This window comes from Candidatus Poseidonia alphae (assembly GCF_943787815.1).
Taxonomy (GTDB): domain Archaea; phylum Thermoplasmatota; class Poseidoniia; order Poseidoniales; family Poseidoniaceae; genus Poseidonia; species Poseidonia alphae.
On the sequence record NZ_CALSNW010000001.1, the window covers coordinates 692,058 to 807,400 of the forward strand.

The following is a 115,343-nucleotide window of genomic DNA, read 5'->3' on the forward strand; positions in this document are numbered from 1 at the left end:
TGGGCAAAAATTGCAAAGAAGGTCATGGACCGACCGTGGGCCGTACTCATACCAACCCTCATCCTCCTCATCGGAGCAGGGCTTCCCTTCGCATACGCTGAATTTTCCTTATCGTCTTGGAAGGCACTTCCCCCCGACGATGAATCTCGCCAAGGCATGGAAATGATCGACGAACTGTGGCCAGATCAGGCTGCGAACTCAATTTATATCGTCATTGAAACCGACGGCGCCGACCCGCTCTCCGAGGTCAACCTCCGGGCTCAACATGCCTACATCACCGACCTGCTTAACGACTCCAGAGTCTCAGGTGGAATTGGAGTTGGCCTACCGGATTTAGCCATGAGTGCAGATGATGTCGTTCAGTTCTGGGCTGCGCCTGATGAATTCATGCCAGAAGACCAACAGGCCATACGAAACAGCCTCCGGCAAGCCTTTGTTGGTGAAAACGCTACCATGATGTCGATTCAACTCGTTGGAGCACAAACCAACGTGGATTCAAGGGAAACCGTTGAGGATATTCGAAGCGACCGTGACGACTTATTGAATCAATTAACTGGGGAAGACGACCAACTGTTGGTCGCCGGATTTGCCGCCTACAACGCTGATAATTTGGAAGCGATTGCGGACAATCTCCCCAGAGCATTGGCCTTCATCCTCATCGCCACATCGTTCCTTATCTTCATGCAAGTCAAATCCATTGTCATACCCATCAAGGCCATCGCCATGAACATCCTCTCCATCTCCGCATCCTTCGGCATGTTGGTTTGGGTGTTCCAGTGGGGGTACGGGGCGGAACTGCTGAACTTCACGGCTCAACCCATCGACTCCGGGAATCCGGTCATCATGTTCTGTATCGTCTTTGGATTGTCCATGGATTATGAGGTTCTGATGCTTTCTCGCATCCACGAAGAATGGGAGCGTACCGGTGACAATACGCTGGCTGTGGCCAACGGTTTGCAGAAAACTGGTGGCCTCATCACGGGAGCTGCCGCCATCATGGTCGTCGTATTCGGAGCATTTGGACTCTCTTCAGTCATTATTCTCAAACAGATCGGGCTTGGCCTCGCGCTTGCAATTCTCATTGATGCAACGCTGGTCCGTGCACTCGTCGTCCCGTCCACCATGCGCCTAATGGGCAAGTGGAATTGGTGGGCGCCAGCGTTCATGAAGGGCAAAAAAGCCTTGAAAGCCAGCGGTTCCAATGAAGATGAGTGATGCTTCCTGATTGGGCAAATCTTCAAAACAGAACGACCGGAGGATTCACTATGGCAAGGGACCGTACACTGAAAAAAGTGAACAAGTTGCTTCAACGTGTCGAGAAGCACATTGAAACGACCCGTGACGCCCTTGAAGACTTGGAAATCGAGTTTGATGTCTTGAAAGCGGCCGTAAAGCGCCTCAAGTCGGACGATGCCCCAGTGGACGAAGTCCCCGAGCCCGAGATGGACCTCGAAAATGCCTCCAACACTTCCAGCATTCAGAAGTTTTGAGTTAGCGAATCGCTAGAACGGTTTCCCGTTGAGACCACATCTTCAGCCAATGCTCCAAGTTGTCTTCAAGCCCCGGTGATTGGATACGACACCCGCATGCATTGGCGTGCCCACCTCCCGTCGGGTCAAGTGCTGTAGCCATGCGAGACAGATCGTAACGACCTTGTCCTTCTTTGAGGAACGAGTTGGCATAAAAACTAGCAGAAAGAGCTGGCCGCCCAGGGGTATCAATTGACCCATCTGCAAACCCGTGGATGATGCAGCATGCATCCACAGCCTCTCCGGCCCACGCTGTAACAAGATATCCATTGATTCGAAGAGGGGTTTCATCCAAACGGCACACGGCCAGCCGGTCGTGAATTTCAGTATGAGATGCAATGTGCTCTTCAGCCGATTTCCTCTCCTGTTGAACCCGCTGCAAATGAGGTTGGACAGAGGGATGCTTGAGCAGGGTTTCCAGCGTCATTCCTCCGCTCAGTAAGGTCACGACTTCCTGCATGTATTCGGGCTCACGAGGTGAGCATGTACGGGCAAATTGTACGACAGGGCCGTCTTCGAGGAACGCTTCGAGTGAGATGCCCCCCGAATCCAGGGCATCCACGATGGGCATCATCTCAGAAAGATGGTCCATGTTGACGACCTCGCGAAGCAAATCGTAAGCCAATCGGGCAGCAGATGGAGTGGCCTCCCAATGGCTCGTCCCTCCATCGGTACTGAAGGTCTCCGCTTCGCTTGCCGTCGGCCGGTTTGTGAGGTGGTGGTCGACGTACCATCCGCAGTTGGGGTGGAAGGGCAAGTCAACCAGAACAGTTTCTCGGTCAATAAGATGGTCAATTTGCCCTGACCGAATGAGGGCTGCATGAGAAAAAACGACTTCAGCTTCCGGGCGAAAAGCCTTCAAAACCGCTGCACCACACAGCCCATCAAGGTCGGAATCAGCTACGATCCTGACGTAATCGGGGACCTCATGTGCTTGCAATGGCTGAACGGTCATGGTAGTCCCTTTCGTTTCCCGTTGATGAAATTTAGGCGTGGCTCTTCCGCTATGACCATGAACAGGAACCTCCTCACACGGTTCATGGAGACCTCATGCGGCGTAGTTTTGGTCAACTACGGCACGATTCTCTTGCTTCAATACCCGCAGGGGCATTGGGATTTGCCGAAAGGCCATGTTGAGGAGGATGATGAGAACCGACACTCGACCATGTTGCGTGAACTCCGAGAGGAAACCGGCATCTCAAACGTTGACCTCCTGCCGGGTTTTGAGGAACGGACAGAATACTCTTTTCGCCATCGAGGAAAGCGAAAACAAAAGCAAGTGTATTGGTACATTGCTGAAACAGAGGAAATGACGGTTTCACTTTCCCACGAACATCGAGGCTATCTTTGGTTGGATTGGGAACAAGCATTGGAGACCATTACTCATGAGGAAACACGAACCGTCGTACGGCAAGCCCAAATCTTTCACCGCTTGAACAGCAAACAATGATCACAAATCAAGAAACGCGTCGTCGTTTGAACGCATCTTGTTCACTCGGTCGGCCACCCCTTTTTCGGAAGAGCGCTTGCCAAGTGGAAGCCAAAGTGTTTCGTCTTCCCCCAACATAACGCTCACCCAACGGCCCATAACGAACAACCAATCCGATAAACGGTTGATGTAAACAAGGGCAATAGGGCGAATAGCATCATTGCCTTCGGTTTCAAGCAACTGTACCATTGAACGTTCCAGGCGACGGGCAACGCAACGAGCGACATGCATCGTCGCCACTGGGCCTTCGCCCGTTGGCAGAATAAAACTCGTTAGTGGCGTGACATCTTCGAGCCAAGCGTCCATTTCCATGACGAGCAGGTTGGATTGTTCCTCTCCAATAAGCGCCATGTATTCGGGCACTTCATCCGGCGGGCAAGCCAACTCAGCACCCAGGTCAAACAATTCGTGTTGAAGACGCCCAATGGCCTCAACCACAACAAGTTCTACCCGTTGTACGTTGTTTCGGTCGCCGCCATCTTCGTGGCCAGGCATTCTCTTGACTTCCATCAAAACACAGCCAAGAATGCTGTTGAGTTCGTCGCACGTACCGACCGTCTCAAAGCGAGGGTCAGATTTCATCCGTCGCGACCCATCAACAAGTGAAGTTTCACCCTTATCGCCGCCTCCAGTATACACTCGTGTAATGCGAACCATGGGTCTGCCTCAAGTTACCGGAGGTCACGCCTCTATGAGGTGTTTACGGGAAGGGAATCCCTCTTCCATTCGGTAATACCATTCAATGTCGGTTTCACCCATCCCCCAAGAAAACAAGGCCATGCGGCGGTCGACGACGCCGTACCATTCCAATCGCCCTGGATCCATGCAAGCAATACGGGCACCGATTCCTTCCAACCGGGCAACATTGCCCTGCCATTGGCCGACCAATCCACCGAGTTGTTCTGCAACTTCCATCACGTGTGGATGATCCATGGGGAATTGGTCGAGTAACACTTCCAATTCCTCGGTTAGGTCGTGAGCCTCATCGCTCATCGCTTGAAGAACCATGAGAACATTGATCGCTTCTTTGAGGGAATGCCTCGCTTCCTCAATGGTGACAATTTTCGCCCCGGCTGGAAGTGGATAAGGCAATTCTACTTCCGGCTCCAAGGCGTCCAATTCCATTGGAAGCCCTGTAAACAATGGTTCGTCTTGGTGTATACTCACGGGTGTTCCTTAATTTGGCGACCTTTAGGTTCATCGGATGCTTCGAATGTAAGAACGCCGTTTTTGGACGTAAATCGGCTCTCCGCTTTCATTGACCCACCGGGATTGTCAAAGGGTTGCTCATCGGAACTTGGCGGGAACGGTAGAACTTGTAGCCGCCCATAGCAAAGAGGCCACCCCACATGGCGAGCTCAAGGACGAGAACAAAGTAGTAGATTGGGCCGAGGGATTTCAGCAGTGCTGTCGCATCATAGGGCAATCCGTAGATGGCGAGGTAAGCGGTTTGGGAAAGGAGGCTTGAAGAGAACCAAATCATGACTGCAAACCAGAGGATGTTACCAGCAGGCCAGTCGTTTGTCGCCTCTTGTGGTTCTTTCATGTTACTAAATCAACCTTGAAGGATATAAGTCCTCGTTTCTATTGAGCGCCTCAGAGCAGGAAACCGGAAACAAATATCCTATTCGGAGTCATCAAAACGGCTTGGGAACATCTGTTCCGAGCCCCCTAGGGCACGAAGCGCCTCATTCAGAGCCAGAATCCATTCGCTAGCAACAGAAGGTTGACCCCCTGCGTCCTCAAAGGACTCCTGCCATTTTTGGGCTTCGGTAGCGTTACCGTTGAATCTGTGAATTGAAGCTAGAGCGATGTAAGCCATCGGGTTCAAATGCTCTTCATCAGCATCCCAGCCTTTCTCAAAGCAGGTAATCGCACCTTGTGGACCTTCCAACTGACCGCGCTGCAGAGCGACCATTCCAGCTTGGCTCCATGCGAGTGGAAGCCGCCCGATCAAGAGACCTCTGAAAACCATCCATGTTTGCCCACCGCCGAGAACGACCAGTGCGAGAAAACCTGCCCATTGTTCGAGCTGATTGAGGTCGGGCCACGTCAGGACCATGAGTCCGCCAGCTCCGACACAAAAGAGAAACCCAGACATTGGAGCAATGAACACGTCCCGTCGTGTTTGGACCATATGGTGAACCCCAACAAGAACTCCGTAAGACCCCATCACCAAAACAAGGGAGAGCAAAATGTTCAGTGCCATAGGGCGAGGCGCAGATTCTCCAAGGAGCGAAAGGGCCGTTACGGAAGCGAGCAGCCATCCAAACCGTCGTGAAATTTCAGGAAAAGGTTGGTGCCTGCTACCGGCCAAAAGAGAGGCTGAGACAACCCCCATCGAGATGAATACGAGGATTTTTCCAACGGCTGCATCGATGATCATAACATCTCCTCAACCGAGGTGAATCATCGGTTGAATATCATGCTTTGTGATAGCCCGAACCGCGGGAAATTTCCGTTGCCCGGTAGAGTTGTTCAACGAGCATGACCGATGCAAGTTCATGAGGAAAGGTCATCGGTGAAAGTGAGAGTCTGGAAAGACCGGTGACGGTATCATCCTTTGGCCATCCTTCAGCAGGACCGATGGCGAGGTGGACATCTCCGGTTGACAAACCCCATTGTTCCACGCGTTTTGAGAACTGAATTGACGACTCAAGAATGCCTCCCTCGTCCAAGAGAACAAGTTCTCCGCTCATCGCAAGGAGTTGAGTGACGTAGGATTGTGGGGTGAGTTTCCCCGAGTGCATAACACAACGAATGGACCGCTGTTCCAAACGTTTGCCATACATTTCAATCAGCATGGCCGAGGCCTTGTCTTTCGTTTTCCCATGGAGGTGAACGGTAATTCGGCCCATGCCCGGTCCTCTCGGGTTGAGTTCTTCAATCCCTTGCGCGATGAACAGGTCAATTAACCAAAAGCACAGGTGGTTCCCCATGGGATGGTGGCCTTTCGGGAAAAAATCAACGCCGTCCCGACCTGTTGTAAACGACCCTCTTCTCAAAGATACACGAACATGGATCAGCGAACTGCGCGATGTGTGTGAGATGAATTTTGACCAACCCGAAGAAGCGCGGCGACAAATTCGACACATGCAAGTTGAATGGCGGGACGCTACCGAAGAAGGTATGCTGAATCCATCCAATCGCGAGGGATTGGAAAGCAGAGCCTTCCGTCTTTTGACATGTACCGACAAAGAGTGGTTAGCGTGGCTGGATGATCTTGATTTCTGGAAAGCAGGGTGGAAGCCTGAGAACGTTGAAGCGAACGAGAATTGAATAAGGGCAGTCCTCAGCCTCCACCATGGGTCAAACCCCAACCTTACACATGCTCTACACCTGCCCGTTTTGTTGGAAGGTCCGAGGATTAATTGAACACCTCGGAATGGACATCGAATACATTCCGGTCAATGGAATGAAAATCAAGAAGGAGGTTGCGTTCACAGACAACTGGGGGAAAGTTCCCGTCTTCACGGACGAAAACGGAAAGCACTTTGTTGATTCAACACCGCTTTTGAAGCACATAGATGCTGCATACAACGGCGGGAAACTGGCTGCTATGGGTGACGCTGATCGGCAAAAGCAGTGGCTTGAATGGGTTGACCTTCACATGTCTAAAGCAACCGTACCCATTCTGTATGGCTCTCTTGGTTCTGCTCTCAAAACGACAACTCGAATCTCTAAAATTGAGAAGTTCGGCTTCATCTCTAAGCGCCTGTATGCGTGGGCTGGATTTCCGATCATGTGGGGAATCATCGCAAGAAAGCGCGTCAAAAAGGACGGTCGAAAACCCAAACAACTCTGGCATGATTTGCTCAGCGAGTTTACTGACTCGCACGACGGTGAAGATTTCTTCGGGGGTTCAAGCCCCGATTTGGTCGATTTCGCAGCCTTTGGTTACATGCGTTCAGTCTCTCCATTCCCCCAATTCAAACTGCTCACCGACCATGATGCTGGAATCTCATGGTACAACCGTATGGAACGCACGCTTGTGAAGTGAGAACATGGCTCGCCTTGGATCCATCGGCTTTCAAGAAGTCGCGTCGGATACACTTGTTCTTGGAACGAACAAAGGCGGATGGATTTACTCCAGTCAACGCCCCGCTTACGAAGTCCGCTTGCCGGCGTTTTTCATCATGAATGAATTCCTCACTCATGCGGATGTCGCAACAGCACTGGAAGCCCCTATTCCATCGTCTAAAGCCAACCTTCCGATGGACGACCTGACGGCAAACGACGTTGTAGGGCTGTGTCAAACGATCATGGAATCTACAGAATTCAAAGCCTTTTCTGACGCCAACGAGGGTTCTTGGGAAGTCCGCCTTCCTTCTGAATCAGAATGGTATCTCGCTCAACAACAAGGTGTACTAGCGCTGAGCGCGGGTACAAACGAACGCCTTGCCGACGGCCCAGCATCAAACAACCGCGGGGCCATGATGGACGGACGACCTCGCCCGAACGAATTCATCGGTCCGGCATCATCTCAATCCGCAGTGATGGCCATCCACCCTCGCAATGCAGCAGTATTTGCAAAAGGAACGGTTCCATCGCAACGACCTCTTCCCGGCGTCTTTGCGCGATTGGTGCTCTCCCCAATCCGAACGGCCCCGCCTAAACGTGTGCCTTCATCCACCGATGCATGGGCCAACATTCGTTCTGAACTGCTTTGGACCACGCTTCTCGGAATTGTTCCATCCTTTGCGATACCAATAGCACGGGGCATGGGGGCTTACGCCATTGACGGATGGTTCAACCTCTTTTTCGGAGGGTTATGTGCTGGATTCATCACCGGTGCAATTTGGAGACCAAAGCGCCCTACCTTACGGTTTGAAGAAGTTCAATCCTCGGTGGTAGAATCCGATAGTGTGTCCCAATAAGACTCGCCGCGAATGGCATCTGCGGCACAGATTGTTGCCATATTGACAATGTGTCGAACACCGTCTTGTCGCGCCACCAATTGAACAGGCCGGTCCATTCCTTCAAGAATCGGTCCAGTCATTTCAGCGTCTCCAAGTTCCTCCAATAATTTGTAGGCAATGTTGGCTGCTGCAAGATTAGGTAAAACCAAAACGTTGGCTGGACCTTCAAGATTCATGAACGGATATTCATCTTGAACGAGAGTGTTGAGGGCCGTGTCCCCCTGCATGGGCCCATCAATAACCAGCGATGGGTCAAGTTCACGCGCCAATTCAACGGCGTCTTCGATGCGTTCACTTCGTTGGGCACGGGTGGAGCCAAAGTTCGAAAACGAAAGCATAGCGACCTTTGGTATGATGCCAAAGCGACGAGCGACCTTTGCAGTCTGAACGGCAATCTCTGCGAGTGTTCTGCTGTCAGGATAGACGTTCACCGTGGCATCAGCCAGGAAAATTGTTCGTCCTTTGATGTTCATCATGTAGCAACCAATAATGCAATGACTGCCTTTTGATTTCCCAATCAGTTGTAAGGGTGGGCGCAGCACGTCAGCATAGTTTCGACTTACCCCGCCTACGAACCCGTCAGCATGACCCAATTGGACCATCTGACTTGCAAAATACGGTCGGCTTTTCAGCAACCGCGCCGCATCCGGCCATGTGGTTCCTTTACGCTGCCTACGCTCGAAAAATGCATCGGCGTAGACGGTTTTTCGTCGCTCATCGTACCTTGGGTCGTACCGTTCGTACTCAAAGTGCAGGCCCAATTCTCCAACCATTCGGTCGATGCGGTCAATTGGTCCAAGCAGAATCGGAATACAGATACGCTGTTCAGCCAATTGTGCAGCTGCGCGAAGAACGGCTTCGTTATCTCCTTCGGGGAACACGATTCGCTTGCCCTTTCCTTTGACCTGATTGATGACTTGGCGCATGACTGAATACGATTCACCTAACCGTGATTCAAGTTCTTCTTTGTAGCGGTTGATGTCAAAATCTTCCGCACTCACTCCGGTGATTCCTTCATCAACTGCAGCTTGTGCAACGGCGGCAGCCTCCCAAATTAAGACGCGGCGGTCAAATGGCTTCGGTATGATGTACTCGGGTCCGTATTGCATCACAACGCCATCATAGGCTGCTGAGATGTAGTCTGGAACGGGTTCTTTGGCGAGTTGAGCAAGGGCACGGGTTGCGGCCATCTTCATGTTTTGAGTAATGTCCCGTGCGCGCACGTCCAAGGCGCCTCGGAAAATGTAAGGGAAGCCCAATACATTGTTCACTTGATTCACGTAATCGGAACGCCCTGTGGCGATAATCGCATCCTGCCTGACGGCAAGAATTTCCTCCGGCAGAATCTCTGGTGTTGGATTGGCTAATGCAAAGATAATCGGTTTGTCCGCCATGCTCTTAACCATGTCTTGGGAAACCAAACCGCCTCGCGAAAGACCCAACATCACATCGGCGCCTTTCATAGCGTCACCAAGATCTCCCGGCGCTCGGTCATGAGCAAAAGGCGCTTTGTACTCGTTCAATTCACCGGCGTCCAGTCGCTTCTTTGTGACGATACCTTGACTGTCAACGAGCGTGATGTTCTCGATGCTCACTCCGATGGCGATGTAATGGTTGGCACATGCGATGGCTGAAGCTCCTGCACCGATGACAACAACCTTCAGCCCGTCGAGGGGCTTGCCTTGCAATTCTGCTGCATTCAGCAACGCTGCTGCAGAGATGATGGCCGTTCCGTGTTGGTCGTCGTGCATGACGGGAACATCGGTGGCTTCTGCGATACGTCGTTCTATCTCAAAGCACTCAGGGGCCTTGATGTCCTCAAGGTTGATGCCCCCGAAGGTTTTGGAGATGTTGACAACTGTACTGATGAATTCTTCAGGATCTTCGGTATCCACTTCAATGTCAAATACGTCAATTCCGGCAAACGTCTTCAGAAGCAAGCCTTTCCCCTCCATGACAGGTTTACTGGCTAAAGCACCAATATTGCCGAGGCCAAGAACGGCGGTTCCGTTGGAGATAACAGCAACAAGGTTGCCCTTTGAGGTGTATTTGTAAGCGTCTTCTGGGCGCTCTTCTATTTCCAAACAGGGATAGGCTACGCCAGGGGAGTAAGCGAGACTCAATTCGTGGGCAGTAGCGTGCGGTTTGGTTGGTACGACCTTGATTTTCCCACGCGGTTCAGCCTCGTGGTATTCCAGTGCTTCTTTGCGAAGCAGTCGCTCTTTGGCTTCTCGTTCCATAAGGACCCCTTATCCAACGGCAGACACTTATGGTTTGAGTCTTGTGTGAAACATCGCTCATGAGATGCGATTCTTGGAGGCTCTGATGTGGAGGCGAAACCGATTTATGGGCTAAATGAACGCGATTTCAAAGGATTTTGTTGAATTATTGTTTAGTCAAGAAGGAGCCCCTTTCAAATACCCTGAAAGACCGGTGCGTTCTATGAATCCAACCCGAAGGGCTGTGAATGACTCCCGAGCGGCTGGCCGCGCCTTATCGATGGTGCTGCTCATGGTGTTGATGTCAATGGCTCCGTTGCTTACTCTTCCAACGGTTTCAGCTCACGCTGAACCCAGTGGAGTGACATGGCCGCTTGAAGGTAGCAACGATACAGGGTGGGTGACACTCGACGCTACTGGAGCGAATACTCCGGGTGAAGGCGCACAAGCAACTGCGGATTGGAATCTGAGTTTCGCTCCCGGTGCGCAATTGTCAAACGTTACACTCGAAATCCGAGTGAGTGGAGAGAATGGAATGGTTATCGAAGAGCCACTGCTTGCCGTGGACGGCATGGGAACGAGTTTGTTTGATTGGTCCGGTTTTGGAACGATGGGTGAATCCAATCAATTTGACAGTGGTGCCGTGTATGAAGGCCGCTTGAATCCCAACAGCAATTCAGATGCTGGGTGGACGTTACCCTCGGATGCAGAAATCACAGAGATGGTCATTCAAGCCCTCGCCCCCGTTGACCCTGCTGTATCACTGCGTCCGGTTGAAACCACCATCAACGATTACGCCATTCATCCTGAACTTGGATTCATGTACGTCGCTGCTAACAACGACCTTCTGATGATTGATGCTAACGCTAATCCAACGGTTATTGACATGGTAACCTTCGACAGCGCTGTAGTGGACATGGAACTGGATGCGACAAACAATCTCATTCATTTCCTCACAGCAGAGGACGGATTCTTTGCAATGTCGCTCACCGACTCAAGCACCCAAGTCGTTCTCCCCGAGGCATCAGACGCCGCCTTTGAGCAACTCGATGAATTCGCCATCGCAAGCACCGGTGACGTGTATGCCGCAAATCAAGATGAGTTGATGCTGTGGAACGGCGTAGCGTGGACCAAAGTCAGCGACATGAATGGTGCTTGCCTTGCCATGCTGGAAGTCAACGGGGTTTTGTACATCTCTATGGAGGGCGCAGGCGTTGCCCGATACGACCTTGTCTCGGGACAGATGCTTTCGACATGGTCGACTGCGAACAACCTTCACTCAGACCAAGTGACCCAACTCATGATCTCTGGAAATCAAATTCTTTTTGCTTCCTCTGATGCAGGGCTTGCCCGCTATGATTGGAGTTCCGGTTTCTGGCTGTCGACATGGAGCGACTCAAATTGGCTTGACAGCAGCGACATCGCAGGCCTCGCAAGGGTGGGAGACGAGCTCTTCATTTTGAACGGCCCATCCCTTCATACCTACAACACTACGACTGGAATATTCTCCACGACCCATGCGCTCTCCGACTTTGGGTTGCAATCGGAATCAGAATCCATGATGCTCTGGACCAACCTCGGCCCAGCATCTCCGAGTCAAACGGGATTGCTCGTCAGCGATGGCGAGGGAACACTCGCACATTTGACCCCAGGAAATAACCCGATAATGGAGGGCAGTATTCTTCTTTCAAGCGGGCCCACTACCGATGAAATGGGCCTCATTGAGGAAATCAATGGTATCCTTTACATCACGGGTGACGATGGGGCTGGAATCAACCGGTTCGATACAGGCAATACACTGTGGCTGGCACCTTGGCCGCTGGCCGGCGATGTCTTGGCTATGGGCTCTGATGGAACCGATCTCTTCCTTGGAACATCAAACAGCACCGTAGTACAACACTCATCTTCCGGTACCGTCCTCAATCAGTGGAATGGACAAGGTTGCTGGGCGACCGGCTCTGATTTCCTAAGCATTGACATCAATGCAAATTCAATCGTGGTGTCGTTGGAGAACGGTGGGTTTGCGAGCATCGACCGCTCAACGGCTACCTGCGTAGGCTACGACAGTACAAACTGGGATTCCTCCTCCATTCTTGGAGATGTTGTGCTCAATGGTGGGAAAGCCTATGTCGCTACTGAGGACAAAGGAATACTGCGGTACGACATCGCCAATGATTCATGGCTGGAGCCATGGGGCTCCACTGGAATTAACGGGGTTGATTATGCAGGTGTGGCGATGGTTGGAAACATTCTCCACCTTGGTCTTCAGGGATACGGCGTGGTTCGCAAAGACATCTCAACGGGTGAAATTCTATCCCCATTCCTTGCAAGCGGCCGAAATGCTCCTTTGCCGAGCAGCAACATATACGCCCTAGCAAGCGACGGTTACAACCTCTACATCGGCACACAACAAGGTGCTCGCAAATGGGATGGAAGCCAAATGACAAATTTCGGCCAGGGTTCATCCTGGCAGACCCGGCCAACTCAATTCTACGATTTCGCCGTGGAGGCGAGCATTAGCGGTGGTTCGTTGTATGCCGGTACAAACATCGGCGTTTGCAAGTACAGCATCGCAACGATGGCCATCAATGATTGTCAAAACGTCCAAGACGGCATGCCAAATTGGGCCGCTTACAGTGTTCACTACGACAACAATTACGTCTACGGAGGAACGACCAGCGGCGTAGGACTCATCACCAAGTCCACCTTCCAGCACGATTTCAATTGGGGAGAAGGCACCCAAACTGAAAATGCAGTTGTTGAAGTGATGGGCGATATCGCATACATCGGAACCGATGGGTTAGGCGTATTGCGCTACAACATCACATCGAATCTGTGGCTTACTCCGTTCAATGAAGATAACGGTGTTCTCGATGGGGGTAACGACGATGTTACCGGAATGGTTGCAGATATTCGTCAAAACCTCCTTTGGATTGGAGGAAGTGATGGGTTCCAACTCATCAACGTCACCACCGGAGGCGAGGCATACGACATTGAGAAATCAAGCGGCCTCTACGACGCAAATGGAGATCCATTCGGAATGATTATCCATAACAACATCATGTATTATCACTCCAAAACAGCAAGCGACGAAGTAAGCCGTCTCGATGTTTTGAACCTGACCAACCTAGGGAACCTCGACATTGGCCAGCAGGTGGGCGAGAACCAAGGAGACATCGTTGGGATGAATCTCGTCGGAGACGTTCTGATGACCAGTGTTGTGTCCCCTCAATGGTGGAACGCTGATGGCTCTGGAGGCATCGGAAGGTGGAACACTACGAGCAATTCATTTGAAAATAACATCCTACCAACAGGGTCGATTGACCGCGTCACTTCCTATCGCTCAACGACCGGCAATACATGGGTGGCTTGGGGTGAACTCAAGCTTGACCTTTATGCACCAAATGGAACCCTTATCAGCTCTTGGGACAATTATGAACTCCCTGTTAGGGGAATCGTAGAGTACGACGGCCATGTGCTCTTTGCGGCCGAAGATGGTATCCATCGTTACAACGAAACCTCCAACCAATGGGCTGCAAAATGGACGGCTGGAAACGGACTTCCAACCAATGCAGGAACGATCTTCTACGAACTTTGGACCGACGGCTCCAGCCTGGTTGTTGGAGGCGCTCGCTTCCAAGGATGGGGAGGGTTTGCCGAGGGAATTATTTCCCTCCGTGACAGCACTGGCGCGTGGTCATCGTATGCAGCTGATTCATACACCAATATGCCCGACGGATATCCCATTTCAATGGAGATGTGCGGTGGAGCACTCAACATTGCCATGTACAACAACAACGGCGGGGTAGCTCGTATTGATATTCAGAATCAAACCGTGCTTCCTGGATTTGACCGGTCACAACTCGACGGGACTTCTCCCGCTTCAGTCACCTGTGATTCCTCCGACACCCTCTACATTGGATATTACAACGACAATCAGCCCATTTCCAAGTACAGTTTTTCCTCAAATGCCTTCCTCCCGAGTTTAACAACGGCAAGCCACAATTTGCCGAGTGACCGAATCTGGTACGATTCTCTCGCCCATGCAAACGGACAACTCATCGTAGGCCATGGGATTGGGAACGGTGGTTCCAATTTGATCGGAGGAGGATATTCCATCATGTCTTCCAACGGTGCAACGACCACCCAGGCCAACGTGCAAAGCGGAGGTTCATCCGTAACTTCCTTCCAGTGGCTCGGCGGCACAACAGGGTGGATGATGGGTCAAGCTGGCGGTTCATCCGGTTACAGTCACGTGTCTACACTTTCCACGCTTGGGATGCAGAAAATCGTCGACCTCCCGGGGCTTGTTAGCGGCCAAATTACGGCCATGGCTGGAAACTCCACCCACATTTGGGCTGCAACAGGCGGTCAGTCGGCACAAGGCCAATTCTCCGGCAACGGAGCAGGTATTCTTCAGGGAACCTTCCAGCCCAACGGTGACGTTCAATGGGAATACGGATGGGCGATGGCTGCGAACTCTCGGGCCACTGATTTCCACCTCCAAGGAAACCAACTCTACATTGCAAGCAATCCTACTGGGCTGATGAAACTCGACGTCACCAACAGAAACCTAGCTGCAATAACTGGCGCTCTTCACGACAAATTTGACCAAATGCAACTCTATAACAATCATCTCGTCATCGGTTTGGCGGGTGAAGGGGGAAGCCCTCCAGGGGTTCAAACCTTTGACCTCAACACACAGCAGTTTGACGGAGGACGGCTCATTGCAGGCTTACCTTCCAATATCGTCAACGGTTTTGACGAATCAAGCAACATCATGTACATCGGAACCAACGGAGGACTTGGCCGATTTAACATCACATCAACAAACGACTGGATGGATTCGGTAACGTCCAACAGCGGCCTACAAGACAATGTCATTGAAGATGTGCTGGTGATCGGAACTGATGTCTATCTGGCTACGCCTTCAGGACTCATCGTTTGGGATGAATTGACAGAGACTTCCACGTTAATGGACGCGTCCGACGGACTGATGGCCACTTCAACATGGGGCCTTACTGTCATCCCAACAAACGCACCCGGAGCAAGCCCTGTTCTTGTTCTGAGCCATGATGGCCGCGGAGCAGACCGCCCCGGCGTGACAATGATTGACACGGGGACCATGCAAGTGATCTCCACCCACAGATTTGACCAACTGCCGTCCAACACGGTCACCGCCCTTACTGGCGATTGGTGGGGCTTGCACATCGCTACCGATATTGGCCCAATGACCCATTGGAACGCCTCAAGTGCAGATTTCGAAGACGGTTTAGCCTCGTATCAAACACCAACTTGGCCCGTTGAAGGAATGATGAGCAACGGTGATGAACTCATCGCATTCAGCAGCTCTTCGGCTACCTTGAGTGAATCAAGAACAAGCAGCCACGCCAGACTCACTTCATTCAATCAGGGCAACATCATCGATGGAATCGTAACCGGTTCTCATGTATGGCTGACAACTACGGAAGGATTGGTTGGATGGCAGACCAACGGGCAGTATACTGAAGTTGACGATTACACCATGCGAAGGGCCCATCCTCTAACCGTTCGAGCCCTTACCAACGGTGGCGGCCTGAACATCACCGATTTGACCCACCCAGGTGTTGACATCACTTTGGTAGACCCGACTGGCCCTTACGCTCTTGACGCTTCAAAAGGAAGCGCTGGACCTCATGGAATTATGTTGCAAAACGTTCCACTTATCTTCACCTCTTCTGTAAGCGGTGCAGCGGTATGGGCACGGTCAGTGTCGGTCAAATACGATGCAACCGTTGACCTTAGCCAAGACCCGAACTTGGGTTCAACACTCCAACTGGCTCTTGACAAAGGAATGCTGTACGACAACACCCGTCACGTTAAACTTCGACTCTATTCTCCGTCCAACGGTTCGATGGAAGCACGAATTACCTACGATTATGTTCGCACTGACACGCCCGTTGACATGGAAGAACTTGTTGACCGGCCAGACGATGGTGGAAGTGCTTTGACCGCATCCTGGTCTTTGGTCCATGACGAGGACTTTTCTCGCTACCTGATTTTCCTCAACGAAGGCCCATGGGCTACCGTTCCTAACGAACTCTCTTTGATGGGGCAAGCTCCAGACAAGGCGGTTTCGCTTCACAGTCGCCTCAGTGCCGACATTGAAACCGCAAATGGACAACCGATCATGGACGGCACCGAATACTACGGAGTCATCGTCGTCGAATACACGGACGGGCGATGGGGCGAAGTCTCTGCGCCGTTTGGCCCAGCCTCTTCATCAGATGAAATTCCAAGTGCGCCGCTGTGGGCTACCGCAAGCGCCATGGGAAGCAATGGAGAAGACGGAGACCTTGAATTGGAATGGGCACGCTGTACCGCTCTTGACCTGGCCAGAACCAATGTGTACGTCTCAACATCTGTCATGACCGATGCGTTTGGACGTTCGGTTCAAACATCGTACCTCCCCAACGAAGGAAACCAAAGCATCCTATCGCTTACACCCGCCGTTCCTGTTTGGATCGGCTTCACCTGTGTGGACGAAGCGGGACAGGAGAACCTCTCCGATGTTACCGTTGTCGGCCCTGTTGTTCCAACAGGAGAACTCAACGACAACGAAGCTCCCGAACCGATTGAGGGAACTCTTGCTGCTGACGTTGCAGATGATGAAGGCGGTCGTATTTCGGTGAACTGGAACCAAAGTTTGGCTGAAGACTGTGCGTTTTACACCGTATTCATGAAACAAGGAGGAGATGCGCGTGATGACGGCATCATTGGCAGCGTCGATGGATTCTCACAAGCCGTTGTCGTTAATTCATGTGATGATAACCAAACCATCATTTCATCATTGGACGGCGTGCCGCTCATTGACGGGCAGATTTACTCCATTGGTGTCGTTGCTTACGATGCATGGCTCAACGGAAATACCGACTCAGTACGAATCGTCACGGCCACGCCCTTCCAGAACCTCATTGGCTCTGGTAACGCACCTGAGCGAATTTCGTCTCTGCTCGCCTTCGACCATGCAAACGATGACGGTACAGCCATCGATGTGGTTTGGACGCCTTCTGGCGCAGATGACTTCGCATCCTACACCGTATGGGTTGCAGACCAACCCGTCAGTGACCTAGCAGTGGCTTACGCTATGTTTGGAACCAATCCAGATGTATGCGGTTGTTTCACCTTCAACAAGCAATGGATCGATGAGCGAACCAACCCGATTGAACTCACCATCTCATCCGCTTTGTACGGCGACGGTGAAACATTGACGGACCTCAGTTCATCAACACCTCAACTCATACAACCGGATATTGAACTGTTTGTGGCGGTTACCGTGCACGACATCAAAGGAAACGTGCATCTTACGGAACTCGCCCAAGCGACGGTCACACCGATTGACAACGTCAACGACGAAACACCCCCCGATCGATTGACTGAACTGGAATTGACCGACCGCCCAAACGATGATGGAAGTGCCCTTCTCCTCGACTTTGAACTGTCAAATGCTGATGATATTGCTTACTATAATGTCTATGCTGCTACGTTTGAGTTTGCTGGTGCAAACCCGAACGGTCAAGCCCTAACGGCCATCGCGTTCCTGGACAGGAATCCGTCACTTCCGCTCACCATCGATGTGGTTGCCGGCGACACTCCAGTCATCCCTGGCCAAGACATCTGGGTGGCGGTGGTTGCAGTGGATACATCTGGCAATGCACACACAACCGACCTTACCGTTGTCAAAGCACAATCGATTGACGATGGCGTCACGGACCCTGGAAATTACCTCCCTGATATTGAATCGGTCGCCGCTTCATGGGACGATGAAACCAATATTTTCGTTGAATGGGACCATTCAACCGATGCACAAGTTCGTGGCTACCATATCTACATCTCAGACTCGGCGTTTGAAGACATCGCAGATGCAACGATGGTTGGCGATATCAAGGCGTCAAATTCATTCTTGATTACCCCCTCCTTGTTTGAAGCCCTTGACAACGGCAGTGCGTGGTACGTCGCCGTAACACCCTACGACGAAAGCCTCAGCAAGGAGTCTGTAATTTCGGTCAAGTTGAACGCACTCGGAGATGAAGATAGCGGCTCTACGGATGGAGACGGTTCTGGTGAATTGTCGCTAGAGTCCCTTCTCACCGGACCGAACTTGATTGCGGCGGGTATGCTCATCATCGTGTTGCTCTTGGTCGTACTTGTTGTCCGCTCAAGAGGAAGCAGCAGTCGCCGGTCGAAGAGTTGGGAACTGCAAGAAGCAACTTGGGGTATCCAAGACCAAGGCTGGGGGAACACTCCGAATCAAGCACCTCCTGCACCTTCTTCACCTGCACCTGCTCCACCACAAGGTGTTTCTCAGCAACAAGCGACTGACATCTACACTGCTGCAAACCAAATTCAAGGGAACAATTACGGCCGTTCCGAATACCAACAAACTCAGCCGGTATTGCAGCCCCAGGTACGTACGGATGTATTTGATGACCTCTTGGGTGAACAAACTCCACCCCCTTCGCCACAAATTGATACGTCGTTCCTAGACGATCTTCTCTGAGGCGAAGGAATGAGTCAAGTCAGAGGACCCCGGGATGAGGTCTTTACCACCGCGGTAGTGAATTCAGAAGGAAAGCTTGCTGACGCTCCTGCACATCTCAAACGTATGAAGGACCACGCTAAGCGGCTGAGAATAGCCCTACCCGATGAATTTCCAGCAACGGGGCTTGAAGGAAAGGAAATGGGTCTCGTTCGACTGTCGTACTCAAGCGAAACCGGTTGGAAGGTTCAATACCGAGCTTTCACGGTTCGCAACGAAGCATTGGATGCGATATCGACTCCCGCCCCACGGTGGAATCCAAAAACAAACGGATGCAAGCATGGAGACTGGGCGCCCTACAATGACGCCCGAGCAATGGCGGAGAAGGCCGGCTGTGATGTTGCTCTCTTCGTTCATGAACACGCATTGGTTGACGGTGACCGTGGCACACCTCTGTTGCTTGATGAAGACGGAACGGTTTGGCTGCCAGCTGACGATGATGGAGGAGTGGATGGAATCACCGCATCATTCCTCGAAGCACGACTTCCTGAATTTGGATTGCCTGTAATGCGAGGGAGGTTGAACGAGCGTCTCGTTGCCCGATGTCATGAACTGGTGGTTGTCGGATCCGGACTCGGGGCTTGTCGGGTGGACTCCATTGACGGGGAACGCGTGGGGCAGTCCACTGTTTTATCGGAACAATGTCAAAAAATTATCAACCAACATTTTACCCAAGAGGCAACGTGGTCCTAGACGGGGCGGTCGTATGTCGGTGAACATGACCGAAATTTCCACCCACTTGAGCCAACATAAATTACTCGGAGAGGGAGCGTTTCAACACGGTTCCCCGGACAAAGTATTGTTGGTTTCTGGAGGTCCTGCGTCGCATCTCGCCAACTGGTCGATGCTTGCCTCACCTCCGAAAAGACGAGCGATCATCCGTCAACCACCCCGCTCACAAATGCCAGCAGCAGAACAGCATTCTCCACTCTCCGGAACCATACGACTGACGGAAGAAAAGTGTGATTTAAGGGCCGAAGTTGAGGAATGGAAACACGGCAGTTGGTATCACAGCGTAACCCTTGTTGCCTCTGACATCGCCGATTTACTGAACAAATTGCAACCGATTACATCTCCTGAACCTTTTGACAAACCCGGTTGTAAAGGAATGGCTTCTGGCCCTTTCTGGTCCGGGGCAATGGCCTACGATATGATGCAGTGGACCCAACCGCTTCTCCTCCAAAAACCTCCTCGTGAGGGCACGATTTTGAGTGTTATGTGGCTGATTGAAGGAGGAGTTTGTCACGACCGCCACGAGGACAAAGTCAGCGTTTTTGGCACGGAATCACCCTGGACCGCAAAGGCAGAAAAAGCGCTCACTGCAGCCCCCTCTGAATTCATTGAGGGCACTCCATTGCAACGCGTAGAGACGACGACTCACGATGATGAAACCCATATGGAGAACATCGAGCGCGTTCGCCAAGGAATCGTTGCAGGGCAGGTGTATCAGGTCAATGTTGGAAAGCACTGGCAAGGGCCGATTGGCCATCCTTTTGATGTGTTTAAGCACCTAACACAAAACAATCCTGCTCCGTATTCTGTTTACCTTGAAGCGGTTGATGTGGGATTGGCCTTAGCCAGCTCGTCACCGGAGTCTCTGCTGGATTGCGATGAACAACACATCCGCTCGTCTCCAATCAAAGGAACCTGTCTGCAGGGATCAACGGCTGAGGACGCTGCAGCCCTACGAAAAGCCATGCTCGAAGATGAAAAAGAACGTGCGGAACATCGTATGCTTGCTGACCTCATGCGAAATGATCTGTCCAGTGTGTGTGAGGTAGGTTCGGTTGACATTGACCGCTTTGATGTTGAAGTATACTCCAACGTTCAGCACCTTGTCAGCCATATCACAGGGACATTCAAAACCGAACATAATGGAAAAACTGCCTTTCAGTCCATCTTTCCAGGAGGCTCAATCACGGGTTGTCCCAGAACGATGGTTTGCGCTGTGATCGATGAACTCGAACAGCATCCACGTTCGTTTTGGACCGGTTCAGCAGGCTGGGTGGACGTTCACACCGGTTCTTCATCCTGGAACATCTTGATCAGGACGCTTGAGGCGCATCGAACCGCATCTGGATGGAACGGAAGCATTGGGGCTGGTGGAGGAATTACCATTGCTTCAGATGCAGCAAAGGAAGTTTCGGAAGCGGTTTGGAAAGGTGCAGCATTGCGAATTGCTTCGGGGTGGATGAAAGCCGACGACAGTCCCGTCCCGCGAGGTGAACTTGAGATTCACCCCATTGCTCATCAAAAGCAAAAAACCGCCATCAAAACGCTATCATCGGTTCAAACCCTGCAACAGTGCATTGAACACAACAGAGATTGCGGCGTACTCTTTATTGACAATTTGGACTCCTTCTCACTCAATGTTGCAGACGCCATCGCTCAGTCGGGACACGATGTTACCGTCCTAGCTGGACGTAACAATCATGCAGAAATATTGTCAGACCCTACTGCGCTCTTTGACCTTCTCGACCGCCTTCAACCGACGCACATCGTTCTCGGCCCTGGCCCGGGCACTCCTGAGGATGCGCCTCTGACGATGGCTCTCGCTCATCATTCCCTTGCAGGCCAACTAGCGGTTCCTGTCCTGGGCCTTTGTCTAGGTCACCAAGCACTTGCCCTTGCAGACGGAATGGAAGTGCTCCCCTCTCCACGCGGCCCTGTTCATGGCGTTCCTGTTCGTATTGACCACGACGGCACGGGTCTGTTCGCAACTTCAGCATCGCCTGCAGTATTCACCCGATACAATTCTCTCATCGCCAACGAGCAAGACGGTCAGTCATTCATCATCAACGCTCGAGAAGAGGGGACGGGTTTGGTGATGGGTATGCGTCACTCTTTACACCCCATTCATGGCGTTCAGTTTCATCCAGAGTCAATTGGCTCACCGGAAGGACGGGCTATCATTCAAGAATTTCTTCTGAATCCATCGGATGGTTGAAGAATCCCTTGCCGTTAGCCAACTTGAGGGGACACCATGCCAGCATGCCGACATTGTGGAAGCACTTATCCGCGTGAATTTTTCATTCATGGGGTTGGACCTCGTGCACAGGTGTGTGCACAATGCGGTTTAGACAAAGGCTTGGTCACCAAGGAAGAAGTTCCCCTTCTCTTTGACAAACAGCTTGCTAACGCTCGGTTTTCCGCCGTAGCTCGACGTTACAGTATCTTCCTCTATGTCCCGTTCCTTTGGGCTCTTTGGGGATTCACTCTCTCTGACATTAAGCCGTGGGGACTCTTTTTCCTCGGCTTGTTGATTGTCCTTACGCTTCTTGCGCCGGTCATCTTCATCTATCGCGGTGGACGTTATTCCGGAGATATGGCTCGCTTGAGTCCAGCATACGATCGTCCAAAAGGCCACTGAATCACGATTTAGCGTGAATTTTGAGGACGTCGCCATCAGTCAATTCGTGGTCTGCGCCAACAACTCGGCGTGTTCTTCCATCAACGCCCCGAATGAATCCATCTCCCAAATCAGTGTGGACATGGTAAGCAAGAGCTTTGGCTTGAATTCCTGATGAGACAACAAAGGCGTCGGGCAATACTTTGCCGTCACCGTCCACCCAATGGGTTTCATCTTGTACGGGGTACACTACAATCTGATTGAGAAGTTCAAACAGCACTCGGTCCAATAAGCGAGCAACTCCAGTTCCATTCGACGATTTCATACGAGCGAGCATGTGGGCCAGGGCTTTGGTTTGAGGTTCATTCAGCGAAGAAGAATCATTGATTGAAAACGTTGCTTCTCCGGGATGGTACGAGATGATATTGGCGTTAGCCGCCCTCCGAAGCGCAAGTTCAACGTCGGCCATGCAAGGTTCAATCGAATACAATGAAAGGTCGTCGATCACACCTTCTGGGGCAATGTCCCATTTGTTCGCAGCATATGCAATAGGGAACAGACCTTGTCGTAGCGTCGCTGCCAATGTTCGAAGAACTTCTTCATTCCAATCCCAAGGCTGCCCTTCAGGTCGTTGCTCTTGCTGGAATTGCAGCATGCATTGGGAAACGAGTTGAGTCGTAGCCCCTAGCCCGCTTAATCGCTCTTGAACGAATGAAGCCAAGCCTTTCTCTCCCTCCGCTTGGACTCTGCGGACACCACGGGTCCAGCCCTCGTTGAGAATGCCGGCAATCCAGGCATCAAGTTCTTCCTCGAGAAAAGCGATCTCCTGTTTCAAACCGTTGACCGCATCTTCCTTTGAGGAAGCACCGCCAAGAAACTGCCCCTCTACGTCGGTTGTTCCAGCGGCATCGACGACTTGAATCAGAACGTTCGAATTGGCCAGGTCTGAAAGAAAGGCATTGCCCCGCCCTCTTCCTTCACTCGCCCCTGGAACAAGTCCTGCTACATCAACAAGGGCTACGGGGACAAAACGACGGTGCCCAACACAAGAACCCGTCCTCGGTTGGCAGAGGCTTCCTTGACGCGGATCTTCTGCTGAAGTGGGTTCAAGGCGTCCTTCGGATTCTAATTTCTCACGCAAGGCTTTGCACGGGCAAGGAAGGCGTGCTTCTACAAAAGCAACTCCAACGTTAGGGTCGATGGTACAAAACGGATAGTTCGCAATATCAACCTGAGCGAGTGTTGCTGCGCTAAAAAACGTAGATTTGCCCACATTCGGTTTGCCAACGAGGCCTATGCGCACCGTCATCACGCCCGATGAAGACCCTCATTCTTCCTCGGAACCTGCCGAGGGAGTGATGTCGTAGTCTCGCTTGATTTGAGCAATAGCAATATCAAGTTCTGGAAGGTTGAGTTCTCCGTCGCCATCAAGGTCCATAATCTGCATCAATTCGCCCGAGTCAACGGAGGAAAGAGCATCAATATCTGTTGCTTGAAGGGCGGTAAGGAATTCTTCTTCGTCAACTTTTCCTGAAGCATCCAAATCCATGGACCGGAACAGGTCAAAGACGGATTGGCCTTTGTCTGCAAGGTACTGCACCAGTTGAATCATGGCTTCTGTTGGGGCCTTTGAAGGGAACTCTGTGATCTCATCGTTGTGGAGTGAGGAGTCAACGGCGATGATGGTTGAGCCGCCCTCGGTGTCTTCGGTTTGCGTTACAACCAATTCCGTGTCAACGCCAACACCACGACCGATGAGCGTGCGGATGGTGGTTGATGAGCCTGCTATCAAGGTGTAGGTATTCACATCAGAAACCGTTTCAGAGGAAACCGAACGACCTGTTGAGGAGATCCCGGTTCGTATGGTCACAAGGGTTGCGAGGATTGTTCCGATTCCAAGAAGGTAGAACATAGCCGCTCCAGTGAGGAAGAATCCACCTGATGGAGCCACTGCATCTTCGATGCCGGAGGTTGCAATTGCATTGGTTGTGAAATCCCCTACGAGGAAGGTCACGGTAGAGGCCACGCCACCAACAAGGACCATCCAAACCGCCAGGTTAGCGGTTGATGGAGTAGCGAGTGGTTTTCCAATCGCCATTGGGTAACTGTTGAACACGGAGGAAAGAATGAGAAGTCCGCCAACGGTGAACATCATTCCCATGTCGACGCTGTGCGCCATGCTTCCAAGTTCTCCAGTTCCGACAAAGATATCCATCGCCGTGAAATATCCGCCGATAGCAAAGAACGGGAGGAGGACGAATGCAAGCAAACCAGCCATCGAGCCAGGGTTCTTTACCACGGAATCCATTCCTGAATTCGCCGTCATGATGATGTTAACAGAGGCTGCGAAGACCGGAAGCAATCCTAAGGTGAGAAGGATGGCTCCGAAGTTCACCAAAACGTTGCTACCATCAGCGCTTGACATGAAGAAGGGGGGGAGGGTCACAAAGAGCAGAAGCATGCTTGCAGAGCGCATCGAACCGGACCAGATGGGTTGCTTGGCAACCATAGGAACGGTGTAGTATCCCACTGAAAACATCAGTGCAAGAGGGACCCAGCCGTTTGAGACGCGCTCTCCAAGCCAGACTGTTTGTGTCGAGTCTGCAACTTCGCCAATGAAGATGTAAATCATGGCGAAGATCTTGGAAACCAGAGCCATAATGAGGAACCAAGAACTGGTTGACAGTTCTTGTTCTCCACGAGTAGAAGCGGTGATCAAGACGTTGATGAGCACCGGGACAAGAAGCAAACCTACGGCAAGCGATTCCAAACTGAGCAGGAGCGTAGAGACGGCGAAAGATTCTGTGTCAACATCAAGGAAACCGAAAATGAACGGGAGAAGAACGCTCACGATGAGAACGACCGTCAACAACAAGGCAACCATTGAAGCATTTGCTTCACTGGCAAGACGCCCGTTTCCGTTTCGAGATACTGCAACGAGGCCTCCTCCGACAAGGCCGTAGATGAGAGCCAAGCCAAGAAGCCTCTGCGTAGCGTCCCGAAGGGAGGAGCCGTCGTCGTAAGACCAGCCAATGCTTGCTAGCGAATCAAGAGCTCGAGGGTCGTAGTTATGCCAAGCGGCCAAAAATCCAAGAATACCTGCGAAGACAAACCAGAGCATTCCGAAGTTCATCCATGTACGCGACCCGCTGCCATCTTTGTCATCAAAGATATCTACGAGGCCTGGAGGGTTCTTCCTGAGAATGAACAACCCGATTTGCTGGAGCGCCCCGCCCACGCCCCCAGCACCGCGTGCTAGGGTTTGAGAAAGGAAAAAGAGGGTAGCGATGAGAAGCGTGCCGGTGATAAAAATAATTTCCATACATCACACCTCCATCATTCTGCGAGTACCTCACCCACGAGTGTTGCTACGATTGCACCAACACCAACAAGGAATCCAATCAAGTAGTACCAGATTCCACTACCGCCCAAATTCTGCACCAAAGGAACGAGTTCTCCGAGCAACGGAAGGTTGTCCCAACCGAAGACATTTGCAAACAAAGAATAGAGGCCCAAAAGGCCAACAAAGAACAACGTGAGAATCACGCGACTTGATGTTGGTTCTCCTGTTCCGACGGTTGTATCTGGAAGGGTTGTGGAATTTGACACGGGCCTCACCTCAAATTGACCCCATAGGGGTCATTCCTCCGACTTGCCGGGCGGTCATAAACGTTCACCATCACAGGCGAAGGAAAAGGGGTGCCTGTGGCCAAAGAATTCACGGTGAACGCAACGTCTCAAGGGTTGGGGCTCGTCGAGGCTTTGAAAGTCCCAAAGGAAGGGGAAGTTGGCGCTCGAGCATCAACTCAGTCTGCCATTTCTTTTGACATTCACATTCCAACCCGTCAAATTCCAAGAGGCTGCCCGAGACGGCATAGCGTTCGATGGCTGCAACAACTTCTCCATCGCACGAACCGCAATTGTGCGATCCTCGAATCTTTCCTCCGGCGGTGGGGTGGACGATCAAGCGTGAAACTTGGTCTTCTTCTCCGTTCATTCCGCCTTTGGGATGAATGAAGGGGTGCGCCCGTTGAATCATGGCGACAAGTGACCAAAGCCACGGAGGCCGGTATTCATTGTGGCGATGCAAGCGGTCGATGACGGTCCCGCGTTGGATGTTCATTGGATTGACTGAAATTTCATCAGAACGCTCTGCAACCGCTTCAATCCATTTGATACTGTGATCCAAGGCGTCAGCCTCGCTCATGAATGGGGGTTTGAACATGAGGTATGTTTTCACTCGGAGATTGAACGTTTCCAGGTTGGTCACGGCGCGATCCCAAGAAGCCGTTGAGAATCCCTTGTTCACATGGAACCGAAGCACTTCGTCGTCGTAAGCTTCCAGTCCAATCGCAACGGTGAAGGAAGGGTTGATCGATGTGGCCCATTCAAGTTTAGCTTCTGTTAATTGTTCACATCGGCTTTCTACAATCAATTCTTTTCCGAGTTCAGCGCAATCACGGAGGACTGTTTCTTGGAATTCAACGGGAATTTCTCTATCCTCGAGCAGAGACCCTGAAGTGTATACCTTCACCATGGCGTGTTCTTCGAAGCCGTCCAGTTTCTCTTTTGCATAGGCCCATTGAGCATGAAGGTCATCGTTGGTTACATCGTCCCTGGTATCGTTGAAGTAGCCGCAGAACGTGCACCCCGATGACCACCACCAATGGCAGCCCTTGGTTCGGAGAATGACGGTTGCGGCGGTACATGGAGTGCCGTCTGGCAGTGCTTCTGGGGTAGTATATACTGTTGCAGGTTCGCTCGCATCCCAAGATTGCTGGCGCGCTTTTGCCCACGGTGTATTGGCTGGAGCCTTGACCAAATCGTGAATGCGCAAGCCCTTCTTACCTTGACCGAGAAGATGCAGGTTGGGCGGCTCCGACATGTGCTCCACTGACGTGCCGTCGGCATTTGAGGTTTCAAACCACCGCAGCGGGTTGTGTTAGGCTATTTTCGAAAAAGGACACCAAATGCCCTCGGTAGGTTTCGGTTTGAGTCATCATCAGCGTGACGTGTGAAAGCACACCTGGCTCATCCCCATCTTGATGCGAAATTGAGGAATTGCCAAACCAGCACTCAACGAAACCGCCTTCCTTGACGTTGTTCTTTCCTGCATTACACATGGCATTGCCGTGGTGAATCTTGATGCGATAGTCGTCGTTTGATTGCGTAATGAACATCGAGCGGTTTCCAATGTTTTCCGCACCAGATAACGGTTCAAATTTGACAAGGTTGTCCCCACTCTGGATTTTCCCAGCGAACACTGCTGCATCCTTGAGGAAGGTGGGGAATCCGGCAAACTCCAATTCTTCGGATATGATCCGATCCATAGAGGAGAACGGGGAGTCCAAGAATACCGCCTCAATGTCCCGCTCTTGGTCAAAAGCGATGGCGGTTGTTCCTGCTCCAAGAGAAATTCCCATAATTCCGATTGAAGGGGCAGGCACACCTTTCTCCTCCTGTAGCCACGACCAAACAGCAAGAACATCCCGGTACTCTCGTTGCCCTGCTGAAACCAGCCCGTCTTCTACGGTACTGTCACCATGGTCCCTCAAATCAAAAAGAATGACGTTGAAATTCGCTTGATGCAGCATGGCTGCAGGAATCAATACCTCGTGATTGGCCTTACAGGAACGAATACCATGAACGAGAATAACCCAGGGCTGTGATGCATTGGTTTCCATGACCCAGGCGGCCAAGGTAATCGGTTCATCGGGCACATCAATCGTAGCGTTATCCCATTGGTCAAACCAAAACGATTCCATATCCGAGGCAATCGTAGCATTCTTTTCCATCATCCCTTCTTCCAAACCCTCGTCCCAAAGATGCGGAGTAAAGTTGTCCGGGGTATTGTACGGCGCATGGTCGGAACATTCCAGATTGCTTGCTGCAGCCTGTGTGTAAACCAGACTCCCAAGTTGATAATACACAACAGGCATGCTGCATATGAGCAAAATAAGTATGGCGGGTATGCTTCTCTTCCATCGACTCATTCTTCTTCATCTCCTTTAGGGTGAAACATCACGGTTGAACCGGCTTGAACAAATGCGCCCTTCGGCTGAGAAGAATCATTGGATTCGGCGGAAATAAGGTCGCAGGAGAAACGGTTTGCTGGGACTCGAACGTCCACTCGTGAGCCGAGGCGAATCATTCCGATGCGTTGACCGCGTCGGACGGGCGCGCCCTCTCCGACCCAAGGGATGACCGTCCGTGCTAATGCCCCAGATATCTGCGTCATCTCAATCAACGTATCATCCTCTAAGCGGTACACGGAACGAACCCGTTCATTGTATTGACTCTCTTTTTTGAAGGCAAAGGCGAAAGGTCCGCGCTTCAGGCCTTTTCCCGTGCGATGTTCCAGGCGCTCCAAGGTACCTTTCGCTGGAGCGCGATTCACGTGGACATCAAGAGGCGACATGAACACGGCTACTCTAATCACGTCCAAGTCGTGTTCTTCGCCTTTTTCCACAGCCTCATACCGCTGTTCCGTAGAAAAGGTCAGCGGTTCTTGAAGGGGGTCGGGATACCAATCTCCGGTGAGTGAATCAGACTCAATCGGTCCTTGTTCGCGTTCAGCCTTAGAAGGTCGGCGTCCTGTTGCTCGCTCTCTGCGGACAAACATAACGTGCCCGTCGGCTGGAGAGACCAAGACCCCTTCTTCCTTGGGTATCGGTCGGTCAGGGTCGCGCCAGAAATTGACGAGAAAAGCTGCAAACATCAGGCATGAGATTCCAAAAAGAGGGACCAGCCCAAGAATTGGGTCGATGAACGCCCCTACAAACAGAGCGCTTACGCCCATTGCAGTCATCATGAATACCGGGCCGTGGCCGCCGTGGGCCAAACCAGCCATTTCAACACCTACTGTCCAGACCAGGGGTCTTCGCCATCGCCCCAAGATGCCGCTGGAGCAGCCTCAGTAGATTCGTCCTCTTCTGCAGCCTCTTCTTCGGGGGCTTCTTCGGGGGCTTCCTCTTCGGGAGATTCTTCTGGTGCCGGCTCAACAACTTCAATCGATGATGTTGCTTCGCTCGCTGCTTCTGCTTCCGCCTCTTGGGTGGCCATTTCCTCGGTTCGCGCTTGGACCATTTCGTCCATGCGGTCGTTGAACGCTCTCGACATGTGTTGGGACTTGCGCTCGGTTTCAACGGCACGCTCAATCATTTCATAGCGTTCTTTGATGGCCTTGTTCAAGTCTTCAAAGATTTGCATGTGAGCAACATACCAGTCGTCACGAGATTTCATTTCAGTAACAGCAAGACGCAGATCGTTGTCAAGTTCTTCTGCAATGCCGAACACCTTGCCCAAGCGGTCTTTTTCTCGAGAGTATTTCTCTTCCATCTTGTCAAGTTCAGGTTCCAAGTGGTCAACACGCTTGGAAGCCTTGGTAGCCTTCATCTCCAATTCTCGAACTCGAACTTCCTTCTGAGAAATGATTGATTCAAGAGATTCTTTATCGATTTCTCGGTCAATGATTTCCTTTTCTAGAACTTCAATTTCAGCACGTGCGTCAACCAAGTCTTTCTCTTGAGTTTCGTATGCAGCAAACAATTTCTGAAGACGGTCTGTCTCGGTTGCAAGGGAGTCTTGCAATTGTTGAATTTGTACCTCTGGCGTGATGGTTCCTTCAGTCATCTTCTCACCCGGAGGCAAGCCTCCGTTCTCCCCGAGTCCACTCCTCCCTATCAAGCCGACGCTTGTACGGGTCCAGAAATATGGGGCTTGTGGGGTTTTTACTCAGCGGAGAGCATCGGTGGCTGCAACCAACTCTCTGGCAATGCTGACTTCTCCCATTGAATGTCCTGCGTCAGGTACGATGGTCAAGGTGCTGTTGGGTAGGGCTTGGTGCAATTCCCAAGCGCTACGAGCAGGACACACAACGTCATACCGCCCTTGTACAATGACCGTTGGAATCGATTGAATGAGGGACACATGGTTCAAAATATGCGCTTCTTCAAGGAAAATTCCGTTGATGAAGTAGTGGCATTCAATGCGAGCAAATGCGACTGCAAAGTCAAGGTCTTCTGCTTTCTCAAGATAACTTGGGTCGGGGAACAAACGGCTGGTCGCCATCTCCCATCGCGTCCACTCCTTGGCTGCAGCGCGACGAATCGCTCCGTCTGGACTGGTAAGTCGCTGATAATATGCCTTGATCAAATCGCTCTGTTCCTCCAAGGGAATGTGGTCCCGATACGGAGCAAATGCGTCAGGGAAGATGTGGCTCGCACCATCTTGATAGAACCACTGAAGTTCACTTTTCCTGCACATGAAAATTCCGCGCAGAATCAAACTTTCAACTCTATTTGGATGCTCCTGGGCATAAATCAACGAAAGAGTCGACCCCCACGAACCTCCAAACACATGCCATGATTCAATTCCCAAATGTTGGCGCAACGTCTCAATATCTGCCACGGATGCTTGGGTTGTATTGTCTTCGAGTTCAGCGTGAGGCGTTGATTGGCCGCATCCGCGTTGGTCAAATTGAACGATGTTGTAGGCGCCGGGGTCAAAATATTGACGGTACGATGGCTGCCCACCTCCACCAGGACCGCCATGTATGACGACGACAGGAATTCCATCGGCATTTCCACTTGCCTCCCATGCAATGGTGTGGAGGTCAGTAACGGATAACGTTCCTTTTTGATAAGGTTCACAGGGTGAGTAAAGAACGTCGCTAAGCGTGGTCACGGTGTCAAGCATGAACTTCCGAAGGAGAGGTGATGAATGTTCTTTTCGTCATGGACACCTTCAAAGACAGGGTTCATCCAACCTCCATCATGGGCCAAAGGAAAGCGACCGATGTCTTTCATGAGTGGGCTGAAAAAGGCAAGGACATAGGCATGGAAAAAGGCCATGCTGCAAGCGTAGATGTCATGCTAAATCTTCTTCTTGACAACGTATCAATGCCGTTTTCTGCCGTCGATATTGGTTGTGGAAATGGATGGGTCGTTCGACAACTTTCCAGTCATGAACACTGTACCCACGCGTCAGGAGTTGACGGAGCCGTAGCTATGATTGAAAAAGCGAATGGAATCGACCCTAATGGAAGTTATCATTACGGCCAACTTCCTGATTGGAAACCCGAGCAACCCGTCGACCTGGTCCACAGCATGGAATGTTTGTACTACCTGCATGACCCGTTGAACTTTCTTCAAATCATACATGATGACTGGATGAGGGCAGAAGGCAAACTTGTGATTGGGATGGACCATTACGAGGAAAACCCGGCCAGTCATGATTGGCCCAAGTCCCTCAACGTGCACATGACAACCCTCTCGATCCAGGCATGGTTGCAAGGAATGCGAGACGCAGGATTTGAGAACGTAAGTGCGATTCAAACCGGAGCGAAGGAAGACTGGGCGGGAACGCTTGTACTGTCCGGGACTAAGCCTCAGCGTCCTCAATGAAGCCGAGCACTTCGCCCTTTGGACCGCAGCGTCGAACATCGCCTTTGTAGTACGGGCAGCCTGCGCAAACGGTGGAATCTGAATCCAAACGCTCGGGTTCATCACTGCCGTTCGTGAGGTGCATCATGGTGCGCCAGTGGAGATGTTGGTCAAGGTCAGCCTTTGCAAACACAAACTCTTCTTCAGTCATTTGTACAATACGTCCGTTTGCACCCAACAGCAGTGATGGCGGAAGTATGCGTCGGCGCTCTTCCTTTGGCTTAAGCTGTTCAATCGCTTCAAGAGCGACGGAGTAAAGTGTCAATTGAAGGCGATGTTCGTGGAGAATCTCGGCTTCTGCTTCGGATTGCGGGAACGGGTTCGTGGTTTCAGGACCGACCGCTTGTAAAACATGGCCTTTCTCTGCAAGAGTTGGGTTAAACGGAGCCATGCATCCTTTGGTTTTCAGGTCAACCACTTGGAGGCATCCTCGGCCGCCTTCATCAACAAGCGCCAACACCAAGTCAGCACGTCCGTTGAAATCCATATCGACTTGTTCAATGGTTGCTTGCTCAACGGGGCCCTTAGGTGAAAACCGACTCCGTTTGAACGAATCGACTGAAATCGGATACGAATGGATGAACGGGAGTTCGGTTCGAACCGCTTCAACCCTGAATCCGTGGAGGGATTCTCCTGCTACCCACTGTCCAAGAAGGCCAGCATCAATGAGCGAACTCAAATGGAGCATGCGTTCCCTCCATTGATATTCTGTACTGTCCTTCCGTTGAGTTTCACCGTATCCGAATTCGGCCATGACCCTTCCAACTGTAATTTCAGAGGCAAGCGCCCCTTCGCTGGCATGATGCCAGTCTTGGGGTAACTTCGGAGTACTGCTCGAGAATTGAAGGGGGTTACGGAGTCCAATCTCTACAATTCGGTGCATCATCAATCCAAATTCAGTCGGCAGAGGCCATCGCTTCTTCTTGGGTTTTGTGAGCCCCTTTGGAATTGTAAACGGTTCGGATGCCCATCCTTTCATGTGCTCCAACCAATACCTTCGGGGACAAGCGTCTGTAGCATCCAAGTGGTGGGCTGCGCCTTTGAGCGTCTCTCGCAAAGGTTGGAGCACGACCTCGTTCTTGTCGGCAACCAACGTTGTTGCATCAAGGTGCTCATCGAGCATTCGGAGACGTTGTTGAGGGGATGGCGGTGTCGGTTGATGAAAGCAATCGGGATGGTGATAGAGCCGGATTCCTGAAACGCCCTCTTCACCCAGAGGATTGTTTTCCAAAAGGATGGCTGGGTTGAGGGAGACGGGTGCTTTGGAAGAGGTGTATGGAGGGAGTGAATGGGCTCCTGCATCCCCTGGCAAGAGCCACGGGCTGTCTTCATCACCAGCACACCAAGACGCACGTCGTAATCCTTCCACCCACATCCGCCCCATGGTCCTCGGGTCGGGTTTTACAGTGAGGGAGAGTTCTCCGGATTCGGTATTGAAGGTCGAGGTATCGGTAGGCCTACCGGTGACGATGAGGCGGTCCTTTACACGGGTGAGGGCAACGTAGAATTTTCTTCGCAGTTCCGCCTTGTCCTGGGCGGTGTTCATTTGACTTGCAAATGCCCAGAGGCCGTCTACAGGGCGAGCGTGAGCATGCCAGGGTTGAATCCTTCCAGCGACAACTTGTGGCGTAACCAATACATTGTCTTTTACCGAGGTCGTAACGTCGGCCATACCCGCTGTAAAGATGCCTGAAACAGCCACAACTGGGGCTTGAAGTCCCTTTGCACCGTGAATCGTCATGATTTGTACGGCGGCTTTCGTAGGCTTACTGATGGCTTGCGGACCCCTCTTTTCAAGTCCAATCAATTCGTTTAAGCGCCGGTAAATTGCCGTAACTGAATGGCCTGTTTCATTTCCGATGCTATGAATCATGCCAAGCCATGCCTCTGCATGTTGACGCTGGGAGTCTTCACTGTACGCAACGAGAAGGTCGGAATGATCGAGCACCGCATCCAACACGTCATAGATAGCCCCCAAAGATGCGAGGTGATGAAGGTGGTTGAGTAAGGCCTCTATCGCATCGTTCGGTGCATGTTCAAGAAGAGCATCCCATGCTGTACGCTCTTCAGCGAGACGATAAAAAGCGGCATGAACTTGAGATTCACTCATTCCAACAACAGCGGAGCGGGCCAACTCAATGCCCGCTTTCCGAGAATGGGGATGCGCCACAAGTTCCAACACCGCCATCAAGGGCTGAACAACCGGTTGCATAAGCAACAATCCTTGCCGGTCGGCCATGACGGGAATCCCTCGCGCCCGCAAGCGTTCAAGCAGGTCCGGCAGGTGCCTCCGTGAATTGATCAAAATCATGACGTCCTCCGGGCGGACTTCGGGTCCGGTCTCTGTGATCTCTTTCCAATCCGCTTCAGATGAATTCCATACGCGGGAACCCTCTCTATTCAGCAACGAATGGAGGCGGGTTGCAAGCAATTCATGTTCAAGTTGGACATTGGAGGCGTTTGGGTTCTCAAAGGTGTTGAGTGGAATATCAAGGTCATACGAAGCATGTTGAAGCGCTCCTTGTATGGGGAGAAGCCACTCCAATACCCCTGGCTCTTCAGTCGCTCTTGCAGGATGCAAACGCTGGGCTTCAGCATGCCAGTCGCCAGGTAATGCATGATGACGAGGAGAAAATACTTCGTCGAAGATGTCATTCATCGATTCCATCAAACTTGGCCGAGTACGATGGTTTGAGGTCAAATCAATGTGCCCTTCCTGTCTCCGCTCAAGCCGCTCACCCGTGATGGTTGAGGTGGTCTGTCCATCCTCCCATGCATAGGGGACGTAGCTGTGTGGGGCTGAACCTTCCGCATCATGTTCATTGGTGTACGAGCCTGTTTCCCCTCCGGCCCCAATTGGTCGCGGGTCCCTTCCTTCTCCGTTTTTGCGCAGATGGTTGAGGCTGGTTTCATCGGCTTCAATTCTGTTGCAATCACGCACGGCAGCAACCGCTCGTCGCATGACTGATACCTCTGCTTGTCTGAAGCGATAGATGCTTTGTTTCATGTCACCAACGATGCAAACCGTTGGGTCCCAATATCCTCTGGGCCTTGGTGGGTCGTCACCATAACGCGCTCTCCGACCCCACAACCGTGCAAGCAATCGGTAGTGTGATGGATTTGTGTCCTGATATTCGTCGATGATGAAGGCTCGGAACTGACGTCGCAATTCCCCTAATACCGCAAATCTCCGGTGAAGGTCGTCTTGGAGATCCGGTTGGTCGTTGAGCAGTGTTAACGCCCGGGAGACGTGTTCATCGCTCCATGGATTGTCGCCTAACCCGTCCAACGCGTCAATCACTTCTGGAGGGTAGCGGTGACGGCAGACATCCGGACATCGGGCAAGAAGAAGGTCGGCTGCAAAGCGTTGAATGTCATCGAAATCATGCATGCCTTCGAGCGATTTGCGGCGAGCAAGAATTTGATGGCATCCTCGATGAACCGTGATGAGGTCGCTGAGAATTTCCATTTGTAAATCAGCAGAGACATAGGTCCCTCCTTCAACCGGCGTCGGCCCAATGGAGGGGGGGAGCGGGACAAGTCGGAGGGGGGAGTCAAGAGGCATTCCATCATAACCGTCCCCAGGGTTGAGTAAGAAAGCGGATTCAGCCAAGAGGCGAATCAAGATGCCCAGCGGTGAGTGAAGTTCGTTTTTCAGTTCGTCTTGCAAGGCCACGCTTGCGGAAAACAACGCGTCCTTATCGGTCCCTTTCATTCCTTTTACCTTCCCTTTCGCCAGCAATCCACCATGCCATTTATCCGTTGAGGGGAGATTGTTGCGGGGGAAAAACGTGCATGGGTTTTTGTTGAGTCCTGAAGAACCCGCCATGCCGATCATGGCTTTCCACATCCAGACCAATTGGTCCGCAGGCCGGTCGGGAAGCGGGGCACTAACCAAACGGGCAAGATGGTTGAAGCGGGTGAGGACGGTGTCGTGCTCTTCTTCAATGGGTTCAGCGCATTGTTCTGTATAAGGCAAGAACAGACTGACCCAATTGTGCAAAAGTGGTGCGAAATGATTGATGAAGCCAGGAAGTTCGGCAGCAATGGGTTGTGCGACCATGTCCAGAAGAAGCGAGACCGGAGCAGGTCCTCGGCCGCTCCATGAGATACCCAAATCTTGAGCCCGCTGAATCATCGAACGGTGAGATTGCTCTACGAAAAGAGATGTGTTGAGAAGTCCATTGAGGACCACTTCCGCAGGCTCTTGCCCTCCCAATCGCGTGACCAGCCGGTTGCGAGATTGAATGAATTCATGTTGGTGATTGAGCACACCGGCATCCGAGGCATCGTCTGTCGTGCGTATTCGCCAGACAGCATGCATTGTATCGCGAAGCATGAGCGGTGCTCGTTCTTCGGGAACTTGGTCGCTTGCTGAGTAAAGGGTGACGGTGTCGATGTACGGTCGCACCAACCGGTTGAGGAAGGCATCAATGGTTGAAATTGGAGCCTCATCAAGGCTTGACAAGAGCATTTCAACATCTGCGTCATCTCGGAGTCTCGGGTCAAATATTCCTTCGATATCTTCTTCCTTAGGAGGTTGAGCACGGCTTTGAGCAAGACGATGGCGTATTCGAGCCTTGAGTTCAGCCGCAGCTTTTCTGGTAAAGGTGATGGCGACGACTTCGGACGGCAAGAGGCCGTTCCAATCCTCAACCTCTGTGCGTTCCCTCTTCGGAGCGCGTAAGGAGCCGTGCCCGGAAAGTGGGACTCGTGGACCCGGAGGAGTCAGGTGAGTTGCCCGTTGATCGTGAGCCAACAAATGTTGAACGTAGCGCTCAGCCATGACGGTTGTTTTACCCGTACCCGCTCCTGCGTCCAGGGCAATGTGTTTGTCCAAATCAAGACCAAGTCGCTGGCTGTTGTTGAAGTCAACCATTAGAATGACCCCCCTGTAAACGACGAGACCGAACACGATTGGCGGAGGACACAGTAGTTGCAATGTGTGCCCGGCGTTGGATTAACCTGTCCGTCATGAGCCGCCTGCACAGCGCGTTGGGCTGCCTTTAATCGCTCATACATCCATGTCCTGAACGGAGAACGGTGGATGCCTTCCCCGTTCAAAGGAAGGAAGTGATGGGGCAAATGTCCGGTTGCTTGTCCCAAGTGCAATTCCTCTTTCACCGAATCAATGTCGGTATCCAATTCAACATAATGAGCAGTGAACTCCCCTATTTCTGTTGCGCCGACACCGATGACGCGGTCACCTGGGTGAGCGACCTCCCAAGCCCTAGCATACAATGCAAGTTGCAATTCTTCAAACAAGCAGCGAAGATGGCGCAAGCCACGTTGTTTGACCTGTGGGCCGCGAACGGTCTTCAAATCACGAACAATGACCAGCCGCCGAGCAGCGTAAGGCGTTCCATCAAGAGGCATTGGAGTCGTCTTCTCACTTGATTCGTCCAATATGCCCACTGCAGTCAATGCCTCACGTTGCCCTTTATTCAACACCACCACGTCGACGCGATCGGCATAGCCAAACATTTCGAATGACGCTGCAGCCTCGTGTTCGTCGGTTGTATCCATGGCGATGCTTGTCCCCTCGGACAAGGTCTTCCATTCACAGGCAATCGGGGCTGAATGTTCTAGCGTCAAATCCGATTGATACATTCTGAAAAGTCTGCCTCCGGGAGAAATCGGCGTTCCTGTCTCTTGGTAATCGTTCCATTCTGCTGGTGTGGCGTCGATGAGGTCGCGGGTTCGGTGGACAGAAACTGCATTGTATCTGCCCATCCATTGTGCATGTTCGTTCAAGTGTTCAAGGATAACGTTCCAACCTGCCCCTACATCTCCCATAGGCCCAAGGTGGAGGGGTTCAATCCGTCCAAGGTCTGAGCCGCTCACATTGACGCCGTGCCCAGAAAGGAGGGCTCCTTCAACCTCGTGAGCGAGAATTCCGCGAATCCTCAGGTCAACATCCTCAGAGACGCCTTCATCTTCGCTCTTAGCGTTCAGAAACTGATTCATCCATGCGCTTCGCGGACAATGAAGCCATTTTTCCAGTCGGCTTGGCGACCAAACCTTTCGAACCAGCGAAGCATCAATTTTGCCGAAGCGGTGGTTGAGTGAAAGCCCTGTTGGCGCGTAGGCGGGAAGAGGACGAGGGTCAACACTTAGCGAGACAACCTTCTCTTCCCTATGACCGAGATGAGGCCACTGTGCTGCGCTAACTCCGGGGGCTTTGACCGAAGCGTGCTCTGGGCGCAACCTCACTGCATCAATTCCGAGGAGGTGGGTGCGGTGGCTCCAAGAGAGCGACGACCCCTCGGTGAGCCCTCTCAACGAGGGTTGTCTCTGCTTACGATCACTCTGAATCACGCCCTCAAAGGAATGAGTCAGTGTTGGGCGATGGTTGAGTTGTTCGCGGGGTTGGATGGACTCTTTGAGGTCCATACCCAACTGCTGGCGAGCATCCCTTGGAAGGTGCCCGTGACGAATCAATCGCTTTGTTCCTGCTTCTTCTGCTGTCCAAGAGGAGACGGGCGTCAACCAACTTCCCTGTCCGAGTTCTCGCGAAACCCACTCCCAATGGCGTAAGCCCGATGTTCCTTGGTAAGTGTCAGGTGGCAAGAATTCGGGAGCTGGTCGCATAGCATCCCACTCCCCTGAACGTCGCACGTCCGACAACCATTCGGCGTAAGGAGCGCTTGGGCCGCCCCCATCTTCAGGGCTTGAATCAAACATGACAATACGAGGGGCTGCATTGAGGAGATGCCGAAGGTGGTGACGTCCTTGCCGAATCAGCAAGTCCGTTTGGAACATTCCAAGTTCAAGTTGGGCTTTGGCATCCAACCAAGGTACAACGGATGTTTTCATGGGCCAGGCGTCAACATCAAGGCCTGCAAAGATGATCAAATCCGCTTCGAGCCCCAATGCCTCTTTTGGCGTAAGTACCTCGATGTCTGCTGTTTTCATCTTGGTTTGAGACAGTGTGGTGACCTGCCCTACATACGTGAGGAGGTCAATAAAGTCCATTCCATCAAAGGTGATGCTTTGTACTCTGGCCATTGAAGATTGAATCTTTTGAATGGATTCTAAGATAGCATGGAAGGTACCTAGGCTGCGATTGTAGGGGGATTGCCGGTGTTCTAAGGCCTCAAAATCCAACCATTTGACGAACTGTGTCATCCATGCGGGCCCATTTTTTGGTGCTGGCGGGAGGGGGAGAAACTCACCGGTGCTGCACCCCTCTACATCGTACCGTAACATGTGCACGTCTTCTCCCATGAGCAACGGCTTCCACGCATGAAGCATGCATGAAAGCCACCATTGGGTTTCCTCAAGGTCTTGCCTTCGTTGCTCTGGATTGCGTTCTGTAGCTGATGGTTTGGCTCGTGAAAGAGCGCCTACCCATCTTGAAATCGCACCTGGCCCACCGAGGACATGAAATTGTTGGGCAATGCTTTGGAGTGCTTCTTGGTGAGGTCGAGGTCGCCATTCTTCCTGCGTTGGATGAACGAGTTCGGGGAACATATCTTCCTTGAGAGGAAGAGACGTTGAGTCCATAACGGAGTGAAGAGCGTTCATCCCCCACGCACTCATACCTTGAGACAAGCGGGATGCTTGTAGGAGAGCGTGGAACAGCGGTTGGTCTTCCAACAACTCAGTGTTCGAATTCCATTGAATGCCGAGTGAGCCGAGTGACTGCGTCCAAAGGTGCTGTCGGTCTCGGACAGAGCCGTCAATGACCAGTATTCGTCCTTGAGAAGAACTACGGAAGTGCTTGATCAGTTCAATTGTAGAATTGAGAATATGGTCGCGTTCGTCGACCGTTACTCTGGTAAATTGGGTGTTTTTAGAACGACCAACATTGGACCTCCAGGAAGGGTGCGCCTCACTCCATACTTCGTGGGGCGGGACCCATGAGGGGAGCGTTTCCTGAGTGCATGGATACTCGTCGACGAGAAATGCTCCATGGAATCCCAGGCGGAACGAACCAGGGTTGAGCAACTGATGAATGGGGGTGAAGCGTGAAAGAGAACACAGAATTGCCCGTTCTATTTCTGTAAAGTCCGGAGCGTGGTCAAGGATAAGAATGCCCTCAATATGGGAAAAATGAAACGGGGCCGACTTAGCTGAATTGAGCGCGCTAAGGACGTGTTTTGGAAGTAAAACGGGGAGCGTTCCCCCGCGCTCCTTTTCAAAGGCAAGCAGGATGTTTTCATAGGTCTCAAGACCTGGGTTATTCTCCCAATTGAACGGGTCGAGAAGGGGACTTAAATGCGCATGAAGACGTTCCAATCGTTGTGTTTTCTTCATGCCCCAAGATCCGTGTTCCCCGCTATGAAGGAGGGGGAATTTGTAATTCTCACCTGCATCCATGCACTTGCTGTGAATGCCCATGAAAGAGGATGCTTCGTCGTCAAGAAGGACCGGAAGCCGGAAATCTACGTGCAGCAAGCGAAGAAGTTGATTCATCGTGACGTGTTCTTGAGGTTGTGCAGCGACGCCCCGTTCGCCAAGTGCATTGAGGGTGGACTTACGGTGTTGCTCTGTTGGATGTACGACCATAATATTGGATTCCGTCGATGCCGAAAGTCCAGCAATCAGCCAATCGGGCAAACCTTGACCAGGGGGGGTGTACTCCGATGTGATGGTATAATCTTCCACTACCTATCCCCCGCTGAGAAGGTGTTGGTGACCCTTATTGAAGGTGGCGAGAAGAAATCTACGGGCGCCCTAGAAAATGAATGCGTCTTGAGCCGTTCATGTTATATCTTTGAACCCCAGCAGGTCATGTAGCAGTTTCCAGCACGAGAAGCGCATGCAGTTCATTTGAGTATGCTGAGGGGGGTTTTGGTTCCGCCCTTTGGGGTCAAAGCACCGGTAGTTTTATATAGTGCTTGTTGCAATAAGAATATGTCATGATTGCGAGAGGTGCGATTGGAGAGCGGAATAATCCCGTTCTTTATAACCCCTTAACGACATGTATTAGAGGAAGTGAGCGAAAATGAGCGATAATATGGAATGTGAAGACTGCTGTGGAATGAATTTTACGATTGACCAAGCTCGAGCAGAGCGTGTTTGCGATGGTTGTGGCCTGGTTGACCCTCACTACACCACCGATGCTGATACCAACAGTTCAATTGGGCTGGGTGACACACGACAAACTGAATCCTTGGATGTCTTCGCAAACAATCCAAACGCAGCACAAGGTGGCCGGATGAATCCTTTTGGAGATCGCACCGATTACTCAGGGAGCCGTCTTTCTCCGTCTCAACGTCGTAGATTTATTCGTTTGAGCCGTGCTGACCGCTCGAGTCAGCGTGAAAAGGACCCTATGTGCCGCGAGGTGAAGCTGACTCTGTGTCGCATGTTCGGCGACAGTGTTGCTCGCGCCACCACTCATTTGGCCGATGCCGCATGCCGAAAATTGTCTCCTGAACAAGAAGCTGTTCGAAAGACCCTTACCTCTGGGGAGCGTGCCGCTTTGAGCTGCCCTAAGACCTCCATCACACGAAAGGAAGTGGGAATTCGTGGTGAAAGCCACCAAGACAACCTCCAAATCATAGCACTGGCCATCGCTGTGCTCTCCCACGAGTGGCTCAATACCCCTGCTTTCAACCATCAAATTGTCATGGCCGAATATGGTATTTCCGAGTCGCAATTCAAAAACGCAAAGTCCACCATAAGCAAATCCTACAAAGCACGATGTCGACGAGGATGGGCTGCTATACCCCGTGTAATGGCTCGAGGGGCTCTTCGTGCTGACCAACTTGACATCGTCGCAGAGAACCTTGACCGCGCCCTCTCCCAGCGGCTTGCGCCAAGTGAACTTGAGGCCGTGGCTGAGCTGTTCTGGAACACCATGACCGACTTGAACGAGCCTACCGCTGAAGGCCCGCTGGCCAATGTAGCCATGGGTTATGTGGCCGGGTGTGCCATGTACGCAGCGCTTGACCTCGTCGGTTTGAGTCATGGAAACTTGGGCCGAGTAGCTGAGGCTGTAGAACTCTCCCCCGCCGGCTTGACCAACCGCCTCAAGAGCATCCAGGCTGAAGTGAATGCTGGACAGTTGCCTGAAGCACGTCGCATGTTTGTTCTCGATGAAGTTGATGGCGACTCTGGGCCATCCGGTGCAGAAGAACGCGCAGAAGAATGAACCATTTGGAAGACGGGTTCATATCTCCTCCCTCGTTGGACAATCCATGCGCCCCGCTCTCACCGTGTTTGCCTCGTTGATGTTTTTCGCATTGTTCGCCCCTGTTGCACCAGCACTACCTGCTGAATCTCTCGACAAGGGAATGATGTTTGGCGGCCAATGGTCTGATGTGAACAACACCACGACGGATCTCTCAAATCTTACCGACCTGCCTGCTGTCGTCGAAGTTTATACAGCCACCTGGTGTGAAAACTGCGTTGACGTTGAGCACGCATTGGACGAGGTCCAAGAAGCTGGTTTGTTGGAACAGTACCACATTCATCGAGCAATCGGAGAAACTCAGGACCCGTTTGGAAGTGAAGCCATAGATGCTCGTTGGAATTCTAAATACGGCCAAAACGCCCCTCCTGCCGTGGTATTCAACGGTTCCATGAAGAAATTAGGCAGTGTTGCCGATGAGGCAACGTTGGTTGATGAATTCACTGGTTTAGCAAACACTGACTTAGCATTGGGTGCTGGTTCAACAAGTTTTGGTTGGACTCCTACCACCGACAGTTCTGGAACGGTCACTTGGAACCTCGACATCGATGCTGATCATCTTGAAAATTCAACGCTCAATGTTACGGCTTGGATCGTAGAAGCAGGTGCAGAGTTTGAAGAAGGTTCTAACGGACTGGGAACCTATCCCCACATCGTGCTTGACATCGTCTCCTTAGGAAATGAACTCCAGGGAAGCGTTGCAATACAGATTCCGGAAGCAAACGACGGTGATGACCTCCAAGTCCACCTCATCTACGAAATCATACCCTTGGTTGAAGAGCCAACGGATGATGTGAAAGTTGAAGACTCGGACGATTCGGAATCCGTACCGTTTCTAACCGCATTGACCACAGTCACTGTCCTCTTGGGAGCCGCTTGGGCACACGGCGGCAACGTTAACCAAAAAGGTCGCCAAGACCAGTGAGTTCAGTGAATTCTTTTTGTTTTCGGGGCTCATCGGTCAAGTCTTCATGCAACTGCCAGGGATAACGCTCAACCGTATCAGGGGCACGCTCCACATTGGCATAATTCCACCATCGAGGAGGGGCTCCCCGGACGCCTTGTCGGCGTTGACTTTCTCCAAGGAGGTCAGTAAGACGGAGGCGAGCATTCGGGCGTGGATGATCCCGACGAATGTAGTGGGTATGGTTTGGCCCCTCGATATCTTTGACATAGCCAAGAATTGATGCAATTTGTCGCACGAAACGGCGCTCTACCGTATTGCGCAGTGTCACCTTAAGGTCCACGTTTCCGAATTCAAGAGCAGCACCGTATTTGGCAGGGATTAGGAAATCTGAGCCCAGAGGTTGAGATGTCAAAACGCTCCAAATTCGGGAATATACTTCACACCAACGCCGTTCACCGTCGCGTATATCTCCAATATCGTGGACATCGTCTCTTCTCCTCGGCATAACCGCATGACGCCGATGATGAATCTGTCTTCGGAAGTCACCGTATCTGAAGGCTCGCTCTTCTGCGGATGAGCGATGTACCGCATGAGCTCGGTAAGGTTTGACGCCTCCTGCCCATCGCTGAATCACGTTATGAATTGGAAACGTTCCGGACTCCTCAAAATGTTCTTGGAAAATCTCGTTCCATTCGGTGTTCCGGCGTTCACTGATTCGTTCACCGTGACGGAATTGACGTTGCAGAAGGCCGCGAAAGCCTCGGTTCCCTCGCTCCGGTTCAGGCTCATAACGGCCTCGAAGTTCGTACCATGGATCAGCGACATAATTGTGATGGTGGTAGGTCAATTCTTTGAGGGCCTCTTGGTCAAGAACAGCAATCCATTCCCTTGGAACTGGCCGTAGAAAACCAAACGGAGGACGGTTGTGTATCAAATCATTCAAGCTGTCAATGTTGAGGGTTGCAGTGGTATCATTGTACATTGAGAGCACTACAGAACCCATGGTATCTCCGAGAGGGACCGTGGAATGATAGTGGCCGTTGTGAATGCAAATCGCATCTTTGTGCTCTCGACCAAATCCGCTGAGGTGGGAGATTAGATACGGCGCGCTGTGTTGCCCCCTTGTCACATTGATCTCGTAGCAATGCCCTAATTTTCCAACCACAAGAACCGTTGCGTTCTTGACATACACTCGGTCGGTAAGCCCGTTGAGGATTCCATGACAAAATTCCAGAGAACGGACCATTTGGTCGGTCGGAGCATCGGTTTTGAGGTAAGCTTGTGACCAATTGTGCTGCAAGCCCAGAAGAATCTTTCCTGCATCGGAATTCAACGGCGATAGCGCAAGTGAGACGAGAATCGCCAAATGTACCGGTTGACGGGGAATTTGAACGAGGCGGGTCCGGCCAACTTGACTGCGGACGCGAAGCGAAATGTGCTTTTCTGAAACTCGCAGTGGCCAATCGAGGGTGTTCGCTGGAATTTTGAACTCTTTCGGGTCCCTCCAGTGCCTCATCCATGGCGTATCATAACAGTCAAACAAACCCCGAGGGTGGTTTGAAAATGCTTTGCGGAGGTCTTGCATGTTGGTTCGACCTCCGTTTCGGATCAGTTCGGTTCGAACATCGTAAGCCCAGGAGATGAAGCCAGCTTTTCCAGACAATCCTGTTTCTTTGAGCCGGTCAATCTTGACCTTGGTGGAAAGCCAAGCAAGCATTGAGGCCATCGGGCGAGAATTAGAATCACCGTTCGCAAAAACATAATTCAATGCACGAATTTCACGATGGTCCTGATTCCTGTTTGCGGCGGGCGTACTGCAAGAAAGGCCTACGATGAGTTTCGCGAGATCCCATCCGCTCCGGAGTTTTTTATCGGTCATGATGGGGAAAAATGAGCGAAGACTGATGATGGATGGAAGTTCTACATCATCCAAATATTGGCGGCCGTCCATGATTCGAAAACACGAGCCATCTTGGAATTCAATTCCCTGAGCCAACCATCTGATTTGGGAGTTTGACAACACATGACCGTTAACGAGGGCATCTCCCAGTTCTTGAAACTCAGCCTCACTGCAGGGAAGGTCGGCAATTGGTTCCATTGCTTCATGTTCTAATTTAGCCCAATTCGCATGCTCACCATCCCCCAGTGAATGAGCCAGTCGTTTCCAGCGACCTGAGGCGTGAACGGATGGCCCTCCGAACAACGCAATAGCACGTTCATGATCGGTTGGAGTAAGGGGGACAGACCATCCCTCCCGAGGATTGAAGTCGATCATTGATTGACACCAATCGCAGACAATTTCCGCCTCGTTTGAGTCCAGATTATACTTGCAGTCAATGTAAGAAGAGTGCGAACTCATGCCTAAGAAAAATGCCGACCTGTTATGAAGTCCGCACCTCAAAAGATGCGCTTACAAAGATCGATAAAACGCTCAATGTCTTCATCCGTGATGTGCAAATGTACGACAATACGGATGTGCGTTGGAGACACATCAAACACATCAACGCCGTTGTTTTGCAGTTCAAGGGCGACCTCATTCGCTGGCCTGAGGCATTGGACATAGACCATGTTGGTTTGTACCGTTTCCATGTCAACGGAAAAGGAATCCATTGAATCAAGTGCTTGAGCAATGGTTGTTGCACGGTGATGGTCTTCTTCCAGCCGGAGTACGTGATGGTCAAGGGCGTGCATGCCAGCGGCTGCGAGCATGCCTGCTTGTCGCCAGCCGCCACCAAACAATTTGCGCCATCGATGAGCTCGAGTGATGAAGGCTGATGTGCCCACCAAGACCGACCCCACAGGAGCACCGAGGCCTTTGGAAAGACAAATTGATACTGAGTCGTAATGTTTGCACATGGTTGCAACATCAACACCTGTGGCGATTGCCGCATTGAAAATACGTGCACCGTCAATATGGGTTTTACAATCGTTCGCTTTGGCAACTGCAGCGATTTGGTCAAAGATCTCTTGGTCGTAACATGAGCCGCCACCAAGGTTGGTCGTGTTCTCTATGCAAACCAAACTGCCGTTTGGATAGTGACCGCCGGAACCTTCAGATTTTCGTATAGCCTTCTGAACTTGCTCTGGAGTCATCAGGCTCTTCTCTCCATCAACCAGGGCAATAGATGCCCCACAAAGTGCTGCATAACCGCCACCTTCATACCGGTAAATGTGTGCGGTTTTATCGCAAACGATTTCATCGCCTGGGACGGTATGCGTCCTTAGCGCAATTGCGTTTGACATGGTCCCTGATGGAACGAAAAGAGCGGCTTCCTTGTCAAACATCTTCGCCACCCGATCTTGAAGGGCAATAACCGTTGGGTCGTCACCTAAGACATCGTCACCAACAGGGGCTGCCATCATGGCTTCCCGCATGGCTTGTGTTGGTTGAGTCACCGTGTCCGAGCGAAAATCGATGCGGTCTGAGGGATACTCGCGCATGATTCATCCTCCACGCTCTCCTTCATCAATGCCTTGTAACGTCACAAGAGCTTGAGGTGACCGGTGATTTTGTCGAGGTGTTCTTCATCGTAAGGGCCCAGAGCAAGAACGGTCTGTGAGCCACTGGGAATTTGGGTGTGGCCGGCGTCCCGCACAATGTGACCCGGTATCTGTTCCTTATCTGCCGCCCGCATGAGTTCTGCAAAGACGCCTTCATCCTCTGCTTTCAAACAGATTTTCTTTTGACCGCCAGACAGCCAAGCTTCCAGGTGATCAGGGTGTGTCGTTCCAGCGCGAAGAAAGGATTCCACCGAAGCATGCCCTACTTGGGCAGCGATTTTCCCTTTCCCCATTTTCAAGGATTGGTTAACAACACAAACCAATTTCATGTTCCCATGAACGGTCTGTCCATTCACCCTTGGAGCAGTCATGCGGTGGATGAACGAACGAAAGCCCACATTCTCACCTCAAAGCGTTGATAACTCGCCGGTGATCAAGTCCAATGATCTTCGTGGCGCTGGCCCAATTCCAAGGACTGTTACGGTTCCAGCAGGAACTTCAGTATGCCCTGCGTCTTGGACCAAGTAATAGGATAAATTCGCTTGCTGTGCTTCATTCGCTAGGCGGTGTAAGGAAGGCAAGTCATCAGCAACCAAGCAAATTTTTCGCGCCCCTGCCCTTCGCCAGCGCTCCATGAGGCGGGCATGTTGACGGCGTGCTTGAAAGGCACACTGAACTGCTGCATGGGCACATTGAACTGCTGTTTTACCAGCGGAGAGCGAAAGGTCACCCCGAACGATTAACGCCATGGAGGGAGCATCATCCTTCGACGACATAGTCCTCAGCCACCGATTGTTCCAATTCTTCTAGCGAGGCAACGGTTTCCAATGCCCGGAAAACGAAATGTCCGAACCAAACTGCAAAGGTAAGGTTACCCAAAGCGTGTAAGACATCAAATGGAAGTCCGTGTGCTAGATAAACAGCAAAATCCGAGAGCGTCGTTCCTGCCGTGACGATGGAAAGTGATGCGATGAAATCAAACACAAAGGCTGAACAAATCGCTGCAACATAGAGTTGTCCTGAACGGAATTTATCAGCGGTTCCGAGGTTCAATTGAGAACCAATAACCGCCACAGCACCCCACCCAATGGCTTGGAACAGCGTCCACCAACCATCTCCGATCAAGAGGTTTGATAGCAACGTGACGAGAACTGCAAAGGCAACGCCGCGGCGTGCCCCTAATTGTGCGCCCACCAGCAGAGCGGCTACTGTTACGGGTTGCACATTCGGAAGCGGTTGTAGAAGGACCCGTAGGGCTGTCACGGCGGCAACAAAGGTGGCGAGAAGGTAGACATCGTGTCGAGACGTCCGTGGTGCAGTCACAAGAAGTGAAAAAGCAAGAGCCACCAAAAGCACATCAATAACCGTGTCCGCAAACGGGGTCAATTCGGGCCCGTGAACACCAAAGGCTTGGAACATATTCAACCCGAAAGGGCGTTCCTCCTTGAGCCTACCGACGAACAAGGCGCCAATGCAAGACGATGGAGTCGGAAACGGGCTGACGGTCAGAAGATTGTCCTGCTCGCTCCCCGTTGAGGAAATATTCCCATCCCGAGCCCTCCTCCCCGTTGATGGATACGACGTATGAACCAAGTTCTGTGGATTCAACGTCCACCTCCCATGAGATTTCGTTTGCTGCTGCTAGCGTGAGGTCAAGAGCCGTTTCATAACCAACCAACCCGCCCGCAATCTGCTGTTCACCATCAATTTCAACGATCACCACTTGTGTGCCCTTCCAAGATTCGGGCCACGAATCATTCCAGGTATCTGAATAACCGTTTGAATTGTCTTCAGTCAGCGATTCTGACCATTGCGAAGAAAGGTCTGGGGTGATGGCGATTGTCGAAACGAGGAAGACGAGCAGGACGAGCCTCCACGCCCAATCAATACGGTTGATGGAGGCGGCGTAGGCGCCGATTGAAAGAAGAGAAATGAACAGAACGGCACCTCCAACAGGGACCCAATCGTATGGCTGGGCGTTGGCTGTGATGGTAAGTTCTTGAACATACATCATGAGGACGCCGGCATCATTTCCCATCACCATTCTGTTTTCACCAAACGATGGAGCGGCTGTCCCGTAACCGTCATGAGGCGTTGAAAAATTAAACGTGGAGGTGATGTTCCCGCTCTCATTGATGGTTGTAACGGCCCAATTGCCGTCGGGTTGATTCACGGGGTACCAGAGTGCTTGGTTGCTGTCCCATGCCATTTCCCCGTTGGTTGTCGTCGGGTGCTTTGAAACCAAAGAGCAGTTGCGTTGACAATCAAAAGTTGAGAGAGATAAACTGTCTCCAGTTACCACATATCGCCCGTTAGAAACGGGCATTGCCGGTGAAGCTCCGCCTTGATGAACGGTGACGGTTGTGGCTTGTGTCGTATTCAGCAAATGGACCGTACTCGTTGCTCCTCTCTGGACATGAACAAAAATTCCGGATGGTGTTTGGATTGGAGTATGTCGGATGGAGCCGCCTAAATCAGCAACCAACGATGCGTTACCTTCCCGCGAAACTTTCCATATGCTCCCGGATTCATCTCCCTGCCAGAACGCGTCGCTGGTGACCAATATTCCGTTACGCCAGCCGAGTCCCAATTCCACTTCGAAATCCAGTTCGCCGTTTGAGATGCAAAGGCGCATCATACCGGTTCGAGTCGGGACGACCAAGTGGTCACCATCCAGAGTTATTGCTCCGGTGATGCCCCAGCCCTGGGTTGTAGATGTACGGTTCCAAATCGAAGTTCCATTGTCTGCTCGTAGAACTTCTACCGTGCCATCTGCCCACCCTACAACAACAAGTTCCGGCCAAGCACCACATGCCCCTGACCCGCTAGGAAGAAGGAGAAGTGGACTCATATCGTGTTGAACAGTTGTTGCACTGGTTCGATTCCACAGCTCTTCGCCATCGGTTGAAAACGCGAAAACTTGCGGCCGCTCTTCTCCGGTCCAAAATCCAGAAGTTCGAACGTAGACGGTGTCATCGTCTATTATCGGATGTGTGGTTATGTAACCGTCGGCAAGGTTGACTTCCCATTCCAATTCCCATGATTCTGGTGTCGTTGCCTGAACTGGAAGAAGGAGGCTTAGCGTTGCGAGGAGAAGGCAGGCCAAGACCGTTCGTTTGACCATACGATCACTCCGTGACCGATTGAATCGCTGCGCGCAGCAGGGCACTGACTTCTTTTCCATCGGCGCCGCCTGCGGCTTGCATGACAATGCCCATGAGCGGGCCCATAGCACCCATGCCGCGTTCTCTGACAAAGTCAAGACGTTCAGCGATGATTTTGTCAATCACGTCCGCAAGCCCACTGACATCAGCAGGGGCGAGTTGGTTGGTTTGACAGTACGAACCTAGGGCTTCCATTGATGGGTTTTGCCCCCCATGGATTTCAATAACGCTCTCAACATGCTCCCGTGAAAGGAGGCCATCTTCCCTCAACTTGAGAACATTGACCAGAAGAGCGGGGTGTTCTTCGTCATGAACCAATAGCAAAGAGGCCCATCCCTTTGCCGGTATGCCCTCCATATGATTCCAAAAGACATCATCCAGTTCTCGTGCTAACAGTTGAGATGCCTGATCGTTTGAAATATCGAACCCAGAGAGTCGCTCGGCTCGTTCCTTGTCCGACATAGGGAGGTTCTCGAGAATGTTGTCCCAATGTGAGGGCGTTACGGCTTGGGGAGGAACATCGGTTTCGGGGTACATTCGGGACCGTCCTGGAAGAGGTCGCATGGGAGCGGTTGTTCCGTCTTCAGGAGACCCTTTCTTGACGACCACATTTCGGACTTCTTGAGGAATACGATGCCAGGCAAGTCGAGCGCGATTTAACGCTGCTTCCAATGCCAGTTCTGCCTGCCAGAGCGGAGCGCAACACAACACGAATCCATCTTCTTCATTCAAGTCTAATGATGTACGAACACTGTTAATTTCTTCTTCTGTAATGCCGTAAGCTGGAAGTTCATCAGCGTGGAAAATCCCCTTGACCCCTGCGAGTTTTGCTGCTCCAGCGAGTTCGCGTCCCAATCGTGGAAGTTGAGCGCCGTTAGGATCGGCTGCTTTGACACCTAATTTCCCTTTGAGGCCTGGAAGAGGAAGGGCAACCATGCGTGAACCGCTGTTCAAACCTTCTTGAATCATCTTTGAATCGCATGCCGAGAAGGCGTCGGAAACATCGTATGAGATCCATGGGAGCGCTTCCTCAACCCGCTTGGCCACCTGTTGCTCAACGCCTGCATCGTCTTCTTCCCTGTGCGAAGGAAGACTCGGAAGGTCCATGTTCGCTCTGAGGTCATTTGCAAGGCGATAGAAGTGGAGTTGACGGGCCATTTCCAATCGAATAATTCGCGGAATCCAATCCAAATCCTGACAACCCTTGATTTCAACTCGATCACCTGCGCCGATGGAGACGTTCAGGTCCTGACGAATGCTTCCAAGTCCACGACGAACTCTTCGTGTTTGACGAAGGACTCGCCCAAGAGCGATTGCCGTCGATTTTGCATGCTCTGGCGTTTGAACTTCGGGAGAGGTTGCAATCTCGATGAGAGGTAGCCCCAAACGGTCAAGATTGTAGAGGACTTGCTGGCCACCTGGAACATCGATCGTATCCAATTTCCGAGCACTGTCTTCTTCTAAACAAAGGACGTCGACCCCTACGGGCCCCTCCGCAGTTTGCAAAACACCGCCTGTAGCAATCAGTGAGGTACGTTGAAACCCACTGGTATTGGAACCATCAACAACGGTTTTTCGCATGGTTTGAATCAGTGAAACGGGGTTGGCTTCGATCAAAGCAGCAACGGTGAGTGAAATATCAACTGCATCAGCGTCAAGGTCCACCGGTGGTTGTTCGTCAAGTTCGATCAAGCCTGAATTGGGTGATTGCGCATAGATGAACGAGCGGTTTCGTTTTGCCTCAAAGCGTGCAGCAATGTCAATGGCCCCACCTTCGCCCCGAGATGCCCGTAATTTTCGGGCAAAGCGTGGCCAATCGTCAGGGACGGTTTCAACGGTCACGTCGTACAGTTCGCCCGTTTGGCGTGAGTGAAGTTTTCCCGTTGCTAATTGTTGATGCACTTCCAATCCGCACATGAAGCCGATTTGGACAGGGTCCAACAGGTCGGAGCGGTCAACATCGCCTTCGGGTTCACCGGCCATGAACCTGCGACGGGCTCACCCTTCATGAGCACCACCCTCAATCGGAATCAAACCACTTGCAGGGTCTCGTAGCCGGACGGGCGCATCATTCGGCCTTCACGGCACAGTTTGTCGATGATGTCCTCAGCCTTCCCGCGGTTGATGTCGTTACGTTCAGCCTCAGTCAATACATCAAGCAAATTAGCAGAACTTCCTGATTCATTCTGAAGGGTTGAGACAATGTCCAGAATGGTTTTCTCCTGATTTCGGACCGTCCCCTTCTTGCCAGATTGCATGGTCGTTTCATCGAAATGTTCGCCCATCAAATCGTGGCGCCAAGTCTTGGTGAGGCGAATGGCTCGCTCTGCATCCTCCAGATTCGCATCTTGTGAAAGCCGGATTCGGGCACTCGCTTCTGATAGGCGTGAAAGTGCTTCAAGAGAACGGGCTGTTATGGCGACGCTGTCGGTGGATTCTCCTCCGGTTTTTCTGGTTTCAACATAATAGGCAACAATGGCTTCTTGTGCGTCTTCTGTGAGTTTGGGGTGGATGTTTCTCTTGGAGTAGGCCACGTACTTGCGTAGAATTTCTCTCGACAAGATGTCGTAATCTTCATTTTTCTTCTTGCTGACTTTTTGTGTCAAGGCGGTTGGTCGCGATGGGTCGGGTAGCGAACCTTCGTTGACCAACAATTCGCTGCTACCTTGCATCCGGTTCGCGATGATGTGCCTAGCAATCTTCTGGTCATTGTCCCCGTCTGGTGTATCGGTGATGAGCCAAATGATGTCAAAACGAGAAACCAGGGGCGGTGCAAGGTCGATCTGAGCAGTGAACGGGAGGTCGCTCACCGGTTCGAATCGGCCTGCCTTCGGGTTTGCAGCGGCAAGAACCGCACATCGTGTTCTGAGGCTTGCATTGATCCCTGCTTTAGAAATTGAAATCCGTTGCTGTTCCATGGCTTCGTGCATGCTGGAACGATCGGCGCTGTTCATTTTGTCAAATTCGTCTATCGCTGCGAGGCCAAGGTCGGCCAGGACCAGCGCTCCGGCTTCAAGCGTCCAGCGGCCATCTGCAGTGGCGTCTTGAACCGCAGCAGCTGTCAAACCTGCTGCTGAGGCTGATTGCCCAGAAGTGAACCTTCCACGAGGAGAAATCGACGCCATGTAGTTGAGAAGTTGTGACTTTGCAACACCGGGGTCGCCCATGAGCAGGATGTGAATATCGCCCCGGTTTCGTGTTCCGTCGGAATTCAACTGTGCAACACCACCAAACAACTGCAGCATCAGGGATCTCTTGATATGGGTCATGCCAAAAATCGACGGTGCAATGCTTCGTGTAAGTAAATCGTAAACGTCAGCCTTCCGAGCAATGCTTCGTATTTCCAATTCTTCTTCCTCAGAAATGATGATTTCTTCCAACGGAATGTTTTGCCGCTCAAGAGAGTGGATGCGGAGGAATATATCGAAGACTGGAGTGTCTTTTCCTCCTTTTCGTTGAGAACGGATGAACAGGACTCCGTTCGCCTTGACTCGGTCGCCAGGGTTGAGTTTGCCTGCTAAATCTTGCTCACCAATGCAGATGATGCGTTCGGGCTGGATACCGCCTTTCATTTGCTCAGGCAATTCTTGTAATTCAATAAATTGGGAGTTGATGAGGTGGGATGCTTGTTGTTGTAACTGAAATCGTGTTTGTCGTTTTGGACGACCGCAGCCACCGTCTATTTGGGAACATTCGAGCGGTTCGATCAATTCTTGCTCGTTTGGTTGATTGATTTCAATCGTATGCCCGCAGGCAATGCATTCGAACACAGCAGAATACAACCGAGGACGAACTCCTGAGATTTTGGTCGTTACAGCATCAAGGGCAACCATTTGGCCAATATCATCCGCCCGCAATTGAGATACGGTACGAATTTGGTCGCTCGGGAGGTGTTCAATTCGCACAAACGGTAGAATTGTTCCGTGTCCTGCATCCAATAAAAATTGATGAAGGGCTCGATTTGCAGCTGAAAAGTGAAGGTCTGGATTAGCAAGTAAATCTTGAGCAAACTCGTGATCATATCCTTCTATGACACGATAGGATATCGTCATTGATTGCTCATCTGGCCACATGTGTGCAAGATTATGTACGGCCTCAGAGAAGTTGTCCTGAATCAATGAAGTCCAACGAGCGGGCAAATCGAATTCTTGTATTGAGACCATCTCTTTCCCGCCCGTAGATATCCTACTCGGTTGCCTAGGGTACATAATGAATTCCCAAAAGGAACACCACCCCTTGGTTTCCACTGGAGAACATGCGTTTTGCTGGCCCCTTTTTGCAACCTTGTGATGTGTCCATTGGAACCAAGCCAGAACCGCAGGACAGATGAATCACCGCTCCTTACCCGTGCCATGCCTGAGCACCAATTCACTCCCGTTCGTGGCCGTATTGACCGCTGGTCGTTTGATTCCGAACTCATTGCGAATCGTTTGGGCGACCCTACTGAACGGGAAATTATGGTACACCTTACCCCCGAAGGAATTCAACAACTTGAGGCGGGGGGGGCGCTACCTGTTGTCGTTTACCTTGCACCGTTCACATCAAGTGGCCCGCAACGTGCAGGTTGGAAGGCGTTCGGAGAGACCCTGCCTCAACGGCATGAACGGTTGGTAGCTGATGGGTCCATGGACCCCGTGATTTTGGTCATGCCCGACACATTCACGTCCTTGGGAGGCAACCAATTCGTCGACTCCCCTGTTCTTGGAAACTGGTCTTCGTGGTTGGCCGATGGGCTGCGGCCCGAGATTGTAAGCAGATACTCCACTAACGAACAATTCGGACTTGTTGGAAAATCGTCTGGAGGATACGGATCGATGGTCAACGGCATGCTTCGGCCCGATGCTTGGTCTGCTGTTGCTTCGCATTCTGGCGACGTGGGATTTGAGTTGATGTACGGGGGCTCTTGGGGAGAAACCGTCACCCACATTGCGCCTGACGGGTCGGCTGAAGCCTATCTTGCTCGTCTGGCAAATGCACCGTCAATGCGTTCCTCTGATTTTCATACGATGATGATGTGTGCACTTGCCGCATCCTACGACCCGCGCCCCATCGGTGGGTTGCTTAACTTGGGCGTGAAGTTGCCTGTTGATCTCAGCACCTGTATCGTTGATGCTGAGGCTTGGGGACGATGGATGGCTTTTGACCCGCTTTCAATGGTTGAACACCATCACGAAGCCTTGGCTGAAATGAAATTGTGCTTTGTCGATTGTGGGGGGCAAGACCAGTATCATATCCATTATGGAACTCGCCGATTTGTCGCAAGGCTTGACGCTCTTTCAGTCCCCCATCGGTACGAAGAATTTGTTGGGACTCACAGCGGAATTGACCATCGTCTTGACGTTTCGTTTCCTCTTCTTTCAAAAGCACTGCGAAAATGAAGCAAGAAAATCAAGCGGTTTCTTCTTGAGGCGCCGACTTGTGGTCGCGCTATGGACGAGCCCATGGACTACGCAAGTGCTGGGGTTGATATTGACCTTGAAGGCTCTGCAGTCGCATCCCTCATCGGAGCCCTAAGCAAGAGCGTTCGCAAACCCGGGACCCCTGGCGCGCCTGTCGACCTCCCCGGCGGATTTGGTGGACTCATTGAGTTTGGAGATAATTTGTTGGCAATGGCTACCGATGGAGTCGGGAGTAAATTGCAAATCGCAACCATGCTCGAACAATGGTCTGGAGTAGGCATTGACTGCATGGCAATGAACGTGAATGACCTGTTGTGCGTGGGAGCCGAACCGATCGCCTTCGTTGACTATGTTGCTGTTCCAAAACCAGACCCGGCCATTCATGCGGCTTTGGGTGCATCGCTTGCAGAAGCGTGCCGGCAAGCAAGAGTGACCTTAGCGGGTGGAGAAACTGCATCACTGCCGGGTATTGTCACTGAATTGGACATGTCTGGAACCGCTCTTGGATGGCTGCCGAAAGGACAAGCCATCACTGGAGAACATCTGAAAGAGGGTGACGTGTTGATCGGCCTACCTGCGTCAGGGATTCACTCAAACGGTTACTCATTGGTTCGTCGAATCGTTGAGCATGCTGGAATTGACTATCGCTCCCCTGCCCCTTTTGACAGCAACCACCCCAACAGGACATTCATCCGTTGGACTGAGGGTGAACCAACCATGGGCGAAGTTGTTCTGAACCCCACAAGAATTTACTGCGACCCTGTCGTTGATTTACTCTCAGAAGCACGAAACGGGTCATCCTTTTCAATTTCTGATATCCATGGTATCTGCCATGTAACTGGCGGTGGACTCTCGAATCTTCTTCGCCTTCACGACACACTTGGATGGTCCATTGATGCTCCTCTTCCCGTACTGCCAGAATTCAAGTGGTTGCAAGAAGCCGGAGGGGTAGAAACCCGAGAGATGTACCGTACATTCAATATGGGAATGGGAATGGTCATTGCAGTTGACAAAGCCCACGCTCAAAGCATCACTGAATGGATTTCTCACCGCCTTCCTGGAACAGCAATTGTCGGTTCGGTAACCAATGACGGCCATGTTGTTACTCACGCCATCGAAGGCGTTGAATTCTCGCATTATTGATTTGGCTCGCGTCGGTGCGGTCTTGAGGGAGAGGTTCTTCCCCGATTTATGACCGGAGAACCTGAAGGGGCGAAATCTCCCGGTCACCTTTGGCTTGAGGGGAGGACGCTGGTCCATCTGCGTGAAGACCAAGAGCGCCCAACACACATGCCGAGAGGACCTGCAAAGCGCACGGGGCCTGGTTTTCTCAACCCTGCAATGGCTCCGGCCCGAACACGCTCGGTGATGCTGCTTGCAGATGCGTTGGAACACGATTGGTTGGTCAAGCCCGGTCACGATCTTCGCGCTCTTGATGCCCTCTGTGCAACAGGAGTGCGTGTTCGACGGTGGCGAAATGAACTTCCTGATGAAATCCAACCCCGCCTTCGTATTGCAGCAAACGATCTTGACGCCTTCGCTCTTGATTGGTTAAAGCGCTCCCATGGTGCGTTCCCTCCAAAAATTACCGTAGGTCACGCTCTTGAAGACGACCGATATGAGCGGATACCTGAAGGAACCATGGAAAACGGAATTTTTGTCATGCAAAACGACGCCCGTATTGCCTTGATGGAAGCAGCCTACCAGTGGGTTGACCTCGACCCCTTCGGCTCTCCTGTGAATTTCCTGGATTCGGCCATCCAAGGACTTGCAAGAATCGGCTTCCTCGAGGTGACGGCCACCGATACCGCTGCGCTAACGGGCTCAAGCGCTTCGTCACAACAGCGCCGTTACGGTGCAAAGGGAATCGTTGATACCTATGCGCATGACGATGGAGTGCGCGTTCTCCTCGGCCTCGTAGCAACTACTGCTGCTCGTCATGACCGGTTCATTGAACCCGTTTTAGCACTCTTTGATGGCCACCATGTTCGTGTAAGCGTCAAGGTGCGACGAAGTAAGGAACGGGCATCCGATGTCATGGACATGATGGGTTGGCGCATTCGTGAACCTCATGGCGGTTATCGGTTTGTTCAGCATCCAACTCCCGAAGAGGTCGAGCGGGGAAGCGGCCCAATGTGGGTCGGCCCTCTTTGGAGCAAAGACATCGCTGGTAGAATGACCGAAGAGCGTGCCCTTGCCCTATGCTCGCCGTCGTTGGACGAAGTTGAACGAGCAAGAACTTCAGGTTTGGAGTGGGACGACGCAGACCAAGAATACTCCCAGCGGGAATTGCGACGAAGTGTTCGTTACATTGCCGACGCTGCAGATCTGATGAGTCGGGACCACTTGTTGTTGCATATTGACGACCTTCCTAATATGGCGGGTGTGACGCATGCTCCAAAGTTGGAAGTCCTGTTTTCTTCCCTCAGAGAGCACGGACATTGTGCGGCTCGAGTTCCAGATATCGACCCGTTCTTTGTCACTGATGCTCCACTTGAGGCGGTTCTTGAGCGGGTGCGCTCGCTGGTTGGATAACGCCGACGGGAACCTTTCATCCGAATGATGGGTCAATGTCCGTGATGTTGGTTGCTTCGGGTGCTGGGAGCATCTGTGAGGCATTCTCTATGATGTTGCGTACGTTGTCTTCAATGTCCCGGGCGTTTTCCAACAAGTCGGTCAATGGAATATCTAATCCCGTCAATTCGCCAATAGCCTCAACCGCAATAGCTGCGGCCCGAGCATCAGGATACATTGGGTTTGCTTCAGAAAGAAGCGCGGTGATGTCAATGCCCAAACGGTCACCTTCACCCAATAAGAATCCGGTAATTCCAGCAACGATGCCTTGCTGAATGGGTTCGATGTCCAAACCCTTCAACCGGTTTCTCGAGGCTTGGATTGAACCAACACCAAACAAAGCTCCTTCGGTTAATTCTTTTTCCGGTCGGACGAGCCCATCAATGATAATGAGGCGGTCGAAACCACCTTTTGTGAACCACTCAAGAACGGTGGATGCAAAGGTGATATCGGTTTCATTTCCGAACTGTATTTCGGAAGTGAACACGCCTACTCCCTCACCCTGATAAACACGTACAGGATGTTTTGGAATCTCGTTGTGTATGAGGGCAACGGCAGGAAAATCAGCATGCATGACGGTTCCTAATTGTTTCAATTTCAACTCTTTGATGATGTGAGATGTGGCAATGACCCCGACCATCCCTGCAGTGGTGAATCCACAGATTGCAACGCCTCCGGTTCTTGGGTCAGCATCTTGGTGCAAAACCAACGCGTACGATTGAAGATTCGCATCCATAGCATTCCCTCCGGTTTGCATCCACTCGTCAGCCCATCAAAAGACTCGCGCCTGAATCAATCTTCCCAGACAGCCCAGTCTTCCCAGCCTTCTTCGCGGTACCACCAGACGCCTTCTTCATCTTCCCACCATTCGGTACCGTTCTCGTCCATTGAGATTCCATCGTCCTCTTCGGTTGCTTCTTCAGTCCATTCCTCTTCGGACGAATGTTCCTCCTCATGGGTGTCTTCAGCACCCGTTTCGAGGCGGGTCTCTTCAGCAGTTGCGCCAAATTGGAAGGCGTCAGCACTGCTTCCAAGCATTGAGGATTCAATTCCTTCAGGGGCTTCTTCATGCAATTCTTTACCCTCTGCCTTAAGTGAATCAAGAGATTTGGAGGCGTTCAGGTCAAGACTCTTCGGCCCGGGGCTAACGTCTGGGGCAGCCATTGCTTCAGCATAGTAATCTTCTTCGTCGTCCTCGTCAAAATCGTCATCGAGTCTTGAACGCATGAAGATGGCTCCCCCAATGGCGGCAGCCACGAAGATAACAATGCCGATTCCGACCAATACTGGGGTCATGGAACTCGAAGCTCCATCACCTTCATCGTTGCTCTGACCGTCGTTGGTATTGTCTGTATCAACCACAAGTTTCTCCGAGAGCGTCCACCGTAACTCACCTTCAGTGCTGGCTGTAGGCGTGGTCATGGAATCGCACTGATTGGCTCCGCCGAACTCAGAGCATGAGAAGTAAACGACGTAGCCCACACCTTGAATTCCAGGGAACAAACCATCGGATGGCCCGTTGCGGATCGGCGAGAATTCCACTTGGACTGAGGCCTCCGCAGAAATGGTGAAGATTGGCGCGCTGCCCACACCAAAAGGCGCCTCAAAGGTGACTGGCGGAGGGGTTGTTGGAGTCACTTTCCAGGAAAACCCGAGGAGCACATCAAACGGATTCGGATTGGTGATGGTGCACGTAATGCGCTCGTCGGTACTGTTTTGCTCCCATGCGTAGGTTGCAGTTCCACAGTCAATCGTTCCAGCCAGCGTTGCATCCGGGAATGTCGTTTCGTTGCTGGTGTTGGAGGAGGAGTTGGTTTGATTTTCTTCTACGGCAGGTGATCCTTCAAAGTCGATCATGACCGCCATACCTTCGGTGTAATAGTACGGAGTGAACGTGTCCAGATGAATGTGTAAGAATCCACCGTATGCGCCAATTCCAGAGAGTTCCATCTCGTTTCCACGCACCTCTCCAATTCCCGCTGATACCTCTGAACCATTTTCATCGTTCGCAATCCATCCAACGATCATGTTTGCAAGCAGTACCTGTTGTTCGGCGATGTCTGCATTGACGAGGAGAACCGTTGAGAATGATGCGTTCTCAGTAAGGAGGATTGGCTCGACGGTCGTGAAGGACACATCAACGACGCCAAAAGCAGAAGATTGGTTGAATGCAGGGGTTAGTGGGCGGTCTATGAGTCCTCCTTGGCTTCCTTCGTATGAAACTGAAAGGGTCATTTGGCCAAGCGCTTCAATTGGGCCCAGAGTGGTGAGGTTAGAGATTGAAAACACCGCTATGCCTGATTCATTTGTTGTTTCAACGAGCGTGAAGTTATCGTTTTCACCGAGAATGTTCAATGTTAAATCCGCTCCAACAACACCCGAACCGTTCTCATGCAAATGAGCGGTAACATCCAACGCCCCATTCTTCTTCAACAAGAGATGTGAGGTGGTTTCATCGCTTGTAAATCCAAGATAGGTCACGTCAAGCGAGGTGGTTAACGCCGAGTCGTTTCTGGTGAACACTGGGCCAAACGCTGTCGCATCGTATGAAAAATTACCAAACTGGTCGACGCCAACAACGGTGACGAAGTAAGGCGTTCCATCAAGGAGGGCATTGCCTTCATTGTCAACGCTCAGCGTGGAATTAAAGACTGAAGCCGCTGTTGTCATGGAGGCACTCATTCCATTAAGTGAAGTGAAATTCACAGCACTGACGTAAATCTGATGTTCATTCACGGATGAATGTCCCGGGGACCAAGTGATGTCCAACGCGCCTCCAGAATCGCTGGGGCGGTCTACAGCCGTCACGTTCGGTATGTAGGACTGAGGGGGAGGGTAGGGGACGGTGATTGAAAGAGGGGCGGAGAGATTGCTGGTCACTCCGTATTGATGGACACTGCGGACATAGTAGTCGTATTGTTCACCGGGGGAGAAATTCATATCGATCGTGAAGTTGCTGATGCTGCTTGAATAGGTATCAAGGAGATCTAAGTCTTGATTCTGGCCCACCCTGTAGATGATGAATTGAAGCAGGTCGTCACCAAAATCGGTTTGATTCTGCCATCCAAGTTCCAAACTCGTGCTGTTCAGTTGATTGATTTGCAATATCGGAGTTGGCGGTAGGGCGATATTAGGTGCGCCTTCGGTGTAGGCAATGGTGGGGTTGGAAATCTCAAAACTACCGTTTCGTGTTGAGGAAAACAGCAGAGGTACGTTTAACGTTCCTGAACCACCGGTCATCTGTTGATTCAATACATTGGTGAGATTACGAGAGGGATGTGGATTAAGATTCACCTGAAATTCTGCATCATATGTAATGTTGAGATCTGTAAAGGTGAACATGCCCCCAGCCAATGTGCTCAACGAAAAGTTGACCGGAGACATTTGAATGCCGTAGCCATCGGTAATCCACGGCCAACTGAAACTCATAGCGCTCAACTGCGTGCTCAAGTTGTTGACTGGGTCGAGTATCTGAAGCGGTGCGAGGCCATTTGAGCCGTTTCCAGCATAGCCTGATGCGGTGTAATCAGCCATTGAATTATGGTCAACATCGTAACCAATTTCGTGCCAGGCACCTATGAACACCCCGTGCTGTGAACCTTCACCTGCGACGACAATGTGTTCGCGTATACCATCGCCATCAAAGTCTCCGAAATCGATGGACTTGGGCATGGTCCAGGGTTCCAATATTGCTGAAGCAGATGAGTCAACTCGTCCCTTGTTGCTGCCGTAAGTACGGAAATTGTAAGCAGTAAAGTTGCCATCTAATGTGCTCGAAATGCCATCGCCTTGGGTCAACTGAGGAAGGAGGAGCGAACTGTCCATGTCGTAATCGTGATCGATGATGGTCGCATTGGTGAGGTCCAAGAGACCATTGTGATTCTCCTCATCCCAAGATGTAAGGCGATTTTCAATTGAGCGGTGTCCAGTGCTACGTGTGGCAATGAAATCGAGGTCTCCATCGTTATCAAAATCGCCGTACACTGAATCCGTTCCGAGTCCATCAAAGCGCGTCACCAGCTCTGCAAAGGCCCCGTTTGGCGAATACTGCAGTTGGATGCATTGGCCTGTGGTATCCACCACGACCAACTTGTATGGGTTCAATTCACCATTAAACCGAGCCAGGTACATTGCCGTCAAAGAGGCTGTTGTAGTGCCTTGAGGAGTTTCGTAAACAACGGCCGAATCTACGCTTGAAAACCCGTTGGACTTGGTGCTAAATTCTGCAATATCAACTCCTCCACCGGTTCGGATGGTTACCAAGTCTGCATATCCATCATCGGCAACATCTCCAATATCCAAATCAATGACTGAAGAGGGGAGCGTAAAATTGGCCCGGGTTGGAAAGTTACCTGTGGTGCCGTTGTAGATGTGGATGCAGAGCAAACTGTCCACCGGTGCATACGTGACCACGTCTTCAAAGGAATCACCGTTCAAATCGGCAACCATCACCCGGGTAGCATTCGTACATGTTGGAACCCATGATGTGTTGGAAACGCCCGTAGTATTGGTATAACTCATGACCGTGAAGGCGGTCCCAACTCCGGTACTTGCATTTGAGGACGAAAGAAGGATGGCGTCTGCCAGACTGTTGTTTTCGATGTCACCAATGGCCGTATCGGTTATCGGCCCCAATGGAAAGAAGCCGCCAGTCAAAGTAGGTTCAAACCCAACGGTCATTCGAGCATCGGTTATTGCAGAACCGTAAGGAAGAAGGAAGTCGGAAGTGTTGGTACTGGCTTGGATGGGCCCATTTGGTTCGATGGCTAATGCAGATGAGTTGTTTCCATCTGCAAACATCGTCTGCAATCCAAAGTCTCCGTAACCGGTTTGATTGAATTCCCACTCATTCTCTCCGTTTTGGTCGAGGTCCAGCCATACCTTACCCGGCGACTGGGTTGTTCCAGAATCGGGAGAGAGGAAGAAAAGAGACTGTTCGATCGTAGTGTTTCGCTCCAAATCAAACCCAATTGAGGTGTGTGTGCCCCCGTTCATGGTGATTGTTTCTTGGGCTGTACCCGTGGAAAAAACAGAAATGGTGGTGGATTGGGCGCTAGCAAACATAACTGACCAGCCAGGGCCAACCATCATCAAAACAAGCAGGGTTCCCAGAATTTGACGGGATTTCATCTCAAGGCCTCATGGTTGGCTGCGCATTACCTGTTATGTTTGTTTTGTCGCGTTGAACGCTTAAATTTTCTAAAAATGTATCATTTTTCACAACATAAGGTTATGAAGGATTGAGTGTCGTTATGAGTCAAGAGGCGATTATTTTTGCGACTTACAGTTCAAGCCGGTGACATTGAGATTAATCTCGAAGGCGCCGCCATTCAAATTGACGAACAATTGGCTGCGGCCAAGATTGACCACACATGGACCATGCTCCTCGAACGCATCCGAGAGGCAAGAGAAAACGCACTTGAAGCCGCTGTGAATGCGGCAAGAGATGCCGGACTGCCAGAACGAGGGTCTGCGTTCCGCGCCCTTCTGGACAATTGTGCATTGTCGCGGAAACCTGACCAAGTGTTGGGCGCCATACACTACTTGCGCGACGTAGAGGGTGTTAGCGACAGTCCGCCTCGTGTGGTCAACCAATTGTTTAGTGATGCAGGCATTGACCCACCAGGCAATCTCTCCCTCTACCTCAACCGTCTGAAGGAAAGGAATTTCCTCATCGTCCCTCGTGGAAAGGATGAGAAAAATCGATTCGCAATCCTTACACCCGAAGGCCAAGCACACTTGGACAAGCGCTCCGGCGCTTGAGGTGCTCAAATGGTCATGTCCGGTGGAGGAAAAGGCGATCCTCGGGACGATGAGACAACTTCTGAAGAAGCCGAAGTGCTGGATTGGTCTTTTCAAAACAAGACCGAATCGCTCGTGAGAAAGGGGCGTCACACCGGTTCAAATTTCCGAAGGACCATCTTTGACAGGGCCGACCTAACCGAAGGGGATTTTACCCACTGTGACTTTCGTCGTGCTTCGATGGTTGATACCGATTTGATGAAATCTTCATTCGACCACTCGGATTTCCGTGGTGCTGATTTGAGAAAGGCAAGACTGAACCTTTCAAATTTTAAGAATTGTAAATTCAAGGGTGCCGACTTACGTGGAATACGAGGTAAATACGCAATCTGGCAGGGTAGCGATTGGTGGAACGCCACCATGGACGACGAATTGCGAAAGGCCCTTGCCAAAAAATGGCCAAAGCCTGAATGAAACATTCACTCCGATTCGTCTTGTACCACAATGACTTGGAGGTTGAGAGCCATCCGAGCTTTGGTGTTCAAGAGAGGTAACGCTGTTACCGCGAGACATAAGGACATGATCGCTCCACAAAGATACACCCATATTTCGTAAGTCAGCATCATAGCGTCACCCAAGTGCATTTGAGCTGAATCGTTGATGAGATAACTTCCATAAACGCCGGAAATCAGGCCAAGCACTGCTCCAGTTACACAGAGATACGCTCCGTTGATGTTCAATCGATGCAAGAGAGGCGTCCCGATAAGCAAGCAAATCGTTGCTATTGCCAGCCCAATTGAACGGATCAGGTATCCCTTATTTGTTTGAACTTCGTCTTCAAAGGCTCTAAAGTCGTCCACGGATGTTGGCTCTCCACCCTGACTGTTTGGAGTCGCCAGGAAGGTATCAACCTGGGAATCCGTAAGCCCGCCTTGGTGCTGAAGCCAGTCTTGATAGGAGAACCCAGCCAGTAAAAGCGCGCTGAAAAAGAGGATGATGGCGATGTTCTTCGGCCCTCGGGTGTCTGGTTTAATGCCTTCATTATTCATTATCTACCCCTCCATCTAAATGGTTGAGCAGTCCCGTTTTGAGGCGCTCTGGAATCGGTGTTGGCTTCAGCGTATCCATGTCAACACAAACGGTGGTTTGGGATGATGACCAAACAAGATCTGCGTGTTGATTGATGAAACGATATTCCCAGACCAACGATGTGGTCCCGATATGGGAAATTGATATATGCGCTGAAATACGGTCGCCATACCTCATTGGCGCTTTGAATTCCGACGCGATGTTGATCACGGGAAAACCAACTTTCAGTTCTCCAAGAACCGTTGGATAATCCACGCCGCACATCTCAGGCCAAGTGGCTTCAAACACCCGATGTGCCAGGTCGTAGATTCTTGGGAAGTAGGCGATATTGGCCAAATCGACCATCGGGAATTCCACGGAGCGTTCAATCACTACGGCCATGGACTTTCCAGGCGTCTCAATTCAATGAACCCTTGTACGAAACAGGGCGTTGTATCACCCTCGCGCTTATATTGGGGCGGCTGGTCGGCCAAATTGGCCCTATAGTGTAGCTTGGATATCACAGAGGCTTGCGGAGCCTCGAACCCGTGTTCGAATCGCGGTGGGGCCGCCATTCAACCATGAATCAGCTCAAGCAAGAGCCAAGTTACGAATCTGCTCATCAAGGAGAGCGACGGTTGTTGCTTCTTCTTCAGTGATGGTTTCATCGTAAAAAGATTGAATCGTTGCAGGGTCGTAATCCTCACTCTCAATGGTTGTCAACAACTTCTTGGCGAGAGGGGGGTAAACTGAGGCGACCTTTCTGACAAAAATGGGGTCTGTCTGCCACTCGGATGAGTTGCGAAGAATTGCAGGAGATTCGGATAGATGGTCGATGAGGTCAAAGAAGCCGCAAAGCGTGTAATGTTGGGAGGTTTCGGCTAGATGGTCATCAAACATGTCATTCCACCAACTTTGACGTGGCTTTGAGTATTCTATCTTGAAGCCGCGAGCCAGTGGATTTCCAAAAGAAACGCGCCACTTCCATCCGTTTGTACCTCTCAAGGTAAAATGGTCAGATTTGGGGTCCAAACGCCCACCGTATTTCATGAAAAGATGTTCTGACAAGGATTCGGTGAGGGGACTCTCTCTTAACCCGTACATGGCGTACAATGCATGGCGTAGAGGGCCCATGTTTTCTTGAAGCCATGTCGACTCATCGTTCATGAGCCCCAGCAAATATGCTCCAAGGAGGTCGTATGCGGGCATTGAACCGTTGATTTGGACTTGAACGCATGCAGTTTTTGGTTGGTCGACAAGAGTTCCTTTGGGGTGGATTTCAACCTGGTCAAAAGAACTGTAATCAAAGGGGTTGTTCATTTTGTTGAGAAACCCGCCCATGTCAACACGATAGGTTGCAAGCGTTCCATTTACAATGATTCGACCAGCCTTGTCGAGAAACATTCGGTCTTGGTTTCGGGCTACGATACTGCTGACTAACTTTGCAGCCCGATTGGTTGCTTGAGCAGCCTCCAACATTTGGTTCAACAGCAATTCCCTTCGGTAATCTTGGACAACTTCACTCGCTTGGTTTTCTTCTTCATCGTCCGGACTCATGGTTTAGATGGCCCGTAAGGATATATGAACCCTCAAGGCCATTCCACAATTTCCCACTGGTGTGAGTGCGCGTGCTTTCGTAGAGACCCTTCTGGGTTAACAGCAATTGCATGCCCGCAGAGCTTCATAAACCACGAATCTGCAAGGGTATTTCCATATCCATAACATTGACTGAGGTCGTGATTGTTTTCCCTCGCATCCAATTCCACTACGGGGACTTTGCCTTTGCGACGGGGGACGCTCCAACCTCGCTCAGAACCTGACAAAATGCCTGTTCGCTCGCTTGGCCCGCAACCGTACACTGCGTCCATGTTGAGAACCTGAGCCATCGCTTCAGCCATGGGAGCAACGGTAGCCGTAACAAGGATCAAACGGTGGCCTTGATCACGATGCCACTGCAGTCGTTCCCAAGCTCCCGCTGAAACATGTTCTTTCAAGACATGTTCAGCCAAGTGCTCTGAATAGTTCTCAAGGACTTCCCATGACGCTAGAGATAGGTGGCCGCGGTTTCGGGCCGCATCGTAAACAGAACGACCTCGTAATAAATTGGTCAAAAAACCAGATGTCCATGCTACTGCACCCCATGGAATACGCCATGGACGACGTTTAGCGAGGTGAGCCGTGAGGGTTTTTTCGCTGGACGCATTGAGGAGCGTTCCATCGAGGTCGAAATAAGCAGCGATTTGCCCCTCCATATTGGTGCTGATGAGCGGGCCCTACATGAGACAAACCCACAATTCTCCTTTATTGGCTTGATTTTTTAGAAGGCTCATCGCCAATCAAACCGTACACGCGGCGACCAGCACGATGGTCCTGCCACCACGTGAGGGTGGCACCAAGATGTCGTGTGATGAAGAAACCTACTTTTCTTGGAGTAAGGCCGTGGTTGCGCATCCCTTGATCGTGGTTCAAATTAGCGACGATGGCTTGGGCAGAACAGCCTGGATTCGCTGAAACAAAATGTCGAACCTCACGACACATACGGTTGAATCGTGCTCTTTTTTGACTGCCTATACCTGTCCTGTTTGACATAAACGGCAAAATCTTGTTGAACCGTTATCAAAGATTCGTTGGGGGTTACTCGAACGAAACGGATTGGGTGGTCTTCCAGTTAGCCGTGGCCAACTTCTTGGCTTTTCCATCAGCGATGATCGGGTGAATCTTGTTGAGCCGTCCGTGCATTCCATGGACGTGAAACTTCACGCGCAGTTCTGCTGCTCGGTCTCGGTGAAGGGCTTCGTCTTGCTCATCGTCGAGTTCGACTGAAGCAAGTTCATGGCCTTGATTTGCGCAACGCACAGAAAGGGTGTTGTTTGCATAGAAGAGCGAGGGCCTGAAGTCCCAGTCGTCTGGATCATTCATCCAAACGGAGAGGTCAACAGACAAGGCGTCTCGAATCGTAACTCGGCTGACTTCAACTGTATCGACCATGATGACCATTCCTTTCCAAGGCGCCCCTCTTCATACACCTTTCTCTTTCAAACGCTGGAATCGCTGACGGCTACTTCCGATAAAGAAGGCCTCATAACGGTGATTTTAACGCTCAAAACCCAATCGTTCCCCGGGTCGGGGTCTGGCTCTCCAAATATTGAATCGGGGTCGGATTGTTGAGCAACAACCGACCAAATCCATTCGCCTTGGCCGGTTCGGTTTCCTCGGTCACCCAACAAGAAATTCAACAACTCTTCCTCTGAATCCGATACGAACAAACCTTCTTCACCTGGTGAATTCATTTCATCAAGCGACATTTCAGCCGTTGCGGGTTCATTGGTGGTGTAATTTCCGGCTTGGGTTTGAGCAGTTTTTCTATAATTATCATCAACGATATGGAGGACCAGTGAGAAGTTATCGTGTGGAGGTGCAATGTCTCGATCGAGTTCCAACAAAGCGTCAAAGGCGATGATGCGCCCGTTTTCGCCTGGTGTCAGATTCCCTTCCCATGTCTGACCCTGTTCAAGATACTCGTCCCAGGAAATGTCAATGGTTTCAGTGACCCAGACAACGTTGAACGTACGTGTTGTGATGTTCAATTCAAACGATTCTATCGCAAATGCTCCATCGCTGTCATCGATTCGAAGAATGCCATGAATCATGCCTGAAGTTGTTGTATCAAAGAGAACTTCGGGCGTTAAAGCGTCCAAATCATTGAGTGGGTCTCCGTCTCCATTGGTATCGACCTTGATGTCAAAGTCCCAAGAGAAGGCCATTTGCCCGCCTTCCGGGTCGTAAGATTCCGAGGCATCGAACAGGGCTGAATCTCCAGCGCGAACCGATGTGGGCATGCTGATGTTGATGACCGGCGCTCCGTTAACCAAAACAGTCGCAACGGCATCGTCGGTTCCGCCTTGGTCGTTGGTAACGGTCAAACGAACGATGTATTGCCCGTGATTTGGGAACGCATGAGAGGTGAAACCCACTACGGTTTCGGCGGTTGAACCGTCACCAAAGTCCCAACTGTAGCCGGTGATGATTCCCTCAACAGCGGAGGAGTCTCGAGCGTCCAAGGTTACCATTTCGCCTTCTTGAATGAGGGTTGGGTAGGCTTCCAATGTGGCCCGAGGAGAAACCGTTGTGTCCAAGGCTTGCAAGCAACCGGACAGCAATGACATGAGAACAAAGCCAACGGCAAAGGCGGTTGACACCTTTGTTCGCTTTAGGGAATGCTTCATGTTAGAAACGACCGGCCCATCCTTTCTAACTGTTCGGTTGAAGTGATTAAACAGAAGCCCTGTTTTCATGCCCGTCGAAGACGACGGTTTCGGATATATCCCCTTCGACCATCGCATCTTCATAGGGGTCTTCAACCTCTGACACATCATGGATTTCAACCTCATCTTGATGGGTAAATGACGGTGATGTACCTTCACTGAGTAAGTCTTCAATTTGAGCCTGACTGGCATCATAAGGCGCTGGAACGCTGTTCGCTAAGGGCTCCAAGACCGGGTCGTCTTCTTCGAACAGGGCGAGGGCTTCCGTTGCGCGTTTTTCCTGAGTGCGATGGAAGGTGGTCATGTCCTCCTCCAATACCGCAGGCTCTACAACAGGCGTATTACCTACAGAATCGGTTCTTCCTATGATTTGATTCAACCAACTTCGAAGCCCCATATTCCGCCCAAGGGCTCATCGGGTTTGAGAGTGATGTTCAAAGAGGAGCAGTTGCGGTGAAATGTCATGGGGCAAGACCTTTTCCAAGGCGAAAAAGTTCTGGCCTTTGACCTTGAGACCACCGGGGTGTCAACACAAGAGGACAAGATTGTCCAACTCGCTTTGATCGGCAGTGCTATCGATGGAACAGCGGTCAACTTCGAACGCTTGGTCAACCCAAAACGCTCCATACCCTATGATGCAAGTCGAATCCACGGAATTTACGACAGAGATGTTCGCAGCTTACAAGGGTTCGAAGCCGTGGCTGACGAGGTCGCTGAATTGATTGAAGGCGCTGTTTTAGTAGGCCACAATGTCAGAAAATTTGATTTCGCCATGCTAGAAAAGGAATTTCTCCGGCTCGGCAGACTTTGTCCGCAACCTAAGGCGATTATGGATACGCTTGAACTGGTCCGGAGACTCAAGATTCCAAGACCTCACAATCTTGGCTCACTTTGCAGCCGGCACGGAATTCGTCTGGAAGCCGCACATACTGCCGCTGCAGATGCTGCTGCAACGCTGTTGCTGTTTTGGCGACTCTCCGTTGAACATTCTCCAGCGTTCCGAAGGTCAATCCCCGAACTTGAACGATGGATTGTTCACGGCGAAGGAAACACGGACGCTTCGGAACTTGGCAGAGGTTTGAACGACTTGGAACCGGTGGATTCCTTAGGAAAAGTTCGTCGCGATGGTGCCCATTACGTTGTCTCTTTTGGCCGTCACAGAGGAAAACATCTTTCTGAAATTCAAGCAATAGACCCCGGTTATGTCGGGTGGTTGCTTTCCCCTAATGGAATCGAATGCGAAGATACGCGGCAATTGTTGCGCGAACATCTACGCTGAGAGGGGTTCGTACGGTTCGCCGTCCGGCAAAGGATTCCACGGAAGAACATCACACCACGGGCCAACTCGCCAGGAACGTCGAGCCGTCATGATCGACCCGAGAAACAGCGGCCCTTGGTAGCCTTGAGTTCGCAATTCTTCGAGGGCATCTTTTCCACGACCGTCGAATTTTGCTGAAACTCGGTTGCCTGTTGGGATTGCTCGTCCGGTCTCATCCAATGGTTCGCAAAGTTCCACAACGCCGACACCGCTGACGTCGTCGTATTGATGCAAAAGGACGACGGCATCGCTGAAATCATCTTTGTGAAGGGTGCCGGACTCTTTGCGCCAAGTCCACCAGTGCGGGCACCACGCCTTCCAATCGCAGAACCCTCCACAACTGTCCGGTCCAGGGGTTGGCTCCATGGGAATGGGGGTGGCTTGCGTTGCCTCCCAAGCAGCGTATGCGTCTTCGAGGACGCTTGGCCCTAGAGCAGCCCACTTGCTTGCTGTTTTGGTGTACCATCCTTCAGTACGAACCGGTGGCGCGCTTGGATTGTTAGCGAGAAGAATGTCCCGATACATTCGGAGTTGGCGATTTACTTCGGTCTTCAGTTCCTTTGTTGGTGCGTTGCCAGTTTTTAGGTCTGCAACCAGCCAGCCTTTCATCGTGCCATCCTCGGCCATATCTGCGAACAATAAATCCAAGCGGCCCATTAGACGGCCGTCACTGGTTTTGAGTTCGCCCTCTACGGCGATGGTGAGTTGTTGCAATCGCTTCCAAAGGGCAACGGTGATGTCTTCATGGGGCAGTTCGCGCGCCCCTAAGTGGTCAAGCAAGAGAATAACGCCCCCTCGTTGTTGTTTGAGCGCTTCCTTCCATTTGTCTTCTTTCCAATTGGGGCGTCTGGGCGTAGCCATGAACACTGCCTTTTCCTCTTCCCAACGTATTTTGAGAACACGCTCTGCCTCACGGGGCAACCATCCTGCTTCCTTATCCCCGCGTCCTGAAAGGTCCAAGTTGAGCAAATCTTCAATCGAAGCGTGGACTGCGGTTCCAAGCGAGGCCGCCATTCCCGCCTTCCGTGGGAGGCGTTGTCGGCTGAGCCAATACATCCTCGGACAAGTCTCGTAGCGATTCCATGCGGAAGGCGAAAGGCTGTGTGGACGTGGCGAAGGAGTTTCGTCAGCGCTCATGGCTGTTGGTGAACCTTGTCAATGATGAAGCCTTTGATGTCATGGAGCCAAAGCGTTGAAGGCGCACGGTCCGTTAGAGGAACTCATGGATGGCCCAAGTCTTCGAATCAATACCATTATTGAACAAGAGAATACCATGGTTATTGCTTGCTTTCCAAGTGTTGGAATGGTTTCAAGTATTGTAGCTCACTACCTCATCGACCATTTGGAATTGGAGTTCGTCGGCGGCCTCGTCGATGACCGCCTACCTACCCTTTCTTTGATTCAAGAAGGTGTTCCCTTGCCCCCAATCCGGGCCTATGCTGGGAAGCCTCAGTGCAGCATTGATGGCTGTGACCAGGTGATTCTGCTCATGAGTGAAATGGTTGTTCCCGAACCTCTCGTTCACAAGATCGTATGGGCTTTGTTTGAGTGGTCCAAGGAGCACAAAGTATTGGCTGGTATCGTTATCGATGCATTCGCTAAGGCGGGCATGAAGAGCAATATGGACGGTGTTGAGCCCGTTGTCGAATACGAAGACACAGACGGTATCGATGTTGTCGGGATCGGATGCAACGAGACCGTTCGAGATATGCTCAAAGAAATGAATATCCCTCTGCTCCAACAAGGAGTCATCCGTGGAATGAATGCTGGCATCCTAAGCGAAGCAACCCGCAGGGGCCTGGGCACCATGTCCATCATGGTCGAAGCTGACCCTCGTTGGCCCGACGCTCGTGCTGCAGCAGTACTCATTGAGAAACTGAATACGCTTCTCCCAAGCATTGACCTTCCAAACCAGCCACTGATCGAAGAAGCTGAGAAACTTGAAGCACAACTCAAAGCACTCATGGACAGTGCTGGAAAAAGCGAAGACAGTTCTCCCAGTACCAACGCTATGCTTTACGGTTGAATTCATCAAAAGTCAAAAAGCGAAGGTTGTCCGACGTTTCCTTTCTCGGCTGATGGAACAGACGGTGTAGGTGCTTCTGAATTCAGTTCACTCAAAAGGTCGGCTTCACTCCATACTGCGATGCCCAAAGATTCTGCTTTTGCTTTCTTTGACCCTGCTTGTTCACCAGCAACAAGAACGCCGAGTTTAGCAGAAACGCTTCCCACCACTTTACCGCCTGCGTCTTGTATGATTTGTTGGATCTCTTTTCGAGGCTTACTTAGCGTTCCTGTCAGACAAAAGGTTCGTCCTTCAAACGGCCCGCCAGCCGCTAGGAGGGGTTGGGGTTGGACGTCAATAAGAGATAGCAAATCCTCAAGCATTTGTTTGCGCTGATGCAACCCATCTCTGAAATGCAGGGCAACGACAGAGCCAACGCCATCAATGCCCATGAGATTTCGCAGTGCCTCATTGTGGGTGAATGGCTTTCCATTCTCTCCAACAGGTGGGCCAAAACTGGCTTCGCCAAAAGCAGCATGGGCGGCCTCCAACCATTGCATCAAGCCCGGTGCATCGTGAAGTTTTTGGGCCATTGCTGTTGCAAGTTCGGGCCCGATTCCCGGCAATCCTAAGGCATGAAGAAAACGCCCGAGTGTCATCGCCTTGGATTTTGAAATCTCATTGAGAACGTTGTTCGCGGTTTTCTCTCCTGTTCGTTCAAGGCCCATGAGTTCGTTGAACGTCAACCGATAGAGGTCTGCAACCGTTGTGATAACGTGTTCATCGAGAAGTTGCTCAACCAACTTTTCCCCTATGCCGTCCATTTCTAGTGAACGGCACCAGTAAAGAATTGACCTGCTTGTTCTGGCTTCGCAAAACAATTCCGGGCACTTGAGGAAAGCCCCCTCTCTCTCAATGCCCCCTCCGCAAGCAGGGCAGGTTTCAGGTGCTAAAATGGCGACTTTGTCCGGCAGTGTTGCCTCATAGCGTTCACCGGAGGCATGGGTGCGTCCAAGGAGGTCTGCTTCACTTGCTCTCCCGAGTCCCTTTTCGATCTTTGGAATCACATCTCCTCGGCGCACAATGAGAATTTTATCGCCGATGTTAACGTCCAATCGTTGAACTTCTCCTAAATTGTGCAAGGTTGTATTTTCAACCGTTACACCCCCAACCCTTTGGGGTGCGATTCGGGCCACTGGAGTGATGTTTCCGGTTCTTCCTGTCTGCCATTCAACGCCCATGAGGACCGAGGTGGCTTCTTCGGGAGGGAACTTCCAAGCCAGGGCCCAGCGTGGATGGTGGGCGGTCATTCCCAATGTTTCGCGCTGGGCTAAATCGTCAAGTTTGAAGACCACTCCATCGATTTCAAACCGATAGGCACTCCGCTGACTCAGCCAATCTTGGGATTGGTCAAACAGGAGTGTTCCCGTCGTTGCAGGCGATTCACCATCATGGAGCGCCCATTTTGCTGGCTGGATTCCAAGAGACTCTTCCATCCAAGCGAGAATTTCAGTATCGTACCTAAAGGATGGAATCTCCATGCTGTCGGGGTGGCGGTTTTCTCCTCGAGGAAATTGAGCGTCGTAAGCCTGGAAGACCAAATCAGAAGCGTCAGCCTTACCGTCATCGTGCTTTTGTCGCAAAGCCCCTGCCGCAAGGTTACGAGGATTTGGAGAGACGTCCCTGTACGTTGATTCGAAGACAGAAAGCGGCATGACAACTTCACCGCGGACGTGAAGATCTACTGGGAGGGGCAGCGCTTCTGGGACATTCGCAATTTTACGGGCGTTGCGTGTTACGTCTTCTCCACGCTCTCCACTTCCTCGCGTGGCCGCCCTTACCAATCGGCCAACGCGATACTCCAGCGAGAGAGCAGAACCGTCCAATTTCGGTTGGGAGAGAAAGCGCTTCGAACCTTGTGTGGTCGTGTTAACAAAATGAAGAAGTTCTTCCTTTTTATTCGCCTTGTCAAGACTTCTCATTGGAAATAAATGTTCAACCTTAACGCTGCCGGGAGCGATGTCAGCGCCCACCCGCCGTAGTTGTGGATGATTGGGTTCAAGTTGCTGAAGTTCATCCCAAAGTCGGTCAAAATCAGCGTCGGAAAGTTCGGGTGCAGCGAGATTGTAGTAGAGGTGCGAATGGTGGGCGATTTGTTCGGCGAGCCAGTCGACTCGCTGCGGCGAATGGTCCGGATTTGGAACTTCGCCGCTCATGGTGTTAACACGCATGCGACAGGATAAGAAGCATCGCTTTTGAACGCCTCAATCAAACTTCAAAGCAACAAATTCGCTGTTCTCCAACGGGCAACGCGTCATGATGGCTTCGGTGAGCAAACGAAGGTGAAGTTCGGCCACGACATGGACCGTTGCTTCGAACATATGGCCTGCATGAGGCGTGAGATTATCGTCTGAAAAGGTAGCATGCAAGTGGGTGAACGCGTCGCCATTCTCACGCCGTGCTAAGTTGCCTTGGAGCGTTACAAGTTCGCTACCGCCCGTGATGGTTCGTCGATGGTAATGATGGTCGTCGTCCATGTAGCCGTAAGTACTGTCCCGTGTCCTTCCAATACCACTGGTAATCGCTGCAGCATCAAACCCGATTTCGTCGGCTAGCGTTTGCAGTGAGGCATGAATTTCCTCACCGGGGTCAAGTCGTAAAAAAACATCATCGCCACTTCGTGTCCATTCCATAACACCGCTAGGCGTCGGCACTCCAAGAGAATAACGCTTCATTCTTCTTGATCGCCAACGAAACGCTTCTGAGAACGCGACTGCTCCATGGCCAGAATGTATTCTTTGGCCGTCCCCAACGAAGTAGGGTCTCCGCCAAGCGGAAGGGGGCCAAACGGGCCCCATCCATTTCGCAGGAGCATGATTCTGCGTTTTGGTTGACGCTTAGCAAGTCTGAGTCGCTCCCAAGCATAGCTTTGGCCGTCCGCAAAAAGATGGGTTGAGGTGATCGCGTATCGTTTAGGAACGGTCAGAGAAATGAGATGAAGGCAAAGAAGCACATCCCATACAATCGCGTAGATGACCGGAGTGTTGCTCGCCTCAAGCAAGCCCCACGGCAGAACCATCATCGCTGCCATTGAACCAAGATTCCCCCATTGCCGAATCAATTCATGGCTCCCCTCGCTTTTCCATGCAAAGCCTCCGTTAGCGAGCATTCCTAATTCCGGAATATCCCTCCGTTGCCGCGTCAACCAAAAGGCATCCCAAGCAAGTATGACTGCAAGAATACCTACCGCAGCGAACGCCATTTGTTCGGGCGTTGGTAGAAAGGAGGTCAACCGTTCCACTCCTCAAAGGTGAGTTTCGTCGATGGATGTAAATTCACCCGGGCCACCTTTCCGGAGTCGAGCGAAGAACATCAATACGGCAATACCAAACAATGTTACAACAAGCATGATGGCATTGATGTTATCGTTGCCTGAATCCGCTTCGACCCCTTCAAGACTGTCCGGAATACCATCACCATCATCATCCATATCAACGGTCAGCCAAGAGGTCACTCCCTCCGGGCAGTTGAGGTCGTCCGGCTGGGTATCTCCATCGGTGTCCAAATAAGCACATCCATCCAATGGGAAGGCATCTTTCACGTCGGTAAATCCGTCGTTATCGTCATCCAAATCGTAAATATCTGGGCCACAGGTTCGCCCAAGTGTTGAGTCGAACCAAGTGTCAGACTGACATGTGCTCAACCAATCGAGGTCGGTATCAAGCAATGTATATTCAATATCAACAGAGGTTGAGGATGACAAACCATAGGAATCGGTCGCTGTAACTTCAACAACATAGAACCCTGCTGTTAGATCGGTGATGTTGAACACTGGTTCGTTTCCATTCTGGAGGACAGCGTTGCCTGAAACATCGTAAACTTTCCATGAAATGATGATGCTTTCTACGCCGTCGATGTCGTCTTGAACGCGAACCGCAGCTCGAATAGAATCGCCTTCCATCACACGTCCACCAGCCATTGGTTCGGTAAGTTCAGCGGTTGGTGCCTGATTGACAACGAGTGAAATCACAACGTTACGGTCCGCTGTTGCAAGTGATTCAACAAAGATTGAGGCTGACGGGGACCCTGCGGAGGTGGCGGTAAAGGATGCTGCAGTTGCAGTAGAATCGGATGAATCCGTTATCATTCGAACGATAATTTCAGCATCTATGGTCGTTCCCATAAGGTGCATCTCTGGTAGAGATGAGTTTGGGAATTGAACGGTGAACTCAGCATTCAGTGGAATTCCATTGCGCTGCGCATCAAGAACAAAGGTACGGTAAGCGTTGAAACTGCCGCCTTCCGAGACTTCAATTCCATTATGACTTCCATCCACTAGGTCAACATGAGCACCGTAATTCTCAACCAGACCGAGAAGATTCGTATCTTCGAACCGAACATCGTAGCCCTCTGTCGAAAGTGAGGTGCTGGCGGTAATGGAACTGGAACGAACGACGAGTGGCGTTGCCTGTTCGTCAGTGTCAAGATGCAAACCTAGCCCTACTGCGAATTGCTCAATGGTCACGTTGGTAAGGTACAGAGGATCCAAAGAACGCCCGTGATGGAAAACTACGGCTGTCCCTGAACCATCGCCTGAAAGGTGAACGTTCGTGATGGTTCCAGCACTTCGGTCAATATCGATTCCTGGTGCGCCTGTGAGATTGATGTCTTGGAGGTTGAGTGCTTTGTTTTCTGAGCCAATGATTCCTCCAAGTCCTCCTGTCACTCCGTTGACGTCAGAAAGGGCAAAGGTTCCATCGATTGAACTGAGAGAAATGAGGGAACCTGTTCCGCTGAATGCATGTGCATGGACTCCGTCAACCTGACCTGTAACTCCGGTCAAGTCCAAACCTTGTTCAATTCCACCGCCCAGCGTTATCTTTGATACGGAGAGGGAGGTTTGACGCGCCCACAACCCAGGTCCACCGCAATCGGAAAGCGTCACGTTGGACATCGAGAAGATACCGGTTGATTGGAAGACTCTGAGGCAGCCGTTTCCTGCGTCTTGAAGGTGGGAGTCTCTCAATTGGACCTCAGCATTGCTACCTGTTTCAACGGTGATGAGGCTCTCCGATGCGGAGCGGGCGAAGAACACGCCGTTAGCGCTGAAAGAGCCATCACCGTTGATGCGTACGGCAGGAGCGGCTTCAACAACTGTTGCACCCGCAAGGTCAATTGAGGCCCCTGCAGAATCTCCGAGAATGAGGCCACCCCAACGTGCACCTGAACCGGTTGATGCAAGCGTTGCTTCATCGACATCCATTGTACCGTTCACGGTAATGGTGGCGTCATTGGACACGCGCAGTGATACGCCATCTTGAACGGTCATGGTCGCATCTTTTGATAGGATAAGGGATGATGAGAGCGTGTATGGACTCCATTGCTTTTCAAGAATCAACCAATCGTTAACGGTTCCAGACGGTAGAGTTGAGGCCATGAAGGTGTGTTCAAACGATACGTTCGTATCCCAAGAGATGAAATCGAGAAGACCGTTTGCTGAAATGGTTAACATCACTGTTCCGTACCAGTTTTCACCTGAACTATCAACAACAAGCGATGGGTGGGATAGGAAGCCATACCCGTTACTGTTGGTTTGAGTGGTTGCTCCTGCAACAGAAATCAACGCACCTTCAACCGGAGACCCTTTGTCGAGAACCGTCACGTATGCCTGAGAAAAGGATTCGAATTTTGCATCGTTTAGAACCGACACTTGAGTCGGAATTCGCCCTTCGTTTTGGCGAACCTCGCAATAAGGCTGTAGTGCAAGGCTGCCGTCGAAATGAATTCCATTAACCTGTTTTTGAACGGCACAATTCCACGTTACATCGCCGTCAATTGTCAAGAATGACTCTTCATCAACGACGCTTGATAGCGCTCCAAGGCGTCCTTGAGGAGATACAGAAAGCGAGGGTGCTTCAATTGTACTTGCTTCACCCTCTAACACGCCAGTGCCGAGAAGAGAAACGGATTCTGAAGCAGGTACGATGAGCACCGTATTCATGAGCGTCAACTGGGCTCCGTCTGAAATCGTAAGACTGCCCGTAAGTTGGTGGGATGCTCCGTCGGGGCGAGGGCCTAAGATGACCACTTTGCTCGATGGAATGGTCCAATCCCCGGCTGGAATGATTGGAACCTGAACGGACTGACCGATGTAGCCGCCCGTAAGAACAACACGAACACCGGCTCCTTGGTACGTAGCATCGATGAGGGAGCCTGAAGATGAAAGAGGGAGCGTCAGTGCGCCGTTTGAATTCGCTACGAATTCAAAGCCATGGACTACCACATTGGCCTCAATCGGTTGGCCGTCCAAATCAGTGAACGTCACGGGGGTTTCTTCCAAAAAGTAAGATTCAGCCGTGTTAATTGTTGGCGAGCTTTCGCTTCCATAGTAGAGCACCCCTAGACCCGAGGCATCACCGGCTCCTTGTGCGGTGTTGATCGGTTCAAAGAATCGAACGGTAGCGGTAGCGGTGGAGGTCTCGAGCAGGAGGGCAACATCGTGAAGTGTACCTGTTAAGTTGATCGCTTGAAGATGTGACTGTCCAACCAAATGGACGCCATAGGTCTGTGCAAGTGTGGAAATGTCCTCTGCTGTAACATCACTGTTGATGAGATGCAGGCCTGCCGTTGAGCCTTGGTGGGCATTCAACGAGGCAATCGTTGCAACACTTCGTTCCATTCGCATTCCGATGGAGGTATTCTCGGTGTTCATTTCACCAAGGTTGAGGTCAGCATACCACGCGTTCACACCAACAGAGGAAGAATCCCCCGATTGAAAGGATTTGTGAATGGAAATACCATCCCAGTCGTGTACACCACCCAATGCGTCGATTCCCGTAGATTGAACGTCCCCCAACTCCACACCGACCGCAGAAAGGAGAGAGGTTGGCGTTTGGATGTTAATTCCGACGCCATCGGTGACCACGTTCGAGTTTGCAATGTCCAAATGTCCAGCCCCTGACGCAAAGATTGCTTGCTGACTGGCTGTGATTTGGCTGTTTGTTAGTTCGTGAGTGCCGCTTCCTGAGAGCGACATGCCTCGTGAAGTATTGAGAAGGTTCAATCCATCATAGGTGCATTGTCCCGAGCATTTCATGTCCACCACGTAGCGGGAGTCCTGGTGGGTAGCATTGAATTCAACATCGTGAAGTTCAAACCCTGAAACCGAGGTCCCTAACAGCATTCGCTGTCCAGAAAAAACGGCTTGATTTATTTTGAGATCGTCTGAATTCGCAGCATCGATAGCGATGGCCAGGTTGGCTCCCACGACATTTGAGATGTTGATAGCGGCCCCTGGGTTAGCGGCGATACCAACCGCAGCATCATCAAGTTCAAGCCCGTCCACATGAAGCGAGCCACCGTGTGCCCGGACGCCAATGCCAGACTGTGACACGTCAAAATCGGTTACAATCGCAGTCCCGGATGAATCAAGTCCAACGGCTGTATCGGTCACCTCAGCATTGCTCAAGGTCAGTGACCCTGAATCAAGGTAGACCGCTTCATAGTCCATACCTTGAGCAGTCAGGTCGTCAACAATAGCGGTGCCCCCATGTACGGCAATACCACGGTATGCATCGTTTAGGGTGAGGCCGTTAGCATTCAACGTCCCTTCTACGCGAAGTGCTGCTGAAGCGTTTGAAATCGAAACCTCGTCCAATGTTGCCGTTCCGGTGGGCGTTATAACAAGGCCAATCCACAGTCCTTGACCGTGTGAGCCTTGGGTGAGCGGGACTGTTGATGAGAAGAATGAGGTTTGGTCAGCATCCAAGGCCCCCTCAACGGTTAACGAATACGTTTTGGCGTCAACCGTTGTTCCGGGTTCAAGCGTCAGTGTAGCTCCTTGGTCAACGGTGACGTTTCCCTCAAGGATAACGGTTCCTGACCAAGTCGTGTTAACGGTGACCGTGCTGTCTGCTGCAGGGACCATTGGAACCCAAGCCATGGTGACCATTAGGGAGATGAGGAGAAAGGCGGGTAGGCTTCGCATGATTCTGCGTTAACTCCCCGCCATATCAAACCAAAGGCTTCGCGTCAATGAATGCAGGTCATTCAAGGATGGGCCCGCCCGGATTTGAACCGGGGTCTGACGGCCCCCAGCCGCCAAGTATAGGCCAAGCTAACCCACGGGCCCGTTGTGATCTCAATTTCGAGCTGCACTGAACGGTGCGATCTCTTGAATGAGGTCGAGGTGGCCTACATACATGCGTCGGCAGCAGTAACGGGCGAGGCCCACTTCATCGAGGGCTTCGGCGTCGGTTTTGCCTTCGCTTAGCAATATTTTGAATTCTTCCCATTTGTGGGCGACAACGGCGCCACAGCTGAAACATCGTACTGGAATAATCATGATATCACTTCATCGGTAGGACTTCTGCTTCTTGCGGCGAGCACCACGGCCGAGTTGATGTTTGGCTTCCTTACGACGTGGGTCGTTCACGAGGAGGCTGCGATCAAAGCGCAGGTATTCGTCACGAAGTTCTTCGTCGATGCCTTCTGCTCCGCCGTTATAGTGGACGAGTCCACGGGCGATAGCGGTTCGGATAGCGTCGGTTTGTCCCATAATCCCTCCACCGTTGGTGGTAATGGTAATGTCAACCTTGCTCAAACGATTCATGGCGTCGGCGATAACCAGCGGCTCCATGGACTTGCGACGAGCAAGTGAAGGTTGAAGGATTTCAATCGGTTCTGAGTTCACGCGAACTCGGCCTTTTCCGGCCTTTACCGATGCACGAGCAACGGCTGTCTTGCGCTTACCTGAGGATTCAACTGATTTTTTCTTTCTTGCTGCCATCATTGTTCACCTCCGGTCCATCGATGCGTTGGGGCACCCAAGTCTGCGCTGATATCGCCCAGACGGATGAAACGCTCAGGAAGGTCTCGTCGGAATTTGCTGTCGTCGCCGTGTTGGTGGCCTTCTGGTAGGTCGCCCGCCAAATGGCTTGGGCATCCAATTTCAACCCGAAGGTTGCGAAGGGCACGACGGCCGCTGCTCTTCTTTTGGTACGGTAACATACCTCGGACAGAGCGCTTGAGAATCATATCGGGCATACGTGGGTAGAACGGACCCTTACGGGCGTGGTTCAATGCATACTTTGCATGATAGGTGTCAAGAACAGATCGTGGTCGGCCGGAAACGATTGCTTTCTCTGCGTTGATGATGATAACTTTGTCATCACGATGCTCTCGTGCTGCTTTGAGCAAGAGTTCCGCAGAGGCAGAAGCCAAACGACCCAAAATGAGTCCGTCGGCGTCGAATACGTAGGTCGTTTCATCCAAGGATAACAACCCCCGTGCCTGTTGGGTTTTCGTTCATCAGCTCGCTGTAGGTCATGAAACGACCTCCAGCGGCTTCTATTTTCTCACGTGCGCCGTTGCTGACACTGTAGGCGGCGATGGTGTGACCGTTGGTCAACTCACCTGAGCCAAGCAGCTTGCCTGGTACGAGGATGGTTGCACCCTCGGGGGCGTAGCGGCTTACACGGCTAAGGTTAGGTTGGGCCCAATTCTTACGACTCTTTGAAAGTCGCAAGGCCACATCTCGCCAAACAGCTACTCCGGTGTCGCGAGACTGGGCTTTCAACTGGCCAATCATGTTGACCAGTCGGGCGTTTGTCTTACGTTCTGGGTTACTCATTTGACTCCCTCGATGCTTTGAAGCAAGTCGCCGACCGTCCCTCCCATTATGAAGGCACCGACGCGAGTGCATACCTCATCGCGCCGCTGTCCAGCGGTTTAAGACCTAGCAGTAAGGCGATTCGCCGCTTTCAGATTCAGTCAAAGAGGATTTCGCCTTTCGCGTCCAGAAGCTCAACCGTGAGGCCGGAGGCGCGGGCTTGGATGATGATCTCATCGTGCAGGGTGTCCGAGAAATCGTCAAGAGCACCGAGCGCAGTAATGCCTGCTACGTCAGTTAGACGATCGATAAGATGGTTCAGAATGCAACTAACTCCGTATGCTTGGCCAGCGCGGAATGCGTGGTCTGGACTTCCAACCTCGGGGTCTTCGGCTTTCATTCGGAGCATAACCGTTTGAGAGTAAGCAACAAGGGCGCCATAAATGGATTCGATAATCTGAGCCGCTTCAAGGTCCCCTAGAAGCATCTGAGATTGTGCGAGGGCCGCACGTACGGCTTTTTCGTACAATCCATGGGCACCAATGGTGTCTGAGGTTTCGATTTGCATGGCTTGGTCTATGAGAGCTTTCCAGTCTTCCATGATTCTCCACAGGACCGCCACCCTTTGAAGGTTAAGGCGGATTTGCTCTGGCTCTCGCTCAAATGCATCCCACACGGGTAGGGCTTCTAGCGGCCTCAAATCTTGAAATCAGAGCCTTCGCCTTCAACGATTCCGGCTTGGCGAACGGTACCGTCGGCTGCGACAAATTGTCCAGCCTTGGTTTGGTTCTCGTACAAGCTAGCCACGTCAACACGCTTTACGACCGATTCTTCCCCAAGGGACATCGTCAATGAATTGGTGATGCCGTTAAGGGTCTGGATGGCTCGGTCACGGTGTGTTGCGTCGATCGTGTGTTCGGAATATCGGGCTTCCTCAAAGATTGACAGGAAGTCGTCCATTTGGTCGGTCGGAACCATGCTAAACGCTGTTCGGACGGCTGCCTCGAATTCACGCGCTGTTTCGTAGACCTTCTTCATGAAACCGTATTTCTTGAAGTGCTTAACGAGGCTCTTGTAGCAATCAAAGATCGCTGCAATGTATTCGTTGCTTGCTTCAAGTTGCATCATAGCGTCGGTCAAGATACCTCGCAGAGCCTGGACTTGTCGGCGTTCTTGGACACGGCGGTAGTAAACTGCGCCTGCTATCAAGAGCGACATCAATACAATGGCAAAGGCGACAAGGTTTCCAGGAGACAGCAAACTGTTGGCTCCTAAGTTATCTCCACCCTCCAAGTAAGTGATTTCGTGGGTGATGTTGTCCGTTGAGGCGGCAAAGTAAGTTGAGCCGTCGTAGTAAGCCGTAATTCTCCACTCTCCACTGCAGCCAGGAACACCGTCACAAGTTGTTCCGGTAAAGGCCCATGTGAAGGATGCAATACCTTGCTCATTGGTTCGTGACTTGTTGTTCAGGTCTGATAGAACCCATTCACTCGTGTTTGAGTCAAAGTATTGGTAGGCGAAGATGACTTCTTCGTTTTCCACCGCAAGATCGAGACGGTTTCGCAACAAGGCGACTTCACCGTAAATCGTATCTCCCGCATCTGCACCGTTTTCGCCAGAATTGCTCCATGTTGTCTTCACTTGAAGGTCAACACGTGAACGAACGAGAACTTCAATGTCCATAGAAGAGCCGTTGAGGGCCCCTGAGTTGTCTTTGTCACAACCGCCGGGAACATTTCTGTCCGGCTCGAAGGCAACCCGTAGTGTACGGAACCCTTCCAGTTTACCACCGGTGGTTTCAACCCCCCGTAGGGTTGGGTTCTGGTCTGGGTTAGCACTGAACCACTCGATACTTCCGTCGATGTTGCTCGTTCGGATGGTCGCCAAAGGACGAACTTGCTCGTTGGGGTCAAGATAGATGTTGAGGCACTTTCCACCAACATATTGGCCGTTGGATTGAGCCAAGAACGCATCGATGTGGAAGGATTCCTTCAGGTAAAGAACTGGGTAACGTGAGCCGTTAGGTGCAACAAACTGATCAACACTGGACATGAACGGTCCAACTTCTGTGATTTGTAGCGTCGAATTCGAGAAGACTTCAAATTCAGTTTGAACCGACTTGTTCTCGTATCGGTACGCATCGTTGTTGTCGTAAGCGGAGTATGTCACGGTAACCTTCGCCTTTCCAGCCATCACGTCAGAGAGAGGACAGGTGATTCCGAAGTAGCCATCGCCGTCCGTCATTCCAGATTGACATGCAACCGGTCCAGTCTGTCCGTTGACCATCTCATAGTTGACACGGATTGAACGGTCGGTAAGATTCACGCCGAGTTCGTCACTGAGTTGTCCCGTAACAATCATTGGTTTTGGAATCACTTCGCCCGTCATTTGATCAATTTCGCTCGTGTAAACGATTTGGTCATCAACGGTCATCACAGTTCGGCCAATCAACGAGAATCCGTTGGCATTGTTGGTCATTACGAGCCGGAAGTGGTCGTTTCCAGGAATTTGAACACATGGATCCCATGCGCCCTGAATACCGAGGTAACTAACTTCCAGTTCTTGACATCCTTCGTTTGGTAGTGTTTCATGGAATCGTAGAATCACGTTGACAGGTCCAAACCCGTCAGGTAGGAAAGACTCAGGGTCGTCGCGAAGAAGTTGTGGGCTGAGTGGGCTCACATTTGATTTCAAGCATCCAATGGTTTCCTCAGCTTCCAATCCATCACCATCAAGGTCACGGTCTGGAATGTTGTCTCCGTTTCCGTCATAGAAACAAAGATGGGAGCCATCGGATTCAATCTCCGGCAACGATACCACGCCTGCGCTTGGAGCAACGGTTGCAACGACTTGGCGATGAAGGGTGCCTTGGAAGTCCGTTCCTTCGAAAATCACGTCAACAAGTCCACCGTTAGGGGCGCTTGAGCCAGTAAGGGCTGAACCGCCTGTATCTCTAACAAGCGTTTTGTTATCATCGGTTACTTGCGCCGTGAAGTCCCATTTATCCCCTGAACGACGTATGTTATCTTCCGCAGAAAGAACCTGCATGTAAGTACGGGATACGACCCAAACGGATTGTGAGGCCGTGTTGCCCTTCATGAGCGATGTGCCTGGATATTCAAACTGCAGCGTGAAGTTGCCCAAATCGTCTTGAGCCGAGATGTTGAATGGTATTTCAAAGAAACCATTGTTATCCGTGTAATTGATTCCAGTACGTCCATCGAACGACCACGTGTAGTTAACCGGTGCATTCCGCACAGGTTGAAGCGAGTTGTCAACGAGTTTCGCTTGGATCGTCGTGTTGGTATTGCGATACAAACGAGGCACAGAGGTCGTGATGAAGTCCGTAGTACCAACAACGGTGACGTTGATGTATGCGCCTGTCGTTGCTAGCGTGGAAGAGTTTCCAGTGAAGTAGTAGGCTGAGTTAGCAAAGTCAACACGGAGACCGTAGGTTCCAGCTGCGTATTGGCTGAACCAAGACCAGTTGTAATCGAAGGTTGCGTCGCCGTCCTTCATGATTGGTCGTTGTGTAAACGCAGTCTCACCGGCACCGATGAATTGACCGTTCTTGTCAACGTCAACTTGGAGTGAAACTGGATCTTGATCCCATGCATCGTTGGTACGATTGGTAACCTTTCCAATGACTTGCAGGGATTCTCCGGTATTCATCTCGGGAACAATCTCACAACGCACTGGGCTGTTTGGATCGTTTCGGTCTACAGGCCCACAAGGCGGTAGGTTTCCGTCTCCACCGTTCACCAAATTGATGAACCAATGGGTCCCGTTCGCTGCCAAGAACGGACGAAGACTTGCTGCTTGGCCTGTAAGGCCGCTTGGAGTTCCATCCCAAGAACTTGGGTAAGGTTTGAATGACGAAATATCATTGTAATCCACGTTGGCTGCGTCTAAGGCGGGTTGATGGAACAACGTTGCCCAGTCACCAAAGGTACCGTCACCGTTGTTGACCGTTGCATCGTAGTAGTAAATCGGGCTGAGGCCGTCAATAATCATCGTTCCTTCAATGTTCATTCGGTGCATAACACGAACTGAGAACGGGTCGGCTTCATCCCCGTTCAAGAACGGGAATGGCCATTCAGGGGCGAGTTCTGGAGATACACGAGCAATGATCTCGATGTCCCCGGCTGGAAGGCTTGTGTTGGTGTAATTGTAGCGTACAGCTTCACCTACCGAATCCAAAACTATGTCGTGTTGGGCGGTTTGGGCATTCCAAACAATTTCTTCGTATGCTCCAAGTGTTTGTCCGACTCCATTGTCAGCGCTTGAGTTGAATTGAACCTGTTTCCAAGTCCCACTGATGCCCAAGTCTTGAACGAAGGTAAGCGAGGCCCATCCAGTTGCGTCTGTTCGGTAACCGTTGTTACCCAATCCAGTGAAATTAGTAGGCGTGGTGAGGTTTCCAAAGAGCCCACCAAAGATGGAGAACGTAATTGGTGAATTCTTGATTCGGTTGTCAAACAACCCGCGGTCCCAATCCGCTTCATAATGGGCCTTGAAGTCAAGCCAGAACGGTTGTTCGTCACTTCTGAAATACGTCCATGCCGAGTAATCAACGGTCATGTTGGCTTCGGCCCCAAGGAAGTAAGATTGGGATTGATTCCCATTGAATACAAACATCTCGGTTACTTCAGCATAAACTCTGTAGGTGTTGTTGTCTCCAACGGTGAGGTCTTCAGGGTAAAGGAACTGTCCCACACTGAAATTTCCACCTGCGTCGGTAAGGACGTTGGTGGTCTCAATAGCAGTCGTGTTGTTCGCGGTCCACTCAATGTGAACTTGAACAGGAAGTTGAGGCGCTGGCTCCACTTGGTTGGATACAGGGCTCAGCCAATCAACATGGCCAGAGAAGATGGCCGGACTTTGCGCATCCAACCAAAGGTTATCTGGAAGGTCAAGCGTGATGTAAGTGGGCAGTTTGTCGTCGGCGTCAAGTATTCCATTGTTGTTGCTGTCCCAATCAGAAGATAGCTCGACGTCCTCGATTTGGTCCCAATCGGCGTCGGTGCGTGAGTCGTTATCGTCGTCGTTGTCAACTGCGTCAGGTCCGGTTCCAGCGTCCAAGGGGTTCGCCATAGCCTCGCCATCGCCAAAGTCATCGTGATCCCAGGGGTTGGTTGAGTTGCGGTCAAAGCGTGTTGGCCAAAGAAGAACTTCGTCTTCATCGTTCATACCGTCTTCATCGTCATCTTCGTCACGATCGTCACGCACACCGTCGTTATCGTGGTCAAATGGAGCGGTGATGCTTTCCAGCAGTTCTGCTGCGTTGGTCAAGCCATCGCCGTCCCAGTCATCATCGGCCCAGTTGAGGATTCCGTCGTTATCGTTGTCAAAGGTCGATTGTTCTTCACCCCAGAAACATCCTGCAATGAGTTCCTGGTCAACGTCCATTCGTCCGTCGTTATCGTCATCAGGGTCTTCTCCGTCAGGGATACCGTCGTTATCGTTGTCAACATCGTAAATACTTGGGCTACGGAGGCCTTGAGATAAGATACCTCGGTCCCACACCGACTGGAAGAATCCATCGTCGTCTGCGTCTGCGTCGTTACCATCATCATCGTTATCCTCACAGTTTGTTCCCTGGAAGAAATTGCCGTTGTTTTGGCCCGTGTCGTCGTCCAAGTCGAAGTTGGTATCAATTTCAAAGAAATCCCAGATACCATCGTTGTCGTCATCAACGTCGTACCAGTCGTAAATTGCGTCGTAATCGTCGTCCAAATCTACTGTTGAGTTGGTAAAGTCGCCGTCAATGTCGCCATCAACGTCGTTCTTGAGTAAATCTGCTCCCAATTCGTCAGGGAAATCTGCTTCTGGGCCGTTGTCTGTATTCCACTGCCATAGGCCGGTAGCGAGGCCAATCCAACTGACGTATGCGTCGCGGTTGTTGGCCATTTGCACATAGGTTAGGCCTGAGTCAATGTTGCCGTCGCCTCCGAAATCATAGTGATAACATCCGCCTTGGGCACCTGGCGTACAACTCCAGTTTCCTGAAGGGCCACCGCCGGTTGCGCCTTGGTCGAAGCTCGCATCTGCACGGGTTGAATAAGGAGAGCCAAACTGTGCGTTGACTCCGTTGAGGGGCATTTTGTAGGCAAGGGCGTAGCTGTAGCCGCAGACGTATCCTTGAGCCAAGTTGCCAGCGGTGTATCCGCAAACAGAAAGGTTGTAACTTCCACCCATCTTGATATCGTTAATATCGAGTACTCCGTCATTTCCTTCGTCTTGGTCCCACCAGTCGGGCATACCGTCTGCGTCTTGGTCAATGTCCAATCCATTGATGAGGGAATCTCCATCTGAATCAATATCCCACTCGTTGGCTCCATTGTATGGAGACCATCGTGCGAAGAAGAACCAGTAAAATTCTGGAACTGTTCCTGGGGTCACTGGAGTGGTGGTTGCATCGTATCCGTTGTAGTCAAGTACGACTTCTGCGAAAGGATAGTGTTGGAAGACCATGTTCCAGTGGTCGGTAGCGTTGGTTCCGTAAAGTTGCCCGTCCGAACTTCCGTCAAGGTCGCCTCCGTCGTTAACAGGGTAGTATGGAGTCCCGAATGAGTCGGTAGCATCGTAATCAAGAACACCGCAGTTTCCGTCGTCCGGATCAAACAGGTCCGATACACCATCGTTATCGTCGTCCCAATCAATGCTGTTTTCCAATCCATCGCCGTCAATGTCAGAATCAACATCGTTTGGCCCATCGTCACGATAGAGGGCTCCGTTGATGACGTGCAAGTCGTTATCGTTGTCCAGATCACAATCCCAATCTATGTCAAGCAAGTCAATGATTCCGTCGTTATCGTCGTCCACATCGTCCCAGTTGTCAATACCATCGCCGTCCCAATCATTGAATTGAGAATAGGATGCACGACGGGTTTGGCACTTTGGGTCAGGGTTCACGGGATTGGGGTTCGCTTGTGTTGGACAGTTCCAGGTGGCGACGATTGCATTGTCATCCAACGGGAACGAGTCGTTTTCATTGTCGATGTTGTCGTTGTCCGTATCGTAAGGGATATCGGCGCCGCCAACGGCAAAGTTTCCAAGATTGTCGGGGGATTCTGTACCGCCCATGTCGGTGTCGAGCCAGTCGTAAATTCCGTTGTAGTTTTGGTCGAACGGTCGGCGAAGGTCGTCGTCAAGGTCGCTATCATAATCAATTTCACAATCAATTACATTGTCTCCGTCGCTGTCAGCCCCAGGAACCTGGAAGATGGCGGTGGATACTGTTGCGACGTCGATGCTCGCTCCTGAATTACCACCAGAAATAGCGATGGTGTCTCCTGCTGAGAAACCTCGTCCGCCGTCGCTGATGGTGACTGCGGTAACTGCTCCTGCTGTTGCGACAATGTCGACGAGAAGGTCAACTCCGTTGCCGGTTGCAGGGACGTTGCTTGCCGTGACATAGCCTGAGCCGCCCTGAAGAGTTCCGCTGTTAAATCCGGTCACAACACCGTTCTTTGTTCGAGTGTAATCGCTCATATCGTCTCCGTTTGTGTCAATTTCAACGCATGTGTCGGGGATACCGTCGTTGTCATCGTCTGGGTCAACCATGTCGAGAATACCATCGTTATCGTCGTCCGTATCTGCACTGTCCGGTGTACCGTCATTGTCGTTATCTGGGTCAAGGAAGTTTGGTGAACCATCACCATCCAAGTCCCCGTCAACAATGGTGCTGAAGGAAGGCGTTCCCTGCGCTCCTTGTGCTTGGAATCCTGATGCTGACGCACCGGCTCCATTGACACGGTTTCGCTCCCAGTCAACATAATCAACGCCGCCGGAAAATCCACGGTATTCGTTGAAGACCCATGTACGGGCTGCAGAATAATTGAGGTCGTCTGTTGTACTTGCCATGGCGGCCCCCATCATGGTAAGAGTGATGGTGGCGTCGTACGGGTGTGAATCATCAATATCAAGGACGCCGTCGTTGTCGTCATCGTTGTCAAAGTAGTCGGGAACCCCGTCTGAGTCAAGGTCACAAGGCCAGGTAAATTGGTCGATTCGTCCGTCGTTATCGTCGTCTTCATCGTAGCGACCTGCGCCTGCTCCATCGCTGTCTTCGTCGGTCACGCCGTCATTGTCGTGGTCCATCGGGTTTTGGTCGGCAAGATAGAAATCTCCAATAGCCCCAATGTCGGGGTAGTAATGAACAATGCTTGGGTCCAAATAACGGTCGGTAGAAACGTTTCGGGGATCATAGCCGAGAGCCTCAAGAGCCTCGTAATCGATTGGCCCTTCAAGAATTCCGTCGTTGTCGTCATCCCAGTCATCAATGTCTGGGATTCCATCGTTATCGTGGTCGTATGGGTCCGTTCCATAGCAACCATCAAATCGCTCGAGAAGGTCGTAAATTCCATCGTTGTCGTCGTCCAAATCATTCAAGTCATCAACGCCATCGTTGTCGTGGTCGCCAAGGTTGGTTTCCTCAAGCATTGGCGCATAGAGTGGAATGACGGATTCAAGAACAGAAAGGTCGGTGATGATTCCCGATGAAACTCCTGGGTCCGACCACATCATGTTGGACAGTGCTTCATGGGCAAGGGCGTCAACGCCGTCTTGAGCCCCGCTCCAACTGCCTTGACCGGCCTGATAGGTCGATTGAGCCAGTGATTGCCCGATAGTATCGCCTTCAACGAGGCGGGTTTGGGTGGTTGGTTCTTCTCCATCATTGATGGCCTGAACAAATGCCAGCAAGCTGCTGGTCAGCATCAGGAATACAATCACCATTGCCATGGAGAATCGTTGGCGTTCTTCGATTTGTTTTGTTTCAAGTCTTGAGAGCATGCGGACACCTCGTAATCAATCTCCCACCGAAATACCCTATTTGAAAGGCGTGGCGCGAATGAGCGCTTGCGTATCACAGAATGACATTCGTATCATTTCCAGTGATGAAAGAAAAAAAGGGGGGGGAGGCGCCATGGGGCCGAGGCCCCAAAGCGCCTGCTGTACCCGACTCTGGTGAGTCGGTTCTTTGACAGACCGTTGGTTCACGTCAATTTCAGAGTTCGAAGATGTCAAGGATGCCGTCGTTATCGTCGTCGTCATCCTCGTGGTCTTCAATTCCGTCGTTGTCGTGGTCAAATTGACCCGTAAGGGAGTTTCCGTCGTTAACTTCAAACCAGTCCATGAGGCCATCGTTGTCGTCATCGTTGTCGGTAAGATCCCAGATACCATCGTTGTCATGGTCGTAGCGGTATTGACCGGTTGCACCGTCGGCTTCGTCAACATCCAGGATGTCGTCGTTGTCGTCGTCAGTGTCATCGGCGTCGTTGAGGCCATCGTTGTCGTGGTCTCGTGACATGTCTTCGCCCATATCGTTGATATCGTTTCGGTTGTCAATGCCATCGTTGTCGATGTCGAGGTCGACTGAATCTGAGATTCCGTCGTTGTCGTGGTCGTAGATGTTGGTGTTCGGGTCGCCATCGTTGACTTCCTCGCTGTCATCGATTCCATCGCCATCATCGTCGTCATCTTCGTTGTCGTTGACTCCGTCGTTGTCGTGATCCATTGGCGAATCATCGATTGAATCGGGGATTCCGTCGTTGTCGTCGTCGTTGTCCACATCGTTAGGGATTCCGTCGCCGTCGTTGTCGTTCTCACCGTTTTCAGCTTGGTTATCGAGCTGCTGGCCTTGTTGCTGGTCGGATTGCTGGCCTTGTTGACCTTGCTGTCCGTTTTGCGTTTGACCTTGCTGCTGCTGGTTTTGTCCGTTCTGGTTTTGTCCGTTCTGGTCTTGGCTGGTTTGGTCACCTTGCTGGCCGCCTTGTTGGCCGCCTTGTTGTTGTTGACCTTGGCCGTTGTCTTGTTGTTGACCTTGCTGGCCTTGTTGACCTTGCTGGCCTTGTTGACCTTGCTGGCCTTGTTGACCTTGCTGGCCTTGTTGACCTTGCTGGCCTTGTTGACCTTGCTGGCCTTGTTGACCTTGCTGGCCTTGTTGACCTTGTTGACCTTGTTGACCGCCTTGCTGTTGACCTTGTCCCTGACCTTGTCCTTGACCCTGTCCTTGACCCTGTCCTTGACCTTGTCCTTGACCTTGTCCTTGACCTTGTCCTTGACCTTGTCCTTGACCCTGTCCTTGACCTTGTCCTTGACCCTGTCCTTGACCTTGTCCTTGACCCTGTCCTTGACCTTGTCCTTGACCTTGTCCTTGACCTTGTCCTTGACCTTGTCCTTGACCTTGTCCTTGACCTTGTCCTTGACCCTGTCCTTGACCTTCGCCTTCTCCTTGACCACCAGCTTCGGATTCGCCACCGCCTTCGGTACCGCCGTTACCTGAGCCTGCTCCTGACTCGGTAAAGTCAGGATCGTAAGCATCAGGAATACCGTCACCATCAGAGTCGGAGTATTCACCGTCGTTGGGGTCATTCGGGAATTGGTCGGTTGCATCGGACTTGCCGTCACCGTCAGTGTCGGAATTGTTAGGGTTGGTACCCTTTGCATACTCTTGGGAGTTGGTCAAGCCGTCTCCATCAGGGTCTGCGTTTCCGTCACCGCCGTTTGTGGGGTTCAATCCGTTAGCAACCTCCCAACCATCGGGGAGACCGTCGCCATCGCTGTCTGCATTGTTCATATTGGTGCCTTGTGTTTGCTCCTCTGCATTCGTCAAACCATCGCCATCCCAGTCGGCGCCGCCGTCTGAGGGGTTTAGGGGATCTGAACCGTCGCCTGAAACTGCTGAAACAGCAGATAGGGCAAGGAACAAAGATATTAGCACGCTCATCATTTTCGTTTTCATGTTTTTCACTTTCCTTTTATTTTGGTTGTTTTTACACAGAGAACCCGCTGTTCTCTCTATCCAAATCGAAAGCGCACGTTGTGGGCAAGTCGATTTGGGATGTGCACGATGCTACGCACTGGTTGGATAAAGTCTCCAAGAAAAATGTAAGGGTTGAAACTTGCACTGGCTCGCAGGCAAGCGAAAACCGATCATCGGTTTTCTGTGTGGTTCCCTTACATTGTTGCTTGTTCAATTCCTCCGTATTCATCGTTTTTCACGGGCAGTTCATAGGGAACCCAGTGTTCCCTCTAAACCATAGAACAGCCCAACCCTATATGAAAGGCGCGTTGGGATGTATCCCCCAAGTCCTGGGGGAATCAATAATTTGAAGGCATCTCGGGAGCAGAGGGTAAAAGCAGTGATGCTTGGTGGTGAAGGACATAACGTAGAACCGTTTCTGCAAGATCTACATCGGAAAACGAGTGAAGGCGTTCTCCCCCATGGCCCGTTGCAGGGGCGAACAGTTTGATTCCATAGGGGTTTGCAAGTCGAGAAAGAGCTATTTTTGCTGCACGAACCGTGTTTGAGCCCTTGACGCCTTCTTCTGAAAGGCCCATTCCAAGCGAGTGAATCAGTTTACCCTGGCGGACCCCACCTCCGCCAGCCATGGCAAGAAGACCCAAGATGATGAACTGGTCTCGAGTTGAAGCATCCCATCGATGTGGATCGCCATAGAAACGTTCAGATAAGACTCCGAGGAAGTCTTGTTGGGCTTTGCTAAGGGTTTCTGGATTCAAAGGAAGGATGTCGCTTTGGTCAGCATAAGCTGGTTCATTAGGCAAAATTTCATTGAATGGAGTCCATTGGTAATCTCCTAAAATCCAATTGTTGAATTTTTTAGACAACAGTGGGTCGGCGCCCCTCCAACTCCATATGCTTCGTTGGAGCATTTCGGGGGCAATCGAGTCGAACACTTCGGGGGCCTCTTCGGAAAGTGTCCGAAACGCATCCAATAATTTTTCGAAGTAAAGCTGTTTATCCGCATTTCTTCTGTATTTATTGCTCAGATAATACTCGAAATCGGATTCTGGAATCTCGGCGTCTTGGGATGAACGAGAACCTTTCATGTTATTGAGGGGGGTGCTCGTTGCTTTTCTTTGTTTTGTCAATGTGTTTTGCTTAAATTTCATTTTTGTCCCTCTTTTCGGGGCAAATTCGTTTTTATTTTACGCTTTCACTCGTTTTTGTTTTATTAATGAGCCAATCGTGGAACGATGCCTGTTAATGATTAAGGTAAGTAAGCATATATGAACTCTCAATCATGAAAATTTCTTACTCATAGAGTAATGTGGCCCGATTCCTGTGATTTCATATGGTTCGTCGATAATCACCCACCCTTGTGATTTGTAAAACGGCACGGCATGAGCCCTAGCTTGCAAAAAACCGGTTTTTGAGCCGAAATCCTCAGCCATAATGCGTTCAAGTTCCGCCAACACTTGAGCTGCGAAACCGTTGCGCTGATGCTGTGGGAGCGTTCCCATTTGTCGTATCTGAAACGCAGGACGTTCTGCAGACGAGGTCGCCAGTGGCCCAAAGGCGGGGATTGTTGGCGCATTCGGACCTTTATGATCTGCGCCCGAGCCGTCTGAAGAAGGTGGGATGATATGGGCGCGTCCCACGCTGAGGACTCGCTCTTCGAATTCAATCCAAGCGTGAACTGCTTCTCCATCATCGCTCAAGCGTTCACTCCCAAGAGGCATGCCCAGTGGCTCACGCAAAACCGCATAGCGGGTTGCGAAATAAGATTCCTCTGGCGACCCTACTCGGTGGTTCAATCCTTCATGGGGCATTGAAAGCACCTAGAATCCGAAGGAGATTAACAGCAAGAAGAACAAAAGCGGGAAGAATATTATTGCGCCGGGAATCGCACTGAGCAGACCAATTCCAAGGGCTTTGTTTCCTCTGACAAAGGCTGCAACTACACTGCCGATGTAGATGAACGGCAGCAAGCAGAACACCGCTTCTCCGTAATCTTGTTCATTTTGCCAGTACTTTTCCTCGCCCTCATGGTCGTGAATTTGAACCTCTACCGTGAGCCTTTCAACGTTAGATTGCGAAGGCTTGAACCACAATGTTTGATTTTGTAGCGTATAATTGCCGATGATGGCCGAATCATAATAGCCCGATGATTCGTTGAAATATTCTTCTCCGATGCTCATATCTCCCGGCATCCCGTTGTAATCCCAAACAGATTGGATGCCGAGGCGCCCATCACTCTCATTTAGGCAACAACCGTAAATCCAATCAAGGTTTTCTCCGGAGGAAACCGAAATAGATTGGACAAACCAGCCGTCCTCATTAGGAGTCATTGAATAGGTCTGAAAATCTATAAATTGATCATAATCATTACTCTCTTCAATTAAGGCGACCAAGAATACCGAGGCAACAAGCACCCCCCAGGGGACGATGAATCCCAAAAAGAATTGGCCCCATCTGAAACCTACATTTTGGGGCTGGATTTGAGCAAACTGTTGGCCGCCATGAGTAAAGGCGTTGACTTGTCCAGAGAGTTGCGGCGCCCCTAGAGAGGATTGTGTCGCTCCAATTTGCGATGTCGGCTCTGATGCTGGTTGAGCAGCAACTTGACCCATCACTATTCCCGAAGGCGGGGGTTGTTGCAATGCGCTCTCCGAAGGTTCGTGCTCGATGTCAAAAAATGGTTTTTCTTTTGGAGTAGCTGGGGCCCCATCTTCATCGTTCATGTTCTTTGGACGGGAATTAAGGGCTTAAACAAATCTCCTGCGGCGCCCTAGATGAATTCTAAATCGAATTAAAACAAAGGAGCGAAGACGCGTTGAAATAGGACCTCTCGCTGGCGTGTTTAAAGCACGGGTGTCGGAGCGGTTACGTCGGGGATTGCAAATCCTCTTACCTGGGTTCAAATCCCAGCCTGTGCTCCAAAATCAATCAAAACGCAATTTTATCATGCGAGAGTTGAAAGCCAAACGGGCAACCCGAAGCAACACAGACCGGCCAACGGGAGGACGCGTACATGCCTGAACTCAATCCGAAATTGGACCTGGTTGGCTCGGGTTTTGCTGCATTTCTTGCGCCGCCCGGCCCTGAAGTTGTTCGTTTTACGGTTGGCCAACCGGATTTTGACACTCCGCTGCCTGTCGTCGATGCTGCTAAGGCCGCTCTGGACAGAGGAGAAACCACCTACACTCGCCCCCAAGGAAGCGAAACATTGTGCCTAGCTGTTGCTGAACATCTAAAACAATTCAACATCCACACAGATGCCAATGATGTTGTGATCACCCCTGGTTGCAAACAAGCCCTGCTCTATGGGATGATGGCGACCGTTGAAGCGGGAGATGAGGTGCTTCTCCTTTCTCCAGCATGGCCGTCGTATGACGGAATGATCCGCCTCATCGGAGGAATCCCCGTTCATGTACCCGTGAAACGTGAAGACTACCACCCCGACCTTGATGTGCTTCGGGCGCACATCACTCCGAAGACCAAAGCTATCATTCTCAACTCGCCGAACAACCCCACGGGTGCAGTTTACACGCGTGAAGAGACCAAAGCCATTGTTCAGATGGCGGTAGAGCATGATTTATGGATTCTTGACGACATGATTTACTCAACGCTGGTTTGGAACGAGGGAGGGTACACCTCGCCTTGTGAGTTTGAAGGTGGCTCTGTACGAACCGTCACCATCGGGGGATGGTCAAAGGGATGGGCCATGACGGGATGGCGTCTTGGGTGGATTACTGCATCGCCTCAAGTTATGGACGGCGTGAAGAAAATTAATGTCAGTTCTGCAACTCACGTTGCCACATTCCTCATGCCTGCGGCGGAAACCGCCTTAGGGCTCACGCAAGAACTTGAGGTGATGAATGAGTCATTCCGTAATCGTAGAACGATTGCGCATGAAGCGTTCTCATCACTCCCAGGTGTTGTTGTACCGGAGCCAGAAGGAGCATTTTACATCCTTTGCGACATCACAGGAACGGGCATGACTGACATTGAATTTGCTACCCTTGCACTGGAAGAGGCGCAAGTACAGGTTATTCCGGGCTCACTCATGAAAGGTGGAGAAGGACTCATCCGAGTGAGTTACGCTACGTCCCTGGAGAACATTCATGAGGGAGTTAAAAGACTGAAAGAGTGGCTTGAGAACAGAACCTGACTCGTGGCGTTCATACCAAATCAACTTGGACGTATCCGTCAAGTTCACGAACGGGATAAATCTTCAGTTCCTTCTGTTTGGAGAGTTTTCCAATGAGTCGCCCGTATGATGGGACAAGAGGGAACGGTGCCCATTCCTCTATGGCTCCGTCTTCGAGGCGATGCGTGGTTTGATGGAGAGGGCAACGAATACACCCGTCCTTAATTTTGCCTCCGTAAGCCAGCGGCCAGCGCATGTGTCGGCACAATGCTTCTGTCGCATGAAGGCCTTCGGGTTGCCTCGTGACCATGAGCAATTTTCCTTTTACGGTCAACATTTTTTTCTTACCTTCTTTCAGTCGTTTTGATTTTATCGCGTTATGCCATGTCATGTTATCACCATCTTGGTAAAGGGATTTCAAATCGTTCAAGGAGGCGTTCTGCGCTAGCAAGCGCACCCTGAACCGAGGGATGAGCACGGTGGTCTCCGATGAGGAAGACACCGTCAATTTCTACATCTGGAAGAAAGCGTGCATGGTGATTTGGATCCATATGGGGGAGGGCGTGACGCACGGTTGTTGTCAAAACATGATCCCATGATTGGACTTCTTGACCGAACCAAGACTTGAGTTCATGTTGAATCTCGTCGACCGAAGGATTGGTGGCGTCTTCGCCTACCAGTGTGGCCGTCACCAAATGTCGGCCCGTTGAGGACGGATGGAGGTTGGTTGGGATGTGGACGTGCAGAACCTTGCAACCTTGTTCGCCCCATCGTTCATTGAGCAGCAATCGCGCCTGTCGAAACGGCGGAGAGGGTGTTGAAAACACGAGGGTGCTGGTAAGCCGTTCTACGGTTTGATGTTCGGTTGAATACCCTGGGAGGAGTTCGGCAGCAACATGCTGAGGCGTAGCGAGAATAACACGGTCGAATTCAGTACCTTCGCCGTTAGCCAAAACGGCGTGTTGGGATACTGACTCCACTTTCATATTGAGGAGAAGTGTCGCTGTACCGAGCCGTCGTGCAAGTTGTAGAGGTACAGCAGCAATACCTTCCTTGGGAACGACCATCGTCCCGTGAGCCATCGCGCCCCATGTGAAATCTGCAAATGAGAATCGTTCAGAAAGCGTGGGGTCAAGTGTGATTCCAGCAAAGAGCGGTTTGAGTACCCGCTGAGTAGAGGGGCGGAATCGGCGCTGTTGTAAACCGGTTGAAATGTTTGGTGCTATGCGGTCCATTGAACGTTCGAGATCTTTTGAAGACGTTTGCATCCTCCATTTGAAAAACCGCAGCCCGTCACGAATCCCCACTGCTTTCAACGTTGGCAACAGGTACCGAGGAGCCTTTAGCGCATCACCCATGATGCGCTTTCTACCCGATCGTGGGTCGATGGATACCGTGCACGGGTCCATTGGTTTAGCGTCTAATTTGTCAAGTTCAATCCATCGTTTCACCGTTGGATACGCCGTGTGAAGAACGTGAAATCCAACGTCGACGGGGTAATCCCCGCAGACAACGGTACTCATTCGCCCTCCAACGCTACCTGCTGCTTCGTAAACGGTAACATCGTGGCCAGCTTTCTCAAGGCCAACAGCAACAGCGAGTCCTGCAATTCCTGCACCGACCACTGCTACCCTCATCCCTTCAGCCCCGTATGTTGGACATACCGCCATCCAAATGAATGATTTGGCCGGTGATGTTGTCTGGAGCGTTTGTAAGCAACCAAAACATGCTTTGTGCTACTTCATTGGGCTCGTTAATCCGTTTCAGTGGAATCATTCCTACAGATGCTTCCCGAATTGCATCCGAGCGTAAAACCGAAGCTCCGAGCCTGGTTTCCGTGAGGCCAGGGGCGACGGCGTTGACACGAATACCGCGCTGAGCGTAGGTCGAGGCCGCTGAACGCACCATGGCTTCAAGGCCTCCTTTGGCAGCTGAAATCGCCTCATGATTGGTGAGCCCGTAACTCCCAGCGACGCTTGATGTAAACACCATTCGTCCGGTTCCATTTCGGAGCATGGATTTGCCAACCAGTTTCAACATGAGAAATGCGGACACCAAGTTGGTTTGGATCACAGCCTCAAAATCTTCCAATTTGGTAGCGTGAGGAGGGCGTAAGGCGATTGAACCTACCAGGTGGGCCGCGCCAGCTAGCCCTTCTTCCGACCGCCCTTTTGCATGGTCCACTGCCGCAGATACAATTGATTCGTCAAGGGCGTCGCCTTGGATGACGTCAGCACCCATGTCCTTGAGGTGAGTAATGCGTTCCACATCACGGGCTAAAAGGGTGACGAGGTGGCCTGATTCGATTAATTCCCTTGCGAGAATTTGGGCAATATCACTGCTTCCTCCAATCAACAGGTATGACTTTGACATGCATTGCAATCCTTCCTGTTTGCTTTTATATTCCTGTTTTCTTAGCCCTTGAACATTCATTCAAAAGGACGAGCGGCAAGGACGGCTCGTGTTAAGAGATTCTCATCCAGCGATTTACGAAACCGTTCGAGATGCTCAAAGCATCCATATTTTGGGTGCCGGGATGAACGAACAGCGTCCCGCTCATCAAGCAATCCATGATTTGGACGGCAGGGGTTGGAGGCTTGTTCCAATTCATCCGAGTGATGCAGGTGGGAGCATTCTTGGAAGGCCAATTCGTCCACGAATCGAGGAAGGCGTTGTCCCCGAAATTGTTGTGTTTTTCCTTGCACCCGAGCGTGCAAGGAAGGCTGTTTTGGAACTCATGGTGCGGTTTCCTCTGATTGAAATGCCGCTTCTTTGGTTTCAGCCTGGGTCGGAACATGAAGAAGTCCTTGAAATGTTAAACGAAGCGGACATCACACACATTGTTGATGACTGTATCGTCCGATTTGTGCAACGTCATCATTTGGAGTCTGCGGAGCAAGAGGTTGATGATGAATGGTACCTCCAAACGGCCTCATCTGACGGAGATGGGTGTTCTGTATGGGAGGTTCATGGGCAAAAATCAACGGTGACTCCTCCTCGTGAATCGCTTGAATGGGTTGGGGACCTTGATGATTTGAGGGCATCAGAACACACAATTCCAAGATACATTCGGTCCTTAAAAAGGTCCGATGAATCATTGAAAGAGACAGCAAAACGCCTTGCAGGCCCCGTTGAATGAGCATTGCATGGTTGGGCTTCGTCAAGATTCTACAATTTTGTACAATGCTCCATTGTTCCCAAAAGTAGCGTAATACAACGTTCCATCAGGATGGAATACCAAAGGTAGCGGGGTTCCTGCATCCCATGCGAAGCGAGTGATCTCAGAAGTGTAGGTGCCGTCGTCTCCAAGGTTTACGTCAATGCGGACAATTTCATGGCCTTGAGGCAGAAGGGTATTCCACGAGCCGTAAACCGTTGCGTAGAGAGTGAACCCCTCTGATGGTTCAAGGCCAGGGAGTGCCGAGTGGACCGGACGTACATCAATCCCGTTCATCGAAGTATGCGGAGTCCATGTTCCAATTGGCGCTTCGGTTCCAACCGGAACGGGGTGTTCCGGGTCATCGTCAGGCCAACCGTATGCTGCTCCCTCAATCAAAACATTCAGTTCTTCTGGGGGATGGTCAAACTCCAAATCTCTACCGTTATCCGTGAAAAAATAGCCGTGGCCATCAACCCACACTCCGTCAAATGAGTTTCGAACACCGCTGGCCAACACACCATGGTCCCCGGTGGTTGAATTGACCCACAATAGAGCAGCGTTTCGGTCGTCTTTTTCTTCACAGACGTTGCAAGTTGATCCGCTATGCCAGACCAATGTTCCGTTCGAGAGAAGGTTGACAGCATTGGTTTGGTGATTGCTGCTTTTTATTCCTTCAACCAAGGGTTGTGGGCTAACGAATTGACCGTCTTCGCCTACGGTGAATTTTGTCAGCGTGCCTGCTTCAGAGACATATGCTGAGCCGTTGTTGAGAAGCAGCCCGTGGGGTCGGTCGAGACCATCAAGCAGTGTTCTTCGTTCATCTGACGTGATGTTGAGTTCAATAATTTGACCGCTGTCTCTGTCGCAGAGGAGAAGATGTACGTCATCAGCCCATACCAAGCATGTCGGGCCGCCCAAACCCTGAGCGACCGGTTCAACGCTGTATCCATCGACCAAGCTTGGGTCATTCCCGGAAACATAAGGGTAAACTTGCCGTACAACGAGAAGGGTTACGATGAGAATCGCCATGGGCATGATGTGCTTACGCATGGTATGCCTACGCACCTGAAGTTTCGCTTTGAACAATTCGTACGGGAACGCCCTCAAAAGTAGCAACAAGGGAGAAGTTGCAATCCGCCGCACAAATGTTCAATCCGTTTTCTCGAAGTGTTATTGCTTCATCTGCATCCCAATTTACCCTGTCAGCATCCTCTGATACGATCAAACAGGGGGACGGGGAGACGAGTTCGGGATTGTTCAGTGCAGGAAAGGCATCAGGGGTAAGTGATGATACGAGCATGGTTGGGTAGCGCGCCTCATCGGCGTCGTCGTAATAGGTCAAGAACTGAATTTTGTAGCGTTGATTGGTCTGTTCAAAAACATAGACGCCGTCATTTGGTGTTACTCGGTGTACAGAGAGGTCGTACGTATACCAGTCCAGCCGTTCTTCGGTCGCGTTAACAAATTGCGTATTATCAAGTTCAAAGTCGTTCTCGATCGATTCCCCTTCAACAAACTGCCAGCGTATTCCGTCGTTCATGTAGACATCGGTTTTAGAGAAGCGAAGGGTGTAATCGCTTTCATTCGATGAGGTCTGATTTGGAACATCAAGGTACGTGAATTGCTCCTCTCGGGTTGCATCAACTTGCGTCAAGAAGGTCTGACCGTCTGCCCCCAAGGAGGGTTGTACCCTTGATGCTTCATCGGTCTCGGCCGACTGGCTACCAAAGGTACAACCGTACGACTCCTCATCTATTTCCAACTGGAGTTGGAGCGAAGACCAGGGGAGTGCTTCTCCACCTTCATCGAAGGTGAGGGTTGCGAGAACGTCGTCTGAACCGTTCGTGGCTTGAGCATTGTATTGGGCCACTAGAATCCCGTTTTCGGTCCCTAAGTCACTCTCGTACGAGACGATAACCAACGACCACACGGCAGTGATGACGACCAGCGTTAAGGCCAGCCCGAGGAATACACGGCTCCATGACACGATACTCAGCTTCACTCGCCCTTAGAGCGACGCTCTATCAATACAAGTGCACCGATCATCGAGACAAGCACTGTGGTGATGAGGAACCCTGGGGTGTCTTCACCGTCGTCATCTGACATGTCGGTAGAGGCTTCATCTGCTCCGCCGTCTCCGACGACGATTTCACCGAACATGTTGAGGGCCACGTGTGGCTCACAGGCGTAGTAGAAGGTTGTGTCTTCGGTGAACGTGTATGAGAATGCTACGGTAGTTGCTGCTTCTCCGGATGTGATTCCATTGTCAACAAAGGTCGTAGCTTTGCTGCCTGTAATTTCCTTGACATTGTGAGGCATGCTCGCATCTTCCCAAGACCAACAGACGGTCTGGCCAACGTTGATGTTGACGACTGCTGGAGAGTATGCGTAGCCGGTTGAACCGATACCGATGGTAACGTCACAGGTAACGCCTTCGAACGGGTCAACACTTGCCGGGGGCGTGAGGACTTGGTCAATCACGTGGATAACGCCGTTGGAGGAAGGTACATCCGCCAGAGTGACGTTGGCCATTGATGAGCCGACCATGACGGAGCCGTTGTCAACATGAATCAACAGTTCGTCGCCATTTGCAGCGCTTACGGTAGTCGTTCCTTCGGCGAGGTCAGTCGACAAGGTCGTCCCTGCTACAACGTGGTAGAGGAGGATGTCTGCGAGTGTTGCGATCTCTTCATCGGTGGTGAAATCATCGAGATTGATTCCAGCTGCAGCAAAGGCTGCATCCGATGGGGCAAACACGGTGTAATCGGTTGTTCCGCTGATGGTATCAACCAAGTTTGCCTTGGTCAATGCTGCGACGAGGGAGGTGTGGATGGTGGTTGCGCTTGCGGTCATGGCGAGGTTAACGGCTGGAGTCCAGACGTAGGCCATGCATTCTGCAGAAGTCAAGTTGGTCACGGCGTGTGTAACCGTGTTGTAACATCCGGTAATGGTTTGAGTTCCCATGGAGAAATTTTCAACATACATGTAGGAATTGCATGTGACTTTGTCGGCACCTGCGACGATGGTATGAGACACCATGTTGTAACAAATGTCACCAGCTGGAGGCAACAATACCTGGTCAATGACGTGCACTACTCCGTTAGAGGCAGCCACGTCTGCAATGGTTACGTTGGCATTTCCTGCGCCTACAGTAACGCCTGACGCTGAGACGGTGAGATCGAGACTGTCTCCGTTAACGGCTCTGACGGATGTTGTTCCGTCGGCGAGGTCCGTAGAGAATGTTGCACCGGCCACGACGTGGTAGAGGAGAATGTCGGTCAGCGCCGCCATCTCTTCGGGGGTGTCAAATGCAGCGAGGTCAATCCCTGCCGCAGTGAAGGCTGCGTCTGTAGGGGCGAACACCGTAAACGGTCCGGCTCCTTGGAGCGTGGCCACGAGGTCGGCCTGGATGAGGGCTTCAACGAGGGCCGTGTGAATTCCGGTTGATGTTGCGACTGAAGGAATGTCTACCAAATCTGCTGGTGGCGTGAGGACCTTGTCGATGATGTGAATGACACCGTTGGAGGACATGACGTCTGCGGTGGTGACTGTGGCATCCTCAATCGACACGACTCCGTCAACGACGGAAAAGGTGACGTTGTCTCCGTTCACCATCTCAACACTCAGCCCGTCAGTGACTGCTGAGGATTCAACCTGACCGGAATACACGTGGTAGAGGAGAATGTCTTGAAGGGTGGCGTTTTCTTCATCGGTGTCGAAATCTGCGAGATCAATGCCGGCTGCAGCGAATGCCGCATCGGTTGGCGCAAAGACCGTAAACGGCCCACTGCCTTGCAGTGTTGTGACCAAATCGGCGTGTGCCAGGGCCGCCACGAGAGAATCATGAACCTCGCTGTTCGTTGCGTTGGTTGGTATGTCGTCGGTTGCATCTGCAGTAACGTTAAACGGCAGGGTGGCTAGTAATAGGCTGGCTGTCAAAATGAAGACTCTTAGGCGCATCATACCCATAACGCAATTTCCCCCCCTTATAGAGGGCCGTATTGTTTCCTCAAACAAAGGGTGACCGGTATTCGTGGACATCCTCTGCAATCCTCAGAAGTTGGTTATATTTTGCCACTCGATCTGAACGTGCAGGAGCTCCGGTTTTGATTTGTCCAGCGCGAGTGCCAACCGCAAAGTCTGCAATCGTCACATCTTCGGACTCGCCGCTGCGGTGAGAAACGACGTTGTTGAATCCGTGAGTTGTAGCCATGTCCATGGCTTCAAGCGTCTCTGTAACCGTGCCCACTTGATTCAATTTCACCAACATTGCGTTCGCAGCACCCAATTCAATGCCCTGAGAAAGACGTTGTGATTGTGTCACAAACAAATCGTCCCCAACGGATTGGACACGGTGACCGTTTGCCTTGGTGAAAGCGGCCCAGCCTGCCCAATCGTCTTCGCCAAACCCGTCTTCAATCGACAAAATTGGATATTCGTCAATCCAACCCGAGTACATGTCAGAGAGTTCTTCGCTTGACAGAACGCGACCTTCCATGTGATATCCGTCATCCTTGAGAAATTCTGTAGAGGCAACGTCAAGCGCGATCCCAATTTCTTCAGTTGAATAACCCGCCCCTTCAATGGCCCGGACCATGTATTTGAGGCCCTCTTCATTGGATGGAAGATTTGGAGCGAAGCCTCCTTCGTCGCCAATACCGCCAAGCAATCCATCTTTCTTGAGTTCCTTCTTCAACGCATGATAGGTCTCTACTCCAGCACGGAGTCCTTCTTTGAAATCGTCAAATCCGTGAGGCATGACCATGAATTCTTGTACGTCAACATTGGACGCAGCATGTGCTCCACCGTTGAGAATGTTAAGCATCGGCACGGGCATGAGCCCACCTGCAACGCCACCAACGTATTTCCACAAAGGAAGTTCATGATAGGCAGCACCAGCGTGGAGGCAAGCCATCGATGCCCCAAGCATTGCATTAGCCCCAATATTGGATTTATTCGGAGTTCCATCAAGTTCAAGCATGACTTCGTCGATGATACGTTGCTCGTCCACAGGGAGACCAACAAGGGCTTCTTCGAGGCGTTCCCTCACGTTAAGCACTGCTTGTTCTACGCCCTTCCCCATGTACCGACTTGCGTCTCCATCCCGTAGTTCAAGGGATTCGTATGCACCGGTTGAAGCACCAGATGGGACGATTGCTCGTCCCATTAGAGCACCCTCAACATAACAATCCACTTCAACGGTCGGCTGCCCTCGACTGTCCAATACCATTCGTGAGTCCAAACCGGTGATGTGACCTGACACAATACTCCCTCAACCCGCCCAAGGGAAGAGAGGACTTGAATCAAACGGGAGTTATTGGTTCGTACGGTTCAACCAAGCCATCCATCGCGCTACGTGGGCTTGGATTTGTGGGACTTCTAACTCTGATTGCCCTTGAACCATCCAGCAGAGTTGTTCCTCGAGCGGGGAGATGGAGAACAGTTCTGCCTTGAAAACCGGTTCGTCATCCATGAGAATGTGGCGGCGGCGGTCTTCTACAAAACAGTGAATCAATTGACGAGGAAAGTGATGGATTATGGATTGCTGCGGGCACATGAGGACCAGGGATTCGTTGAGAAAAAGAAGTGATTCGCCCGTTAGAGGGTTGAGTTCGTGAAAATGTATTGGGGTGTCCCCGAACATGGCCGCAATATCGATCTGAAACCAATCTTGTTGACTGACAGAAAGGTCGCATTGCGAAAGGTGGTCTAAGAATGCTTGAAGCCCGGCTTCTTCGCTGTAACCTTTGGCCCGCATGTTAACTTTGTAGGGTGGCTTCCTTTTGAACCCCCCGAAGTGCTTGCTAGTGATGAATTTCGGCAGTTTTTCCGTTTAATGTAAATTTTCAAAGGTTTTTTGGAATAAGATGCTTCAATACCCCCGTATAACGCCCGTAAAAGGATTCAAATAGGTACTGGATAACCGGAAACCATGCCCCGAATAGCAGAAATTGACCGCGCCATCCTAGCTGAACTGAGGAAAAACGGACGCATGTCCTATGTTGACCTCGCTGCAAAAGTCGAGGCCAGTGAACGAACCGTTCGTACTCACATCCGAAACATGGAAGAAAACGGAACCATTCGTGGCTACACCATTCGAGAAGGAGGCGTTGGCCTTACTGCACTCGTTCGAATAAAGGTGGCCCCAGGGTCCGAAATCGGTTCGTTTGCTTCTGAGGTCACTGGATGGGATGGAATTGAAATCATCTACGAAGTTTCTGGTGAAGCTGATCTGGTCGCCCTTGTCCACGTTGACGACACCATGGCCTTGCGCAAACTGTTGGATAAAATGTGGCTCGCCGCTCCAAATGAAATTGCAAGCACAACCACTGAGTTGGTTTTGGAACAGTACTGATTATTCCTGTTCGCCTTCATCGTCATCTTTCGAAGGCTTGGGTGGAGAGTAATCAATCCCACAGGACCTGCACACCATCTCGTCGTCCCAGTCGCATTGTCGCTTGCATCCAGTCATCCATCTCACCTTGATTTCCATTTGACCGAGCATCCAATGGATTGTGTGACTGCAACATCGGGGTTCTTTCCACTCAACATTGCATTGATTGCTCCATCTAAGTCTCGTACCATAACGTCGCTAGGGTCACGTGGGCTATCGTCCATTCTGCCTTTGTAAACCAGTTGATGCTGGGCGTTAAACAAGAAAAATTCTGGAGTTCGCTCTGCCCCGTAAGCATGTGCAATCTCCTGCTCTAAGTCGTGGAGATAAGCATAGGGCATGCCCTTTTGCGCTCTCTTTTCCATGTTTGCGAATGAATCGTTCTCATAGACAAGAGGATCGTTGGAGTTGATGCCGACATAACCGATTCCGTTCTCTTGACATTGCTCGGCCATGGCGTTCATTCGAGAGATGCTTGCTACAACATAGGGACAATGATTGCACTCAAAAACAACGACCAGCCCGTTCTTATCGAAGGCTTGCTCTAGAGACATCTGGTCGCCCCCTACGGCTGTATTGGCATTGGCAAGGAGAAAGTCGGGTGGTGCATCGCCAATGTTAAGAGACATGTGTCGCGGTGGGAGTTCCTACTCAAAATGCCTTGCTTCAACCCGTCAAAGAACAAAGAAGTATGCAGCCGCGCCCAAACCTGTCAAAAGGCCACCAATAAGAAGCATTTTTGATAGAGGCGACGGGGGAGTTTCCGCCTCCAGTGGGACCGCCTGGGTAGGAAGGTCTGGTACGACCTTTTCTTCTGAAGCAGGTTCTTCTTGAGCGTCCCAATATGCCTGCTTTTCTGCCTCGCCTGCTGCGAGTTCTGCTTCAATTCGTGCTTGTTCCGCAAGACGAGCTTCTTCGGCCAATCGGGCTTCTTCAGCAAGGCGTGCTTCTTCGGCCAATCGAGCTTCTTCAGCAAGGCGTGCTTCTTCGGCCAATCGTGCTTCTTCGGCCAGTCGAGCTTCTTCAGCAAGGCGTGCTTCTTCGACCAATCGTGCTTCTGCGGCCAACCGGGCATCTTCTGCCGACTGGGCTTCTGCGGCCAATCGAGCTTCTTCAGCAAGGCGTGCTTCTTCGGCCAATCGAGCTTCTTCAGCAAGGCGGGCTTCTTCTGCGAGGCGTTCCTCTTCGGCCAGTCGGGCTTCTTCTGCAAGGCGTTCCTCTTCTGCAAGGCGTTCCTCTTCAGCAAGGCGGGCTTCTTCCGCAAGGCGTTCCTCTTCCGCAAGGCGTTCCTCTTCTGCAAGGCGTGCTTCCTCTTCCTTGCGAGCGGCTTCCGCAGCGGCTCGTTTTGCTGCTTCGGCAGCAGCAAGTTGTCGGATTCGTTCATTGATTGCGTCGGCATTCTTGTTGGAGTACCGTGTGAGAATGGCTTGTCCCATTTTTGAGAAATCTTCGTCTGAGATGGAATCAACTTGTCCCCGAGTTGCAACCAATAAGCGTTCTACATCATCTATGAGGAATTCACCTTCGTGACTGTTGAGTTCAGTACGGAAGGCTTTGTAAAAATCTCGTTGTTCTGGCGAAATAGCCCCGTCTTGGGTCATAAAGTCTTGAAGAGCAGTGAGGATTTCGGTTAAATTGAGTTCTTCAATTTCCATCGCAATCCCCTCCAGCAGGCACAGGGTGTCATCGGGTCGTCATCAATGTTCGTTCGCATTCTGCTAGGCGGGCCTTCGCAACATTGTGGTCCGGGTCGATAGCTAAAACTGCACGCCAGGCCGCCTCTGCTTCACCCAAACGTTCTGAGTTATGGAGAAGAGCGGCGATGTGCAAACGCGCATCCAAGTGTTGGCCGTCGCATCGAACCGCTGCTTCAAAGTCCGAAAGAGCGTTGTCAATTTTTGACCATTCAAGATAAAGGAGCCCGCGCTGGTGCCATGCTGGAGCATGTTCTGGAGAATGGCGAAGAGCCTCATTAAGCGGCGATTCTGCTCGCTCCGGGCGGTCCATACTCATGTAACACGCTGCGAGTTGAGTGAGGGCGTGGGTATGGTGGGGGGCGGTCTCAAGTACGTGGCGAAGTTGTTTGCTTGCATGCTCCCATTCTCCGAGCATCATGTGGCCTTCCGCCTTTCGGACTCTGGCAAGAGCGAGCATTGGAGCCATGTCAAGAAGAATCTCAGCGTCATCAAGTACACTCCTGCCTTCGTTCATTGCCATCGAGACTGAACTGCGATTTAGGCGGGCACGAATGTGAGCAGGGTCAATATTCAAGCACTCTGTAAACTTTTGATGAGCCACTTCCAGGCGCCCCGTTCGGGCTGCTATGTTTCCACGGACGTAGGCTACCGTCGCACTGGCTCCGTGGACGTCTGCTGCATCAATGTAACCTGACGCTGCGTTGACATCGTTGGTATCTAAAGCGAGGAGAGCGGATTCGGATGCTACGGATGCATCGTTTTCATTCATCAAACGGCGCGCTCGGGCGAGTGATTCGCTGGCAACCTCAACATCGCCGAGCATGCGTTGGGTGCGAGCAAGTCCCAGCCATCCAACACCCAATTCGCGATCAAGAGACAAGGCTCCATTGAACGACTTTAATGAAGCATCAAGAAGGGCGGTGTCGGTTTGTCCGGTTCCATCTCGGTGCCGGTCTGCGTGGGCGAGGTGAAGGCGCCCTTCAACAGCATGAAGCAGAGCGTGGTCGATACCATCGGGCGTTGATGACAGCAGTTCCTGGGCCTCATCAATTCGATGATTGAGAAGGAGTTTTCCTGCGATTCTAGCACGAAGTTCTCCGTTCATTGGTTGTGCTTTCAGCGCCCCCATCAGCGTTTCTTCAGCAGCAACACCTGAGCCTTCTAACTCCAAAAGTTCGGATTTAAGGAAAATGGTGTTAACGCCACCGGCCTCCAATGCAACTGCGTGCGTTGCAGCCTTCAGAGCCTCACGTTCGTTGCCGTTCCCACCTGCGAGCAAACGAGCTTTGAGTGCCCATGCTTCACCGCATTGGCGTTCTAACGTCAAGCAGCGTTCGTTAGCTTCTAGAGCGAGTGTTAGTTCTCCATCAGCCTCAAGCAAAAGGGCATATGAAAGCCAGTCCTCGTGCCGGCTTGGGTCTTCCTCAAGCGCCTGTTCTATGGCCTCAAGGGCTTCCGAACGAGCGCCCGCACGAGCCCGCAGCCCAGATAACAAGGAGCGGTCTGCGGCTGTATCAACTCCAAGTGCTTCGAGACGTCGGACTGCACGTTCTGCTTCTTCATCCCCCATAGAGGCAAGAAGATGTGCATGTGAACGAAGCAATGCTGGGTCGTCGGGTGTGATTTTCATGCGGGCTTCAAGCCAATGGCGCTGCAATGCTTCATCACCACGAAGTCGCGCGATGTATTCCAGGCCCTCTACAATGCTCGCATGGCCTGGTGAGCGTTGGTAAGCAACTCCAAGAGCGCTTTCAGCCCACACGTGGTGCTGAATGTTAAGAGCGGCAAGTCCAAGACGATGTGCAGTATCTGAATTCACCCTAAGATCAGCCATCGTGTGATGATGGGCATCCAGCAGGGCAAGAAGCCGTCTCAACATGGCTTGGTGTATAGGCGTCAACGATGAGACGCCAACGGCTTCAACCGTTTGGTGTTGGACAATGCTCTCCAGTGCGTGACACGTTTCAGAGGCATCCATCGCCACTTCCAATGAACCCTCATGGCGTTTCAAGAAGGCATGAACGGTAAGGGATGCATCAATTTCTGGATGGATGGCTCGCAAGGAATTCATGGTCTCTTGAAGTCCATTGACCTGATGCTGGGTATCTTCTGCGGATCGGTTGAGTTGGTGGAAATGGGTGGCTTGTGATTCCCTGAGAAGTGTTTGCATATCGAGAAGGCGAATGACCCGTTTACTGGTGCTTAGCATCCAATATCCAACTGCACCAGCAGCACTGAGTGTGGTTAATCCTACAACGACGGCAAAAGCGCTCATTGACCCTCACCCGTCCGGTGTGCCTTTATGGTCTGCGGCGAAAAGAAGGGGGAATGTGCCTGTTTAGAGAGTCTTTAATCTCCCCCGAATTGGACAATTGAGAGGAAATGAAGCATTTTTCCTTTCCACCTTTGCTCACATTCAAAGGCTCCCTGTAACGAAGCAGGTTCGGTGAGGTCAATTGACGGATGAGGTCGACGGGGGCGTTTGGTATTCTGAGCGCCTTGAATCCCTTGTTCGATTTGGATTTGAGCGAACCCGTGTAGAGGCATTTCTACACGAGGATGAATCCAATGTTGTGGAACGTTTGGCTTGGCTTGAATCTCAGCGTGAACGAGCTTCTCAAATTGAAGGCCGAATCGTTTCATTCGGGGCAGGCCACCCAGGCCATGATGTAGATTTTTCATTGAGTACACAAGCCCTTTCCGACCCGTTTGCCATAGATGATGCGTTTTCTTCATTTGAACGGACGATGGCCCAGTATGCGCCTTGGGAGCCGGCTTTGGAGCGTGGAAAAGTGGCTTGGAATGAATTCGGTTTTGGAAATGACTGGCTTCAACTCTATCGGCGTCTAGCAAACCTGGACCCGTCGAGTGCTGCATCGGTTCAAATCCTGTATCCATTATTCACGCAACCTGAGCGTTTCGATGAATTGTTTCGCCATCTGGAAATGATCGAAATGGATGAAGACCGTCAACGTAAGGTCATGAGGCAGGGGTATGATTCCCTGAAAACAATGGGTTACGATCTCCCCGATATTGAACGAGAAGCACTGATGGACGCTTTTGCTGTGATTGAAAGATGGCAGGAATTTCACCACATAAGCGAACAACTCAAACTATCAATTGCACAACACATCACCCCGTTTGATGAGGAGATGAGCCAAGAATTGGAACATCGGCGCTCTTTGCTAACCAATATTGAACAAACCGGTGAACTCAACGGGATGGAAAAAGAGGTCAGTCGCCTGGGCCAGACGTTTGAAGACCGTCGGTTAGAGGTTTCATCGATCATCGATGGATGGAGGGGCCGGGGCATTGTGTTCCCTCACGAAGGAGATCTTCATCCGAGTGAGTTGATGGAATGGGAAGCAAATTTAGACTCCATCAAAGACTCAATCACTCACCATTTGACTTTGGTTGAACGATGGCATCGCTTTGAAAAATATTGGCCAAGCCGTGTTGAGATGAGTCGGGGATGGGTTGGAAAACTCGAACACACAGAAGAATTACAAGACGCTGTTGACGCTTTAGACCAACTTTGGAAGCAATTGGAGCTTGACGGCCTGTCTCTTCTGGACCACTTTGAGGGTGCCGGCATGCTCCTTGAGGATTGGCGGCAAAGGCTGTTTGAAGATCCTCTAAGAACCATGGAACTGTTAACACACGCACGCCCCAAATGGGAGCGGGCCGTTGCGCTCATTGAAGATTTGGAGGCCCTCGATGTATCCTTTGAAGGCGAGGAGGGGGCAACTGGGCGAGTCCGGTTGTTGCGAGAAACTGAACTCTATGAGGAATTAATGGATGAATCTGAGCGATTTATCAGTGAAAGGACCCGACGAAACGCCCGCCACCGTGACATGCTGAACAGAGAACTTGCAGATTTGAGAATCGCCGATAAAATTGCTATTGAACGCGATACATCAATGATGAACCTCAGTGAATTTGAACGTTATGTTGCTGCCCTGCAGCGTTCGGATTCAGCCACGAATTTGGACACTGCATCTTCACTCCCAACCCGATTTATATCGCAATTAAACCGTGAGGTTGAGCAACTTCAAGAAATGGGGTGGGATGTTGAAGACTGGCTTTTAGCCCTCCCAGATCAACCTGGAGATGTCGCTCGCCAACTCAATCTGGCACGGCATCACGTCCAACATCACGAAGTGTTGAGGCGCCGACTTCAGCACCTTCCCTGGAATAAAGACATCAATCGGGCATTGCAAATTGAATTGGACTTAAGGCGCCCTTCCCGTTTAGCATCGCTGAGCGAAAAAATCCCAGCATTATCGACCCATCTTGCCCAAAGGGCCGTAGAAGACGAAACGTTTGAACTCAAATTATGGAAGCCAAAAACGGTCCGTCCAACCTTGGTTCCACTCCCGGAGAAGGAGCACCCCGTTCAAGCACCAGCGAACGCCCTTGAGGATGCTCATGAAGCCATGCTTGAAGCCATGGAACAACCTGTTCAAAGGGAAGGTCATGTTGAGCCTGTGGAGCCCACGCCTCCGGTTATGGAACCCCCCTCAACTCCCAAAACCGATGCAGTGGTGGTTGATGCCCCTTCTGAAGACCACTTTGAGGATTTACCTGAAGTCATTGAAGAAAGGTCAGAAGGTCACGGAATTGAGAAGATGGAAGAAAAAGTCGTAAGTGAGCCTTTGGAGGTTGCAACTAAGGTCACGCCCATTCAACCTCAAGGAGGCAATGTTGAGCAGACTTCTGCCGCTTTGAACGCTCTGGCATCGCTGCTCTCACAACTTGGTTTGAGCGATGCTGCCCATTCAACTGAACATGCCGGCCTCAATGCAATGACGGAGGTGCGAAGGTCAATCGCTGGACATGTGAACGTCACTCCCCGTGATGTTCGTATTGCTCGCTTACTGCGAATTATGTTGAGGTGCCTGCCCGATGGCGGCAATGAAGACGCTCAGCGAGCCGAGATCCTGACGGTACTTTCAAATTCGATTAAGCCCCTAAAGAAGTGGATGCGCCATCGGTTAGAATCACGTCATTCAGGAGCGAGTGGGGATCTATTGAAAGACGCAACTGAACTTGGAACAGCGCTTACCCGGATACCAGGTCCAGGCCGTCGGGTCCCGATGATGCAGGACGAATACGCTCTACCTCACGACCTTGCTGATATCAAAAAAGAGGCGTTGCGCCTCTATGACGCCATCGTCTTGCCTTCTGCAGGCGGCGTTGTTGCCTGATTCAATCCCACAGAGGGTCTCGAACCGGCGCCCCAACTGGCGACGTTGGTGGCGGTAACGGGGGTGGCGGGAGAGAGTTGAGTGGGACCATTGTTGGAGCTTGCGGTGTTGAGGGCAGCGGGAGCGGTGCAGGAATCGGGGCTGCGACTGGCGGCGGTGGAATGTTGGCTTGAGGCGACCTAATTGGAGGCCCAGCCAACGGGGTAGGTTGTGGCGAGGGGGGTGCTGGAATCTGCGACGGCCGAGGGAGTTGTTGTGCAACACTATGAGGAGGTTGTGGGATCGGGGCAGGTAATTCCTTAACGGGTTTAATCGCGGGTGGTCGTATTGGTTGCTTCATGGACTCTACGATAACGTTAATGTGTTCCGTATCTCAGTTCTCCGTCCCGTAAGAAGCCGACGAACGCCGGCCCTAGAAGGGCGGTACTGTTGTAAATCAAGAACGGGCTTTGCCTCCATCCTGAGAGATAAAAGTCATGACGTCCCCCGTGGTCAGAAAAGGAAATACGATGTAAATCCAATTTAGCAAATAGTATTCCTGCGAGTCCAGCCAAAATGAATACCCCTCCCCCAATCATAGGGAGGCTGGTCAACATCATAACCCAAACAAACAAACCGAACCCAACCGAACCCGCCCAGATGGGCATCAAGCGCTGAAAGATATCGAGATGCGTGTGGGAATATCCGGAAATATGCTCTTTGACGAGGGCCATGCGGACATTGAGCCGGCGAATGCCGTCTGCATCGTACCGAGATTCAACCATCCTCATCAATTTTTCATCAATGACGAGTGAGGTTGATTGATGCCCAGATATATGTTGGCTCAAAGGAAACTCCGTTACCGTTTCGCCTTGGAGCGCCAAAATAGGTGCTGCTCGTACAGGAAACGACCATTCTGTTGACGCTTTGTCGCCCTCAGTAGACGTGACTTCGGGGTCGTTATCCTCTTCTGTTTCATCGTCACGGGGAACGTCAAGTTGATGCGCACCCTCTGGAATTACGTCGTCGAGAGAAGGTTCTGCCTCATCCTCTTGGGCGGGCCAGTCCGTAGCAATGTCTTCGTCCATAGACGGGCAAAGGCGATGTTGCTTTTCAACGAACCGCTTACTCAGCGGTGAACTTCAGAAAGCCAAATCTTGACGCCTTCTGGAGCCTTGAAATCCTTGCCTTCTTTGGTTCCAATCAATGTGGATGCGGTTGATTGATTGATGTAATCAAGTACCTTTCCAGTCACTGGCCCATTGAAGATAACAGCCTCTGCTTCCTCGGATTCGCTCATTGCTGCTTCAAGCTTTGAGGGACCGATTTGTTCGGAATATGTGCCGTCAGCAAACCGGATAACGGCCTTGTTCTTGCCGATGTCCTCAGCCATGTCAAACAACTCTTGAATGTCTGCTGGAGCGGGTTCAACTTCTTCAACACTGAATTCTTCGTCCATATCTTTGTCCCAGTCTTTGTCCTTTTCGCCGCCGAACTTTTCGTTGTCTTTGGCTTCCTTGTTGTCGATTTGGTGCTTGAATTTGACAGCGTCAACCTTCTTTTGGAGGCGCATGGTAACCGTCTTTTGAGGGAGCAATTCCCATTCTTGGCCAACAGGTGCTTGAGCAACATGGTCAACCTTCATCGTGTCGTAAAGTTGTAGGAATAGCATTTCACCGCCCCGGTCACCATCAATGGCGACTGTGACGCTTTCCTTGCTGTTTGCCAGGTCAATCAATTCTTGCTTGATGTTACCGGATCCGTCGGCACTGATGGCGTTCTTCAAGCCGCAGTTCAACAAGTTCCGAACATCGTTTCGGCCTTCCACGATAATTAGGGAGGTTGATGATTCGACATTGGGCCCACAGGTTAGTCCGTGGAATGATGTTGCAGTTCCGGTCGTGAGAACGGAGCGAACTTCTTCAATCACAGTCTTTGAGGCGGCTTCTCCTGAGTTGACGAGGGAAAGGAGTAATTCCTTTGCTCGGTCAACAACAGCGGTTCGCTTCGTTGCACGAATATCGCTGATTTCAACAACTTTGATGATTGAGTTGCACGGTCCAATACGGTCAATTGTTTCTAACGCACTACCAATGATAGCCGTTTCAACGTTGTCCATGCTGCTTGGAATGGTGATTGTTCCATGCACTTTTCCGTTCTTTGTTTCCATTTCAACATCAACGTGTCCGATACGAGCGGTCCGTTGGAGTTTTCGAAGTTCAAGTTCATCGCCAAGAAGCCCTTCGGTTTGACCCATAATGGCCCCGATGATGTCCTTGCGTTGGACCGTTCCGTTCACTTTAATATCGGCTCGAATTTGATATTTCATAGCCTTGCCTTTTGAGTTTCCACCGCCAGAGCGGTTGTTAGTGTTGTTTCTTCCCATGAGAATTCCTCTTTCTTACGAACACATGAACTTTGCATAATCAGCGCCAAACAGACTGCTTGGCGCTGTCATTTGCAACCATCCTCGGAAGGATGAAGTGAATGTGAACAGATATCCCAGGAGCCGACCCCTTTTGAATCCTCTCCACAAACGAAACCTTCACATTACGTTTTTTTGAAACGGATTCTTCAAGTGGATGAAGGTATTGGATGAACATGTGTCATCGCCGGAACTCGGGAGTTTGGATGTTTTCCGTTCCACCGTTGAGGTCATGCTCATCGATGGCGTTCTTACTCGGGAAGAGAAGCGCCTCATCATCAAACTCGCCAACGTTTTGGGATTAACCCCCGACGAGCCCGCCTACATTTACGAAGCCATTCAAACCGATCGTGATTCTCGG

The 115,343-nt window shown here is 51.4% G+C and carries 88 protein-coding genes and 3 tRNA genes (2 of these 91 cut by a window edge); 27 read left to right on the plus strand and 64 right to left on the minus strand.

The genetic code is table 11. The features are described from left to right. Positions 1 to 1,215, plus strand: the 3' portion of a protein-coding gene (locus tag AAA857_RS03025; protein ID WP_338172982.1) for an MMPL family transporter. Its footprint begins 1,113 nt before the window's first position; 1,215 of the gene's 2,328 nt are visible here — the last part of the coding sequence; its start codon lies off the left edge, out of view; the stop codon is at positions 1,213 to 1,215. A gap of 50 nt (positions 1,216 to 1,265) precedes the next feature. Next, positions 1,266 to 1,490 (plus strand): hypothetical protein, encoded by a 225-nt coding sequence (locus tag AAA857_RS03030; RefSeq protein WP_338172984.1) that lies wholly within the window; start codon positions 1,266 to 1,268, stop codon positions 1,488 to 1,490. Between the two features lies 1 nt (position 1,491). Here AAA857_RS03030 and AAA857_RS03035 read toward each other — a convergent pair whose 3' ends face one another. Then, on the minus strand, positions 1,492 to 2,484 hold the full coding sequence (locus AAA857_RS03035) for a hypothetical protein (RefSeq protein WP_338172986.1): 993 nt from the start codon (positions 2,482 to 2,484) through the stop codon (positions 1,492 to 1,494). An 84-nt stretch (positions 2,485 to 2,568) separates the two neighbouring features. Between AAA857_RS03035 and AAA857_RS03040 the strand changes: the two genes are divergently transcribed. After that, complete coding sequence (locus AAA857_RS03040) at positions 2,569 to 2,979, plus strand: NUDIX domain-containing protein (RefSeq protein ID WP_338172988.1); 411 nt, start codon at positions 2,569 to 2,571, stop codon at positions 2,977 to 2,979. On the opposite strand, the gene AAA857_RS03045 is transcribed toward AAA857_RS03040, so the two are convergent. The 5 genes from AAA857_RS03045 to AAA857_RS03065 all read right to left on the minus strand — a co-directional run bounded on the left by AAA857_RS03045 (position 2,980) and on the right by AAA857_RS03065 (position 5,876). Further along, positions 2,980 to 3,675, minus strand: coding sequence for a cob(I)yrinic acid a,c-diamide adenosyltransferase (locus tag AAA857_RS03045; protein WP_338172990.1), 696 nt, complete (start codon positions 3,673 to 3,675; stop codon positions 2,980 to 2,982). It lies immediately after the preceding gene. Between the two features lie 24 nt (positions 3,676 to 3,699). Further along, positions 3,700 to 4,185 carry a DUF2203 family protein gene (locus tag AAA857_RS03050; RefSeq protein WP_338172992.1) on the minus strand — a complete coding sequence of 162 codons (486 nt, stop codon included), beginning with the start codon at positions 4,183 to 4,185 and terminating at the stop codon, positions 3,700 to 3,702. A gap of 88 nt (positions 4,186 to 4,273) precedes the next feature. Continuing rightward, positions 4,274 to 4,564: a hypothetical protein gene (locus AAA857_RS03055; protein WP_338172994.1), complete on the minus strand. Its 291-nt coding sequence runs from the start codon at positions 4,562 to 4,564 to the stop codon at positions 4,274 to 4,276. 78 nt (positions 4,565 to 4,642) lie between these two features. After that, positions 4,643 to 5,404, minus strand: coding sequence for a hypothetical protein (locus tag AAA857_RS03060; RefSeq protein WP_338172996.1), 762 nt, complete (start codon positions 5,402 to 5,404; stop codon positions 4,643 to 4,645). A gap of 37 nt (positions 5,405 to 5,441) precedes the next feature. After that, positions 5,442 to 5,876: a 23S rRNA (pseudouridine(1915)-N(3))-methyltransferase RlmH gene (locus tag AAA857_RS03065; RefSeq protein WP_338172998.1), complete on the minus strand. Its 435-nt coding sequence runs from the start codon at positions 5,874 to 5,876 to the stop codon at positions 5,442 to 5,444. 79 nt (positions 5,877 to 5,955) lie between these two features. Between AAA857_RS03065 and AAA857_RS03070 the strand changes: the two genes are divergently transcribed. From AAA857_RS03070 to AAA857_RS03080, 3 genes are read left to right on the plus strand one after another with little or no spacing between them, the layout of a single operon-like run. Beyond that, positions 5,956 to 6,297: a hypothetical protein gene (locus tag AAA857_RS03070; RefSeq protein ID WP_338173000.1), complete on the plus strand. Its 342-nt coding sequence runs from the start codon at positions 5,956 to 5,958 to the stop codon at positions 6,295 to 6,297. A 25-nt stretch (positions 6,298 to 6,322) separates the two neighbouring features. Continuing rightward, positions 6,323 to 7,018: a glutathione S-transferase gene (locus AAA857_RS03075; RefSeq protein ID WP_338173002.1), complete on the plus strand. Its 696-nt coding sequence runs from the start codon at positions 6,323 to 6,325 to the stop codon at positions 7,016 to 7,018. A gap of 4 nt (positions 7,019 to 7,022) precedes the next feature. Next, positions 7,023 to 7,895, plus strand: a complete 873-nt coding sequence (locus AAA857_RS03080; protein ID WP_338173004.1) for a hypothetical protein — start codon at positions 7,023 to 7,025, stop codon at positions 7,893 to 7,895. On the opposite strand, the gene AAA857_RS03085 is transcribed toward AAA857_RS03080, so the two are convergent. Further along, positions 7,856 to 10,177: an NADP-dependent malic enzyme gene (locus tag AAA857_RS03085; protein WP_338173006.1), complete on the minus strand. Its 2,322-nt coding sequence runs from the start codon at positions 10,175 to 10,177 to the stop codon at positions 7,856 to 7,858. The two genes, AAA857_RS03080 and AAA857_RS03085, sit on opposite strands and share 40 nt — an antisense overlap. Positions 10,178 to 10,379: 202 nt before the next feature. Between AAA857_RS03085 and AAA857_RS03090 the strand changes: the two genes are divergently transcribed. Genes AAA857_RS03090 through AAA857_RS03105 form a run of 4 tightly spaced genes read left to right on the plus strand, consistent with a single transcriptional unit; the run spans position 10,380 to position 22,104 of the window. After that, on the plus strand, positions 10,380 to 18,695 hold the full coding sequence (locus tag AAA857_RS03090; protein ID WP_338173009.1) for a hypothetical protein: 8,316 nt from the start codon (positions 10,380 to 10,382) through the stop codon (positions 18,693 to 18,695). Positions 18,696 to 18,704: 9 nt separating this feature from the next. Next, complete coding sequence (locus AAA857_RS03095; RefSeq protein WP_338173010.1) at positions 18,705 to 19,427, plus strand: aminotransferase class IV; 723 nt, start codon at positions 18,705 to 18,707, stop codon at positions 19,425 to 19,427. Between the two features lie 13 nt (positions 19,428 to 19,440). Then, positions 19,441 to 21,681 (plus strand): chorismate-binding protein, encoded by a 2,241-nt coding sequence (locus AAA857_RS03100; RefSeq protein ID WP_338173012.1) that lies wholly within the window; start codon positions 19,441 to 19,443, stop codon positions 21,679 to 21,681. Positions 21,682 to 21,717: 36 nt separating this feature from the next. Next, a complete protein-coding gene (locus tag AAA857_RS03105; protein WP_338173014.1) occupies positions 21,718 to 22,104 on the plus strand; it encodes a hypothetical protein in 387 nt (128 codons plus the stop codon). Position 22,105: 1 nt separating this feature from the next. Here AAA857_RS03105 and ychF read toward each other — a convergent pair whose 3' ends face one another. From ychF to pip, 8 genes are all read right to left on the minus strand, one after another. Further along, positions 22,106 to 23,392, minus strand: coding sequence for a YchF-related putative GTPase (gene ychF / locus AAA857_RS03110; protein ID WP_338173016.1), 1,287 nt, complete (start codon positions 23,390 to 23,392; stop codon positions 22,106 to 22,108). 18 nt (positions 23,393 to 23,410) lie between these two features. After that, complete coding sequence (locus AAA857_RS03115) at positions 23,411 to 25,405, minus strand: hypothetical protein (RefSeq protein ID WP_338173018.1); 1,995 nt, start codon at positions 25,403 to 25,405, stop codon at positions 23,411 to 23,413. 14 nt (positions 25,406 to 25,419) lie between these two features. After that, entirely contained in the window at positions 25,420 to 25,692 is a 273-nt protein-coding gene (locus AAA857_RS03120) for a hypothetical protein (RefSeq protein ID WP_338173017.1), read from the minus strand. A gap of 109 nt (positions 25,693 to 25,801) precedes the next feature. Further along, positions 25,802 to 26,968 (minus strand): archaeosine biosynthesis radical SAM protein RaSEA, encoded by a 1,167-nt coding sequence (locus AAA857_RS03125; protein ID WP_338173020.1) that lies wholly within the window; start codon positions 26,966 to 26,968, stop codon positions 25,802 to 25,804. Positions 26,969 to 27,002: 34 nt separating this feature from the next. After that, positions 27,003 to 28,076, minus strand: coding sequence for an alpha/beta fold hydrolase (locus AAA857_RS03130; protein ID WP_338173022.1), 1,074 nt, complete (start codon positions 28,074 to 28,076; stop codon positions 27,003 to 27,005). Next, positions 28,073 to 28,933, minus strand: a complete 861-nt coding sequence (locus tag AAA857_RS03135) for a phosphatidylserine decarboxylase (RefSeq protein ID WP_338173024.1) — start codon at positions 28,931 to 28,933, stop codon at positions 28,073 to 28,075. Before AAA857_RS03135 ends, AAA857_RS03130 begins: the two co-directional genes overlap by 4 nt. Positions 28,934 to 28,941: 8 nt before the next feature. Further along, on the minus strand, positions 28,942 to 29,715 hold the full coding sequence (locus tag AAA857_RS03140) for a hypothetical protein (RefSeq protein WP_338173026.1): 774 nt from the start codon (positions 29,713 to 29,715) through the stop codon (positions 28,942 to 28,944). A 102-nt stretch (positions 29,716 to 29,817) separates the two neighbouring features. Then, positions 29,818 to 30,780 carry a prolyl aminopeptidase gene (gene pip, locus AAA857_RS03145; protein ID WP_338173027.1) on the minus strand — a complete coding sequence of 321 codons (963 nt, stop codon included), beginning with the start codon at positions 30,778 to 30,780 and terminating at the stop codon, positions 29,818 to 29,820. Positions 30,781 to 30,857: 77 nt separating this feature from the next. Between pip and AAA857_RS03150 the strand changes: the two genes are divergently transcribed. Next, positions 30,858 to 31,487 (plus strand): class I SAM-dependent methyltransferase, encoded by a 630-nt coding sequence (locus AAA857_RS03150; RefSeq protein WP_338173029.1) that lies wholly within the window; start codon positions 30,858 to 30,860, stop codon positions 31,485 to 31,487. Here AAA857_RS03150 and AAA857_RS03155 read toward each other — a convergent pair. Continuing rightward, entirely contained in the window at positions 31,465 to 36,405 is a 4,941-nt protein-coding gene (locus AAA857_RS03155) for a UvrD-helicase domain-containing protein (protein ID WP_338173031.1), read from the minus strand. The genes AAA857_RS03150 and AAA857_RS03155 overlap by 23 nt on opposite strands. Further along, positions 36,405 to 40,136, minus strand: coding sequence for a hypothetical protein (locus AAA857_RS03160; protein ID WP_338173033.1), 3,732 nt, complete (start codon positions 40,134 to 40,136; stop codon positions 36,405 to 36,407). Before AAA857_RS03160 ends, AAA857_RS03155 begins: the two co-directional genes overlap by 1 nt. 340 nt (positions 40,137 to 40,476) lie before the next feature. Between AAA857_RS03160 and AAA857_RS03165 the strand changes: the two genes are divergently transcribed. Both AAA857_RS03165 and AAA857_RS03170 read left to right on the plus strand, forming a co-directional pair. Beyond that, a complete protein-coding gene (locus AAA857_RS03165; RefSeq protein ID WP_338173035.1) occupies positions 40,477 to 41,628 on the plus strand; it encodes a TFIIB-type zinc ribbon-containing protein in 1,152 nt (383 codons plus the stop codon). Between the two features lie 46 nt (positions 41,629 to 41,674). Continuing rightward, the gene (locus AAA857_RS03170; protein WP_338173037.1) at positions 41,675 to 42,592 is read left to right on the plus strand and encodes a hypothetical protein; all 918 of its coding nucleotides are present in this window, start codon (positions 41,675 to 41,677) and stop codon (positions 42,590 to 42,592) included. Here AAA857_RS03170 and AAA857_RS03175 read toward each other — a convergent pair. The 8 genes from AAA857_RS03175 to AAA857_RS03210 are packed head-to-tail and all read right to left on the minus strand — an operon-like array spanning position 42,564 to position 53,402. After that, entirely contained in the window at positions 42,564 to 44,933 is a 2,370-nt protein-coding gene (locus AAA857_RS03175; protein ID WP_338173039.1) for a hypothetical protein, read from the minus strand. The genes AAA857_RS03170 and AAA857_RS03175 overlap by 29 nt on opposite strands. Before the next feature lie 38 nt (positions 44,934 to 44,971). Continuing rightward, the gene (locus tag AAA857_RS03180; protein WP_338173041.1) at positions 44,972 to 46,015 is read right to left on the minus strand and encodes a GntG family PLP-dependent aldolase; all 1,044 of its coding nucleotides are present in this window, start codon (positions 46,013 to 46,015) and stop codon (positions 44,972 to 44,974) included. Positions 46,016 to 46,056: 41 nt separating this feature from the next. Next, complete coding sequence (pth2, locus tag AAA857_RS03185; protein WP_338173043.1) at positions 46,057 to 46,473, minus strand: peptidyl-tRNA hydrolase Pth2; 417 nt, start codon at positions 46,471 to 46,473, stop codon at positions 46,057 to 46,059. Between the two features lie 9 nt (positions 46,474 to 46,482). After that, a complete protein-coding gene (gene pth2 / locus AAA857_RS03190; protein WP_338173045.1) occupies positions 46,483 to 46,851 on the minus strand; it encodes a peptidyl-tRNA hydrolase Pth2 in 369 nt (122 codons plus the stop codon). Then, the gene (locus AAA857_RS03195) at positions 46,835 to 47,494 is read right to left on the minus strand and encodes a DUF6580 family putative transport protein (protein ID WP_338173047.1); all 660 of its coding nucleotides are present in this window, start codon (positions 47,492 to 47,494) and stop codon (positions 46,835 to 46,837) included. Before AAA857_RS03195 ends, pth2 (AAA857_RS03190) begins: the two co-directional genes overlap by 17 nt. A gap of 31 nt (positions 47,495 to 47,525) precedes the next feature. Continuing rightward, positions 47,526 to 49,199, minus strand: a complete 1,674-nt coding sequence (locus tag AAA857_RS03200; RefSeq protein ID WP_338173049.1) for a hypothetical protein — start codon at positions 49,197 to 49,199, stop codon at positions 47,526 to 47,528. A 4-nt stretch (positions 49,200 to 49,203) separates the two neighbouring features. Continuing rightward, the gene (gene gatE, locus AAA857_RS03205) at positions 49,204 to 51,222 is read right to left on the minus strand and encodes a Glu-tRNA(Gln) amidotransferase subunit GatE (protein ID WP_338173051.1); all 2,019 of its coding nucleotides are present in this window, start codon (positions 51,220 to 51,222) and stop codon (positions 49,204 to 49,206) included. Between the two features lie 47 nt (positions 51,223 to 51,269). Then, positions 51,270 to 53,402 carry a minichromosome maintenance protein MCM gene (locus tag AAA857_RS03210; protein WP_338173053.1) on the minus strand — a complete coding sequence of 711 codons (2,133 nt, stop codon included), beginning with the start codon at positions 53,400 to 53,402 and terminating at the stop codon, positions 51,270 to 51,272. 189 nt (positions 53,403 to 53,591) lie between these two features. Here AAA857_RS03210 and AAA857_RS03215 point away from each other — a divergent pair, with 189 nt between their 5' ends. The 3 genes from AAA857_RS03215 to AAA857_RS03225 are packed head-to-tail and all read left to right on the plus strand — an operon-like array spanning position 53,592 to position 57,173. Then, positions 53,592 to 54,617 (plus strand): alpha/beta hydrolase-fold protein, encoded by a 1,026-nt coding sequence (locus tag AAA857_RS03215; protein WP_338173055.1) that lies wholly within the window; start codon positions 53,592 to 53,594, stop codon positions 54,615 to 54,617. A 51-nt stretch (positions 54,618 to 54,668) separates the two neighbouring features. Further along, on the plus strand, positions 54,669 to 55,781 hold the full coding sequence (purM, locus tag AAA857_RS03220) for a phosphoribosylformylglycinamidine cyclo-ligase (RefSeq protein WP_338173058.1): 1,113 nt from the start codon (positions 54,669 to 54,671) through the stop codon (positions 55,779 to 55,781). A gap of 48 nt (positions 55,782 to 55,829) precedes the next feature. Continuing rightward, positions 55,830 to 57,173 (plus strand): hypothetical protein, encoded by a 1,344-nt coding sequence (locus tag AAA857_RS03225; RefSeq protein WP_338173060.1) that lies wholly within the window; start codon positions 55,830 to 55,832, stop codon positions 57,171 to 57,173. 16 nt (positions 57,174 to 57,189) lie between these two features. Here the strand turns inward: AAA857_RS03225 and AAA857_RS03230 are convergent, their stop codons facing one another. After that, positions 57,190 to 57,948: a PAC2 family protein gene (locus AAA857_RS03230; protein ID WP_338173061.1), complete on the minus strand. Its 759-nt coding sequence runs from the start codon at positions 57,946 to 57,948 to the stop codon at positions 57,190 to 57,192. Between the two features lie 56 nt (positions 57,949 to 58,004). Further along, positions 58,005 to 62,342: a fibronectin type III domain-containing protein gene (locus tag AAA857_RS03235; RefSeq protein ID WP_338173063.1), complete on the minus strand. Its 4,338-nt coding sequence runs from the start codon at positions 62,340 to 62,342 to the stop codon at positions 58,005 to 58,007. A 144-nt stretch (positions 62,343 to 62,486) separates the two neighbouring features. Here AAA857_RS03235 and AAA857_RS03240 point away from each other — a divergent pair, with 144 nt between their 5' ends. After that, complete coding sequence (locus AAA857_RS03240; protein WP_338173065.1) at positions 62,487 to 62,975, plus strand: hypothetical protein; 489 nt, start codon at positions 62,487 to 62,489, stop codon at positions 62,973 to 62,975. Positions 62,976 to 62,984: 9 nt separating this feature from the next. Further along, positions 62,985 to 63,428, plus strand: coding sequence for a pentapeptide repeat-containing protein (locus AAA857_RS03245; protein WP_338173067.1), 444 nt, complete (start codon positions 62,985 to 62,987; stop codon positions 63,426 to 63,428). A 5-nt stretch (positions 63,429 to 63,433) separates the two neighbouring features. On the opposite strand, the gene AAA857_RS03250 is transcribed toward AAA857_RS03245, so the two are convergent. Together AAA857_RS03250 and AAA857_RS03255 are read right to left on the minus strand one after the other, a co-directional pair. Further along, on the minus strand, positions 63,434 to 64,003 hold the full coding sequence (locus AAA857_RS03250; RefSeq protein ID WP_338173069.1) for a hypothetical protein: 570 nt from the start codon (positions 64,001 to 64,003) through the stop codon (positions 63,434 to 63,436). Continuing rightward, a complete protein-coding gene (locus AAA857_RS03255) occupies positions 63,996 to 64,424 on the minus strand; it encodes a thioesterase family protein (RefSeq protein ID WP_338173071.1) in 429 nt (142 codons plus the stop codon). Before AAA857_RS03255 ends, AAA857_RS03250 begins: the two co-directional genes overlap by 8 nt. Positions 64,425 to 64,519: 95 nt before the next feature. Here AAA857_RS03255 and AAA857_RS03260 point away from each other — a divergent pair. Further along, positions 64,520 to 64,596 (plus strand) — tRNA-Arg (locus tag AAA857_RS03260). 17 nt (positions 64,597 to 64,613) lie between these two features. Here the strand turns inward: AAA857_RS03260 and AAA857_RS03265 are convergent. The 6 genes from AAA857_RS03265 to AAA857_RS03290 form a co-directional block, all read right to left on the minus strand. Then, positions 64,614 to 65,579, minus strand: coding sequence for a hypothetical protein (locus AAA857_RS03265; RefSeq protein ID WP_338173073.1), 966 nt, complete (start codon positions 65,577 to 65,579; stop codon positions 64,614 to 64,616). A 32-nt stretch (positions 65,580 to 65,611) separates the two neighbouring features. Further along, the gene (locus tag AAA857_RS03270; RefSeq protein ID WP_338173075.1) at positions 65,612 to 66,274 is read right to left on the minus strand and encodes an HAD-IB family phosphatase; all 663 of its coding nucleotides are present in this window, start codon (positions 66,272 to 66,274) and stop codon (positions 65,612 to 65,614) included. 49 nt (positions 66,275 to 66,323) lie between these two features. Then, positions 66,324 to 66,560 carry a hypothetical protein gene (locus AAA857_RS03275; RefSeq protein ID WP_338173077.1) on the minus strand — a complete coding sequence of 79 codons (237 nt, stop codon included), beginning with the start codon at positions 66,558 to 66,560 and terminating at the stop codon, positions 66,324 to 66,326. Between the two features lie 96 nt (positions 66,561 to 66,656). Further along, on the minus strand, positions 66,657 to 67,010 hold the full coding sequence (locus AAA857_RS03280) for a hypothetical protein (protein ID WP_338173079.1): 354 nt from the start codon (positions 67,008 to 67,010) through the stop codon (positions 66,657 to 66,659). A gap of 47 nt (positions 67,011 to 67,057) precedes the next feature. Continuing rightward, positions 67,058 to 68,248 carry a PKD domain-containing protein gene (locus AAA857_RS03285; protein WP_338173081.1) on the minus strand — a complete coding sequence of 397 codons (1,191 nt, stop codon included), beginning with the start codon at positions 68,246 to 68,248 and terminating at the stop codon, positions 67,058 to 67,060. 46 nt (positions 68,249 to 68,294) lie between these two features. Continuing rightward, the gene (locus AAA857_RS03290) at positions 68,295 to 68,684 is read right to left on the minus strand and encodes a hypothetical protein (protein ID WP_338173083.1); all 390 of its coding nucleotides are present in this window, start codon (positions 68,682 to 68,684) and stop codon (positions 68,295 to 68,297) included. A 66-nt stretch (positions 68,685 to 68,750) separates the two neighbouring features. Between AAA857_RS03290 and AAA857_RS03295 the strand changes: the two genes are divergently transcribed. Then, positions 68,751 to 69,566, plus strand: a complete 816-nt coding sequence (locus tag AAA857_RS03295) for a 3'-5' exonuclease (RefSeq protein WP_338173085.1) — start codon at positions 68,751 to 68,753, stop codon at positions 69,564 to 69,566. Here AAA857_RS03295 and AAA857_RS03300 read toward each other — a convergent pair. Then, positions 69,558 to 70,742, minus strand: coding sequence for a PD-(D/E)XK nuclease family protein (locus tag AAA857_RS03300; protein WP_338173087.1), 1,185 nt, complete (start codon positions 70,740 to 70,742; stop codon positions 69,558 to 69,560). The genes AAA857_RS03295 and AAA857_RS03300 overlap by 9 nt on opposite strands. 85 nt (positions 70,743 to 70,827) lie before the next feature. Here AAA857_RS03300 and AAA857_RS03305 point away from each other — a divergent pair, with 85 nt between their 5' ends. Then, entirely contained in the window at positions 70,828 to 71,631 is an 804-nt protein-coding gene (locus tag AAA857_RS03305) for a PAC2 family protein (protein WP_338173089.1), read from the plus strand. A 5-nt stretch (positions 71,632 to 71,636) separates the two neighbouring features. On the opposite strand, the gene ligA is transcribed toward AAA857_RS03305, so the two are convergent. From ligA to AAA857_RS03380, 15 genes are all read right to left on the minus strand, one after another. After that, entirely contained in the window at positions 71,637 to 73,841 is a 2,205-nt protein-coding gene (gene ligA / locus AAA857_RS03310; RefSeq protein WP_338173091.1) for an NAD-dependent DNA ligase LigA, read from the minus strand. Positions 73,842 to 73,874: 33 nt separating this feature from the next. Next, entirely contained in the window at positions 73,875 to 74,303 is a 429-nt protein-coding gene (locus tag AAA857_RS03315) for a DUF296 domain-containing protein (protein ID WP_338173094.1), read from the minus strand. A gap of 38 nt (positions 74,304 to 74,341) precedes the next feature. Further along, positions 74,342 to 74,902, minus strand: a complete 561-nt coding sequence (locus AAA857_RS03320; protein ID WP_338173096.1) for a hypothetical protein — start codon at positions 74,900 to 74,902, stop codon at positions 74,342 to 74,344. Between the two features lie 12 nt (positions 74,903 to 74,914). Beyond that, the gene (locus AAA857_RS03325; RefSeq protein ID WP_338173099.1) at positions 74,915 to 79,597 is read right to left on the minus strand and encodes a hypothetical protein; all 4,683 of its coding nucleotides are present in this window, start codon (positions 79,595 to 79,597) and stop codon (positions 74,915 to 74,917) included. Between the two features lie 69 nt (positions 79,598 to 79,666). Continuing rightward, a tRNA-Pro gene (locus AAA857_RS03330) sits at positions 79,667 to 79,741 on the minus strand. Between the two features lie 9 nt (positions 79,742 to 79,750). Continuing rightward, positions 79,751 to 79,954, minus strand: coding sequence for a DNA-directed RNA polymerase subunit N (locus tag AAA857_RS03335; protein ID WP_338173100.1), 204 nt, complete (start codon positions 79,952 to 79,954; stop codon positions 79,751 to 79,753). Positions 79,955 to 79,963: 9 nt separating this feature from the next. Continuing rightward, positions 79,964 to 80,398 (minus strand): 30S ribosomal protein S9, encoded by a 435-nt coding sequence (locus AAA857_RS03340; protein WP_338173102.1) that lies wholly within the window; start codon positions 80,396 to 80,398, stop codon positions 79,964 to 79,966. Continuing rightward, complete coding sequence (rplM, locus tag AAA857_RS03345; RefSeq protein ID WP_338173104.1) at positions 80,398 to 80,883, minus strand: 50S ribosomal protein L13; 486 nt, start codon at positions 80,881 to 80,883, stop codon at positions 80,398 to 80,400. Before rplM ends, AAA857_RS03340 begins: the two co-directional genes overlap by 1 nt. Further along, positions 80,876 to 81,241 (minus strand): 50S ribosomal protein L18e, encoded by a 366-nt coding sequence (locus AAA857_RS03350; protein WP_338171729.1) that lies wholly within the window; start codon positions 81,239 to 81,241, stop codon positions 80,876 to 80,878. The genes rplM and AAA857_RS03350 overlap by 8 nt, the downstream gene beginning before the upstream one ends. 136 nt (positions 81,242 to 81,377) lie before the next feature. Further along, the gene (locus AAA857_RS03355; protein WP_338173107.1) at positions 81,378 to 81,821 is read right to left on the minus strand and encodes a hypothetical protein; all 444 of its coding nucleotides are present in this window, start codon (positions 81,819 to 81,821) and stop codon (positions 81,378 to 81,380) included. Between the two features lie 95 nt (positions 81,822 to 81,916). Beyond that, positions 81,917 to 90,016 carry a DUF4129 domain-containing protein gene (locus AAA857_RS03360; RefSeq protein ID WP_338173109.1) on the minus strand — a complete coding sequence of 2,700 codons (8,100 nt, stop codon included), beginning with the start codon at positions 90,014 to 90,016 and terminating at the stop codon, positions 81,917 to 81,919. Positions 90,017 to 90,230: 214 nt separating this feature from the next. Then, positions 90,231 to 91,967 (minus strand): hypothetical protein, encoded by a 1,737-nt coding sequence (locus AAA857_RS03365; RefSeq protein ID WP_338173111.1) that lies wholly within the window; start codon positions 91,965 to 91,967, stop codon positions 90,231 to 90,233. A 359-nt stretch (positions 91,968 to 92,326) separates the two neighbouring features. Next, positions 92,327 to 93,139 (minus strand): hypothetical protein, encoded by an 813-nt coding sequence (locus tag AAA857_RS03370; protein WP_338173113.1) that lies wholly within the window; start codon positions 93,137 to 93,139, stop codon positions 92,327 to 92,329. Between the two features lie 129 nt (positions 93,140 to 93,268). Beyond that, entirely contained in the window at positions 93,269 to 93,799 is a 531-nt protein-coding gene (locus AAA857_RS03375) for a GNAT family N-acetyltransferase (RefSeq protein ID WP_338173115.1), read from the minus strand. Between the two features lie 9 nt (positions 93,800 to 93,808). Then, entirely contained in the window at positions 93,809 to 94,711 is a 903-nt protein-coding gene (locus tag AAA857_RS03380; RefSeq protein WP_338173117.1) for a hypothetical protein, read from the minus strand. 124 nt (positions 94,712 to 94,835) lie between these two features. Here AAA857_RS03380 and AAA857_RS03385 point away from each other — a divergent pair. Then, positions 94,836 to 94,909 (plus strand) — tRNA-Cys (locus AAA857_RS03385). 92 nt (positions 94,910 to 95,001) lie between these two features. Continuing rightward, the gene (locus AAA857_RS03390; RefSeq protein WP_338173119.1) at positions 95,002 to 96,141 is read left to right on the plus strand and encodes an aminotransferase class I/II-fold pyridoxal phosphate-dependent enzyme; all 1,140 of its coding nucleotides are present in this window, start codon (positions 95,002 to 95,004) and stop codon (positions 96,139 to 96,141) included. Between the two features lie 10 nt (positions 96,142 to 96,151). Here the strand turns inward: AAA857_RS03390 and AAA857_RS03395 are convergent, their stop codons facing one another. From AAA857_RS03395 to AAA857_RS03405, 3 genes are read right to left on the minus strand one after another with little or no spacing between them, the layout of a single operon-like run. Next, complete coding sequence (locus tag AAA857_RS03395) at positions 96,152 to 96,511, minus strand: Rieske 2Fe-2S domain-containing protein (RefSeq protein ID WP_338173121.1); 360 nt, start codon at positions 96,509 to 96,511, stop codon at positions 96,152 to 96,154. 4 nt (positions 96,512 to 96,515) lie between these two features. Continuing rightward, the gene (locus tag AAA857_RS03400) at positions 96,516 to 97,757 is read right to left on the minus strand and encodes an NAD(P)/FAD-dependent oxidoreductase (RefSeq protein WP_338173123.1); all 1,242 of its coding nucleotides are present in this window, start codon (positions 97,755 to 97,757) and stop codon (positions 96,516 to 96,518) included. Between the two features lie 4 nt (positions 97,758 to 97,761). After that, positions 97,762 to 98,493 (minus strand): SDR family oxidoreductase, encoded by a 732-nt coding sequence (locus tag AAA857_RS03405; RefSeq protein WP_338173125.1) that lies wholly within the window; start codon positions 98,491 to 98,493, stop codon positions 97,762 to 97,764. Positions 98,494 to 98,581: 88 nt separating this feature from the next. Here AAA857_RS03405 and AAA857_RS03410 point away from each other — a divergent pair, with 88 nt between their 5' ends. Beyond that, complete coding sequence (locus AAA857_RS03410; RefSeq protein ID WP_338173128.1) at positions 98,582 to 99,259, plus strand: CoA-binding protein; 678 nt, start codon at positions 98,582 to 98,584, stop codon at positions 99,257 to 99,259. A gap of 21 nt (positions 99,260 to 99,280) precedes the next feature. Here AAA857_RS03410 and AAA857_RS03415 read toward each other — a convergent pair whose 3' ends face one another. Genes AAA857_RS03415 through AAA857_RS03435 form a run of 5 tightly spaced genes read right to left on the minus strand, consistent with a single transcriptional unit; the run spans position 99,281 to position 105,038 of the window. Then, on the minus strand, positions 99,281 to 100,330 hold the full coding sequence (locus AAA857_RS03415; RefSeq protein WP_338173130.1) for a hypothetical protein: 1,050 nt from the start codon (positions 100,328 to 100,330) through the stop codon (positions 99,281 to 99,283). 7 nt (positions 100,331 to 100,337) lie between these two features. Continuing rightward, on the minus strand, positions 100,338 to 101,267 hold the full coding sequence (locus tag AAA857_RS03420; protein ID WP_338173132.1) for a hypothetical protein: 930 nt from the start codon (positions 101,265 to 101,267) through the stop codon (positions 100,338 to 100,340). An 11-nt stretch (positions 101,268 to 101,278) separates the two neighbouring features. Further along, positions 101,279 to 103,243 (minus strand): fasciclin domain-containing protein, encoded by a 1,965-nt coding sequence (locus AAA857_RS03425; RefSeq protein ID WP_338173134.1) that lies wholly within the window; start codon positions 103,241 to 103,243, stop codon positions 101,279 to 101,281. A 46-nt stretch (positions 103,244 to 103,289) separates the two neighbouring features. After that, the gene (eno, locus tag AAA857_RS03430; RefSeq protein WP_338173136.1) at positions 103,290 to 104,543 is read right to left on the minus strand and encodes a phosphopyruvate hydratase; all 1,254 of its coding nucleotides are present in this window, start codon (positions 104,541 to 104,543) and stop codon (positions 103,290 to 103,292) included. A 51-nt stretch (positions 104,544 to 104,594) separates the two neighbouring features. Beyond that, positions 104,595 to 105,038, minus strand: coding sequence for a hypothetical protein (locus tag AAA857_RS03435; protein ID WP_338173138.1), 444 nt, complete (start codon positions 105,036 to 105,038; stop codon positions 104,595 to 104,597). Between the two features lie 174 nt (positions 105,039 to 105,212). Here AAA857_RS03435 and AAA857_RS03440 point away from each other — a divergent pair, with 174 nt between their 5' ends. Beyond that, complete coding sequence (locus AAA857_RS03440) at positions 105,213 to 105,635, plus strand: Lrp/AsnC family transcriptional regulator (RefSeq protein WP_338173140.1); 423 nt, start codon at positions 105,213 to 105,215, stop codon at positions 105,633 to 105,635. A 122-nt stretch (positions 105,636 to 105,757) separates the two neighbouring features. Here AAA857_RS03440 and AAA857_RS03445 read toward each other — a convergent pair whose 3' ends face one another. Genes AAA857_RS03445 through AAA857_RS03455 form a run of 3 tightly spaced genes read right to left on the minus strand, consistent with a single transcriptional unit; the run spans position 105,758 to position 109,646 of the window. Further along, positions 105,758 to 106,303: a thioredoxin family protein gene (locus AAA857_RS03445; protein WP_338173142.1), complete on the minus strand. Its 546-nt coding sequence runs from the start codon at positions 106,301 to 106,303 to the stop codon at positions 105,758 to 105,760. A 45-nt stretch (positions 106,304 to 106,348) separates the two neighbouring features. Then, complete coding sequence (locus AAA857_RS03450; RefSeq protein ID WP_338173144.1) at positions 106,349 to 107,329, minus strand: hypothetical protein; 981 nt, start codon at positions 107,327 to 107,329, stop codon at positions 106,349 to 106,351. A 28-nt stretch (positions 107,330 to 107,357) separates the two neighbouring features. Next, a complete protein-coding gene (locus tag AAA857_RS03455; RefSeq protein WP_338173146.1) occupies positions 107,358 to 109,646 on the minus strand; it encodes a tetratricopeptide repeat protein in 2,289 nt (762 codons plus the stop codon). 181 nt (positions 109,647 to 109,827) lie between these two features. Here AAA857_RS03455 and AAA857_RS03460 point away from each other — a divergent pair, with 181 nt between their 5' ends. Beyond that, complete coding sequence (locus AAA857_RS03460) at positions 109,828 to 112,578, plus strand: hypothetical protein (protein WP_338173148.1); 2,751 nt, start codon at positions 109,828 to 109,830, stop codon at positions 112,576 to 112,578. Positions 112,579 to 112,934: 356 nt separating this feature from the next. On the opposite strand, the gene AAA857_RS03465 is transcribed toward AAA857_RS03460, so the two are convergent. Then, entirely contained in the window at positions 112,935 to 113,645 is a 711-nt protein-coding gene (locus tag AAA857_RS03465; RefSeq protein ID WP_338173150.1) for a hypothetical protein, read from the minus strand. A gap of 41 nt (positions 113,646 to 113,686) precedes the next feature. Then, positions 113,687 to 114,943 carry a DNA primase DnaG gene (gene dnaG / locus AAA857_RS03470; protein ID WP_338173152.1) on the minus strand — a complete coding sequence of 419 codons (1,257 nt, stop codon included), beginning with the start codon at positions 114,941 to 114,943 and terminating at the stop codon, positions 113,687 to 113,689. A gap of 217 nt (positions 114,944 to 115,160) precedes the next feature. On the opposite strand from dnaG, the gene AAA857_RS03475 reads away from it, so the two are divergent. Beyond that, on the plus strand, positions 115,161 to 115,343 hold the beginning of the coding sequence (locus tag AAA857_RS03475) for a hypothetical protein (protein ID WP_338173154.1). The gene runs 306 nt beyond the window's last position; only the first 183 of its 489 coding nucleotides appear in the window; the start codon lies at positions 115,161 to 115,163; its stop codon lies off the right edge, out of view.

Bases quoted from the DNA above. Each gene is read 5' to 3' on its own strand.
- AAA857_RS03285 (WP_338173081.1), bottom strand. From the start codon at position 68,248: ATGAAGCATTCCCTAAAGCGAACAAAGGTGTCAACCGCCTTTGCCGTT.
- AAA857_RS03445 (WP_338173142.1), bottom strand. From the start codon at position 106,303: ATGTCTCTTAACATTGGCGATGCACCACCCGACTTTCTCCTTGCCAAT.
- AAA857_RS03325 (WP_338173099.1), bottom strand. From the start codon at position 79,597: ATGCGAAGCCTACCCGCCTTTCTCCTCATCTCCCTAATGGTCACCATG.
- AAA857_RS03340 (WP_338173102.1), bottom strand. From the start codon at position 80,398: ATGGCAGCAAGAAAGAAAAAATCAGTTGAATCCTCAGGTAAGCGCAAG.
- AAA857_RS03405 (WP_338173125.1), bottom strand. From the start codon at position 98,493: ATGTCAAAGTCATACCTGTTGATTGGAGGAAGCAGTGATATTGCCCAA.
- AAA857_RS03065 (WP_338172998.1), bottom strand. From the start codon at position 5,876: ATGGGCCGAATTACCGTTCACCTCCATGGGAAAACGAAAGACAAGGCC.
- AAA857_RS03225 (WP_338173060.1), top strand. From the start codon at position 55,830: ATGACCGGAGAACCTGAAGGGGCGAAATCTCCCGGTCACCTTTGGCTT.
- AAA857_RS03235 (WP_338173063.1), bottom strand. From the start codon at position 62,342: ATGAAATCCCGTCAAATTCTGGGAACCCTGCTTGTTTTGATGATGGTT.
- AAA857_RS03350 (WP_338171729.1), bottom strand. From the start codon at position 81,241: ATGAGTAACCCAGAACGTAAGACAAACGCCCGACTGGTCAACATGATT.
- AAA857_RS03200 (WP_338173049.1), bottom strand. From the start codon at position 49,199: ATGGTCAAACGAACGGTCTTGGCCTGCCTTCTCCTCGCAACGCTAAGC.
- ligA (WP_338173091.1), bottom strand. From the start codon at position 73,841: ATGCGTGTTAACACCATGAGCGGCGAAGTTCCAAATCCGGACCATTCG.
- AAA857_RS03435 (WP_338173138.1), bottom strand. From the start codon at position 105,038: ATGCGGGCCAAAGGTTACAGCGAAGAAGCCGGGCTTCAAGCATTCTTA.
- AAA857_RS03195 (WP_338173047.1), bottom strand. From the start codon at position 47,494: ATGTTCCAAGCCTTTGGTGTTCACGGGCCCGAATTGACCCCGTTTGCG.
- AAA857_RS03365 (WP_338173111.1), bottom strand. From the start codon at position 91,967: ATGAAAACGAAAATGATGAGCGTGCTAATATCTTTGTTCCTTGCCCTA.
- AAA857_RS03245 (WP_338173067.1), top strand. From the start codon at position 62,985: ATGGTCATGTCCGGTGGAGGAAAAGGCGATCCTCGGGACGATGAGACA.
- AAA857_RS03335 (WP_338173100.1), bottom strand. From the start codon at position 79,954: ATGATTATTCCAGTACGATGTTTCAGCTGTGGCGCCGTTGTCGCCCAC.
- AAA857_RS03180 (WP_338173041.1), bottom strand. From the start codon at position 46,015: ATGCGCGAGTATCCCTCAGACCGCATCGATTTTCGCTCGGACACGGTG.
- AAA857_RS03165 (WP_338173035.1), top strand. From the start codon at position 40,477: ATGAGCGATAATATGGAATGTGAAGACTGCTGTGGAATGAATTTTACG.
- AAA857_RS03070 (WP_338173000.1), top strand. From the start codon at position 5,956: ATGGGATGGTGGCCTTTCGGGAAAAAATCAACGCCGTCCCGACCTGTT.
- AAA857_RS03055 (WP_338172994.1), bottom strand. From the start codon at position 4,564: ATGAAAGAACCACAAGAGGCGACAAACGACTGGCCTGCTGGTAACATC.
- AAA857_RS03100 (WP_338173012.1), top strand. From the start codon at position 19,441: ATGTCGGTGAACATGACCGAAATTTCCACCCACTTGAGCCAACATAAA.
- AAA857_RS03295 (WP_338173085.1), top strand. From the start codon at position 68,751: ATGGGGCAAGACCTTTTCCAAGGCGAAAAAGTTCTGGCCTTTGACCTT.
- AAA857_RS03150 (WP_338173029.1), top strand. From the start codon at position 30,858: ATGGGCCAAAGGAAAGCGACCGATGTCTTTCATGAGTGGGCTGAAAAA.
- AAA857_RS03130 (WP_338173022.1), bottom strand. From the start codon at position 28,076: ATGAGTCGATGGAAGAGAAGCATACCCGCCATACTTATTTTGCTCATA.
- AAA857_RS03265 (WP_338173073.1), bottom strand. From the start codon at position 65,579: ATGAGTCCGGACGATGAAGAAGAAAACCAAGCGAGTGAAGTTGTCCAA.
- AAA857_RS03155 (WP_338173031.1), bottom strand. From the start codon at position 36,405: ATGGTTGACTTCAACAACAGCCAGCGACTTGGTCTTGATTTGGACAAA.
- AAA857_RS03355 (WP_338173107.1), bottom strand. From the start codon at position 81,821: ATGGAAGACTGGAAAGCTCTCATAGACCAAGCCATGCAAATCGAAACC.
- AAA857_RS03315 (WP_338173094.1), bottom strand. From the start codon at position 74,303: ATGGAATGGACACGAAGTGGCGATGATGTTTTTTTACGACTTGACCCC.
- AAA857_RS03175 (WP_338173039.1), bottom strand. From the start codon at position 44,933: ATGAGTTCGCACTCTTCTTACATTGACTGCAAGTATAATCTGGACTCA.
- pth2 (WP_338173045.1), bottom strand. From the start codon at position 46,851: ATGTCGTCGAAGGATGATGCTCCCTCCATGGCGTTAATCGTTCGGGGT.
- AAA857_RS03035 (WP_338172986.1), bottom strand. From the start codon at position 2,484: ATGACCGTTCAGCCATTGCAAGCACATGAGGTCCCCGATTACGTCAGG.
- AAA857_RS03230 (WP_338173061.1), bottom strand. From the start codon at position 57,948: ATGGATGCGAATCTTCAATCGTACGCGTTGGTTTTGCACCAAGATGCT.
- AAA857_RS03215 (WP_338173055.1), top strand. From the start codon at position 53,592: ATGCCTGAGCACCAATTCACTCCCGTTCGTGGCCGTATTGACCGCTGG.
- AAA857_RS03465 (WP_338173150.1), bottom strand. From the start codon at position 113,645: ATGGACGAAGACATTGCTACGGACTGGCCCGCCCAAGAGGATGAGGCA.
- AAA857_RS03360 (WP_338173109.1), bottom strand. From the start codon at position 90,016: ATGCTCTCAAGACTTGAAACAAAACAAATCGAAGAACGCCAACGATTC.
- AAA857_RS03115 (WP_338173018.1), bottom strand. From the start codon at position 25,405: ATGGAAATTATTTTTATCACCGGCACGCTTCTCATCGCTACCCTCTTT.
- purM (WP_338173058.1), top strand. From the start codon at position 54,669: ATGGACGAGCCCATGGACTACGCAAGTGCTGGGGTTGATATTGACCTT.
- AAA857_RS03135 (WP_338173024.1), bottom strand. From the start codon at position 28,933: ATGGCTGGTTTGGCCCACGGCGGCCACGGCCCGGTATTCATGATGACT.
- AAA857_RS03255 (WP_338173071.1), bottom strand. From the start codon at position 64,424: ATGGCCGTAGTGATTGAACGCTCCGTGGAATTCCCGATGGTCGATTTG.
- AAA857_RS03390 (WP_338173119.1), top strand. From the start codon at position 95,002: ATGCCTGAACTCAATCCGAAATTGGACCTGGTTGGCTCGGGTTTTGCT.
- AAA857_RS03440 (WP_338173140.1), top strand. From the start codon at position 105,213: ATGCCCCGAATAGCAGAAATTGACCGCGCCATCCTAGCTGAACTGAGG.
- AAA857_RS03290 (WP_338173083.1), bottom strand. From the start codon at position 68,684: ATGGGGCTTCGAAGTTGGTTGAATCAAATCATAGGAAGAACCGATTCT.
- dnaG (WP_338173152.1), bottom strand. From the start codon at position 114,943: ATGGGAAGAAACAACACTAACAACCGCTCTGGCGGTGGAAACTCAAAA.
- AAA857_RS03450 (WP_338173144.1), bottom strand. From the start codon at position 107,329: ATGGAAATTGAAGAACTCAATTTAACCGAAATCCTCACTGCTCTTCAA.
- AAA857_RS03305 (WP_338173089.1), top strand. From the start codon at position 70,828: ATGGATGGCCCAAGTCTTCGAATCAATACCATTATTGAACAAGAGAAT.
- ychF (WP_338173016.1), bottom strand. From the start codon at position 23,392: ATGACGGTGCGCATAGGCCTCGTTGGCAAACCGAATGTGGGCAAATCT.
- AAA857_RS03210 (WP_338173053.1), bottom strand. From the start codon at position 53,402: ATGGTCTCAATACAAGAATTCGATTTGCCCGCTCGTTGGACTTCATTG.
- AAA857_RS03455 (WP_338173146.1), bottom strand. From the start codon at position 109,646: ATGAGCGCTTTTGCCGTCGTTGTAGGATTAACCACACTCAGTGCTGCT.
- AAA857_RS03370 (WP_338173113.1), bottom strand. From the start codon at position 93,139: ATGAAATTTAAGCAAAACACATTGACAAAACAAAGAAAAGCAACGAGC.
- pip (WP_338173027.1), bottom strand. From the start codon at position 30,780: ATGCTTGACACCGTGACCACGCTTAGCGACGTTCTTTACTCACCCTGT.
- AAA857_RS03085 (WP_338173006.1), bottom strand. From the start codon at position 10,177: ATGGAACGAGAAGCCAAAGAGCGACTGCTTCGCAAAGAAGCACTGGAA.
- AAA857_RS03030 (WP_338172984.1), top strand. From the start codon at position 1,266: ATGGCAAGGGACCGTACACTGAAAAAAGTGAACAAGTTGCTTCAACGT.
- AAA857_RS03250 (WP_338173069.1), bottom strand. From the start codon at position 64,003: ATGAATAATGAAGGCATTAAACCAGACACCCGAGGGCCGAAGAACATC.
- AAA857_RS03425 (WP_338173134.1), bottom strand. From the start codon at position 103,243: ATGATGCGCCTAAGAGTCTTCATTTTGACAGCCAGCCTATTACTAGCC.
- AAA857_RS03040 (WP_338172988.1), top strand. From the start codon at position 2,569: ATGGAGACCTCATGCGGCGTAGTTTTGGTCAACTACGGCACGATTCTC.
- AAA857_RS03090 (WP_338173009.1), top strand. From the start codon at position 10,380: ATGAATCCAACCCGAAGGGCTGTGAATGACTCCCGAGCGGCTGGCCGC.
- AAA857_RS03060 (WP_338172996.1), bottom strand. From the start codon at position 5,404: ATGATCATCGATGCAGCCGTTGGAAAAATCCTCGTATTCATCTCGATG.
- AAA857_RS03395 (WP_338173121.1), bottom strand. From the start codon at position 96,511: ATGACATGGCATAACGCGATAAAATCAAAACGACTGAAAGAAGGTAAG.
- AAA857_RS03080 (WP_338173004.1), top strand. From the start codon at position 7,023: ATGGCTCGCCTTGGATCCATCGGCTTTCAAGAAGTCGCGTCGGATACA.
- AAA857_RS03400 (WP_338173123.1), bottom strand. From the start codon at position 97,757: ATGAGGGTAGCAGTGGTCGGTGCAGGAATTGCAGGACTCGCTGTTGCT.
- AAA857_RS03170 (WP_338173037.1), top strand. From the start codon at position 41,675: ATGCGCCCCGCTCTCACCGTGTTTGCCTCGTTGATGTTTTTCGCATTG.
- AAA857_RS03095 (WP_338173010.1), top strand. From the start codon at position 18,705: ATGAGTCAAGTCAGAGGACCCCGGGATGAGGTCTTTACCACCGCGGTA.
- AAA857_RS03275 (WP_338173077.1), bottom strand. From the start codon at position 66,560: ATGTGTCGTGAGGTTCGACATTTTGTTTCAGCGAATCCAGGCTGTTCT.
- gatE (WP_338173051.1), bottom strand. From the start codon at position 51,222: ATGGCCGGTGAACCCGAAGGCGATGTTGACCGCTCCGACCTGTTGGAC.
- AAA857_RS03045 (WP_338172990.1), bottom strand. From the start codon at position 3,675: ATGGTTCGCATTACACGAGTGTATACTGGAGGCGGCGATAAGGGTGAA.
- AAA857_RS03380 (WP_338173117.1), bottom strand. From the start codon at position 94,711: ATGAACGATGAAGATGGGGCCCCAGCTACTCCAAAAGAAAAACCATTT.
- AAA857_RS03375 (WP_338173115.1), bottom strand. From the start codon at position 93,799: ATGCCCCATGAAGGATTGAACCACCGAGTAGGGTCGCCAGAGGAATCT.
- AAA857_RS03105 (WP_338173014.1), top strand. From the start codon at position 21,718: ATGCCAGCATGCCGACATTGTGGAAGCACTTATCCGCGTGAATTTTTC.
- AAA857_RS03300 (WP_338173087.1), bottom strand. From the start codon at position 70,742: ATGAGCGCTGACGAAACTCCTTCGCCACGTCCACACAGCCTTTCGCCT.
- AAA857_RS03270 (WP_338173075.1), bottom strand. From the start codon at position 66,274: ATGGAGGGGCAAATCGCTGCTTATTTCGACCTCGATGGAACGCTCCTC.
- AAA857_RS03075 (WP_338173002.1), top strand. From the start codon at position 6,323: ATGGGTCAAACCCCAACCTTACACATGCTCTACACCTGCCCGTTTTGT.
- AAA857_RS03415 (WP_338173130.1), bottom strand. From the start codon at position 100,330: ATGCGTAAGCACATCATGCCCATGGCGATTCTCATCGTAACCCTTCTC.
- AAA857_RS03125 (WP_338173020.1), bottom strand. From the start codon at position 26,968: ATGTCGGAGCCGCCCAACCTGCATCTTCTCGGTCAAGGTAAGAAGGGC.
- AAA857_RS03280 (WP_338173079.1), bottom strand. From the start codon at position 67,010: ATGGTCGATACAGTTGAAGTCAGCCGAGTTACGATTCGAGACGCCTTG.
- AAA857_RS03140 (WP_338173026.1), bottom strand. From the start codon at position 29,715: ATGACTGAAGGAACCATCACGCCAGAGGTACAAATTCAACAATTGCAA.